General features: G+C 72.6%; 100 protein-coding genes and 1 tRNA gene (2 of these 101 only partly in view). 42 read left to right on the top strand and 59 right to left on the bottom strand.

All coding sequences use genetic code 11. From position 1 onward, the window contains the following. On the bottom strand, positions 1-402 hold the 5' end (the start) of the coding sequence (locus tag B086_RS0137090; RefSeq protein ID WP_018571506.1) for an ATP-dependent 6-phosphofructokinase. Its footprint begins 624 nt before the window's first position; 402 of the gene's 1026 nt are visible here — the first part of the coding sequence; it begins with the start codon at positions 400-402; the stop codon falls past the left edge of the window. Positions 403-674: 272 nt separating this feature from the next. Between B086_RS0137090 and pta the strand changes: the two genes are divergently transcribed. The 3 genes from pta (at position 675) to pyk (ending at position 5682) form a co-directional block, all read left to right on the top strand. Continuing rightward, positions 675-2843 carry a phosphate acetyltransferase gene (gene pta, locus B086_RS0137085; protein ID WP_018571505.1) on the top strand — a complete coding sequence of 723 codons (2169 nt, stop codon included), beginning with the start codon at positions 675-677 and terminating at the stop codon, positions 2841-2843. A gap of 25 nt (positions 2844-2868) precedes the next feature. Further along, positions 2869-4077, top strand: coding sequence for an acetate kinase (locus tag B086_RS0137080; RefSeq protein ID WP_018571504.1), 1209 nt, complete (start codon positions 2869-2871; stop codon positions 4075-4077). Between the two features lie 174 nt (positions 4078-4251). Next, complete coding sequence (pyk, locus tag B086_RS0137075; RefSeq protein WP_018571503.1) at positions 4252-5682, top strand: pyruvate kinase; 1431 nt, start codon at positions 4252-4254, stop codon at positions 5680-5682. 121 nt (positions 5683-5803) lie between these two features. Here pyk and B086_RS0137070 read toward each other — a convergent pair whose 3' ends face one another. From B086_RS0137070 to B086_RS0137055, 4 genes are all read right to left on the bottom strand, one after another. Further along, positions 5804-7207 carry a hypothetical protein gene (locus B086_RS0137070; RefSeq protein WP_018571502.1) on the bottom strand — a complete coding sequence of 468 codons (1404 nt, stop codon included), beginning with the start codon at positions 7205-7207 and terminating at the stop codon, positions 5804-5806. A 94-nt stretch (positions 7208-7301) separates the two neighbouring features. After that, positions 7302-7829, bottom strand: a complete 528-nt coding sequence (locus B086_RS0137065; protein ID WP_018571501.1) for a DUF6114 domain-containing protein — start codon at positions 7827-7829, stop codon at positions 7302-7304. 130 nt (positions 7830-7959) lie between these two features. Beyond that, positions 7960-8628, bottom strand: coding sequence for a DUF6230 family protein (locus tag B086_RS0137060; RefSeq protein WP_018571500.1), 669 nt, complete (start codon positions 8626-8628; stop codon positions 7960-7962). Positions 8629-9301: 673 nt separating this feature from the next. Beyond that, the gene (locus tag B086_RS0137055) at positions 9302-10276 is read right to left on the bottom strand and encodes a tetratricopeptide repeat protein (RefSeq protein WP_026253171.1); all 975 of its coding nucleotides are present in this window, start codon (positions 10274-10276) and stop codon (positions 9302-9304) included. A 325-nt stretch (positions 10277-10601) separates the two neighbouring features. On the opposite strand from B086_RS0137055, the gene B086_RS0137050 reads away from it, so the two are divergent. Then, positions 10602-11240 carry a TetR/AcrR family transcriptional regulator gene (locus tag B086_RS0137050; RefSeq protein WP_018571498.1) on the top strand — a complete coding sequence of 213 codons (639 nt, stop codon included), beginning with the start codon at positions 10602-10604 and terminating at the stop codon, positions 11238-11240. Between the two features lie 49 nt (positions 11241-11289). Here the strand turns inward: B086_RS0137050 and B086_RS0137045 are convergent, their stop codons facing one another. The 4 genes from B086_RS0137045 to B086_RS0137030 form a co-directional block, all read right to left on the bottom strand. Next, on the bottom strand, positions 11290-12990 hold the full coding sequence (locus B086_RS0137045) for an acyl-CoA mutase large subunit family protein (protein WP_018571497.1): 1701 nt from the start codon (positions 12988-12990) through the stop codon (positions 11290-11292). Positions 12991-13071: 81 nt separating this feature from the next. Further along, entirely contained in the window at positions 13072-13410 is a 339-nt protein-coding gene (locus tag B086_RS0137040) for a DUF3817 domain-containing protein (protein ID WP_026253170.1), read from the bottom strand. An 88-nt stretch (positions 13411-13498) separates the two neighbouring features. Beyond that, positions 13499-14008 (bottom strand): MarR family winged helix-turn-helix transcriptional regulator, encoded by a 510-nt coding sequence (locus tag B086_RS0137035; protein WP_018571495.1) that lies wholly within the window; start codon positions 14006-14008, stop codon positions 13499-13501. A gap of 11 nt (positions 14009-14019) precedes the next feature. Continuing rightward, positions 14020-15285 (bottom strand): MFS transporter, encoded by a 1266-nt coding sequence (locus B086_RS0137030; protein ID WP_026253169.1) that lies wholly within the window; start codon positions 15283-15285, stop codon positions 14020-14022. 85 nt (positions 15286-15370) lie between these two features. On the opposite strand from B086_RS0137030, the gene B086_RS0137025 reads away from it, so the two are divergent. Next, the gene (locus B086_RS0137025) at positions 15371-16354 is read left to right on the top strand and encodes an ArsR/SmtB family transcription factor (RefSeq protein ID WP_018571494.1); all 984 of its coding nucleotides are present in this window, start codon (positions 15371-15373) and stop codon (positions 16352-16354) included. A gap of 85 nt (positions 16355-16439) precedes the next feature. Here B086_RS0137025 and B086_RS0137020 read toward each other — a convergent pair whose 3' ends face one another. Then, positions 16440-16736 carry an MTH1187 family thiamine-binding protein gene (locus B086_RS0137020; RefSeq protein WP_018571493.1) on the bottom strand — a complete coding sequence of 99 codons (297 nt, stop codon included), beginning with the start codon at positions 16734-16736 and terminating at the stop codon, positions 16440-16442. Then, positions 16733-17077, bottom strand: coding sequence for a DUF3817 domain-containing protein (locus tag B086_RS0137015; RefSeq protein WP_018571492.1), 345 nt, complete (start codon positions 17075-17077; stop codon positions 16733-16735). Before B086_RS0137015 ends, B086_RS0137020 begins: the two co-directional genes overlap by 4 nt. A 225-nt stretch (positions 17078-17302) precedes the next feature. Between B086_RS0137015 and B086_RS0137010 the strand changes: the two genes are divergently transcribed. The 4 genes from B086_RS0137010 to B086_RS0136995 all read left to right on the top strand — a co-directional run bounded on the left by B086_RS0137010 (position 17303) and on the right by B086_RS0136995 (position 19965). Continuing rightward, on the top strand, positions 17303-17935 hold the full coding sequence (locus tag B086_RS0137010) for an AIM24 family protein (RefSeq protein ID WP_037874554.1): 633 nt from the start codon (positions 17303-17305) through the stop codon (positions 17933-17935). A 1-nt stretch (position 17936) separates the two neighbouring features. Further along, positions 17937-18587, top strand: coding sequence for an AIM24 family protein (locus B086_RS0137005; protein ID WP_018571490.1), 651 nt, complete (start codon positions 17937-17939; stop codon positions 18585-18587). After that, entirely contained in the window at positions 18584-19393 is an 810-nt protein-coding gene (locus tag B086_RS0137000) for an AIM24 family protein (protein WP_018571489.1), read from the top strand. The genes B086_RS0137005 and B086_RS0137000 overlap by 4 nt, the downstream gene beginning before the upstream one ends. A gap of 95 nt (positions 19394-19488) precedes the next feature. After that, entirely contained in the window at positions 19489-19965 is a 477-nt protein-coding gene (locus B086_RS0136995; protein WP_018571488.1) for a MarR family winged helix-turn-helix transcriptional regulator, read from the top strand. A 676-nt stretch (positions 19966-20641) separates the two neighbouring features. Here the strand turns inward: B086_RS0136995 and meaB are convergent. Beyond that, positions 20642-21598 carry a methylmalonyl Co-A mutase-associated GTPase MeaB gene (gene meaB, locus B086_RS0136990; protein ID WP_018571487.1) on the bottom strand — a complete coding sequence of 319 codons (957 nt, stop codon included), beginning with the start codon at positions 21596-21598 and terminating at the stop codon, positions 20642-20644. A gap of 144 nt (positions 21599-21742) precedes the next feature. Continuing rightward, a complete protein-coding gene (locus B086_RS0136985) occupies positions 21743-22951 on the bottom strand; it encodes an acetyl-CoA C-acetyltransferase (protein ID WP_086024381.1) in 1209 nt (402 codons plus the stop codon). Positions 22952-23101: 150 nt separating this feature from the next. Between B086_RS0136985 and mce the strand changes: the two genes are divergently transcribed. The 7 genes from mce to B086_RS0136950 all read left to right on the top strand — a co-directional run bounded on the left by mce (position 23102) and on the right by B086_RS0136950 (position 32981). Beyond that, positions 23102-23542, top strand: coding sequence for a methylmalonyl-CoA epimerase (gene mce / locus B086_RS0136980; RefSeq protein ID WP_018571485.1), 441 nt, complete (start codon positions 23102-23104; stop codon positions 23540-23542). 209 nt (positions 23543-23751) lie between these two features. Continuing rightward, a complete protein-coding gene (gene scy, locus B086_RS0136975; RefSeq protein WP_018571484.1) occupies positions 23752-27699 on the top strand; it encodes a polarized growth protein Scy in 3948 nt (1315 codons plus the stop codon). Positions 27700-27905: 206 nt separating this feature from the next. Then, positions 27906-28841, top strand: a complete 936-nt coding sequence (locus B086_RS0136970) for a DivIVA domain-containing protein (RefSeq protein ID WP_018571483.1) — start codon at positions 27906-27908, stop codon at positions 28839-28841. A 125-nt stretch (positions 28842-28966) separates the two neighbouring features. Then, positions 28967-29971, top strand: a complete 1005-nt coding sequence (locus B086_RS0136965; protein ID WP_018571482.1) for an ABC transporter ATP-binding protein — start codon at positions 28967-28969, stop codon at positions 29969-29971. A gap of 3 nt (positions 29972-29974) precedes the next feature. Continuing rightward, complete coding sequence (locus B086_RS0136960; protein ID WP_018571481.1) at positions 29975-30745, top strand: ABC transporter permease; 771 nt, start codon at positions 29975-29977, stop codon at positions 30743-30745. Between the two features lie 155 nt (positions 30746-30900). After that, positions 30901-32100 carry an ABC transporter ATP-binding protein gene (locus B086_RS0136955; RefSeq protein ID WP_018571480.1) on the top strand — a complete coding sequence of 400 codons (1200 nt, stop codon included), beginning with the start codon at positions 30901-30903 and terminating at the stop codon, positions 32098-32100. Beyond that, positions 32097-32981 carry an ABC transporter permease gene (locus tag B086_RS0136950; RefSeq protein WP_018571479.1) on the top strand — a complete coding sequence of 295 codons (885 nt, stop codon included), beginning with the start codon at positions 32097-32099 and terminating at the stop codon, positions 32979-32981. Before B086_RS0136955 ends, B086_RS0136950 begins: the two co-directional genes overlap by 4 nt. 26 nt (positions 32982-33007) lie before the next feature. Here B086_RS0136950 and B086_RS0136945 read toward each other — a convergent pair whose 3' ends face one another. Next, positions 33008-33340 carry a hypothetical protein gene (locus B086_RS0136945; RefSeq protein ID WP_018571478.1) on the bottom strand — a complete coding sequence of 111 codons (333 nt, stop codon included), beginning with the start codon at positions 33338-33340 and terminating at the stop codon, positions 33008-33010. A 243-nt stretch (positions 33341-33583) separates the two neighbouring features. Between B086_RS0136945 and B086_RS0136940 the strand changes: the two genes are divergently transcribed. Beyond that, complete coding sequence (locus B086_RS0136940) at positions 33584-34612, top strand: LLM class flavin-dependent oxidoreductase (RefSeq protein ID WP_026253167.1); 1029 nt, start codon at positions 33584-33586, stop codon at positions 34610-34612. A 129-nt stretch (positions 34613-34741) separates the two neighbouring features. On the opposite strand, the gene B086_RS0136935 is transcribed toward B086_RS0136940, so the two are convergent. After that, the gene (locus B086_RS0136935; RefSeq protein ID WP_018571476.1) at positions 34742-35134 is read right to left on the bottom strand and encodes an SCO5389 family protein; all 393 of its coding nucleotides are present in this window, start codon (positions 35132-35134) and stop codon (positions 34742-34744) included. 299 nt (positions 35135-35433) lie between these two features. On the opposite strand from B086_RS0136935, the gene nucS reads away from it, so the two are divergent. Continuing rightward, positions 35434-36105, top strand: coding sequence for an endonuclease NucS (gene nucS, locus B086_RS0136930; RefSeq protein ID WP_018571475.1), 672 nt, complete (start codon positions 35434-35436; stop codon positions 36103-36105). A 61-nt stretch (positions 36106-36166) separates the two neighbouring features. Here nucS and B086_RS0136925 read toward each other — a convergent pair whose 3' ends face one another. The 4 genes from B086_RS0136925 to B086_RS0136910 form a co-directional block, all read right to left on the bottom strand. Then, complete coding sequence (locus B086_RS0136925) at positions 36167-38827, bottom strand: ATP-binding protein (protein WP_037874594.1); 2661 nt, start codon at positions 38825-38827, stop codon at positions 36167-36169. 290 nt (positions 38828-39117) lie between these two features. Beyond that, the gene (locus B086_RS0136920) at positions 39118-39441 is read right to left on the bottom strand and encodes an STAS domain-containing protein (RefSeq protein WP_018571473.1); all 324 of its coding nucleotides are present in this window, start codon (positions 39439-39441) and stop codon (positions 39118-39120) included. Between the two features lie 147 nt (positions 39442-39588). After that, positions 39589-40437, bottom strand: a complete 849-nt coding sequence (locus B086_RS0136915; RefSeq protein WP_018571472.1) for a 3-hydroxyacyl-CoA dehydrogenase family protein — start codon at positions 40435-40437, stop codon at positions 39589-39591. Between the two features lie 171 nt (positions 40438-40608). Next, the gene (locus B086_RS0136910) at positions 40609-41250 is read right to left on the bottom strand and encodes a TetR/AcrR family transcriptional regulator (protein ID WP_018571471.1); all 642 of its coding nucleotides are present in this window, start codon (positions 41248-41250) and stop codon (positions 40609-40611) included. A 91-nt stretch (positions 41251-41341) separates the two neighbouring features. On the opposite strand from B086_RS0136910, the gene B086_RS0136905 reads away from it, so the two are divergent. From B086_RS0136905 to B086_RS0136895, 3 genes are all read left to right on the top strand, one after another. After that, a complete protein-coding gene (locus B086_RS0136905) occupies positions 41342-42133 on the top strand; it encodes an ABC transporter ATP-binding protein (protein ID WP_018571470.1) in 792 nt (263 codons plus the stop codon). Between the two features lie 63 nt (positions 42134-42196). Next, a complete protein-coding gene (locus B086_RS0136900) occupies positions 42197-42946 on the top strand; it encodes an ABC transporter permease (RefSeq protein WP_018571469.1) in 750 nt (249 codons plus the stop codon). Between the two features lie 13 nt (positions 42947-42959). Beyond that, entirely contained in the window at positions 42960-43532 is a 573-nt protein-coding gene (locus B086_RS0136895) for a cob(I)yrinic acid a,c-diamide adenosyltransferase (protein WP_018571468.1), read from the top strand. Here the strand turns inward: B086_RS0136895 and B086_RS0136890 are convergent. Next, complete coding sequence (locus B086_RS0136890; protein ID WP_018571467.1) at positions 43465-44166, bottom strand: hypothetical protein; 702 nt, start codon at positions 44164-44166, stop codon at positions 43465-43467. The genes B086_RS0136895 and B086_RS0136890 overlap by 68 nt on opposite strands. Positions 44167-44315: 149 nt before the next feature. Here B086_RS0136890 and B086_RS0136880 point away from each other — a divergent pair, with 149 nt between their 5' ends. The 3 genes from B086_RS0136880 (at position 44316) to B086_RS0136870 (ending at position 48091) form a co-directional block, all read left to right on the top strand. After that, positions 44316-45494 (top strand): sensor histidine kinase, encoded by a 1179-nt coding sequence (locus tag B086_RS0136880; protein WP_026253165.1) that lies wholly within the window; start codon positions 44316-44318, stop codon positions 45492-45494. Then, complete coding sequence (locus B086_RS0136875; RefSeq protein ID WP_018571465.1) at positions 45491-46132, top strand: response regulator; 642 nt, start codon at positions 45491-45493, stop codon at positions 46130-46132. The genes B086_RS0136880 and B086_RS0136875 overlap by 4 nt, the downstream gene beginning before the upstream one ends. Before the next feature lie 126 nt (positions 46133-46258). After that, a complete protein-coding gene (locus B086_RS0136870; RefSeq protein ID WP_018571464.1) occupies positions 46259-48091 on the top strand; it encodes a glycoside hydrolase family 18 chitinase in 1833 nt (610 codons plus the stop codon). Between the two features lie 95 nt (positions 48092-48186). Here the strand turns inward: B086_RS0136870 and B086_RS0136865 are convergent, their stop codons facing one another. From B086_RS0136865 to B086_RS0136745, 25 genes are all read right to left on the bottom strand, one after another. Continuing rightward, the gene (locus B086_RS0136865; RefSeq protein ID WP_018571463.1) at positions 48187-48633 is read right to left on the bottom strand and encodes a DUF2550 domain-containing protein; all 447 of its coding nucleotides are present in this window, start codon (positions 48631-48633) and stop codon (positions 48187-48189) included. Between the two features lie 130 nt (positions 48634-48763). Further along, the gene (locus tag B086_RS0136860; RefSeq protein ID WP_018571462.1) at positions 48764-49141 is read right to left on the bottom strand and encodes a F0F1 ATP synthase subunit epsilon; all 378 of its coding nucleotides are present in this window, start codon (positions 49139-49141) and stop codon (positions 48764-48766) included. Positions 49142-49253: 112 nt separating this feature from the next. Continuing rightward, positions 49254-50702, bottom strand: a complete 1449-nt coding sequence (gene atpD / locus B086_RS0136855; protein WP_026253164.1) for a F0F1 ATP synthase subunit beta — start codon at positions 50700-50702, stop codon at positions 49254-49256. Then, entirely contained in the window at positions 50702-51619 is a 918-nt protein-coding gene (locus B086_RS0136850) for a F0F1 ATP synthase subunit gamma (RefSeq protein WP_018571460.1), read from the bottom strand. The genes atpD and B086_RS0136850 overlap by 1 nt, the downstream gene beginning before the upstream one ends. 21 nt (positions 51620-51640) lie before the next feature. Continuing rightward, positions 51641-53233, bottom strand: a complete 1593-nt coding sequence (atpA, locus tag B086_RS0136845) for a F0F1 ATP synthase subunit alpha (protein ID WP_018571459.1) — start codon at positions 53231-53233, stop codon at positions 51641-51643. Between the two features lie 141 nt (positions 53234-53374). After that, a complete protein-coding gene (locus tag B086_RS0136840) occupies positions 53375-54196 on the bottom strand; it encodes a F0F1 ATP synthase subunit delta (RefSeq protein WP_018571458.1) in 822 nt (273 codons plus the stop codon). After that, the gene (locus tag B086_RS0136835; protein WP_018571457.1) at positions 54193-54756 is read right to left on the bottom strand and encodes a F0F1 ATP synthase subunit B; all 564 of its coding nucleotides are present in this window, start codon (positions 54754-54756) and stop codon (positions 54193-54195) included. Before B086_RS0136835 ends, B086_RS0136840 begins: the two co-directional genes overlap by 4 nt. 44 nt (positions 54757-54800) lie before the next feature. Further along, positions 54801-55040, bottom strand: a complete 240-nt coding sequence (atpE, locus tag B086_RS0136830; RefSeq protein WP_018571456.1) for an ATP synthase F0 subunit C — start codon at positions 55038-55040, stop codon at positions 54801-54803. Between the two features lie 77 nt (positions 55041-55117). Continuing rightward, complete coding sequence (gene atpB, locus B086_RS0136825; RefSeq protein WP_018571455.1) at positions 55118-55936, bottom strand: F0F1 ATP synthase subunit A; 819 nt, start codon at positions 55934-55936, stop codon at positions 55118-55120. 225 nt (positions 55937-56161) lie between these two features. Next, a complete protein-coding gene (locus B086_RS0136820; protein WP_018571454.1) occupies positions 56162-56599 on the bottom strand; it encodes a hypothetical protein in 438 nt (145 codons plus the stop codon). Positions 56600-56900: 301 nt separating this feature from the next. Then, positions 56901-58277, bottom strand: a complete 1377-nt coding sequence (locus B086_RS0136815; protein WP_018571453.1) for an MraY family glycosyltransferase — start codon at positions 58275-58277, stop codon at positions 56901-56903. A gap of 171 nt (positions 58278-58448) precedes the next feature. After that, the gene (gene glyA, locus B086_RS0136810) at positions 58449-59687 is read right to left on the bottom strand and encodes a serine hydroxymethyltransferase (protein ID WP_018571452.1); all 1239 of its coding nucleotides are present in this window, start codon (positions 59685-59687) and stop codon (positions 58449-58451) included. Between the two features lie 150 nt (positions 59688-59837). After that, positions 59838-60497, bottom strand: a complete 660-nt coding sequence (locus tag B086_RS0136805) for a low molecular weight phosphatase family protein (RefSeq protein WP_037874546.1) — start codon at positions 60495-60497, stop codon at positions 59838-59840. Positions 60498-60585: 88 nt separating this feature from the next. Beyond that, positions 60586-61233 (bottom strand): L-threonylcarbamoyladenylate synthase, encoded by a 648-nt coding sequence (locus tag B086_RS0136800; RefSeq protein ID WP_018571450.1) that lies wholly within the window; start codon positions 61231-61233, stop codon positions 60586-60588. 64 nt (positions 61234-61297) lie between these two features. Further along, positions 61298-62137 (bottom strand): peptide chain release factor N(5)-glutamine methyltransferase, encoded by an 840-nt coding sequence (prmC, locus tag B086_RS0136795; protein WP_018571449.1) that lies wholly within the window; start codon positions 62135-62137, stop codon positions 61298-61300. A gap of 127 nt (positions 62138-62264) precedes the next feature. After that, the gene (prfA, locus tag B086_RS0136790; protein WP_018571448.1) at positions 62265-63341 is read right to left on the bottom strand and encodes a peptide chain release factor 1; all 1077 of its coding nucleotides are present in this window, start codon (positions 63339-63341) and stop codon (positions 62265-62267) included. Between the two features lie 110 nt (positions 63342-63451). Further along, positions 63452-63676 (bottom strand): 50S ribosomal protein L31, encoded by a 225-nt coding sequence (gene rpmE / locus B086_RS0136785; protein ID WP_018571447.1) that lies wholly within the window; start codon positions 63674-63676, stop codon positions 63452-63454. A gap of 171 nt (positions 63677-63847) precedes the next feature. Beyond that, positions 63848-64993, bottom strand: a complete 1146-nt coding sequence (locus B086_RS0136780) for an LCP family protein (protein ID WP_018571446.1) — start codon at positions 64991-64993, stop codon at positions 63848-63850. A 697-nt stretch (positions 64994-65690) separates the two neighbouring features. Beyond that, positions 65691-67766, bottom strand: a complete 2076-nt coding sequence (gene rho, locus B086_RS0136775) for a transcription termination factor Rho (RefSeq protein WP_018571445.1) — start codon at positions 67764-67766, stop codon at positions 65691-65693. Between the two features lie 414 nt (positions 67767-68180). After that, on the bottom strand, positions 68181-69098 hold the full coding sequence (gene thrB, locus B086_RS0136770) for a homoserine kinase (protein ID WP_018571444.1): 918 nt from the start codon (positions 69096-69098) through the stop codon (positions 68181-68183). A 483-nt stretch (positions 69099-69581) separates the two neighbouring features. Further along, positions 69582-70640: a threonine synthase gene (gene thrC, locus B086_RS0136765; protein ID WP_018571443.1), complete on the bottom strand. Its 1059-nt coding sequence runs from the start codon at positions 70638-70640 to the stop codon at positions 69582-69584. A 6-nt stretch (positions 70641-70646) separates the two neighbouring features. Next, on the bottom strand, positions 70647-71996 hold the full coding sequence (locus B086_RS0136760) for a homoserine dehydrogenase (protein ID WP_018571442.1): 1350 nt from the start codon (positions 71994-71996) through the stop codon (positions 70647-70649). A gap of 173 nt (positions 71997-72169) precedes the next feature. Further along, entirely contained in the window at positions 72170-73561 is a 1392-nt protein-coding gene (gene lysA, locus B086_RS0136755) for a diaminopimelate decarboxylase (RefSeq protein WP_018571441.1), read from the bottom strand. Between the two features lie 59 nt (positions 73562-73620). Then, positions 73621-74733, bottom strand: coding sequence for an ArgS-related anticodon-binding protein NrtL (gene nrtL / locus B086_RS0136750; protein ID WP_026253163.1), 1113 nt, complete (start codon positions 74731-74733; stop codon positions 73621-73623). Between the two features lie 193 nt (positions 74734-74926). Further along, positions 74927-75445 carry a response regulator gene (locus B086_RS0136745; RefSeq protein WP_078531319.1) on the bottom strand — a complete coding sequence of 173 codons (519 nt, stop codon included), beginning with the start codon at positions 75443-75445 and terminating at the stop codon, positions 74927-74929. A 126-nt stretch (positions 75446-75571) separates the two neighbouring features. Between B086_RS0136745 and B086_RS0136740 the strand changes: the two genes are divergently transcribed. Further along, a tRNA-Arg gene (locus tag B086_RS0136740) sits at positions 75572-75643 on the top strand. Positions 75644-75786: 143 nt separating this feature from the next. On the opposite strand, the gene B086_RS43480 is transcribed toward B086_RS0136740, so the two are convergent. Then, the gene (locus B086_RS43480; RefSeq protein ID WP_078531314.1) at positions 75787-76275 is read right to left on the bottom strand and encodes a TIR domain-containing protein; all 489 of its coding nucleotides are present in this window, start codon (positions 76273-76275) and stop codon (positions 75787-75789) included. A 154-nt stretch (positions 76276-76429) separates the two neighbouring features. Between B086_RS43480 and B086_RS0136735 the strand changes: the two genes are divergently transcribed. Then, complete coding sequence (locus B086_RS0136735) at positions 76430-77068, top strand: hypothetical protein (RefSeq protein ID WP_018571438.1); 639 nt, start codon at positions 76430-76432, stop codon at positions 77066-77068. Positions 77069-77156: 88 nt separating this feature from the next. On the opposite strand, the gene B086_RS41620 is transcribed toward B086_RS0136735, so the two are convergent. The 3 genes from B086_RS41620 to B086_RS0136720 form a co-directional block, all read right to left on the bottom strand. Further along, a complete protein-coding gene (locus tag B086_RS41620; protein ID WP_018571437.1) occupies positions 77157-80351 on the bottom strand; it encodes an ATP-binding protein in 3195 nt (1064 codons plus the stop codon). A gap of 319 nt (positions 80352-80670) precedes the next feature. Further along, a complete protein-coding gene (locus tag B086_RS0136725) occupies positions 80671-82821 on the bottom strand; it encodes a M4 family metallopeptidase (protein ID WP_018571436.1) in 2151 nt (716 codons plus the stop codon). Positions 82822-83107: 286 nt separating this feature from the next. Continuing rightward, complete coding sequence (locus B086_RS0136720) at positions 83108-85339, bottom strand: TerD family protein (RefSeq protein ID WP_018571435.1); 2232 nt, start codon at positions 85337-85339, stop codon at positions 83108-83110. Between the two features lie 543 nt (positions 85340-85882). On the opposite strand from B086_RS0136720, the gene B086_RS0136710 reads away from it, so the two are divergent. Next, the gene (locus B086_RS0136710) at positions 85883-87436 is read left to right on the top strand and encodes a phenylacetate--CoA ligase family protein (RefSeq protein ID WP_018571433.1); all 1554 of its coding nucleotides are present in this window, start codon (positions 85883-85885) and stop codon (positions 87434-87436) included. Beyond that, a complete protein-coding gene (locus tag B086_RS0136705; RefSeq protein ID WP_018571432.1) occupies positions 87433-88485 on the top strand; it encodes a hypothetical protein in 1053 nt (350 codons plus the stop codon). Before B086_RS0136710 ends, B086_RS0136705 begins: the two co-directional genes overlap by 4 nt. A gap of 459 nt (positions 88486-88944) precedes the next feature. Here the strand turns inward: B086_RS0136705 and B086_RS0136700 are convergent, their stop codons facing one another. Next, positions 88945-89676 (bottom strand): hypothetical protein, encoded by a 732-nt coding sequence (locus B086_RS0136700; RefSeq protein WP_018571431.1) that lies wholly within the window; start codon positions 89674-89676, stop codon positions 88945-88947. 330 nt (positions 89677-90006) lie between these two features. Between B086_RS0136700 and B086_RS0136695 the strand changes: the two genes are divergently transcribed. Next, positions 90007-91797 (top strand): beta-ketoacyl-[acyl-carrier-protein] synthase family protein, encoded by a 1791-nt coding sequence (locus B086_RS0136695; RefSeq protein ID WP_037874543.1) that lies wholly within the window; start codon positions 90007-90009, stop codon positions 91795-91797. 32 nt (positions 91798-91829) lie between these two features. On the opposite strand, the gene B086_RS0136690 is transcribed toward B086_RS0136695, so the two are convergent. Then, positions 91830-92924: a Ku protein gene (locus tag B086_RS0136690; protein ID WP_018571429.1), complete on the bottom strand. Its 1095-nt coding sequence runs from the start codon at positions 92922-92924 to the stop codon at positions 91830-91832. A 62-nt stretch (positions 92925-92986) separates the two neighbouring features. On the opposite strand from B086_RS0136690, the gene ligD reads away from it, so the two are divergent. Continuing rightward, positions 92987-93868, top strand: coding sequence for a non-homologous end-joining DNA ligase (ligD, locus tag B086_RS0136685; RefSeq protein WP_018571428.1), 882 nt, complete (start codon positions 92987-92989; stop codon positions 93866-93868). Between the two features lie 23 nt (positions 93869-93891). On the opposite strand, the gene B086_RS0136680 is transcribed toward ligD, so the two are convergent. After that, positions 93892-94758 carry a nuclease-related domain-containing protein gene (locus B086_RS0136680; protein WP_078531313.1) on the bottom strand — a complete coding sequence of 289 codons (867 nt, stop codon included), beginning with the start codon at positions 94756-94758 and terminating at the stop codon, positions 93892-93894. Between the two features lie 129 nt (positions 94759-94887). On the opposite strand from B086_RS0136680, the gene B086_RS0136675 reads away from it, so the two are divergent. The 10 genes from B086_RS0136675 to B086_RS0136630 all read left to right on the top strand — a co-directional run bounded on the left by B086_RS0136675 (position 94888) and on the right by B086_RS0136630 (position 104761). Then, positions 94888-95376, top strand: a complete 489-nt coding sequence (locus B086_RS0136675; protein WP_018571426.1) for a protein-tyrosine phosphatase family protein — start codon at positions 94888-94890, stop codon at positions 95374-95376. A 177-nt stretch (positions 95377-95553) separates the two neighbouring features. Further along, positions 95554-96354, top strand: coding sequence for a hypothetical protein (locus B086_RS0136670; protein WP_018571425.1), 801 nt, complete (start codon positions 95554-95556; stop codon positions 96352-96354). Further along, the gene (locus tag B086_RS0136665; RefSeq protein ID WP_051115981.1) at positions 96351-97679 is read left to right on the top strand and encodes a sensor histidine kinase; all 1329 of its coding nucleotides are present in this window, start codon (positions 96351-96353) and stop codon (positions 97677-97679) included. Before B086_RS0136670 ends, B086_RS0136665 begins: the two co-directional genes overlap by 4 nt. A gap of 130 nt (positions 97680-97809) precedes the next feature. Then, the gene (locus B086_RS0136660; protein WP_018571423.1) at positions 97810-98334 is read left to right on the top strand and encodes an SH3 domain-containing protein; all 525 of its coding nucleotides are present in this window, start codon (positions 97810-97812) and stop codon (positions 98332-98334) included. Positions 98335-98392: 58 nt separating this feature from the next. Beyond that, a complete protein-coding gene (locus B086_RS0136655) occupies positions 98393-99784 on the top strand; it encodes an FtsW/RodA/SpoVE family cell cycle protein (RefSeq protein WP_026253159.1) in 1392 nt (463 codons plus the stop codon). 142 nt (positions 99785-99926) lie between these two features. Then, positions 99927-101402 (top strand): penicillin-binding transpeptidase domain-containing protein, encoded by a 1476-nt coding sequence (locus tag B086_RS0136650; RefSeq protein WP_018571421.1) that lies wholly within the window; start codon positions 99927-99929, stop codon positions 101400-101402. 131 nt (positions 101403-101533) lie between these two features. After that, entirely contained in the window at positions 101534-102472 is a 939-nt protein-coding gene (locus B086_RS0136645) for an AurF N-oxygenase family protein (RefSeq protein ID WP_018571420.1), read from the top strand. A gap of 86 nt (positions 102473-102558) precedes the next feature. Beyond that, entirely contained in the window at positions 102559-103215 is a 657-nt protein-coding gene (locus tag B086_RS0136640; protein WP_018571419.1) for a TetR/AcrR family transcriptional regulator, read from the top strand. A gap of 10 nt (positions 103216-103225) precedes the next feature. Then, positions 103226-103534, top strand: a complete 309-nt coding sequence (locus B086_RS0136635) for a hypothetical protein (RefSeq protein ID WP_018571418.1) — start codon at positions 103226-103228, stop codon at positions 103532-103534. Between the two features lie 102 nt (positions 103535-103636). Then, the gene (locus B086_RS0136630) at positions 103637-104761 is read left to right on the top strand and encodes a C40 family peptidase (protein WP_026253158.1); all 1125 of its coding nucleotides are present in this window, start codon (positions 103637-103639) and stop codon (positions 104759-104761) included. A gap of 20 nt (positions 104762-104781) precedes the next feature. On the opposite strand, the gene B086_RS0136625 is transcribed toward B086_RS0136630, so the two are convergent. Genes B086_RS0136625 through B086_RS0136605 form a run of 5 tightly spaced genes read right to left on the bottom strand, consistent with a single transcriptional unit; the run spans position 104782 to position 110730 of the window. Beyond that, positions 104782-106047, bottom strand: coding sequence for a styrene monooxygenase/indole monooxygenase family protein (locus B086_RS0136625; protein WP_018571416.1), 1266 nt, complete (start codon positions 106045-106047; stop codon positions 104782-104784). A gap of 40 nt (positions 106048-106087) precedes the next feature. Further along, positions 106088-106741: a GTP-binding protein gene (locus B086_RS0136620; protein WP_018571415.1), complete on the bottom strand. Its 654-nt coding sequence runs from the start codon at positions 106739-106741 to the stop codon at positions 106088-106090. Further along, positions 106722-107168 carry a DUF742 domain-containing protein gene (locus B086_RS0136615; RefSeq protein ID WP_018571414.1) on the bottom strand — a complete coding sequence of 149 codons (447 nt, stop codon included), beginning with the start codon at positions 107166-107168 and terminating at the stop codon, positions 106722-106724. The genes B086_RS0136620 and B086_RS0136615 overlap by 20 nt, the downstream gene beginning before the upstream one ends. Further along, entirely contained in the window at positions 107165-107668 is a 504-nt protein-coding gene (locus B086_RS0136610; RefSeq protein WP_018571413.1) for a roadblock/LC7 domain-containing protein, read from the bottom strand. The genes B086_RS0136615 and B086_RS0136610 overlap by 4 nt, the downstream gene beginning before the upstream one ends. Then, positions 107665-110730 (bottom strand): nitrate- and nitrite sensing domain-containing protein, encoded by a 3066-nt coding sequence (locus B086_RS0136605; RefSeq protein WP_086024379.1) that lies wholly within the window; start codon positions 110728-110730, stop codon positions 107665-107667. The genes B086_RS0136610 and B086_RS0136605 overlap by 4 nt, the downstream gene beginning before the upstream one ends. A gap of 412 nt (positions 110731-111142) precedes the next feature. Between B086_RS0136605 and B086_RS0136600 the strand changes: the two genes are divergently transcribed. Next, positions 111143-111931 carry a hypothetical protein gene (locus tag B086_RS0136600; RefSeq protein ID WP_018571411.1) on the top strand — a complete coding sequence of 263 codons (789 nt, stop codon included), beginning with the start codon at positions 111143-111145 and terminating at the stop codon, positions 111929-111931. Positions 111932-111978: 47 nt separating this feature from the next. Here the strand turns inward: B086_RS0136600 and B086_RS0136595 are convergent, their stop codons facing one another. After that, complete coding sequence (locus B086_RS0136595; RefSeq protein ID WP_026253156.1) at positions 111979-112482, bottom strand: MarR family transcriptional regulator; 504 nt, start codon at positions 112480-112482, stop codon at positions 111979-111981. Between the two features lie 281 nt (positions 112483-112763). On the opposite strand from B086_RS0136595, the gene B086_RS0136590 reads away from it, so the two are divergent. Beyond that, a complete protein-coding gene (locus B086_RS0136590; RefSeq protein ID WP_018571409.1) occupies positions 112764-113615 on the top strand; it encodes a lysozyme in 852 nt (283 codons plus the stop codon). Positions 113616-113702: 87 nt separating this feature from the next. Here B086_RS0136590 and lon read toward each other — a convergent pair whose 3' ends face one another. Then, a protein-coding gene (gene lon, locus B086_RS0136585; RefSeq protein WP_026253155.1) for an endopeptidase La crosses the window boundary here: on the bottom strand, positions 113703-114448 show its final stretch. The gene runs 1684 nt beyond the window's last position; only the last 746 of its 2430 coding nucleotides appear in the window; its start codon lies off the right edge, out of view; the stop codon is at positions 113703-113705.

Below are 114448 nucleotides of genomic sequence, written 5' to 3'. Positions count from 1 at the left end.
GTCGGTGGAGGAGATGTCGTTGTCGATGGTCTTGGGCACGCCCACCACCGGCAGTCCGGCGTCGGACAGCATCCGCGCGGCGGTCAGGGTGCCCTCGCCGCCGATCGGGATGAGCGCGTCGATGCCGAAGCGGTGGATCATGTCGGAGGCGTTCTCGCACGCCTCGCGGAGCCGGTCGCGCTCCAGCCGGGAGGAGCCGAGGATGGTGCCGCCGCGGGCGAGGATGCCGCTGACCGCGTTGAGGTCCAGCTCGCGGTAGCGCCCGTCGAGCAGGCCCGCGTAGCCGTCCTCGAAGCCGATGACCTCGTCTCCGTAGGCCGTGACCGCTCGGTGCACCACCGACCGGATCACCGCGTTCAGCCCCGGACAGTCGCCGCCCGCCGTGAGAACTCCGATACGCATCGTGCTGTGTCTCCTGCCCACTGTTGACACCGGTGATCCGGTCCGATTGTTTCATGTTCCACGGGCGGCTTCGTCTTGGCCGGGGGCCTGTCCACTTGACGGGCGCCTTATCTACCGGCAGGGGTATTGTCAAGAGGGTTCCGCTCACCTCGGTGGGCGATTTTTGTCCCCGAGCGGCCCGGACGCCCCCGCCAAGGCCCAGGAGGCTCGGGAAGCTCAGGAACCCGAGGAAGCCCAGGAACCCGAGGAACCCGAGGAAACGGAGTGTTCGCGTGACCCGCAGCGTGTACGTGTCCGGCATCGACCGCGGCGACGGCCGCCAGGTCGTCGAGCTGGGTGTCATGGAGCTGCTGACCCGGCAGGTCGACCGGGTGGGCGTCTTCCGCCCGCTCGTCCACGACGGTCCGGACCGGCTCTTCGAACTGCTGCGCTCCCGCTACCGGCTGACGCAGGACCCGGCGACCGTCTACGGCATGGGCTACCAGGAGGCGTCCGCCCTCCAGGCCGAGCAGGGCACCGACGAGCTGGTCTCCACACTCGTCGACCGCTTCCACCGGGTGGCCCGCGACTACGACGTCGTGCTCGTCCTCGGCACCGACTTCGCCGACACCCAGCTCCCGGACGAGCTGTCCCTCAACGCCCGGTTCGCCAACGAGTTCGGCGCCTCGGTGCTGCCCGTCGTCGGCGGCCGCAAGCAGAGCGCCGAGTCCGTGCTCGCCGAGACCCGCAACGCCTACCGCGCCTACGACGGCCTCGGCTGCGACGTGCTGGCCATGGTCACCAACCGGGTGGCCCGCGAGGACCGCGACGAGATAGCCGGGCGGCTGACCGGCCGCCTGCCCGTGCCCTGCTTCGTGGTGCCCGACGAACCGGCCCTGTCCGCGCCGACCGTCGCGCAGATCACCCACGTCCTGGACGGCAGGATCCTGCTCGGCGACGAGTCGGGGCTCGCCCGCGACGCGCTCGACTTCGTCTTCGGCGGCGCCATGCTGCCCAACCTGCTCAAGGCGCTCACCCCCGGCTGCCTGGTCGTCACGCCCGGGGACCGCGCCGACCTGGTCGTCGGCTCGCTCGCCGCGCACAGCGCCGGCACCCCGCCCATCGCCGGTGTGCTGCTCACGCTGAACGAGGAGCCCGGCGAGGAGATCCTCACCCTGGCCGCCCGGCTCGCGCCCGGCACCCCGGTCGTCTCGGTCTCCGGCAACAGCTTCCCCACCGCCGAACGCCTGTTCTCCCTGGAGGGCAAGCTGAACGCGGCCACCCCGCGCAAGGCGGAGACCGCGCTCGGCCTGTTCGAGCGGTACGTCGACACCGCCGACCTCAGCAAACGGGTCTCCGCGCCCAGCAGCGACCGGCTCACCCCGATGATGTTCGAGCACAAGCTCCTCGAACAGGCCCGCTCCGACCTGCGCCGGGTCGTGCTGCCCGAGGGCACCGAGGAACGCGTGCTGCACGCGGCGGAGGTGCTGCTGCGCCGCGGGGTGTGCGAGCTGACCCTGCTCGGCCCGGTGGAGACGATCCGCAAGAAGGCCGCCGACCTCGGCATCGACCTCGGCACCACCCAGCTCATCGACCCGGCCGTCTCCGAGCTGCGCGACGCCTTCGCCGAGCAGTACGCCCGGCTGCGCGCCCACAAGGGCGTCACGGTCGAGCTGGCGTACGACGTGGTCTCCGACGTGAACTACTTCGGCACGCTGATGGTGCAGCAGGGCCTGGCCGACGGCATGGTCTCCGGCTCCGTGCACTCCACGGCCGCGACCATCCGGCCCGCCTTCGAGATCATCAAGACGAAGCCGGAGGCGTCGATCGTCTCCTCGGTCTTCTTCATGTGCCTGGCCGACAAGGTGCTCGTCTACGGCGACTGCGCCGTCAACCCCGATCCGGACGCCGAGCAGCTCGCCGACATCGCCGTGCAGTCGGCGGCCACCGCCGCCCAGTTCGGCGTCGAGCCGCGGATCGCCATGCTGTCGTACTCCACCGGCACCTCCGGCACCGGCGCCGACGTCGACAAGGTGCGCGAGGCGACCGACCTGGTCCGGCTGCGCCGCCCGGACCTGATGATCGAGGGGCCCATCCAGTACGACGCGGCCGTGGAGCCCTCGGTGGCCGCGACCAAGCTGCCCGGCTCGGAGGTCGCCGGGCAGGCCAGCGTGCTGGTCTTCCCGGACCTGAACACCGGCAACAACACCTACAAGGCCGTGCAGCGCTCGGCCGGCGCCATCGCGGTCGGCCCGGTCCTCCAGGGGCTGCGCAAACCGGTCAACGACCTGTCCCGCGGCGCGCTCGTCCAGGACATCGTCAACACCGTCGCCATCACCGCGATCCAGGCCCAGGACCAGGCCCAGGACCAAGACCAGGCCCGGACACCCGCCGCACCCGCCGCACCCGCCGCACCCGCCGCACCCGCCGCACCCGCCGCACCCGCCGCACCCGCCCGCTGACGTCCGAGAGAGAACCCCTGCCCCCGTGAACGCGACCCGTGTCCTCGTCCTCAACTCCGGCTCCTCGTCCCTGAAGTACCAGCTCCTCGACATGCGCGACGCGAGCCGGCTCGCCACGGGCCTGGTCGAGCGCATCGGCGAGCAGACCTCCCGGCTCAAGCACACCTGCCCGGCCACCGGCGAGACCCGCGAGCAGAACGGCCCGATCGCCGACCACGACGCCGCCCTCAAGGCCGTCGCCGGGGAACTGGCCCACGACGGCCTCGGCCTGGACTCCCCCGAACTGGCCGCGATCGGGCACCGCGTGGTGCACGGCGGCATGTTCTTCACCGAGCCGACCGTCATCGACGACGCGGTGCTCACCGAGATCGAGCGGCTGATCCCGGTGGCGCCGCTGCACAACCCCGCCAACCTCACCGGCATCCGCACGGCGCGGGCCCTGCGCCCGGACCTGCCGCAGGTCGCCGTCTTCGACACGGCCTTCCACACCACGATGCCGGAGTCCGCCGCCCGCTACGCCATCGAGACCAAGGTCGCCGACCGCTACCGGGTGCGGCGCTACGGCTTCCACGGCACCTCGCACGCCTATGTCTCGCGCCGGACGGCCGAGCTGCTGGGCCGCTCCCCCGAGGACGTCAACGTGATCGTGCTGCACCTGGGCAACGGGGCGTCCGCCTCGGCAGTGCGGGCCGGGCGGTGCGTGGACACCTCCATGGGGCTCACGCCGCTGGAGGGCCTGGTGATGGGAACCCGTTCGGGCGACCTCGACCCGGCGGTCATCTTCCATTTGCAGCGCGTCGGCGGAATGTCCATGGACGAGATCGACACTCTCCTCAACAAGAGGAGCGGTCTGTTCGGCCTGTGCGGCGACAACGACATGCGGGAGATACGGCGCCGGATGGACGAGGGCGACGAGCAGGCGCGGCTCGCGTTCGAGATCTACATCCACCGGCTGAAGAAGTACATCGGCGCCTATTACGCGGTACTCGGCACGGTGGACGCCGTCGCCTTCACCGCCGGGGTCGGGGAGAACGCCGGCTTCGTGCGCGCGGCGGCGGTGGCGGGCCTTGCGGGGCTGGGCCTGGAGGTGGACGGCGCGCGGAACGCCGTGCGCGGCGGTGAGGCGCGGCTGATCTCCCCGGACGGCGCGCGGGTCGCGGTGGCCGTGGTGCCCACGGACGAGGAAATGGAGATCGCCGCGCAGACCTACGCACTCGTCGGAAAGCACGAGTAGGGCACGAGCAAGGAACGAACGACGGAAGACAATCAAGGACAAGCGAGGACAAGCGAATTCGACGGGCACTTCCACCGGCACTTCCACCGGCACTCGACTGAGCGCGGACCCGCCCACTTGTATATTCCGCCAGACGGAATATTCCGCAGCGAAACAAACCGTTAGGATCGCCCCATGCGCCGTTCGAAAATCGTCTGTACCCTCGGCCCCGCGGTCGACTCCCACGAGCAGCTCGTCTCGCTGATCGAAGCCGGCATGAACGTGGCCCGCTTCAACTTCAGCCACGGCACGCACGCCGAGCACCAGGGCCGGTACGACCGGGTCCGTGCCGCGGCCAAGGAGACCGGCCGGGCCATCGCGGTCCTCGCCGACCTCCAGGGCCCGAAGATCCGGCTGGAGACCTTCGCCGAGGGCCCGGTCGAGCTGGAGCGCGGTGACGAGTTCACCATCACGACCGAGGACGTCGCGGGCGACAAGCAGATCTGCGGCACGACGTACAAGGGGCTGCCGGGCGACGTCTCGCGCGGCGACCAGGTCCTGATCAACGACGGCAACGTCGAGCTGAAGGTCCTGGACGTCGAGGGTCCGCGGGTGAAGACGATCGTCATCGAGGGCGGTGTCATCTCCGACCACAAGGGCATCAACCTGCCCGGCGCCGCCGTGAACGTGCCCGCGCTGTCCGAGAAGGACATCGAGGACCTGCGGTTCGCGCTGCGCATGGGCTGCGACATGGTGGCGCTGTCCTTCGTCCGGGACGCCAAGGACGTCGGCGACGTCCACCGCGTCATGGACGAGGAGGGCCGCCGCGTCCCCGTCATCGCCAAGGTGGAGAAGCCCCAGGCGGTGGAGAACATGGAGGACGTCGTGATGGCGTTCGACGGTGTGATGGTCGCCCGCGGCGACCTCGCCGTCGAGTACCCGCTCGAAAAGGTCCCCATGGTGCAGAAGCGCCTGATCGAGCTGTGCCGGCGCAACGCCAAGCCGGTGATCGTGGCGACCCAGATGATGGAGTCGATGATCACCAACTCCCGGCCGACCCGCGCCGAGGCCTCCGACGTGGCCAACGCGATCCTGGACGGCGCCGACGCGGTGATGCTGTCCGCCGAGTCGAGCGTGGGCGCGTACCCGATCGAGACCGTCAAGACGATGTCGAAGATCGTCGCGGCGGCCGAGGAGGAGCTGCTGTCCAAGGGCCTCCAGCCGCTGGTGCCCGGCAAGAAGCCGCGCACGCAGGGCGGTTCGGTGGCCCGTGCCGCCGCCGAGATCGCCGACTTCCTCGGCGGCAAGGGCCTGGTGGCCTTCACCCAGTCCGGCGACACGGCCCGCCGGCTGTCCCGCTACCGCGCGACGCAGCCGATCCTGGCCTTCACCACCGACGAGTCCACCCGCAACCAGCTGGCGCTCAGCTGGGGCGTGGAGTCGCACGTGGCGCCGTTCGTCAACAGCACCGACGAGATGGTCGACCTGGTCGACCAGGAGCTGATCAAGCTCAAGCGGTTCAACGCGGGTGACATCGTGATCATCACCGCGGGCTCCCCGCCCGGCGTCCCCGGCACCACCAACATGGTCCGCGTCCACCACCTGGGCGGCGGCGAGCGCGACTGACGTCCGCCCGTACGGACCGTCGTACACACCGAGGGCGCCCCCGCCGGGAACGGCGGGGGCGCCCTCGTGTCGCGGCTCCCGGATCAGTCGGTGGTGTACGGATCAGTCGGTGGTGTACAGGTCAGTCGGTGGTGTACAGGTGCATGCCCGGGATGGTGAGGGTGCCGCCGAACTGGGCGGCCTGGACGACGTGCACCTTGGTGAAGTAAATCAGCGGGATGTCCAGCGGCGGCGGGTTGTCCGGGCTGAACGTCACCGGGATCAGTCCGAGCAGGTTGCCGGACAGGCTCTCGGTGTACATGATCGTGTCACCGTCGCGGATCGTGGACGTCGAACCCTTGGCCGCCTGCACGTGGTACGTCTTGCCGGCGTCCTTGTCCTTCACCGTCTGGTGCAGGTCACCGATGTCGGTGCCCGCCGAGATGACGTACTTCAGCACCTTCTTGACGGTGCCGTCGGCCGTGCGGACCTCGACGACGCCCTTGTAGCTGGCGCCCTTCAGCAGCAGGGAACTGGCGTCCAGGTACCACGGGTCGTCCGCCAGCGGCATCTTGTTGTCGACGCCGCCCTGGTCGTCGGTGGCCGCAGCGGGGCAGTCCGCCGGGGCGGGGCTCTCGCTCGCGCCCGCGCTCGTGGACGGGCTCGGCGAGGAGGTGGCGTCCTCGGCCTTGTCCTTCGCTTCGTCCGCCTTGTCCTTGGCGTCCTGCGCCTTGTCCTTGGCGTCCTTGGCGTCCTTGACCGCGTCGCCCGCGTCCCCGGCCGCCCCGGAGGCCGCGTCGGTGACACCCTTCACGGCGCCGCCGACCGTGTCGGTGACCTTCTTGGTGGTGTCCTCGACCGTGTCCGACGCGGTCTTGCCGAGGCCCTTCCCGTCCAGGTCCTTCTTCGTGGCGTCCGCCGAGGAGGTGGCCGTCGGGGACGGAGAGGCGGCCGGGGACTGCTTCTTGCCGCCGGTCAGGATGTCGCCGAGCACGTCGCCGATGGTGCCGAGCAGACCACCGTTCTTGACCGGTGCCGAGGGGGACGACGAGGTGGTGGCCGGTGCCTGGGGCGCGCCCTTGTCGTCGGAACCTGAATCCGGCGAAGAGTGCGTGCCCGTGGCGGGCTGCTTCTCGGTGTCCTCGGTTCCGGCCGGGCCGGTGGAGGCGGTGGTGGACGGGGCGGGCGCACGGCCTTCCGCTGCACCGTCCTTGCCGTCCCCCTTGCCGTCGCCCTTCTCCGAACCCTTGGCGTCCTTGCCGTCCTTGCTCTCCTCGTCGTCCTTGGCGTCCTTGTCCTTCGCGGAGTCGGTGGCACTCGCGGAGTCCGAAGGCTCGGGCGAGGAGTCGCCCTTGGACTTCTCCAGCGCCTCCACGCACTTCTTGTACTCCTCGGGCGACATCGGCGTCGTCTCGGACGAGGAGGCCGTCGTGCCCGACTTGGGATGGCTGTTGTTGTCGGCCAGGGCGAGCGAGGACGTGAAGCCCATCCCCACGAGGACCGCCGTGGGCATCGCCACGGTGGCTATCGCCTTGCCGGCCGGCATGTGGAACCTGGTGAACAGCGGCCTCTTGGGTGCCGCGTGGCGCGGCCCGGTTCTCGCACGGGACTCTCCCACATCAGCCCCGTGGTTCACCTCGTCAGCCGGCACTGTGCCTCCCGTTCGCCCCGTTGGCCGGGCTCGTTCCTGACAGGTCGTTCGACTCGTCCACCGCGTCCGCCGGGCCGGGCTCTCCGGACCTCTCGGTGCCCTCGGCGTCCTGCCGCGCGGGCGGCACGCCCGGCGCCCAGGACACGGCCATCGCGCCGCCGATGAGGGCGAGCAGGAAGCCCATGAGGAAGCCGCCGAAGTTGGACACCGGGATGGACACCAGCCCGAGCAGGATCGACGCGACACCCGCGAAGACCCGGATGTGCTTCTGGAACCAGAGGCTGATGCCCAGGACCACGAGCAGCACACCGATGATCAGGGAGCCCGCGCCCGCGGTCGTGGACATCGCCAGCGTCAGATGGCCGACCTGGAGATGGGCGTACGGGAAGTACATGATCGGCAAGCCGCCGAGCAGGACGAACAGCCCCGCCCAGAACGGCCGGCTGCCCCGCCAGGCGCGGAACTGCCGCCTCCGGCGAGTGAACTGGCCGGGCGCGGCGGAAGTCTCGGCGCTCATGGAAAACAGCTCCCTGGTGCAGCGTTGCTGTGGGTGGTGGTGCGGTGGAGATGTGGGGGGTGTGAGATCTCGGCCGACGAGCGGCCGGACGGGGGGCGCCCAGGGCCTCCCCCCGCCCGTCACCGGGTGCCTAGTAGCACTCGGCCTTCTTCTGGTCCGTCGACAGCGACATGTGCAGCTTGGGCAGCGTGAAGGTGCCGGCGGTGGTCGCCCACGCCGTCTGCTGCACGCCGTACAGGTCCGCGCTCTCCGCCTGCTGGGCGAAGCCGTAAGGGTTGGCCTGTTCCTTGCCACCCTTCATGCCGACACCCTTGCCACCCTTGTCGGGGTTGCCGGTGTCACCGGCGGCCACACCGATGTCGATGTTGTGGAACTCGGCGTTGGCCTTGAGGTCCGAGACATCGATGAACAGGTTCTTGGCCGAGACCTGCTGGTCCTTGCTGCTGCTGTCACCCGCCTCCAGCCGCAGGGTGATCGACCCGAGCAGCGGGATGTTCGGGGTCACGACCGACTGGCAGAGCTTCTTGATCGTGGCGTCGTGGAACGACGACACCGCCACCGGGCGCACGGCCTTCTCGCCCGCGAGCGTGTATCCGGAGTCGATCGCCCCGTACTGGGTGAAGCCGTTGCCGTGGAGCTCGTCGGCCGAGACCTTGAACTCCTGCCCCGACACGCTGAACGAAGCGGCCAGCGCGCCCTGGGCCAGGGCCACGCCTATCGCCGCCGTCGCGGCGACGCTGGGCACCATGACCACAGCGAACCGCTTCCATCTGGTCCCGCCACGCACCTGGGACTCCATATTTCCTCCTTCTCGGACGTACATCTCCTGGCCTCGGCTCACCCCGTTTCGACGGGACGGCCGGGCAGGGATGGGAGAAGTGCTACGTCCTCGGGAAGGAGAGCGCCCGCGCTCGGTGGCGCGAACCGCGCCCGAATCACCGGCGATCACCCCCGAGCGACAACCACTGGTCGCGCCTGACACGCATCACGCACAACCTTGCTGGACAGGCTTCGCCGGACGGCGAAGACCCCCCTGCCCAAGGGTCGGCGCCACTGTCGCCGGCCCTGCTCGGTGGGGACCCAGACATCCCGCGACCCGGTTGGCTGCCGGGGTGCGGGAATGGACCGAGCGTCGCCGATCGTGGTCCATTCCGGCCGCCCGCACAAGGGGGTTCGTTACTCGCTAGTAACGGCTGGATAACCGGAGTTCGACACACCGGCCGCACATGGCGACACACGGTCGCAACAATGGGCAGAACAAAGCAGTTGATGCCTGGACGGAACCGGGCAGACCAACACCCCGCCCTTACTTGCAGTAACAGCGGCCGCGATTGCCAAGTTTTGGCAAAGCGCGGCCGCTGTGGCGGGCCCCCGGCAGTTCTTTCACCCGGGCATCACACGCCCTGGCGTTTGACGGCCGCCGGATGCGGGGAACCGGAACAGACCGGGCGAACCGTCAGCCCGTCAGCCCGTCAGAACAGCGCCCGCGCCAGCGCCCTGCGCGCCGCCGCGACCCGCGGGTCCTCCGCCCCGACGACCTCGAACAGCTCCAGCAGCCTCAGCCGCGCCGCGTCCCGGTCCTCACCGGCGGTGCGCCGCACCGTGTCGATGAGCCGGCCGAACGCGTCCTCGACATGACCGCCCACCAGATCCAGGTCGGCGGCGGCGATCTGGGCCGGTACGTCCGACGGCTTCTCGGCCGCCTCCTGACGGACCCTCTGCGGGTCCAGGTCCTGCACACGCTGGAGCAACTCCGCCTGCGCGAGACCCAGTTTGGCCTCCGGGTGACCGGGGTCCTCGGCCAGGACGTTCTTGTACGCCTGGGCCGCGCCGCCGAGGTCACCGGCGTCCAGCGCCTGCGCCGCCGCGTTCAGCAGCGACTCGTGCGGGCCCGCGGCCGGAGCCTGCTGCGGCGCCTGGCCGCCCGGCTCGGCCTCCGGGTCGACGGTGAGACCGGTCAGGCCGAAGCGCTGCTCGGCGACCTGCACCAGCTGGTCCAGCGTCTGCCGGATCTGCGTCTCGTCCGCCGCCCCCTGGAAGAGGGGCAGGGCCTGACCGGCGACCACCGCGAAGACCGCGGGGATCCCCTGGATGCCGAACTGCTGCATCAGCATCTGGTTGGCGTCGACATCGATCTTGGCGAGGAGGAAGCGCCCGGCGTACTCGACGGCCAGCCGCTCCAGGACCGGGCTCAGCTGCTTGCAGGGCTGGCACCACTCGGCCCAGAAGTCGATGACGACCGGTACCTCTGCGGAGCGCTGGAGGACATCGTGTTCAAAGCCGGCCTCGTCGACGTCGATGACGAGGTCGGCGGGCGACACCGCCCCCACCCCGCCCTCGCGGGCGGCCTGGGCGCGCGCCTGCTCCGCCTTCGCCTTGGCCTCCTGGGCCGCCTTCACCGCGGCGAGGTCGACGACTCCGCTCATGGACATGTTCCGTGGCTGCATGCGTCTATCCTCCCCCGTTCCGCGTGCCGGAGTGAAAACCGCTGACCGGACCGGACCGCGCCGGGCGCCTGGTCCCCACCGGGCGCCGGGTTCCGCGGTCCGTACTGCGTGTCGTACGTGCGTGGTTGACGAGCGTGCTGGATGCGTGATGCTGCTGTGTGGTCGTCGCTCGCGCGGGTGCGTCCGCGCTTTCGCTACGACCCGTAGCGTAATGGCACGGGGTGCCTCGGCGAAACCGCCTCCTCGTGATCTCCCTCACGGCCGCACAGGAACCGCTCGAATCCCGTACGGACATGGTCAGGGGACGCACGGTTATGGTCAGGGGATGCAGAGCCGCACGCCGCCCCTCCGCGCCGGCCGCCCGCGCAGCGCCGCGGCGGACACGGCGATCCTGGCCGCCACCCGGGCGGCCCTCGTGGAGCTGGGCTGGTCGAAGCTCACGCTGGGCGACGTGGCCACGCGCGCCGGGGTCGCCAAGACCACGCTGTACCGCCGCTGGGCGGGGAAGAACGAACTGGTCGTCGACGCCGTCGCCGAACTCTTCGACGAACTGCGGCTGCCCGACCTCGGCAGCCTCGCGGCCGACATCGAGGGCGTGGTCCTCCAGTTCGCGGCGATCCTGGCCCGCCCCGAGGCCAAGAGCGGCCTGATGGCCGTCGTCGCCGAGTCCACCCGCGACGACGCCCTGCGCGAACGCATCCGCGGCTCGATCGTGGAGCGTCAGAAACGGCTCGTCCTGGAGGGCCGCACCCGGGCGCAGGAGCGCGGCGAACTCCCCCCGGAGACGGACCCGGCGGAGGCCGCCCGCACCGCCGACCTGATCTTCGACATCGTCGCGGGCGCGGTCGTCCACCGCACCCTGGTCAGCGCGGAGCCCGCCGACGAGGAATGGGTGCGGAGCTTCACGGGCGTACTCCTCCTCGGGCTGGGCTCCGCCTCGCAGGTGCCCCCGGCGGCCCCGTAGCCGCCGGTCCGCACCCCTGCAGGAGCCGCCAGAGTCAGGCGGGCGGCCCTCAGAAGCCCGCCGGCTCCGTGTACACCCCCCACTCCTCGCGCAGTACCCCGCAGATCTCCCCGAGGGTCGCCTCGGCGCGCACCGCGGACAGCATCGGCTCGATCATGTTGGCGCCCGAGCGCGCGGCCTCCAGCATGGCGTCCAGCGAGGCGCGCACCGCCGCGTCGTCCCGTGCGCCCTTGCGCGCCCCGAGCGCGCGCACCTGCTCGCGCTCCACCTCGTGGCTGACGCGCAGGATCTCCAGGTCGCCGGTGACGGAGCCGGTGGCCGTGTTGACGCCGACGACCCGCTTGTCCCCCTTCTCCAGCGCCTGCTGGTAGCGGAACGCGGACTCGGCGATCTCGCCGGTGAACCAGCCGTCCTCGATGCCGCGCAGGATGCCGGAGGTCACCGGTCCGATCGGGTGCTGCCCGTCCGGGTGCGCGCGCAGCCCGCGCTCCTTGATCTGGTCGAAGATCTTCTCGGCGTCCGCCTCGATCCGGTCCGTCAGCTGCTCGACGTACCAGGAACCGCCCAGCGGGTCGGCGACGTTGGCGACGCCGGTCTCCTCCATCAGCACCTGCTGGGTGCGCAGCGCGATCTCGGCGGCCTGCTCGCTGGGCAGCGCCAGGGTCTCGTCCAGGGCGTTGGTGTGCAGCGAGTTGGTGCCGCCGAGCACCGCGGCGAGCGCCTCCACGGCGGTGCGCACGACGTTGTTGTACGGCTGCTGGGCGGTGAGCGAGACACCGGCGGTCTGGGTGTGGAAGCGCAGCCACTGCGCCTTGTCGGTGCGCGCGCCGTACACGTCCCGCATCCAGCGCGCCCAGATGCGGCGGGCGGCGCGGAACTTGGCGATCTCCTCGAAGAAGTCGACGTGCGCGTCGAAGAAGAAGGACAGGCCGGGCGCGAAGACGTCCACGTCCAGGCCGCGGCTCAGGCCCAGCTCGACGTAGCCGAAGCCGTCCGCGAGCGTGTACGCCAGCTCCTGCGCGGCCGTGGCCCCGGCCTCGCGGATGTGGTAGCCGGAGACGGACAGCGGCTTGTAGGCGGGGATCTTCGTCGCGCAGTGCTCCATCAGGTCGCCGATGAGGCGCAGGTGCGGCTCGGGCTGGAAGAGCCACTCCTTCTGGGCGATGTACTCCTTGAAGATGTCCGTCTGGAGCGTGCCGTTGAGGACGGCGGGGTCCACGCCCTGGCGTTCGGCGGCGACCAGGTACATGCAGAAGGCGGGCACGGCGGGCCCGCTGATCGTCATCGAGGTGGTGACGTCGCCGAGCGGGATGTCCCGGAACAGGACCTCCATGTCGGCGGCGGAGTCGATGGCCACCCCGCAGTGGCCGACCTCGCCCAGGGAGCGCGGGTCGTCGGAGTCGCGGCCCATCAGGGTGGGCATGTCGAAGGCGACCGAGAGCCCGCCGCCGCCCGCGGCGAGGATCATCTTGTAGCGCTCGTTGGTCTGCTCGGCGTTGCCGAACCCGGCGAACTGGCGGATGGTCCAGGTCCGCCCGCGGTAGCCGGTCGGGTACAGCCCGCGGGTGAAGGGGTACTCGCCGGGCCAGCCGATCCGCTCGAAGCCCTCGTACTCGTCGCCCGCGCGGGGCCCGTACACCGGCTCCACGGAGTCACCGGAGAGCGTGGTGAAGTCCGCATCGCGCTTGCGTGCGGCGTCGTACCGGGCCTGCCAGCGTCGGCGGCCCTCTGCGATGGCGTCAGCGTCCATGCTTCAAATTTACTAGGACGTCCTAGTAAATGTCGACGGCTGACCGCCGTACGCGTGCGGTACGGCGGTGCGGCGGTGCGGTTACGCCTCGGCGGCGGCCGGTACGGGGGCCGCGACCTTGGCCTCCAGCTCGCGGCTGATCCGGCGCTCGACGAAGAAGGCGGCGGTGGGGATCGTGCCTGCCAGGAGCACCCACAGCTGGCGCCCGACCGGCAGTTTCGCCTTGGAGCCCAGGTCGAAGGCGACGACCAGGTAGAGCACGTACAGCCAGCCGTGCGCGATGCCGATGACGGTGGTGAACTTCGCCGCCCCGTCGAGCTGGAAACCGTACTTGGCGATCACGCCGAGGGTCAGCAGGACCAGCAGCACGCCGGTGACGTAGGCCATGACGCGGTAGCGGGTCAGCACGCTTTTCTTCATGGAGTCGAGCGTAACGGCCCGTTCCGGGAGATCTTGGGCCGGGTCGCACTGCCCGCGGGGCGGTGCGTCGGCTCCCGGCACGGCCTGGTCAGCCCTCGTCGAAGTCGTGCGCCGCCACCCGCAGCGGCCGCAGCATCGCGAAGATCTCCGCGCACTCCTCGGCGTCGTACGCGCCCAGGCCGAAGTCCATCGCCATCAGGTCGCGGGTGGCGGCGTCGACGGCTTCGCGGCCCTTGTCGGTGATGACGGCGAGGGTGCCGCGGCCGTCGTTGGGGTTGGGGCGCTTGGCCACCAGGCCGGACCTGACCAGGCGGTCCACCGTGTTGGTCACGGAGGTGGGATGCACCATCAGCCGCTCGCCGATCTTGGACATCGGCAGCTCGCCGGCCTTGGAGAAGGTGAGCAGCACCAGGGCCTCGTAGCGCGCGAACGTCAGTCCGTACGGCTTGACCACGGCGTCGACCTCGGCCAGCAGGATCTGGTGGGCGCGCATGATGGAGGTGATCGCCGCCATGGACGGCACGCTTCCCCAGCGCTGCTTCCAGAGCTCGTCGGCGCGGGCGATGGGGTCGAACGGGAGACTGAGGGGCTTCGGCACGGCATCAGACCCTACCCGCCGGTCATATCGTGGTCAGCCCCGTCTCGCCTTTCGGTCGCCGGGCGGTCGCCCGGTGGTCGTCCGGCCGTCGCGGACGTCCGCCGGGCGGCGCCCGCCAGCAGGACGCAGCAGACCGTGCCCAGGACCCCGGCGCCCGCGACGGCGGCCCGTGCGCCGGCGAACTCGGCCGCGACGCCCGCCAGGGCCATGCCCACGCCCTGGAGGGTCATCAGACCGGCGGTGAGCAGGGTCATCGCCCGGCCGCGCAGTTCCTCGGGCACGGCGGCGACGAACCACTGGTCCAGGCCCAGGGTGTAGGCCGACCCGGCGCCGGAGACCAGCAGCAGGAGCAGCGAGAGGGGCAGGCCCGGGTGGAGGGCGTAGCCGAGGTAGGGCAGCAGGGCGAGGCTCACCAGCGGGAGGGCGAGGCGTTCGCGGGTGGCGGGCGCCAGCCGGGAACCGGCGTACAGCTCGCCCGCCACGGTGCCCACGGGCAGCGCGCACATCAGCAGGCCGAGCCCGGTGGACCCGGCGCCGAGCGCGGCGGCGTACGGGGCGGCCAGGGCCTCGGGCACCACGGCGAACATCGGCGGCACCCAGAACAGCAGCAGCAGGACACGCGTCCTGCGGTCGGCGAGCACCTGCCGGGCGCCGCGCAGCGAGTCGCCCACCAGGGCGCCGCCGCTGCCGCCGCGCGCGGGCCGGCGGCGGGTGCCGAGGCGGAGCAGGGCGGCGGACGCCAGGAAGGTGGCCACGGTGATCAGCAGGGCGTGCCGCGGGCTGACCACGGTGAGCAGCAGCCCGCCGAGCCCGTAGCCCACGAGCAGCGCGCTCTGCGAGACGATCCGCAGCAGGGAGCGGCCGAGGACGAACAGGTCGCCGTCGCCGAGGATGTCGGCGAGCGTGGCCATGCGGGTGCCCTGGAAGACCGGTGAGACCAGGGCGAGGGCGCATCGGAGCGCGAGCAGGACGCCGATGTGCGCCCCGGGCGCGACCATGCCCGCCACGCACACCGCGCACACCAGGTCGCAGACGACCAGCACCCGGCGTGCCGGGAAGCGGTCGGCGAGCCCGGCCAGGAGGGTGCCGCCGACGACGTACGGGAGGAAGCCGAGCGCGAAGGTGAGGGCGCTGAGCAGGGGCGACGCGGTGAGGTCGTAGACGAGGACGGAGAGGGCGATCTCGCTGACGATCACGCCGAGCAGGGAGAGGGCGTGGGCGGCGAAGACGGCCCGGAACTCGGGGACGGCGAAGACCTGGGTGTAGCGCTGCTGCATGGACGGCAGCGTGCGGTCGCCGGGCCGCGCGGCCTAGTCTTTCGGCGACAGCCGAATCTTCCATGTGAGGGTGGGGTGGTGCCGGGTGCCGTTCCGGCTGCGTTTCGGTGACGAGGATCTGCTGCGGTGCCGGTTCGCGCTGTCGCCGCTGTGGGAGACGCAGGAGGCGGTGCGCACGCTGGGCCGCCCGGACCGGCTGGGCTACCACCCGCACTGGCTGCGCAGCATCGGGGAGGCGGCGCGCGGTCTCGACCTGGGCCTGCTGCGGCTGGTGATGCCGCGCCGGGGGCACAGCCCGGACTTCCTGGGGCCGCCGCCGCTGGGCCCGGCGGCGACGTTCGAGGAGGAGATCGCGGCGGTGCGGGCGGCCGATCCGGTGGCGGCCCGGGAGGATCTGGCGCGGTCCCTGGCGGACACGCCGGGTGCGCTGCGCTCGCCGGGCGGCCGGGCGCTGCTGGCCGATCCGGCGCGCGCGGTGCGGGAGCTGGCCGACCTGCTGGAGGCCGCCTGGCATGTGCTGGTGGAGCCGGAGTGGCCGCGGCTGCGGGCGCTGCTGGAGGCCGACATCGTCTTCCACTCGCGGCGGCTGGCCGAGGTGGGCCTCGAAGCGCTGCTGCCGGAGCTGGACCGGCGGCTGTCCTGGGACGGGCGGACGCTGACCGTGGACCGGCACGGCGAGTACGGGCGCGATCTGGGCGGGCAGGGGCTGGTGCTGATGCCGAGCGTGTTCTCGTGGCCGGACGTGATCAGCGGCTTCGAGCCGCCGTGGCAGCCGACGCTGGTCTATCCGGCCCGCGGCCTCGCGGGGCTGTGGACGGAGCCGGGCGCCGCCGGCGCGCAGGCGCTGGTACGGCTGCTGGGGCGGGGGCGGGCCGCGGTGCTGGGCGCGCTGGCCGACCCGGCGACGACGTCGGACCTGGCGCACCGGCTGCGGCTGGCCCCCTCGTCGGTGTCCGCGCATCTGGCGGTGCTGCGGGACGCGGGGCTGCTGACCTCGCGGCGGTACGGGCACCGGGTGCTGTACGAGCGGACGCCGCTGGGGATGGCGCTGGCGGCGCCCGGCGGGTGATCCGGGGTGCGCGGGCGGACGGGGTGCGCGGGCGGACGGGGTGCGAGCGCGCGCCCCCGCTCCCCGGCCCGTCCCGGGCTTCGGGCTACTCCCCCGCCAGGTGCCGTTCGACCGTCTCCACCTTGGTGGTGAGGCCGTCGGTGACGCCGGGGCGGATGTCGGCCTTGAGGACGAGGGAGACGCGCGGGGCGCGGGCCTCCACCGCGGCCACGGCGCGCCGGACCACGTCCATGACCTCGTCCCACTCGCCCTCGACGGAGGTGAACATGGCGTCGGTGCGGTTCGGCAGGCCCGACTCGCGCACGACCCGGACGGCGTCGGCGACGTACTCGCCCACGTCCTCGCCGACGCCCAGCGGGGTGACGGAGAAGGCGACGATCACGCGTTCACCACTCCTTCGCGGCGGGCGCGGGAGGCGATGACCGCGTCCTCGGCCTCGCGCTTGAGCTTGCGCTCGGCGAAGAAGCCGCCGGTGGGCAGGACCGAGAGCACGAAGTAGAGGGCGGCGGTCTTCAGCGGCCACTTGGTGCGGTTCCAGGCGTCGGCCCAGAAGAGCACGTAGAGGACGAAGAGGATGCCGTGGATCGCGCCCATCGCGGGGACCGCGTTGAAGTCGGTGGTCCGCTTCAGGACCGAGCAGACCAGCAGGAGCAGGAAGCTGACCGCCTCGGGGGCGGAGACCAGGCGGAGGCGTCGGAGGGCGGTGGCGGTCTTGATGTCCACGGGTCACCTTCGGGGGGATTCGGCGGGATGCGGCGGGAGACGGCCGGGAGCTGCGGCCGGGTTTGTGAACGCAGGCACAAAGTTCCGTCCATTGTGGCAAACCGCCGGGGGTGCTCGGCCCCTAGGGGTGGAGGTCGGGGATTTCTCCACCCGGGGCGGGGGGCGGTCTCCGCCCGTGGGTGCTGTCGGCGGCGGCCCGTTCGCCGCTACCTTCACTCCGTGGCGATGTTCCGACTGCAAGGCAGCAAGGTGCTCGCCGTCGACATGACCGGGGATGCCGTGAAGGCGAAGAACGGCTCGATGGTCGCGTACGACGGTCAGATGGCCTTCAAGAAGCTGACGGGTGGCGGTGAGGGGCTGCGGGGGATGGTGACGCGGCGGATCACCGGCGAGCAGATGACGGTGATGGAGGTGCGGGGGCAGGGGACCTGCTGGTTCGCGGACCGGGCGTCCGAGATCAATCTCGTCCGCCTCCAGGGGGAGAAGCTGTATGTCGAGTCGAGCAATCTGCTGGCGACGGACGCGGGACTGAGGACGGGCACGACGTTCACCGGGCTGCGCGGCGCCTCGCAGGGCAACGGGCTGTTCACGACCACCGTCGAGGGCAGCGGCCAGGCGGCGATCATGTCGGACGGCCCCGCCGTGGTGCTCCGGGTGAGCGCGCAGTACCCGCTGACCGTCGACCCGGGCGCCTATATCGCGCACCAGGGAAATCTGCGGCAGACGTTCCAGTCCGGGGTGACCTTCCGCACATTCCTCGGGGAGGGCGGCGGCGAGGCGTTCCAGATCCGCTTCGAGGGGGACGGCCTGGTCTACGTCCAGCCGAGCGAGCGGAACACGATCGCGGGGGACGCGTGAGATGACCTTCCGGGAGATCAACTCGAAGATGGTCGAGGCCACGCTGGTGCCGGGGCAGCGGCTGTTCAGCCAGCGGGGCGCGATGCTGGCGTACCGGGGCGACGTGTCGTTCACCCCGAACATCCAGGGCGGTCAGGGCGGGGTGATGTCCATGATCGGGCGCCGCGTCGCGGGCGAGGCCACCCCGCTGATGACGGTGGAGGGCAGCGGCACGGTCTTCTTCGGGCACGGCGGCCACCACATCCAGGTGATCGGACTGTCCGGCGACACGCTGTACGTGGAGGCCGACCGCCTGCTCGCCTTCGAGGGCACGCTCCAGCAGGGCACGATGTTCATGGGCTCGCAGGGCGGGATCATGGGCATGGTGCGCGGCCAGGTGACCGGCCAGGGACTGTTCACGACCACCCTGAAGGGGCACGGCGCGGTGGCGGTGATGGCGCACGGCGGGGTGCTGGAGATCCCGGTCACCCCGCAGCGGCCCGTCCATGTCGACCCGCAGGCCTACGTCGCCCATCACGGCGACGTCCGCAACAAGCTGTCGACCGCGCTGGGCTGGCGGGACATGGTGGGCCGGGGTTCGGGCGAGGCGTTCCAGCTGGAGCTGAGCGGCAGCGGCATGGTCTACGTCCAGGCGTCGGAGGAGAAGCTGTGAGCGCGTACGGAACGCCCGGCGCCGGGCCCGTGGTGTACGACCCGATGACACTGCCGGCCGACGACAACGTGAACCACTACACCTTCTGTGTGGAGCTGAAGGGGAGCCAGTGGTTCCTCCAGAAGGGGAAGATGATCGCCTACTACGGGGCGATCGAGTTCAACGGCTTTGGACACGGGCGGCTCGACCGGCTGCTGCGCACCTCGTTCCATTCGCCTCTGCACGCCGCGGACTGGGTGGTGGCGGAGGGTTCGGGGAAGATGCTCCTCGCCGACCGGGCCTTCGATGTGAACTCGTACGACCTGGAGGACGGCAATCTGACCATTCGCTCGGGCAACCTGCTTGCTTTTGAGCCAAGTCTCGCGCTGAAGCAGTCGATCGTTCCGGGCTTCCTCACGCTGATCGGAACCGGAAAATTCGTGGCCGCGTCGAACGGCCCGGTGGTCTTCATGGAACCGCCGATCCGGGTGGACCCGCAGGCGCTGGTCGGCTGGGCCGACTGCCCCTCCCCGTGCCACCACTACGACCATGGCTATCTGACGGGCGTACTGGGCGGCCTACGTGCGATGACGGGGCTCGGCGGGGCCTCCGGCGAGGAGCACCAGTTCGAGTTCGTCGGGGCCGGTACGGTGCTGCTCCAGTCGTCGGAGGCGCTGATGGCGGAGCAGGCCGTGGGGGCGCCCCCGGCCGAGCCCGGGGTGCCGGGCGGGACCGGTCCGGCCGGTCATGGACAGCAGGGACAGCAGGCGGGCTCACCGCGCCTTCCCGGACAGCTGGGAGACCTCCAGCGTCGCTTCGGGCTGTGAGCGGTAGTCTGCGGAGTGTGACGGCTCGAACGCGTGCGCGCCGTCATGCGACCCCCCATTAGTTCGCCTTTCAACTTCTTAGGTAGACTTCATTCATGGAGACCGACACGGCCACGCGCTGGCTGACCAATGCGGAGCAGTGCGCCTGGCGCACCCACCTGGAGGTCAACAGGCTGTTGACGTACCAGCTCGAAAGAGACCTCCAGCCCTTCGGTCTGACGTTGAACGACTACGAGATCCTGGTGAATCTCTCCGAGTCGGAGGACGTGCGGATGCGGATGAGCGACCTCGCCTCCGCCACGCTCCAGTCCAAGAGCCGCCTCTCGCACCAGATCACCCGCATGGAGAACGCGAACCTGGTGCGCCGCGAGAACTGCGAGTCCGACCGCCGCGGGCTGTTCGCCGTCCTCACCGAGCACGGCATGGAGACCATGCAGAAGGTCGCCCCGCACCATGTGGCGTCCGTGCGGCGGCACTTCATCGATCTGCTGGACCCGGAGGCCCTGACAGAGCTGAGCAAGGCGCTCAAGCCCATCGCGGAGCACCTGCGCGGCCAGCGGGGCCGCCCGTAGCCGTGACGGGGACCGCACTCCGGCTCCGGCTCCGGCTCCGGCCCTGACCGGCCTCGGCCCTGACCCCCGGACCGCGTTCCCGGGCCGGCGCCCGGAGCCCGGCGGTCACGGCCCGGCGGGACGGGCACTACGCGTAGGGCCTCGGGCCTCGGGAGGCAGTCGGCCGGACCCGGCAGCATCCCGGCATGCGGGGTGGCTGGCACCGGCCCCGCTCGCCGCGAGGGCGCGGGGCCATCCGCCAGGACCAGCGTCGCCCCGTCCCGTCGGGCCGCGGCCCCAGGGGCCCTACGCCACGCCGGGCCCGAGGGCCATGCGGGGACAAGCACCCCGCGGGCTCGCGGCCGTGCGGCGCGGCGCCGCCGTTCCGGGCCCGGCGCAGGCCGAACCGGCGGAGCGGGAGAGGTCCGCGCTCGGCCCGGCGGGCGCGATCCGCCGCGCCCGACAGGTCCGGGTGGGCCCGGTCCGCCGGGCACGGACCCGTACGGCCGGGCGGGGGCCCGTAGGAAGCGGGCACGGACCCGTAGGAAGGTGGGCCCGGTCTGCCGGGCCGGAAGGCTGAGAGCCCTCGGCGGGCCGTCGCTCACGCCCCCTACGGCCGGGAGCCCCCGAATCCAGTCCCCAGCCCTGACTCGGTCCCGGTCCCGGTCCCGGTCCTGGGCCTGGGCCTGGGCCGGTCCTACCCCTGGGTCAGGCCCGCGACCAGTTCGTCCGCCGCGCGGTACGGGTCCAGGTCGCCGGTGACGATGCGTTCGGCGAGGGCGCTGAGGCGGCGGTCGCCGTGCAGGTCGCCGATGCGTTCGCGCAGGGCCGTGACGGCGATCGTCTCGACCTCGCGGGCCGCGCGGGCGCGGCGGCGCTCGGCGAGGACGCCGCGCTCCTCCATCCACGCCCGGTGCTTCTCCAGGGCCTCGACGACCTCGTCGATGCCCTCGCCGCGGGCGGCCACCGTCTTGACGATGGGCGGCCGCCAGTCGCCGGGACCGCGGGCCTCGCCCAGGCCCAGCATGTGGTTCAGCTCGCGGGCGGTGGCGTCCGCGCCGTCCCGGTCGGCCTTGTTGACGACGTAGACGTCGCCGATCTCCAGGATCCCGGCCTTGGCCGCCTGGATGCCGTCGCCCATCCCGGGCGCCAGCAGCACCACGCTGGTGTCCGCCTGGGAGGCGATCTCCACCTCCGACTGGCCGACCCCGACCGTCTCCACCAGGACCACGTCGCAGCCGGCCGCGTCCAGCACCCGGATCGCCTGCGGCGCGGCCCAGGCCAGGCCGCCCAGATGGCCGCGGGTCGCCATCGAGCGGATGTACACACCGGGGTCCGAGGCGTGCTCCGACATGCGGACCCGGTCGCCGAGCAGCGCGCCGCCGGAGAACGGGGAGGACGGGTCCACGGCGAGCACGCCGACCCGTCGGCCCTGCTTGCGGTAGGCCGTCACCAGCGCCGAGGTGGAGGTCGACTTGCCGACCCCGGGCGAGCCGGTCAGACCGACCACATAGGCGTTGCCGGTGAGCGGCGCGAGCGCCGCCATGACCTCCCTGAGCTGCGGTGACGCCCCCTCCACCAGGGAGATCAGCCGGGCCACGGCCCGCGGCCGGCCGTCCCTGGCCTGGGCCACCAGAGAGGAGACGTCCTGCATCACAGCTCCGTTCACGTGTTCCGCGCCGATCTCACGAACGTACGCGGAGGATCGGTCGGGGGGATACCCCGGACACCCCGCTCACCGGGGGTCCGGGTCCGGCCGCACACCGGGCCGGGGCGGCCCTCAGGCGCCGGGCGGCCCTCAGGCCCCGGGCACCTTGACGATCAGCGCGTCGCCCTGGCCGCCGCCGCCGCACAGCGCCGCCGCGCCCACGCCGCCGCCGCGCCGCTTCAGCTCCAGCGCCAGGTGCAGCACGAGCCGGGCGCCGGACATCCCGATCGGGTGACCCAGGGCGATGGCGCCGCCGTTCACGTTCACCCTTTCCGTGGACACGCCGAGGTCCTTCATTGACTGCACGGCCACCGCGGCGAACGCCTCGTTGATCTCGATCAGATCGAGGTCGGAGACCTCCAGGCCCTCCTTGCGCAGGGCGTGCAGGATCGCGTTGGACGGCTGGGACTGGAGGGAGTTGTCCGGACCGGCCACATTGCCGTGGGCGCCGATCTCGGCGATCCACTCCAGGCCCAGTTCCTCGGCCTCGGCCCTGCTCATCACGACCACGGCGGCGGCGCCGTCGGAGATCTGCGAGGAGGAACCGGCGGTGATCGTGCCGTCCTTGGCGAAGGCCGGGCGCAGCCGGGCCAGCGACTCGGCGGTGGTGTCGCCGCGGATGCCCTCGTCCTTGCTGAAGAGCACCGGGTCGCCCTTGCGCTGCGGGATCTCCACGGGGGTGATCTCGGCCTCGAAGACGCCGTTCTTCTGGGCGGCGGCGGCGCGCTGGTGGGACAGGGCGGCGATCTCGTCCTGCTCGGCGCGGCCGATGCCCAGACGGGTGTTGTGCTTCTCGGTCGACTCCCCCATCGGGATGGTCTCCCAGGGGTCGGTCAGACCGTCGTGGGCCATCGAGTCGAGCATCTCCACCGCGCCGTACTTGAAGCCCTCGCGGGACTTGGGCAGCAGGTGGGGGGCGTTGGTCATGGACTCCTGGCCGCCGGCCACGACGATGTCGAACTCGCCCGCGCGGATGAGCTGGTCGGCCAGCGCGATGGCGTCCAGGCCCGAGAGGCACACCTTGTTGACGGTGAGCGCGGGCACGCTCATCGGGATGCCCGCCTTCACCGCGGCCTGCCGGGCGGGGATCTGGCCCGCGCCGGCCTGGAGCACCTGGCCCATGATCACGTACTGGACCTGGTCGCCCCCGATGCCGGCGCGGTCCAGGGCCGCCTTGATCGCGAACGCGCCCAGATCCGCGCCGGAGAACGACTTGAGCGAGCCGAGCAGCCGGCCCATGGGCGTACGGGCGCCCGCGACGATCACCGAACCGGTCGTACCGGAGTTTCCAGAAGCCATGAGCTGCGATTCCCCTTACCGGCCTGCACAGCCGAGGAGTGAACGAGGGTTTACTTCGAATGTACTGAGCGGCGGTCCGCCCCGTCATCGGGCCGTCGGTGTGATCGCGCGCACGTTGCGTAACCATCCGATCGGCGCTGCACTGAGTCCATGCTGACGCGAATCGACCACATCGGGATCGCCTGCCACGACCTCGACGCGACCGTCGAGTTCTACCGGGCGACGTACGGCTTCGAGGTGTTCCACACCGAGGTCAACGACGAGCAGGGCGTGCGCGAGGCCATGCTCAAGATCAACGAGACGTCCGACGGCGGCGCCTCCTACCTCCAGCTCCTGGAACCGACCCGCGAGGACTCCGCCGTCGGGAAGTGGCTCGCGAAGAACGGCGAGGGCGTGCATCACATCGCCTTCGGCACCGCGGACGTCGACGCGGACGCCGCCGGCATCCGCGACAAGGGCGTGCGGGTCCTCTACGAGGAGCCGCGACGCGGCTCCATGGGGTCACGGATCACCTTCCTGCACCCCAAGGACTGCCATGGCGTCCTCACAGAACTCGTCACTTCGGCGCCCGTTGGGACGGCCGAGCACTGACCGACCTACATAAGGGCCGGTAGGGTTGGGGGCGATCGTCCGCTCAGCGGGCCGATCGCTTTCCGGGGTCCACGTTTCGGGGGACGGACGACGGGGCAGCAGCCCATGCTCCGCCGTTGATCTGACACCATTCCCCGGGGGCCCCGTCCGGCGGATGGACGGAGCTCGTTTGGACAGGCTTGCGACCAGGGGACGGATGGGACCGCGCAGTGCGGGGCTACGAACGCCAGGAGCGAGAGCCGGCGGCTGACGTCGACCACCTCTCTCGGTTCGAGGCCGAGATGGATCGGCTGAAGACCGAGCGGGAGAAGGCGATCCAGCACGCCGAGGACCTCGGCTACCAGGTCGAGGTGCTGCGCGCCAAGCTGCACGAGGCGCGCCGCACCATCATGACCCGGCCCGCCTACGACAGCGCCGACATCGGTTACCAGGCCGAGCAGTTGCTGCGGCAGGCGCAGGTGCAGGCCGAGCAGATCCGCGCCGACGCCGAGCGCGAGCTGAGCCAGGCGCGGGCGCAGACCCAGCGCATCCTCCAGGAGCACGCCGAGGAGGCCGCCCGGCTCCAGGCGGAGCTGCACCAGGAGGCGGTGAACCGGCGCCAGCAGCTCGACCAGGAGCTGGCCGAGCGCCGCCAGACCGTCGAGTCCCACGTCAACGAGAACGTGGCCTGGGCCGAGCAGTTGCGCGCCCGTACCGAGCAGCAGGCCCGCCGGCTGCTGGACGAGTCCCGCGCCGAGGCCGAGCAGGCGATGTCCGCCGCCCGCGCCGAGGCCGAGCGGCTGACCGCCGAGGCCCGGCAGCGGCTGCGCACCGAGGCCGAGTCGGCGCGCGCGGAGGCCGAGCAGCTGCTGCGCCGGGCCCGCGCCGACGCCGAGCGGCTGCTGGGCGCCGCCGCCGGCCAGGCGCAGGAGGCCACCGACCACGCCGAGCGGCTGCGCAGCAGCACGGCGAGCGAGTCGGAGGCCGCCCGCCGCCAGGCCACCGAGCTGAGCCGGGCCGCCGAGCAGCGGATGACGGAGGCCGAGGAGGCGCTGCGCAAGGCGCAGACCGAGGCCGAGAAGCTGGTCACCGAGGCCGAGGAGAGCGCGGCCAAGACGCTGGCCGGCGCCGAGTCGGCCAACGAGCAGCGCACGCGCACCGCCAAGGAGCAGGTCGCCCGGCTGGTCGAGGAGGCCACCAAGGAGGCCGAGTCCACCCGGTCCGAGGCCGAGCAGTTGGTGGCCGACGCCCGCGCCGAGGCGGAGAAGATCCTCGCCGAGGCCGCGGAGAAAGCCCGTACGGCCACCGCCGAGGAGACCGCCACTCAGCTGTCCAAGGCGGCGAAGACCGCCGAGGAGGTGCTGGACAAGGCGTCCGAGAACGCCAAGCGGACCACCAGGGCGGCCGCCGAGGAGGCCGAGCGGATCCGCACCGAGGCGGAGGCCGAGGCGGACCGGCTGCGCGCCGAGGCGCACGACATCGCCGAGGAGCTCAAGGGCGCGGCGAAGGACGACACCAAGGAGTACCGCGCCAAGACCGTCGAGCTCCAGGAGGAGGCGCGGCGGCTGCGCGGCGAGGCCGAGCAGCTGCGTTCCGACGCGGTCGCCGAGGGCGAGAAGATCCGCGCGGAGGCCCGGCGCGAGGCCGTGGCGCAGATCGAGGAGGCGGCGAAGTCCGCCGAGGAGCTGCTCGCCAAGGCCAAGGCGGACGCCGACGAGCTGCGCGCCGGTGCGAGCGCGGACAGCGAGAAGGTCCGCACCGAGGCCATCGAGCGCGCCACGGTGCTGCGCCGGCAGGCCGAGGAGACGCTGGAGCGCGCCCGCGCGGAGGCCGAGCGGCTGCGCGCGGAGGCCGACGAGCACGCGGAGTCGGTGAAGGCGGACGCCGAGCGGGCCGCGACCGGGCTGCGCGAGGAGACCGAGCGGGCGCTCGCGGCCCGGCAGGCCGAGGCCACCGAGGAGCTGACCCGGCTGCACACCGAGGCCGAGGAGCGCCACACCGCCGCCGAGCAGGCGCTCACCGACGCCCGCGCGGAGGGCGAGCGGCTGCGCCGGGAGGCCGCCGAGGAGGCCGAGCGGCTGCGGACCGAGGCCGCCGAGCGGATCCGGGCGCTGCGCGAGCAGGCCGAGACGGAGGCCGAGCGGCTGCGCGACGAGGCCGCCGCGGACGCGTCCGCGTCCCGCGCCGAGGGCGAGAACGTGGCCGTGCGGCTGCGTTCGGAGGCCGCGGCGGAGGCGGAGCGGCTGAAGGCGGAGGCCCAGGACACCGCGGACCGGGTCCGCGCCGAGGCGCAGGCCGCCGCCGAGCGGCTGGGCGCGGAGGCGTCCGAGGCGCTGGCCGCCGCGCAGGAGGAGTCCGCCCGGCGCCGCCGCGAGGCCGAGGAACTGCTCGGTTCGGCCCGTCAGGAGGCCGGCCAGGAGCGGGAGCGGGCGCGCGAGCAGAGCGAGGAACTGCTGGCGTCGGCGCGCCGTCGGGTGGAGGAGGCGCAGGCCGAGGCCACCCGGCTGGTGGAGGAGGCCGACCGGCGGGCCACCGAGATGGTGTCGGCCGCCGAGACGCACGCGCAGCAGGTACGGGACTCCGTGGCCGGGCTGCACGAGCAGGCGCAGGAGGAGATCACCGGGCTGCGTTCGGCCGCCGAGCACGCGGCGGACCGTACCCGCCGGGAGGCCGAGGAGGAGTCGGACCGGGTCCGCGCCGACGCCTATGCCGAGCGGGAGCGGGCCAGCGAGGACGCGGCCCGGCTGCGGCGCGAGGCGGGCGAGGAGACCGAGGCCGCCAAGGCGCTCGCCGAGCGCACGGTGTCCGAGGCCATCGCGGAGGCCGAGCGGGTCCGCGCGGACGTCGCCGAGCACGCGCAGCGGATGCGTACCGAGGCGTCGGACACGATCGCGCAGGCCGAGCAGGACGCCACGCGCACGCGTGCGGACGCCCGGGACGACGCGAACCGGATCCGTTCGGACGCGGCGACGCAGGCGGACACGCTGATCTCCGAGGCGCGCGCGGAGGCCGAGCGGCTCCAGACGGAGACGGTCGCCGAGGCGGACCGGCTGCGCACGGAGACGATCACCGAGGCCGACCGGCTGCGCACGGAGACGGCGGCCGAGGCCGAGCGGGTGCGCACCGAGGCGCTGGCCGAGGCCGACCGGGTGCGGACCGGGTCCGTCGCCAAGGCGGAGAAGCTGATCTCGGACGCCACCGGGGACGCGGAGCGGCTGCGGGCCGAGGCCGCCGAGACGGTGGGCTCCGCGCAGTCGCGGGCCGAGCGGATCCGTACCGATTCCGAGCGGGTGCGGGCGGAGGCGGCGGCGGAGGCCGAGCGGCTGGTGACGGCCGCCCGCGAGGAGGCCGAGCGGACCCTGGACGAGGCCCGCAAGGACGCCAACAAGCGGCGTTCGGAGGCGGCCGAGCAGGTCGACAAGCTCATCAACGAGACCACGGCGGAGGCCGACAAGCTGCTCACCGAGGCACAGGCGAGCGCGGTCACGTCCAAGGCGGACGCGGAGGCGCAGGCCGACACGATGGTGGGCGCGGCCCGCCAGGAGGCCGAGCGGATCCTGTCCGAGGCGACGGTCCAGGGCAACTCCGCGGTGGAGAAGGCCCGTACGGACGCGGACGAGCTGCTGGTCGGGGCCCGCCGGGACGCCACCCAGATCCGGGAGCGCGCCGAGGAGCTGCGGGCGCGCCTCACCGCGGAGATCGAGGGGCTGCACGAGCGGGCCCGCCGGGAGGCGGCCGACACGATGAAGTCGACCGGGGACCGCTGCGACGCGCTGATCAAGGCGGCCGAGGAGCAGTTGGCGAAGGCGCAGGCCAAGGCCAAGGAGATCGTCTCGGACGCCAACTCCGAGGCGGGCAAGGTGCGTATCGCCGCGGTCAAGAAGGCCGAGGGGCTGCTCAAGGAGGCCGAGCAGAAGAAGGCCAAGCTCTCCAAGGAGGCCGAGGAGCTGAAGGCCGAGGCGGTCCAGGAGGCGCGGCGCACCGTCGAGGAGGGCAAGCGCGAGCTGGAGACCCTGGTGCGCAGGCGCGAGGACATCAACGCCGAGATCTCCCGGGTGCAGGACGTGCTGGAGGCGCTGGAGTCCTTCGAGGCGCCGGGGTCCGGGAAGGACGCCGGGGTCCGGGCGGGCGCGACGGTCGGAGCACCCCGTTCCGGGGAGAAGTCGTCAGAGGGGTAGTCAGAAGGTTAGCCTTTAGGGTGAATTCGGGGCCTCACGGGGGAGCTTCCGAAGGCTGCGCCGTGGTACTTGGCAAGCGCTGCGGCGGTCAGCCACTCAAAAGAGGTGTCATTCTCCAGATCAAACACGTATCCGCTCGATGACACACCGCTTCGGCCCCTAGGATTCGACCTATCACCTCACCGGTCTCATTCGACAGGAACCCCATGAGCGACACTTCCCCCTACGGCTTCGAGCATGTGCGGCGTGGGTACGACCGCGCTCAGGTGGACGATTACATCGCCAAGCTGGTCTCCGACCACGACAGGGCTCTCTCCCGTGTCACCACGCTGGAGAAGCGCATCGAGGAGCTCCACCTAGAGACGCAGAACGCCCAGGCCCAGATCACCGACGCCGAGCCGTCGTACGCCGGTCTGGGCGCGCGCGTCGAGAAGATCCTCCGCCTCGCCGAGGAGGAGGCCAAGGATCTGCGCGAGGAGGCGCGGCGCGCGGCCGAGCAGCACCGCGAGCTGGCCGAGTCGGCGGCCCAGCAGGTCCGCAACGACGCCGAGTCCTTCGCCTCGGAGCGCAAGGCCAAGGCCGAGGACGAGGGCGTCCGGATCGTCGAGAAGGCCAAGAGCGACGCCTCGCAGCTGCGCAGCGAGGCACAGAAGGACGCGCAGTCCAAGCGGGAGGAGGCGGACGCCCTCTTCGAGGAGACCCGCGCCAAGGCCGCGCAGGCCGCCGCGGACTTCGAGACGAACCTCGCCAAGCGCCGCGAGCAGTCCGAGCGCGACCTGGCGTCCCGCCAGCAGAAGGCGGAGAAGCGCCTCGCGGAGATCGAGCACCGCGCGGAGCAGCTGCGGCTGGAGGCGGAGAAGCTGCGCACCGACGCCGAGCGCCGGGCCCGGCAGACCGTGGAGACGGCGCAGCGCCAGGCCGAGGACATCGTGGCCGACGCCAACGCCAAGGCAGACCGCATCCGTTCGGAGTCCGAGCGGGAGCTGGCGGCGCTGACCAACCGCCGCGACTCGATCAACGCCCAGCTGACGAACGTCCGCGAGATGCTGGCGACGCTGACCGGTGCCGCGGTGGCCGCGGCGGGCACCCCCGCCGAGGACGAGCCGGTCTCCCGCGGGGTCCCCGCCCAGCAGACCCGGTAGGCACAGAGACAGACCCGGTGGACCGGGGCGGCGGCTCGGCCGCCCTCCGTCGCGGGGCCGGTCGCCGTCGAGCCCCCCGTCGCCTTCCGGTGGCGGGGGGCTCGGCGCGCCCTTAGCGTGGCCGCATGATCGAACTGGCGGGGCTGACCAAGCGCTACGGCGAGAAGGTGGCGGTCGACGACCTCACGTTCACGGTGCGGCCGGGCACCGTCACCGGATTCCTGGGGCCCAACGGGGCCGGGAAGTCGACGACCATGCGGATGATCCTGGGGCTCGATCACCCCACCGGCGGGGACGTGCGCATCGACGGCCGGCACTACCACGAGCTGACGGACCCGCTGACGTACATCGGCGCCCTGCTGGACGCCAAGGCCGTGCACGGCGGGCGCAGCGCCTACCACCATCTGCTGTGCCTGGCGCAGAGCAACGGCATCCCCGAGCGCCGGGTGCACGAGGTGCTGGAGACGGTGGGGCTGGCGGCGGTGGCCCGGAAGAAGGCCAAGGGCTTCTCGCTCGGCATGAGCCAGCGCCTGGGCATCGCGGGCGCGCTGCTGGGCGATCCGCGGATCCTGATGTTCGACGAGCCGGTCAACGGGCTCGACCCGGAGGGCATCCACTGGATCCGCTCTCTGATGCAGTCGCTGGCCGCCGAGGGCCGTACGGTCTTCGTCTCCTCGCACCTGATGAGCGAGATGGCGCTGACCGCCGACCACCTCGTGGTCATCGGGCAGGGGCGGCTGCTGGCGGACACCTCCATGGCGGACTTCATCGCGCGCAACTCGCGCTCGCACGTCCGGGTCCGCACCCCCGACCGGGAGCGGCTGCTGGACGCGCTGCACCGGGCCGGGATCCAGGTCGTGCAGGGCGGTGACGGGGCGCTGGAGGTGGACGGCGGCCGGTCCGAGGAGATCGGTGAGCTGGCCGCCCGCCACCAGGTGGTGCTGCACGAGCTGAGCAGCCGGCAGTCCTCGCTGGAGGAGGCGTTCATGCGGCTGACCGCCTCGTCGGTGGAGTACCACGCGCACGCGGAGCCGGCCGAGCGGCCGTGGGGCGCGGACTGGAGCACGCGGACCGGACCGCCGCCCGAGGGGACCGTACGGGACGCGGCGCCGACGACGGTGGAGGGCTGAGACATGGCGGCGACCCAGGTGATCCGCTCGGAGTGGACGAAGATCCGGTCGGTGGCGTCGACGGTGTGGACGCTGTCCCTCGCCGTGGTCGTCACCCTCGCCCTCGGCATGCTGATCTCGGCGCTCTCGCGCAACGAGTTCGGGAACATGCCCGCGCGGGAGCGGCTCTCCTTCGACCCGACCTTCGTCAGCTTCGCGGGCATGACCATCGGGCAGCTCGCGATGATCGTGTTCGGGGTGCTGGTGGTGTCCAACGAGTACAGCACCGGCATGATCCGCACCTCGCTGGCCGCCGTGCCGCGGCGCGGGGCGTTCCTGGCGAGCAAGGTGGCCGTGGCCGCGGCCCTGGCGCTGCTGGTCGGCATGGCCACCAGCTTCGCCGCGTTCTTCCTCGGGCAGGCGATGCTCGGCCCGCTGAGGACCACGATCACCGCGCCCGGTGTGCTGGGCGCGGTCATCGGCGGCGGGCTCTACATGACGCTGATCGCGGTGTTCTCGATGGCGGCCGCGGTGATGCTGCGCTCCCCGCTGCTGTCACTGGGCATCCTGATGCCGTTCTTCTTCCTGATCTCCAACATCCTGGGCAATGTCTCGGCGACGAAGAAGGTCGGCCAGTACCTGCCGGACCAGGCGGGCAGCCGCATCCTGCGGGTCCTCCCCCGGGTCGGCGACGACACCCCCTACGGTCCCTGGGGCGGTCTCGGCATCATGGCGCTGTGGGTGATCGCGGCGCTCGCGGCCGGCTACGCGCTGCTGCGCAGGCGAGACGCCTGAGGACGGAACGCCGCAGATCCTGACGTACCGGGCCGCCCTGGCTTTACCTTCTTTTGGCCGGAACCGTCAGCGCCCGGATAAGCTCCTAAGCCTTACGGGGGCGTGTGCCCCGCTGTCCTGAACCTGGGACGGCCACCTTCCGATGGGACCGGAGCATGATCGAGGCAGTCGGCCTGACCAAGCGCTACGGCGCCAAGACCGCCGTATCCAACCTCTCCTTCCAGGTACGGCCCGGTGCCGTCACCGGCTTCCTCGGGCCGAACGGCTCGGGCAAGTCGACGACCATGCGGATGATCCTCGGCCTGGACAACCCGACCGCGGGCTCGGTGACGATCGGCGGCTATCCCTACCGGCGGCTGCCCAACGCCCCGCGCCAGGTGGGCGCCCTGCTGGACGCCAAAGCGGTGCACGGCGGCCGGACCGCCCGCAACCACCTGCTGTCGCTGGCGCAGCTGTCGGGCATCCCGGCCCGCCGGGTGGACGAGGTGCTGGGCGTGGTCGGTCTCCAGGAGGTGGCCCGCAGGCGCTCCAAGGGCTTCTCGCTCGGCATGGGGCAGCGGCTCGGCATCGCGGCGGCACTGCTGGGCGATCCGCAGGTGCTGCTCTTCGACGAGCCGGTCAACGGCCTCGACCCGGAGGGCATCCTCTGGGTGCGCAATCTGATGAAGTCGCTGGCCGCCGAGGGCCGGACCGTGTTCGTCTCCTCGCATCTGATGAGCGAGATGGCGCTGACCGCGGACCATCTGATCGTCATCGGGCGCGGGCAGCTCCTCGCCGACATGAGTGTGACGGACTTCATCTCCGCGAACTCCGCCGACTTCGCCCGGGTCCGCGTTCCCGACACCGAGCCGCGGCAGCGGGAGAAGCTGTCGTCCGCGCTGACCGGCGCGGGCGGGCAGGTGCTGCCCGAGCAGGACGGCGCGCTGCGGGTGACGGGGCTGGCGCTGCCCCGCATCAGCGACCTCGCGCACGAGGCCGGCGTCCGGCTGTGGGAGCTGTCCCCGCACCAGGCCTCCCTGGAGGAGGCGTACATGCGGATGACGCAGTCGGTGGTCGACTACCGCTCGACGACCGACGCCAAGTCCGGTCTGATGCAGCCCCTGCCGCCCGGCGCGCAGCCGCCGGTGCCGGTGCCGGGCCAGGGCCAGCCCGGCTGGTACGCCCCGCCGCCGCCCCAGGCGCAGCCCGCCGCGGGCCCCTACGGCGGCCCGCCCCAGCCGTACGCGGGCGCGGGGGCACCGAACCCGTACGCGGGCGCCGCCCAGCCCCCGGCACCGGCCGCCGCACCGGCTCCGGCACCCGCACCCGCACCCGCACCCGCAGCAGACGTCACCCAGTCCGAGGACGCCCGATGAGCACGCCGCAGACTCCGATGCCGCCGACTCCGCAGCCCGCCTGGCAGGCGGGGGCGCCGTCCGCACCGTCCGTCCTGCCCGGTTACACCTCGCCGATCCCGGTCGTGCGGACGCATCTGGGGCACGCGCTCGCCTCGGAGTGGACGAAGATCAAGTCGGTGCGCTCCACGATGTGGACGCTGGGTGTGTTCATCGTGCTGGTGGTCGGCGTCGGGCTGCTGGTCGGCGGGGTCGTCGCGCACTCCTCCGCCGACATGTCCGGCGACGACAACGTCCTGACGCTGGGCTTCATCGGGGTGCTCCTGGGCAGCATCTGCATCATCACGCTCGGCGTACTGACCACCGCCTCCGAGTACGGCACCGGCATGATCCGCACCACCATGACCGCCTGCCCCAGCCGGGGCCGGGTGCTGGTGGCGAAGGCCCTGGTGTTCTTCCTGCTCTCCTTCGTCATCACGCTGGCGTGCACCGCGCTGGTCGCGGTCGCCCAGACGGCGATGCTGGACGGCAGCGGCGCGCGGCGGCCGACCGGCGGCGAGTGGTTCAAGGCCACGGTCGGCGTCAGCTTCTACCTGGCGCTGCTGGGGCTGGTCTCGCTGCTCATCGGCTCGGTGCTGCGGCACTCGGCGGGCGGCATCACCATCATGATCGGGGTGGTGCTGGCGCCGCTGGTCATCGCGCTGTTCATGTTCACGCGCTCGCTGGAGCCGGTGCGCACCGCGCTGTTCGAGTACTCCATCCCGAACCAGCTCGGTGTCTTCTACTCCAGCTCGCTGAGCGATTCCGGCCCGGCGGGCTGGGATCCGCTGTGGATCATCCTCGGGGTGACCGCAGCGGTCGGCGCCGGCGCCTGGGCGCTGCTGCGGGAGCGGGACGTGTAGAAAGCCGTACGGGCCCCCTCCGGGCCTCAGAACCTCGGCGCGTCCCGGGACCGCCGCACCCGCGTGGTGCGGCGGTCCTTCGCGTTCCAGCAGGCCTTGTGCCAGTGGCGGCGGTCGTCCACGCCCGCGTACTCGGGCCAGGCGACCACGTGCGGGACGCCGGGGCCGATCAGCTGGTCGCACCCCGGGCAGCGGTAGGTCTTGCCCGCCGTGCCGGCGCCCGCGACATGGCGCACGCACCACGCCTCGCCCTGCCAGCTCTCGGTGGACTGCCAGCCCCCGTAGCGGCTCGCCGCGTCGTCCTCGGCGCTCCGGCCCGGGGAGCCGGGACCTTTGGGACGGTTGCGACGCGGGGACACGGGACACCTCACCGGGTTCTGCGAAGGGAACGGGATGCCTCCAGCGTACGCGGCGCCGCCGAGCGGACACGCAAAGAACCGGATTGCCCGCCGAACCGCCCAAGTCGCTCTCCGGAACGGTCAATTGCGCAGACAATGCAGACAATCCGGAAATCCCTCTGCCAGGCCGTGTCCTGGGCACGTGTCGGACGGTTATGCCGCGTGGGGGAGCTCCGCGTCGGAGCCGAGGAAGCAGGAAGAGCGATGCGCGTAGGAAGTTTCGTGTTGGCGGCCCAGTTCCCCGGGCAGGGCCAGGGGGAGGCGCTGCACCGCGCGGTCCGCACCGCCGAGGTCGCCGAGGAGGCCGGTCTTGACGCGGTCTGGCTGGCCGAGCACCACTTCGTACCGTACGGGACGTGCCCGTCGGCCATCACGCTGGCCGCGCTGCTGCTCGGCCGCACCCGCCGGCTGCGCGTCGGGACCGCGGTGAGCGTGCTGCCCACCGTCCATCCGGTCGCGCTCGGCGAGCAGGCCGCGCTGCTGCACCTGACGAGCGGCGGGCGGTTCTCGCTGGGCGTGGGCCGCGGCGGGCCCTGGGTGGACCTGGAGGTCTTCGGGGCGGGCCTCGCGGCCTACGAGTCGGGGTTCCCGGAGTCGCTCGACCTGCTGCTGCGCTGGCTGCGCGAGCCGTCGGTGGCGGCCGACGGGGAGCGGTTCGCCTTCCGGGAGGTGGCCGTGGTGCCCCGGCCGGACGAGGCACTGACCGAGGCCCCGGGGCCCGAGGTCGTCGTCGCCTGCACCTCCCCGGCGAGCGTGCGGCTGGCGGCCGAGCGCGGGCTGCCGATGCTGCTCGGGATGCACGCGGGCGACGAGGAGAAGGCGGAGATGGTCGCACTGTGGCAGCGCTGCGCGCGGGCCGCCGGGCGTCCGGAGGAGCGGATCGCGGACGCGGGCCATGTCTCGGCGGGCGTCTGCCACATCGCGGACCGCGACGCCGATGCCGCGGAGACCCTGCTGAAGGCCATGCCGGGATGGCTGAAACAGGGACTGGACGCGCATGTGACCGTGGACGGCCGCAGCCGCCGGATGCGTGATCCGCTGGCCTACACGGAGATGCTCTGCGCCCTGCACCCGGTGGGCAGCCCGCAGCGGTGCGCCGACCGCCTCGCGGCGACCGCCGAGCGCACCGGTATCTCCCGCTTCGCCCTGCTCGTCGAGGGCTCCGGCGAGCTGGCCGCGACCGAGGAGACCGTACGGCGGCTGGGCGCCGAGGTGCTCCCCCGGCTGCGCTGAACCGGACCTGCCGGACCGGCGGCGGACCGGAGGTGCCGGACCGGCGGCGGTCCGCCGCCGGAGGGCCTGCCGCCCCGGCCTCCATGATTCTCCCGCAGGCGGGGCGGCAAGCCGACGACCACTGCCCCCTCAGCAGTCCCTGAACTCCGGCGACTGGTTGAGCACCTGGCTGCGCACCGAAGTGAACCGGGCCAGCCGCTCATCGACCGAGCCGTCCAGCGGGAACACCGCCACGCGGTGGCAGTTCTGGAAGGCCAGCCGCACACCGAAGTGCCGTTGCAGCGCGCCGCGTATCGCGTCGCTCGCGAGTGCACGCAGCAGCTGGCCGCGTGCCTGCTCGTCCGGCGGAGGCGTCTGGTTGTCGGCGAAGTCTCCGCCGTCGACCTTCAGCTGGGCCACCAGGGAGCTGATCATCTCCCACGCATAGGGCAGGGAGGTCCGGACGCAGTCGACGAAGGCAGCTTCGTCGACCTCGCCTCGCTCGGCCTGTTCGAGTAGGGCCGGTGAGACGTCGAGCGACATGGGTTCTCCTCTCGCACCCCCGACCAGCAGGGGTTGCCGGACAGATGAGGGAGTTCGTGATACCGAACACGGTGAGTACACACATCGCGACCTCCCGTTCCTACGGTAGGCAACGAAACGAGGGCTTACCAGGCGAATGCGCGTACCCGCCGGTCGAGTTGGGAACACAATCGGCCACAAGTGAACACGGGTGATCCAGGGAAAAATGGGGCGGTTCCGCGCGAGGCGTCCACCGGGCGCGAGCGGAGCAGGACGGGCGAATCGCGTACGGCGCCGTGTGTCGAGTAGCGTTGCCGACCATGCGTCTCGTCATCGCCCGGTGCTCCGTCGACTACGCGGGCCGGCTCACCGCCCACCTTCCCTCGGCACCCCGTCTGATCCTGGTCAAGGCCGACGGCAGCGTCTCGATCCACGCGGACGACCGCGCCTACAAGCCCCTGAACTGGATGTCGCCGCCGTGCGCCCTCAAGGAGGGCGCGGGCGAGGAGGAAGGGGTCTGGACCGTCGTCAACAAGGCGGGCGAGAAGCTCATCATCACGATGGAGGAGATCCTCCACGACTCCTCGCACGAACTCGGCGTCGATCCCGGGCTGATCAAGGACGGCGTGGAAGCACACCTCCAGGAGCTCCTCGCGGACCGCATCGACACCCTCGGCGAGGGCTACACACTGATCCGGCGTGAATACATGACGGCGATCGGCCCGGTGGACATCCTGTGCCGGGACGGCGAGGGGCAGACCGTCGCGATCGAGATCAAGCGGCGCGGCGAGATCGACGGGGTCGAGCAACTCACGCGCTATCTGGAGCTGTTGAACCGCGACCCGCACCTCGCCCCGGTGCGCGGCATCTTCGCCGCCCAGGAGATCAAGCCCCAGGCCCGCGTCCTCGCCACCGACCGCGGCATCGGCTGCCAGGTCCTGGACTACGACGCCCTGCGCGGCATCGAGGACGACAAGCTGCGGCTGTTCTGACCCTTGCGGGCCCGGGGCACGGGCCCCGGGCCGTCGCCCCGGCTCAGACAGCTCAGACGGCTCAGACCGACCCGGCGTCCGGGCCGGTCGTGCCGCCGTCGCCACCCTCGCCGCCGTCCCCGCTCTCGGGCGCGGTCGCGGAACCGCTCGCCGTGGCCGGTGCCGACAGGGTGCTGGTGACGGTGCTGGACGGGCTGGTGGTGTCCGTGTCGGTCGGGTCCGGTGTGCCGGTCGGCGTGGACGGACTGGTCGGCGTGGTCGGCGTAGACGGACCGCTGGGCGTGCCGGGGCTGCTGGGCGTGCCCGTCCCCGGACGGGTGGGCGTGGTGCCACCGGGCGTGCTCGCCGTACCGGACGGCGTCGGCTTGCCGCCGGTGCCGCCCGTCCCGCCGGTGGAGCCCGTGCCCGGAGAAGGCTTGCCCGAGGCCCCCGGAGGCACCGGGTCGTCCGAGGTGCCGGGGGTGCCGTCGGGTCCCGGGTCCGTGGGCCGCCCGCTGGGCGCGGCGGTCGCCGAGCCGCCCCCGGCGTCCGGGGCGCCCCCGTCACCGCCGCTGCCGCCGCCGTCCTGCGGGCTGTCGGCCGCCGGGTCGCCGTCGCCGGCGTCCTGGCTCGCGGGCGGGTTGCCGCCGACCTTCCCGGAGGGGTCGTCGGTGTCCTTGTGGGAGGTGGCGCCGAGCGTCACCACCGTGCCGAGGACGGCCGCGAGGAGCGCGCCCGCGCCCGCCGCCACCAGGTTGCGCCGGGCGAAGCCCTTCAGCCCGGCCCGGTGCCTGGCCGGGGCGTGGGAGGGCAGGCCGGACGGCCCGTGCGAGACGGTCGGCGCACCGCTGTCCGAGGGCTGGTAGGTGACCAGCGTGCCGGACGTCTCCTCGGCGGGCGGCCGCAGCGCCGGGAAGGGCGCGGGCACACCGCCGGGCGGCGACACCGGCTCCTCCGGGAGGTACGGCGTCTCCTCCCCCGGGCCGAGGGCGGCCATCGCGCCGAGTCCCGGCGCGGTGCCCGAGCGGTCCGCGACCAGGGCGAGCGCACGGCGTCCGGCGACGGTGCCGCGCCGGTCGGAGAGCGCGCCGCGCAGGCCGATGGAGGCCTCCAGCTCGGCGCGGGCCCGGTCCAGCAGGCCGCCGCAGAGCGCGAGGATGCCCAGCTCGTGGTGGAAGTACGCCTGCTCGGCGACCTGTCCGGCGAGCCGGGACGCCTCGGTGCCGAAGCGCAGCGCGCGTTCCCAGGCGCTCCAGCCGAGTCCGGCGGCGAACGCGGGCGCCGCGGCGCGGGCGAGGTGGACGGCGGTGCTCTCCTCGCCCTCGGCGGGCGGCGCGGTGAGCGGTACGAGCACGGCGAGGGCGGCGAGCACGGCGTCCGCCTCGGCGGTGACCCGCTCGGGCGTCACCGAGGGGTGCGCGGCCCACCAGGCGTAGTGCCGGGCGGCGCTGTCGGCCTGCTCGGCCGCGTCGTCGCCGTATCCGGCGGCCTCCAGCTGGGTGAGGACGCCCGCGGCGAGCCGGTGGCGGGAGCCGACCGGGGAGACCAGGCCGCAGCTCGCCAGTTCGCCGAGGGCGGCGTCGGCGTGGGTGTCGCCGATCAGGGCGGGCAGATGGGCCTGATGGGGCACCTCGCCGCCGAGCGCGACGGCGAAGCGCAGGGTGGCGCGGGCCGAGGCGCTGAGCCGGGAGGCGAGCAGCGGGGCGGGCGCGGCGGCCTCGCCGAGCGAGGGCAGGGGCACGTCGTCGTCGCCACCGTCGCCGTCGCCGCCCGCGAAGGGGGCGTCGTCGGGCGGGGTGTCGGCGAAGACGCCGAACTCCTCCACGGCGCTGGTGCCGGCCCGCAGCCGGTCGCGCTGGCGCAGCAGGGCGCCGGCCTGGACGAAGCGCAGCGGCAGGCCCTCGGACTCGAACCAGAGGTCACCGGCCCAGTTGGCCTCCTCCTCGGTGAGGATCCGCCCGGCGCCGCGCTCGATGAGTTCGACGCCGCCGGCCCGGTCGAGACCGCCGAGGAAGACCTCTTCGACGGCGGAGTCGGCCGAGGGCGCGGGCACGTCCGGGGTGGCGGCGATCAGGAAGGCGCACTCGGGTGTCGCGTCGAGGAGTTCGTCGAGCGCGGGGCCGCCGAACTCGATGTCGTCCAGGACGACGACGGCGCCGATCTCGCGCAGGTGCTCCAGGAGTTCGTCGCGGTCCGGCCGGTGCAGCGGGGCGTGCCGTACGGCGTGGAAGAGCTCGTGCAGCAGGTCGCCCGCGGTGCGGCGGTGGCCGTTGAGCCGGACGACGCCGTCCGGGGCGAGTCCGGCGCAGTCCTGGGCGACGAGGTCGAGGAGGCTGGTGCGGCCGGAGCCGCCGGGGCCGGTCAGGCGTACGGAGCGGCCGCGGGCCAGCAGCCGGACCAGCCGCTCGCGCTCCTCCTGGCGTTCCAGGAGGGGTTCGGGCGAGGGCGCGGGGCCGGACGGGACGGGCGGCTTCGCCGCGCGGTCGGCCTCGGTGCGTTCGGCGGCCGTGCGCGGGCGCGGGCGGCCGGGGACGTCGGCGGGCGGGCAGACCTCGATCTCGCTGCCGTCGACGGGGTTGACGGTGAGCAGGAAGTCGCCGCTGACCAGGCGCACGGTACGGGCCGGTGCGGCGGCGGGCGGCGGGAAGTCGGCGGCGCGGGACGTGCCGGGCGGGCGCCGGCCGGGCGTGTGGCCGTCGCCGTCCTGGCCCATGTCCTCGGGCTCCCGGGTGTTCGGGTCCATGGGTTCCATTGCGTGCAAGCTCCCCAGAGGCGTCGTGTGCTGCTGGTCCAGCCCTCCCGGCCGTGTGCCGCACTGCGCGCTGTCGCTCTGGTCCGGGCCCGCTCGAGGGTGGCGAGGCAGCGGGCGACCGAACCCTAAACCTTCGCACAGTATCGCCGACAGGGCGGGGTACCGCGGAGCCCGAGAGGTCACGGTCTCGTGAGGATTGGGGCCGACGTCACGTTCCGTGCCGTCCGGCCGGGTCTCGCCCGCGGCCGGTCCGCTGTCCGCTGTCCGCTGTCCGCGGGAGGTCACACGCGGGGCAGGGACTCCACGCCGATGCCGCCCTCGATGGCGAGGATGCGGTGCAGCCGGGTGGCGACCAGCAGGCGCTGCATCTGGGCCGGTACGCCGCGCAGGACCAGGCGCCGGCCGCAGCGGCCCGCGCGCCGGTGCGCGCCCATGATCACACCGAGTCCGGTGGCGTCCCAGGAGTCGAGCCCGGACAGGTCGAGGACCAGGTCGCCGACACCGTCGTCCACGGCCGAGTGCAGGGCCGTACGGGCGTCCGCCGCGCTGCGGACGTCGAGCCGGCCCCCGACGACCACCTCGGTGTGGTCGCCCCTGATGTACATATGCGCTCCCCGTGAATGCGGTGGCGTGCTCCGTGTGACGGTGACTGTGCAACGTCTGACTGCGTGTGTGGCGATGCGGTTGCTGTCTGTGGGCGAACCGATACCGAATTCACCCCGAAGGGTGATACGGCGGCCCCCGGAGCGGTCTCAGTGCTTGTAGAAGCCCTGCCCGCTCTTGCGCCCGATGTCACCGGCGTCAACCATCCGGCGCATCAGTTCCGGCGCGGCGAACTTCTCGTCCTGGGTCTCGGTGTAGATGTTGCCCGCGGCGTGCAGCAGGATGTCGACGCCGGTGAGGTCCGCGGTGGCGAGCGGGCCCATGGCGTGGCCGAAGCCCAGCTTGCAGGCCAGGTCGATGTCCTCGGCGGTGGCGACGCCCGACTCGTAGAGCCTGGCCGCCTCGACGACGAGGGCGGTGATGAGACGGGTGGTCACGAAGCCGGCCACGTCGCGGTTGACGACGATGCAGGTCTTGCCGACCGACTCGGCGAACTCCCGTGCGGTGGCGAGGGCTTCGTCGCTGGTCTTGTGGCCGCGGACGAGTTCGACGAGCCGCATCATCGGCACCGGGGAGAAGAAGTGCACACCGACGACCCGTTCGGGGCGCTCCGTGACGGCCGCGATCTTGGTGATCGGGATGGCGGAGGTGTTGGAGGCGAGGACGGTGTCCTCGCGGACCAGCTTGTCGAGGGTGCGGAAGATCTCGTGCTTGACGTCGAGCTTCTCGAAGACGGCCTCGACGACGACGTCGGCGTCCGCGGCGGCGTCCAGGTCGGTGGTGGTGGTGATGCGCGCGAGGGCGGCCTCGGCGTCCTCGGCGGCCAGCTTGCCCTTGCCCACGAACTTGTCGTACGACGCCTTGATGCCGTCGGTGCCACGCGTGAGCGCCTCGTCGGTGACGTCCCGCAGGACGACGTCCCAGCCCGCCTGCGCGGAGACCTGGGCGATGCCGGACCCCATGAGACCGGCTCCGATGACGGCGAGCTTGCGTGCCACTGAGACTCCCCTGGTGAACGGCTGCGCAGGCGCCTGCGCGCGCGGCTGAAGAACGGCTTTCACGCTGTTTGCGTCTATGCCTCTCGGCGGACACTAGCGCCCGCGCGGCGCTGTGTGACCGGTAAGTAACGCGCGTCACGTCTCAATTGACGGACATCACACCGGCAGGGGTCACTGGGCGCCCCGGACGGCGTAGTTGAGCACCTTCTCGCTCAACACGTCCTCGATCTCGTCGAGGAGGTCGAGCACCTCGCGGGACACCTCCCGGGGGGCGCGGCCCGCGAGCATCTCGCGGCCGACGGCCGCCATCACGGTGGCGTGCGCCCAGCCGATCTGACCGGACATCAGGCCGGGCAGCGGGTCGTCCGCGGGGGCTCCGGTCTCCTCGCGCAGGGCCTGCTCCAGGGTGGCCTGCACCTCCTGGCCGACCGCCCAGAGCCGGGAGCGCAGCGCGGGCGCGTCCTCGATCACCCGCATGAAGGGGGCGTACCCGGTGAAGAGGCCGATGCGCGGCGAGACCGCCTCGACCTCCGCGCGCAGTTCGCGCAGCACGGCCCGCGCGGCCGACTCCCCCTCGTCCCGGCCGCGCACCCAGCGGGCCAGCCGGTCGGTCACCCCGGCGGCGCGGTCGAGGAAGAGGTCCTCCTTGGCGGGGAAGTAGTTGTAGACGGTGTTGACGGAGACGTTCGCCGCCTCGGCGATCTCGGCGACCGTGACGGCGTCGAAGCCGCGCTCCAGGAACAGTCCCGTGGCGACATCCGAGATGTACTGCTTGGTCTGCCGCTTCTTCCGCTCCCTGAGCCCCTCTGCCATGGCCGGATCCTATCCTCCCCGGAGTCGTTCTTGGTGGCCCTGAAATTTTGGTGACGTTGCAAAATTTCAGAGACCCTGTTTTTCTGGTGGCATGCCACCAGCAGTCATCAGCGCGGCCGGACTGGCCCGCACCTTCCAGACCAAGCGCGGCCCGGTCGAGGCCGTGCGCGGAATCGACCTCACCGTCCGGCAGGGCGAGATCCTCGGCTTCCTCGGGCCCAACGGCGCGGGCAAGACGACCACCCTGCGGATGCTCACCACCCTGCTCGCGCCGACCGGCGGCACCGCCGTCGTCGCGGGCCACGACCTGGCCGCCGACCCGGCCGGGGTCCGGCTCGCCTGCGGCTATGTCGCGCAGTCCGGCGGGGTGGACGGCCAGATCACCGTGCGGGAGGAGCTGGTCACCCAGGGCCGGATGTACCGCCTGCCCAAGGCGCGGGCCGTCGAGCGGGCCGCGGAGCTGGCCCGCGACCTGGACCTCACCGAGCTGCTCGACCGCAAGACCTCCGCGCTCTCCGGGGGCCAGCGCCGCCGGCTCGACATCGCGATGGCCCTCACCCACCGCCCGCGCGTCCTCTTCCTCGACGAGCCGACCACCGGCCTGGACCCGGGCAGCCGCGCCGACCTGTGGGACCTGGTCCGGCGGCTGCGCGACGAGCACGGCACGACCGTCTTCCTGACCACCCACTACCTCGACGAGGCGGACGCCCTCTCCGACCGGCTGGTCGTCGTCGACGGCGGCCGGGTCGCCGCGGAGGGCACACCGAGCGCGCTCAAGCTGGAGTACGGCGGTTCGATCGACGCCTCGCTCCAGGACACCTTCCTCGCCGTCACCGGCCGCAGCCCCGCCCCGGCCGCCGGCACCGCCCCCGCGGCCGTCTGACCGCGCCCCGGCCACAGCACCCCACGACGGCCCCCGAACCCCTCCAGGACCAGGACATCCCTCATGCTGCTCCACGACACGGCCCTCATCTACGGCCGCTATCTGCGCCAGTCTCTGCGCTCCCGCTTCGCGCTCCTCTTCGGCGTCCTCACCCCGCTGCTCTATCTGCTCTTCTTCGGACCGCTGCTCACCGGGCTGCCGCTGGGCGGCGGCGGCAGCTCCTGGCAGGTGCTCGTCCCCGGCCTGCTGCTCCAACTGGGTCTTTTCGGCGCCCTGTTCTCCGGCTTCATGATCATCATCGAGAAGGGCCAGGGCGTGGTGGAGCGGATGCGGGTGACCCCGGTCAGCCGGCTCGCGCTGCTGCTCGGCCGGGTGCTGCGGGACACCACCGTCTTCCTCTTCCAGGCGGTGCTGCTGGTGCTGGCCGCGCTGGTGATGGGCCTGCGGGCGCCGCTGGCCGGCATCCTCGTCGGCTTCGGCTTCGTCGCCCTGCTCACCGTCGCGCTCGCCTCGCTGTCCTACGCGGTGGCGATGAAGGTCGCCACCCCGCAGCAGTTCGGCCCGCTGATCAACGCCGTGTCCATGCCGTCGATGCTGCTGTCCGGCCTGATGCTCCCGATGAGCCTGGCCCCCGCCTGGCTGGACGTGCTCTCGCACTTCGTCCCGTTCCGCTATCTGGTGGACGCGGTGCGCGACGCCTACGTCGGCGAGTACACCGGCGCGCACATGCTGTACGGGGTCCTGGTGGCCGTGGGCTTCGCCGCGCTGTCCGTGACGGCGGGCACACGGGTGTTCCGTACCGCCGGGGCGTAACTACGCTGGCGTCATGGTCAATCTGACGCGCATCTACACCAGGACCGGCGACCAGGGCACCACCGCCCTCGGCGACATGAGCCGGACCGCCAAGACCGACCTGCGGATCTCGGCGTACGCCGACGCCAACGAGGCGAACGCCGTGATCGGCACCGCCCTCGCGCTCGGCGCCCTGGACGCCGCCGTGGCCGAGGTGCTCACCCGGGTGCAGAACGACCTGTTCGACGTGGGCGCCGACCTGTCCACACCGGTCGTCGAGAACCCGCAGTACCCGCCGCTGCGGGTCGAGCAGTTCTACATCGACCGGCTGGAGGAGGACTGCGACCGCTTCAACGCGGAACTGGACAAGCTCCGCTCCTTCATCCTGCCCGGCGGCACCCCCGGCGCGGCCCTGCTGCACCAGGCGTGCACGGTGGTCCGCCGGGCCGAGCGGTCCACCTGGGCCGCGCTGGAGGTGCACGGCGAGACGATGAACCCGCTCACCGCGACCTACCTCAACCGGCTCTCCGACCTGCTGTTCATTCTCGCCCGGACGGCGAACAAGGAGACCGGTGACGTGCTGTGGGTGCCGGGCGGCGAGCGCTGAGGGAGCCGGTCCCCTCCCCTGCCGGGGACGCCTCCGCCGGGGACTCCTCCGCCGGGGGCTCCCCCTCCGGGGACGCCGCCCCCGGCACCGCTTCCGGGGTCTTCGGGCCCTTCTTCGGGAAGACCAGGTAGGTGAGGGCGATCAGGCCGTGGATCACGAGGATCCGCAGCACGGCCGCCTGCCAGGCGCGCAGCGGATCGGTGCCCGCGCCACCGCCGACGTACCAGATCGCCGCCTGGAGCAGGGCGAGGGCGACCGCCGAGGCGAGCAGGGTGCGCAGCCACAGCCGCCCCTCGTGGCGGGCGCGGGCCAGACCGTACCGGGGCGGCTTCGGCGGCCGGGGCGCGCCGCCCAGGCGGTGGGCGGCGTGGCCGTCGAGCCAGCGGACCGTGGAGTGCCCGTAGGCGACGGTGAAGCCGATGTACAGCGCGGCCAGACCGTGCTCCCAGCCCGGCTCGGCGCCGTTCCTGAGGTCGACGGCGGTGACGGCGAACAGCACCACCTCCAGCAGCGGCTCGGCCAGCAGCAGCGCCGCACCCAGCCGACGCCGCCCCAGCAGGTAGCGGACGGCCAGGCCCGCGGCCAGCAGGATCCAGAAGCCGGCCTCGCAGGCGACGATCAGTCCGACGATCACGATTGCTCCTCTCGCTCCCCACCAGCGTCGCCGCCCGCCGGGGCCCGTGCGTCGTCGGCGGTGACGAGGTGCGACTGCATCCTTCGATGTACGCGGGGACCGTCCCGCGGGACCAGGCGCCCGCCCGCCGGGCCGTGTTGGATGGACGCATGGCCCTCGGACCCGCCCGCCCGCACCGCGACGACCTCGCGATCGCGCTGGCCGGGCTGCTCGGCGGACTGCTGCTGTGGGGCCTGGGCCTGGGCGTGCGCACCTCGGGCGACCCGCTCGTGCTGTGGGCCGGGCGGTGGCCGGTGCTGCTGCCGCTGGTGGTGACCGCGGGCTGCGAGGTGCTGCGCCGCACCCGCCCGCGCACGGCCCTGCTGACCGGCACCGCCGCGGTGGCCTGCGACACGGTCACCCAGGGCAGTCTGGCCACCCTGGTGATGTACACCGATCTCGTGTACGCGGGCGTGCTCTACGGCACGGCTGCCTGGGCCCGGCGGGTGCTGTGGATCACCGGCCTGGTCACGGTGGCCGCCACGCTGGTGCCGCTCGCGGTGTGGCGGGTCCCCGAGGTCCTGCTGATCGGGGTCGTCACCGGCATCGTGACGTTCGGCCCGGCCGCCACCGGCTGGAGCGTGCGCAACCACCGGGAGGCGGCCGAGGCCGCCCGGCTGCGCGCCGAGCAGACCGCGCTGCTCGCCGAGACGGACCGCGTCCAGGCGGTCGCGGCCGAGCGGGCGCGGATGGCGCGCGAGCTGCACGACATGGTCGCGGGGCATCTGTCGGCCATCGCCATCCACTCCACCGCCGCGCTCTCCCTGGACGACCCGGCCACCAGCCGGGACGCCCTCGCCGTCATCCGGGAGAACAGCGTCGACGGGCTCACGGAGATGCGGCGGCTCATCGGGCTGCTGCGCGAGGGCCCGGACGGGGACGCCCCGGCGGCGGTCCCCACCCTGGACGGCCTCGCCGCGCTGGTCGCCTCCGCCCGCGCCGGCGGTCTGGACGTCGGCCTGAGCGCCGACCACGGGAAGGTGCCCGCCCCAGTGGAGCTGGCCGCGTACCGGATCGTGCAGGAGTCGCTGACCAACGCGCTCAAACACGGCGGTGAGGGACCCGTGCGGGTGAGCGTCGAGGAACGGGACCGCGCCCTGCGCATCGAGGTCAGCAGCCCGTGCACCGGCCGGGAGACCCCGCGCGCGCCGGGTTCGGGCACCGGTCTGATCGGCATGCGGGAGCGGGCCGTGCTGCTGGGCGGCACATTCGGCGCCGGCCCGGGGGACGGACGCTGGACCGTGCGTGCCGTGCTGCCCCTGACCGGGTCCGAAGGAGGCTCCGCGTGATCCGTGTCGTCGTCGCCGAGGACCAGTCCGCCGTACGGGCCGGGCTCGTGCTGATCCTGCGCAGCGCGCCCGACATCGAGGTGGTGGGCGAGGCGGCGGACGGCGAGCGGGCGGTGGAGCTGGCCCGGGAGCTGCGGCCGGACCTGGTGCTGATGGATGTGCAGATGCCGCGCCTTGACGGCGTGTCGGCGACCGCGCTGGTGACCGGCGAGGGGCTGGCGGACGTGCTGGTGCTGACCACCTTCGACCTCGACGCGTATGTGTTCGGGGCGCTGCGGGCCGGGGCCGCCGGGTTCCTGCTGAAGGACACCGAGGCGCGGGACCTGCTGACGGCGGTGCGCACGGTGGCGCGCGGCGAGGGGCTGATCGCGCCGGCGGTCACCCGGCGGCTGATCGCCGAGTTCGCGGCGCGGCCGCCGGCCGGGCCGGCCGAGCCCCCGGCGGCGCTGGAGTCGCTGACGCGCCGGGAGCGCGAGGTGCTCTCGTGTCTCGGGGAGGGACTGTCCAACGCCGAGATCGCGCTGCGGCTCTCGATGGCGGAGGCGACGGTGAAGACGCACGTCAGCCGTCTGCTGGGCAAGCTCGGGCTGCGGAGTCGGGTTCAAGCCGCCGTCCTCGCGCAGGAGTTGGGTATCTAGTCGAACCGGCGGTGCATTGGTCCAGACCTATTGACCTCTGGTCCAGACCTTTCTACTCTCGCAGCACCGCGGGGCGTGAAGGCTCAGTCATGCCCCTGACATTCTTCCCCCGACAAGGAGGCGCGCATGCGCTTCAGACACAGAGCCGCGGCGGGGTTCGCGACCCTCGTGCTCCCCCTCGCCGGAATCGTCGGCCTCTCCGGCCACGCCCAGGCGTCCGCCGAGGCGGCGCCCACGGCCACCGCCACCTTCACCAAGACCGGTGACTGGGGCAACGGCTTCGGCGGCAACTGGACCGTCAAGAACACCGGCGCCTCGGCGATCAGCTCCTGGACCGTGGAGTGGGACTTCCCGTCCGACACCAAGGTCGGCTCCGCCTGGGACGCCACGGTCACCAACTCCGGCAACCACTGGACCGCCAAGAACGTCGGCTGGAACGGCGCCATCGCCCCCGGGGCGTCGGTCTCCTTCGGCTTCAACGGCACCGGCCCCGGCTCCCCCTCCAACTGCACGCTCAACGGCGGCAGCTGCGACGGCGGCCCCAGCGTCCCGGGCGACAACCCGCCCTCGGCGCCGGGCACCCCCACCGCCTCCGGGGTCACCGACACCTCGGTGAAGCTCTCCTGGGGCGCCGCCACCGACGACAAGGGCGTCAAGAACTACGACGTCCTGCGCGACGGCAAGAAGGTCGCCACCGTCACGACCACGTCCTACACGGACAACGGTCTGACCGCGGGCACCGACTACTCCTACAGCGTCCAGGCCCGTGACACCGCCGACCAGACCGGTCCGGTCAGCGCCTCGGTCGCCGTGCACACCACCGGAGGCGGCGGCGGCAACCCGCCCACCGGTGACAAGGTCAAGCTCGGCTACTTCACCGAGTGGGGCATCTACGGGCGCAACTACAACGTCAAGAACCTGGTGACGTCCGGCTCCGCGTCCAAGATCACGCACATCAACTACGCCTTCGGCAACGTGACCGGCGGCAAGTGCGCGATCGGCGACTCCTACGCCGACTACGACAAGGCGTTCACCGCCGACCAGTCGGTCAGCGGCGTCGCCGACAACTGGGACCAGCCGCTGCGCGGCAACTTCAACCAGCTGCGCCAGCTGAAGGCCAAGTACCCGAACATCAAGGTGCTCTACTCCTTCGGCGGCTGGACCTGGTCCGGCGGCTTCGCGGACGCGGCCAAGAACCCGGCCGCCTTCGCCCAGTCCTGCTACGACCTGGTGCACGACCCGCGCTGGTCCGATGTCTTCGACGGCATCGACATCGACTGGGAGTACCCGAACGCCTGCGGTCTGACCTGCGACAGCAGCGGACCGGCGGCCTTCAAGAACCTGCTGGCCGCGGTGCGCGCCAAGTTCGGCAAGGAACTGGTCACCGCCGCCACCACGGCGGACGGCTCGGCCGGCGGCAAGATCGACCTGACCGACTACGCCGGTGCCTCGCAGTACGTCGACTGGTACAACGTGATGACGTACGACTTCTTCGGCGCCTGGGACGCGAAGGGCCCGACCGCCCCGCACTCCCCGCTCACCTCGTACTCGGGCATCCCGAAGGACGGCTTCAACACCGCCGACGCGATCGCCAGGTACAAGGCGCAGGGCGTGCCCGCGAAGAAGCTGCTGCTCGGCATCGGCTTCTACGGGCGCGGCTGGACCGGGGTCACCCAGGACGCCCCGGGCGGCACGGCGACCGGAGCGGCGCCCGGCACCTACGAGGCCGGCATCGAGGACTACAAGGTCCTCAAGACCAGCTGCCCGACCACCGGCACCATCGCCGGTACGGCCTACGCCCACTGCGGCAGCAACTGGTGGTCGTACGACACCCCGGCGACCATCAAGTCGAAGATGGCCTGGGCCAACAGCCAGGGCCTCGGCGGCGCCTTCTTCTGGGAGTTCAGCGGTGACACCAGCAACGGTGAACTGGTGAGCGCCCTCAGCAGCGGCCTGTAGGCGCAAGCCCGCAGCCCCTGTGACACACCGAAGCTCCCCCCGGACGGCGGACCGGGGGGAGCTTCTTCATGCCTGCCTCCACGTGGGGGGCCGCTCTACGCGACGTTCACCCTCTGGCCGGGCGGGGCCGCCTCCAGCCAGGCCAGGAAGCCGGTGAGCGCGTCCTCGCTCATGGCCAGTTCGACCCGGGTGCCCTGGTGCAGACAGGTGAGGATCACCGCGTCGGACAGCAGGGCGAGTTCCTCCTCGCCCTCGGGCCGCCGGCGGCCGGCCACCTCGATGGACGCCCGCTCCAGCGTGCGCCGCGGGCGGGGCGCGTAGGAGAAGACCCGGTACCACTCCACGCGGTCGCCGTTGTAGCGGGCCACCCCGTAGCTCCAGCCCTTGCCGCTGGTGTCGGGCTCCTCCGGCACGTCCCAGCGCAGCGAGCAGTCGAAGGTGCCGCCGGAACGCTGGATCAGTCTGCGCCGCAGACCGAAGACGAACAGTCCCACCACCACGAGCGCGACCACGACCGAGCACACAGTCAGAGCGAGGACCATCGGCACCGACCTCCTCGTCTCCTAGGTAATGGAACGGAAAAAACACCCGCATCCACCTCAGCCGCGGCCGGTCCCGGATTGCTCCGGTACCGGCCGCGGCTGAGTGGTGTCATCACATGGTGTCGCTGGTTCAGCGCACCGCCGTCGCCGCTCGCAGGCGGACATCCGCGCGGCGCTCGGCGGTGGCATCGCCCTCCGCCTTCGCGCGCTCGAGCTCCCGCTCCACGCGCTGGACGTCGATCTCGTCGGAGAGCTCGGCGATCTCGGCCAGCAGCGACAGCTTGTTGTCGGCGAACGAGACGAAACCGCCGTGCACCGCGGCGACGACCGTCGCGCCTTCACTCGTACGAATGGTCACCGGGCCCGACTCCAGCACACCGAGCAGCGGCTGGTGACCGGGCATGACGCCGATGTCGCCGGACGTGGTGCGCGCGACGACCAGGGTGGCCTCGCCGGACCAGACCTGACGGTCGGCGGCGACCAGCTCGACATGCAGCTCAGCAGCCAAGGGTGGCTCCTCGGGTCACCACCCGGTGGGATCACCGGGTGTTGGAAACAAGTCTAGTGGGCGTGCGTGAGGGGGCGGGACGCGCCCGCCCCCTCACACGAACTCAACGAGTTCAGGAGACGCCCAGCTCCTTGGCGTTCTTCTTCAGGTCCTCGATACCACCGCACATGAAGAAGGCCTGCTCCGGGAAGTGGTCGTACTCGCCGTCGCAGATCGCGTTGAAGGCCGCGATCGACTCGTCCAGCGGGACGTCCGACCCGTCGACGCCGGTGAACTGCTTGGCGACGTGGGTGTTCTGGGACAGGAAGCGCTCCACGCGACGGGCGCGCTGGACGACGAGCTTGTCCTCTTCGCCCAGCTCGTCGATACCGAGGATCGCGATGATGTCCTGGAGGTCCTTGTACTTCTGGAGGATGTTCTTCACGCGCATCGCGGCGTTGTAGTGGTCCGCCGCGATGTACCGCGGGTCGAGGATGCGGGACGTCGAGTCCAGCGGGTCCACGGCCGGGTAGATGCCCTTCTCGGAGATCGGACGGGAGAGCACCGTCGTCGCGTCGAGGTGGGCGAAGGTGGTGGCCGGGGCCGGGTCGGTCAGGTCGTCCGCGGGGACGTAGATCGCCTGCATCGAGGTGATCGAGTGACCGCGGGTCGAGGTGATGCGCTCCTGGAGGAGGCCCATCTCGTCGGCCAGGTTCGGCTGGTAGCCCACCGCGGACGGCATGCGGCCGAGCAGCGTGGAGACCTCGGAACCGGCCTGCGTGAAGCGGAAGATGTTGTCGATGAAGAACAGCACGTCCTGCTTCTGGACGTCACGGAAGTACTCGGCCATGGTCAGGCCGGCCAGCGCGACGCGCAGACGGGTGCCCGGGGGCTCGTCCATCTGACCGAAGACCAGCGCGGTCTTGTCGATGACGCCCGAGTCGCTCATCTCGTCGATGAGGTCGTTGCCCTCACGGGTGCGCTCGCCGACACCGGCGAACACGGAGACACCGTCGTGGTTGTTGGCGACACGGTAGATCATCTCCTGGATGAGCACCGTCTTGCCGACACCGGCACCGCCGAACAGACCGATCTTGCCGCCCTTGACGTACGGGGTCAGCAGGTCGATGACCTTGACGCCGGTCTCGAACATCTCGGTCTTCGACTCGAGCTCGTCGAAGCGCGGGGCCTTGCGGTGGATGGACCAGCGCTCGCCCGTGTACTGCTCGTCGACGTTCAGCACCTCACCGAGGGTGTTGAACACCTTGCCCTTGGTGAAGTCGCCGACCGGGACGGTGATGCCGTCGCCGGTGTCGGTGACCGGGGCCTGGCGGACCAGACCGTCGGTGGGCTGCATGGAGATGGTGCGGACCAGGCCGTCACCCAGGTGCTGGGCGACCTCCAGGGTCAGGATCTTCCGCTCGCCCGCGTTCGCCGGGTCGGAGACCTCGACGTGCAGGGCGTTGTAGATGTCCGGCATCGCGTCGACGGGGAACTCCACGTCGACGACCGGGCCGATGACCCGCGCGACGCGGCCGGTGGCCACGCCCGCCGCAGCGGTCGGCTCAACAGTGGTGGTCATTAGTTGTCACTCCCCGCGGTCGCGTCGGCCAGGGCGCTCGCGCCACCGACGATCTCGCTGATTTCCTGGGTGATTTCGGCCTGGCGGGCCGCGTTGGCAAGACGGGAGAGCGTGTTGATCAGCTCGCCCGCGTTGTCGGTGGCCGACTTCATCGCGCGCCGCGTGGCGGCGTGCTTGGAAGCGGCCGACTGGAGCAGCGCGTTGTAGATCCGGCTCTCCACGTAGCGCGGCAGCAGGGCGTCGAGGACGTCCTCCGCCGAGGGCTCGAAGTCGTAGAGCGGCAGGATCTCGCCCTTGGGCGCCGCCTCGGCCGCGACCTCCTCGAGGCGCAGCGGAAGCAGCCGGGGGTCGACCGCCGTCTGCGTCATCATCGAGACGAACTCGGTGTAGACGATGTGGAGTTCGTCCACACCACCGTCGGCCGTGTCCTTCTCGATCGCCTCGATCAGCGGCGCCGCCACCGTCTTGGCGTCCGCGTAGGACGGCTGGTCGGTGAAGCCCGTGAACGACTGCGTGATGGTGCGCTCGCGGAAGTTGTAGTGGGCGACACCGCGGCGGCCGACGATGTACGTGTCGACCTGCTTGCCCTCGCGCTCCAGGCGCTCGGTGAGCTGCTCCGCCGCCTTGATGGCGTTGGAGTTGAAGGCGCCGGCCAGACCGCGGTCGCTGGTCAGCAGCAGGACCGCGGCACGGGACGGGTTCTCCGCCTCCGTGGTCAGCGGGTGCCTGGTGTTCGAACCGGTGCCGACCGCCGTGACCGCGCGGGTCAGTTCCTGCGCGTACGGCGTGGAGGCCGCCACCTTGCGCTGCGCCTTGACGACGCGCGAGGCGGCGATCATCTCCATCGCCTTGGTGATCTTCTTGGTCGCGGTGACGGATCGGATGCGACGCTTGTAGACCCGGAGCTGGGCTCCCATGAGTCAGGTCCCTTCCTTACGTCACTTGGCGGCAGCGGCCGGAGTGTCGTCGCCGAGCAGCTTGCCGTCCGAGGTCTCGAACTGCTTCTTGAACTCGGCGACGGCGTCGTCGATCGCCTGGATCGTGTCGTTCGACATCTTGGCGCCCTCCTTGATGGAGGTCATCAGGCCCTGCTCCTTGCGGTGCAGGTACTCCAGCAGCTCCTTCTCGAAGCGGCTGATGTCGGCGACGGGGACGTCGTCCATACGGCCGTTGGTACCGGCCCACACGGAGACGACCTGGTCCTCGGTGGCCATCGGCTGGTACTGGCGCTGCTTCAGCAGCTCGACCATGCGCTGACCGCGCTCCAGCTGGGCCTTGGAGGCCGCGTCCAGGTCGGAACCGAAGGCGGCGAACGCCTCCAGCTCACGGAACTGGGCGAGGTCCACGCGCAGTCGGCCGGAGACCTGGCGCATCGCCTTGTGCTGGGCGGAGCCACCGACTCGGGAGACGGAGATACCGACGTTCAGCGCGGGCCGCTGGCCGGCGTTGAACAGGTCGGACTCCAGGAAGCACTGGCCGTCCGTGATGGAGATGACGTTGGTCGGGATGAACGCCGAGACGTCGTTGGCCTTGGTCTCGACGATCGGCAGACCGGTCATCGAACCGGCGCCCATGCCGTCGGAGAGCTTGGCGCAGCGCTCCAGCAGACGGGAGTGCAGGTAGAAGACGTCGCCCGGGTAGGCCTCGCGGCCCGGCGGGCGGCGCAGCAGCAGGGAGACGGCACGGTAGGCGTCGGCCTGCTTCGACAGGTCGTCGAAGACGATCAGGACGTGCTTGCCCTGGTACATCCAGTGCTGGCCGATGGCGGAGCCGGTGTAGGGCGCCAGGTACTTGAAGCCGGCCGGGTCGGAGGCCGGGGCCGCGACGATGGTCGTGTATTCCAGCGCGCCGTTCTCCTCCAGCGCGCGGCGGACCGACGCGATGGTGGAGCCCTTCTGACCGATGGCGACGTAGATGCAGCGGACCTGCTTGTTCGGGTCGCCGGTGCGCCAGTTGTCGCGCTGGTTGATGATCGTGTCGACGGCCAGGGCGGTCTTGCCGGTCTGGCGGTCGCCGATGATCAGCTGGCGCTGGCCGCGGCCGATCGGGGTCATCGCGTCGACGGCCTTGTAGCCCGTCTCCATCGGCTCGTGCACCGACTTGCGCTGCATGACCGTGGGGGCCTGTAGTTCGAGGGCGCGGCGGCCTTCGGTCTCGATCTCGCCGAGGCCGTCGATCGGGTTGCCGAGGGGGTCGACCACACGGCCGAGGTAGCCCTCGCCCACGGCGACCGACAGGACCTCGCCGGTGCGGGTGACCGGCTGGCCCTCCTCGATGCCGCTGAACTCACCGAGGACGATGGCACCGATCTCGCGCTCCTCGAGGTTGAGGGCGAGGCCGAGGGTGCCGTCCTCGAACTTCAGCAGCTCGTTGGCCATGGCCGAGGGCAGGCCCTCGACCTTCGCGATGCCGTCGCCGGCAAGGGTGACCGTACCGACCTCCTCGCGCGAGGCCGCGTCCGGCTTGTACGACTGGACGAAGTTCTCCAGCGCGTCCCGGATCTCCTCCGGCCGGATCGTGAGCTCCGCCATCTGGGTTCCCTGCTCTCCTTGTTGGGCCCGAAGTTTCACTTGGGGGGTGTGCCACGAGTTCGGGACTCCCCCCGATAAGAGGTGAATCCTCTGCACGGCCCAACCAGGGCCGTCGTGTACGTCTTGCGTGTTGCGGTGCTGCTAGCTCGCCATGCGGCGGGCGGCGTCCTCCAGCCGGTCCGCGAGCGAGCCGTTGATGATCTCGTCGCCGACCTGCACCCGGATTCCGCCGACCAGCTCGGGGTCCACGTCGAGGTTCAGGTGCATCTGACGGCCGTAGAGGCGGCCGAGGGCGGCGCCGAGGCGCTGCTTCTGGCCGTCGCTCAGCGGGACCGCCGAGGTGACGACGGCGACCATGCGGTCGCGCCGGTCCGCGGCGAGCTTGGACAGGGACTCGAGGCCCGCTTCCAGGCTACGTCCCCGCGGGGCGCTCACCAGGCGCGTCACCAGACGCTCGGTGACCGGCTTCGCCCGGCCGCCGAGCAGCCGGTGCAGCAGCTCGGTCTTGGCCGAGGGGCCTGCGGCCCGGTCGGTCAGCGCGGCGCGCAGTTCGGTGCTGGAGGAGACGATCCGGCCGAACCGGAACAGCTCGTCCTCCACGTCGTCCAGCGTGCCGCCCCGCTGCGCGGTGGTGAGGTCGGCGATGTCCGCCAGCTCCTCCAGCGCGTCGACCAGGTCCCGCGACTGCGACCAGCGCGAGCGCACCATGCCGGACACCAGGTCCACGGTCGCGCCGCCGACCTGGCTGCCGAGCAGGCGCTGGACCAGCGTGGCCTTGGCCTCCGCGGACTGCGCCGGGTCGGTGAGGGCCCGGCGCAGGCCGACCTCGCGGTGGAGCAGCGCGGTGACCGCGGCCAGCTCGTCGGCGAGGCGCGCGGAATCGGCGGACGTGGAGTCCGTCAGCGCGTCGAGACGCTCACGCGCGGCGCTCAGAGCCTCGCGGCTCGCTCCGTGCGCTGTCATCGAGCCGCCTCGGCCGTGGAAGCGGCCTCGTCGAGCCCGTCGAGGAAGCGGTCGATCACGCGGCTCTGCCGGGCGTGGTCCTCGAGGGACTCGCCGACGAGCTTGCCGGCCAGCTCGGTGGCGAGCTTGCCGACGTCCTGGCGGAGCACGGACGCGGCGGCCTTGCGGTCGGCCTCGATCTGGGCGTGGCCGGCGGCGACGATCTCCTCGCGCTGGCGCTGGCCCTCGGCCCGCATCTCGGCGATGAGCGCGGCACCCTGCTCCTGCGCCTCCTGGCGCAGGCGCGCGGCTTCGTGCCGGGCCTCGGCGAGCTGGGCCTTGTACTGCTCGAGGACGCTCTGGGCCTCGACCTTCATGGCCTCGGCCTCTTCGATACCGCCTTCGATCGCCGCGCGGCGCTCCTCCAGAACCTTGTTGATGTTCGGCAGGAGCTTCTTCCCGAGGAAGAAGAAGACGATGGCGAAGGTGACGAGGCCGATGACCAGCTCGGGGCCGGGCGGGATGAGAGGGTTCTGCTGCTCCTCCGCCGCCAGCTGCACCAGCTGCTGTGTCAGCTGCATGTCATCAGTGCCTTTCCCTAATGGGGTGGGTCGTCCGCCGCGGTTTACTTGTAGGTGTAGACGAACGGCATGACGATGCCGATGAGGGCGAGCGCCTCACAGAAGGCGAAGCCCAGGATCTGGTTGGCACGGATCAGACCGGCGGCCTCGGGCTGGCGGGCGAGCGCCTGGGTGCCGTTGCCGAAGATGATGCCGATGCCGATGCCGGGACCGATGGCGGCGAGGCCGTAGCCGACGGAGGCGATGGAGCCGGTGACGGCGGCAAGGGTCTCAGTGGCAGCCATGCTGATTCTTCCTTCTCTTTCAAGGACCGGTGGGGGTTGGCCACCGGACGTCTGTGACGGGGGCGGTGCGGGGTGGCTCAGTGGTGCTCGGCGAGAGCGCCCTGAACGTAGGAGCAGGCCAGGAGGACGAAGACGTACGCCTGGACGGCCTGGACGAAGAGCTCGAACAGGATCATGACCATCGCCATGACGAACGAGACGGCGCCGGCCGCGATCAGCCAGCTGTTCATCAGGTACCAGCTGGCGACGGTGAACATCACGAGCAGCAGGTGACCGGCGAACATGTTGGCGAACAGTCGCACCGCGTGGGTGAACGGGCGGACCAGGACGTTCGAGAAGAACTCGATGACCACGACGAGCGGCAGCACCGGGCCGAGCGACTTGTCGTAGCCGGTGAGGTTCTTGAAGCCACCGGCGAAGCCGTGCTTCTTGAAGGTCAGGACCATCCAGGTCACGTACACGCACAGGGCGAGGGCGGCCGGGTAGGCGATGATCGACGTCACCGGGAACTGGGCGACCGGGATGATCGACCACAGGTTCATGATCCAGATGAAGAAGAACAGCGAGACCATGAAGGGCACGTACTTCTCGCCCTCGCGCTTGCCGAGCGTCTCGTAGACGATGCCGCGGCGCACGAAGTCGTAGCCGGCCTCACCGACCATCTGGAGCTTGCCGGGCACCACCTTGGCCTTGCCGAAGGCCGCCCAGAAGAAGCCGACCACCACGAGCGAGGTGATGATGGCGAGCAGCATCGGCTTGTCGAAGTCGTAGCCGCCGACCGAGAACATCGGCTTGAAGAGGAAGGAGTGGAGGCCGGGCGACGGAAAGCCGCAGCCGTTGTCGGCGAAGACGCGGCAACTCCAGTCGAAGGCGAGCGTGGTCTGTTCAGCACTCACCGCGGGCTCCTTCAGCGTGGCGCATGGGTACGGCAACCTCGTTGTGTCGGCGCGGCGGGCAGCCGCGGGTCGGCACCGGACTGGTGTGACGGATGTGGTGGCGGCCGGCGGGCATCGAGCCCCGCGATCGAGCAGGCGTCAGCTCAGCTGCCCGCGCCCGCGATGCCGCAGTTGGCACCGGACGATAGCAGGAGATCTCGCACGCCTTTATCCCGGGCCTACCCCTCACGACGAAGACCCGGTCTTCTCGGACTTCTCGCTCTTCTCGGAGTCCGGTTCGACATAGAAGATCTTGGCCTTCATGTGTGCGCGCGCCTGTGCGGCCATCCATACGACGGTCGCGACGACGAGCGAGAACGCGAACGCCTTCGCATTGAACAGCGAGGTGCCCTTGAAGAGGGCCAAGAAGATCAAGAGCAGCAGCAGTTGGGCGACATAGAGCATGAGGCCCATGGCCTGGAAGAGCTGCGGAAGCGATTTCGCCGTCCACTGGAGCACATGGAGACCGATCCCCATGTAGAGGATGGCCAGCACCACCCCGACAAGCGCCCCGATCGCGCCCTTGCCTCCGGCGACCGCACCACTGACCGCCACAGCGACCACACCGACGGCGGCGGTGGGCACGGCGGTGTGCAGTAGGTTCCGGACGTCATTGGACGGCATGGCGGCAACTCCGCTTTCACAGGGGGGCAGGGTGTCGTCATGGACGAGCGTAGTCCCCGGTCCGAGAGAGGAACCTCATCGCCAAGGGGCCCATGCATCCGGGTCCTTCGGCTCTGTCCGGGGTTCTCGTGAACGGTATCACAAACTATTTGATGCGGTCTTTACCAAGTAGGTGTGCTGGCTGTCACACATGAGAGTGACCCTGCCCGTCTGTGCAAAATCCGGGGCGATGTGTCTGGTATTAGGCCGCTTTGGTCACCCATGAACAGGCAACGCTTTAGTCAGATTCTTACCTTGGGCGTCAGCGTGACGTTCCGGCATTGCGTCCGTCGAGAACACGCGATCGGGGTCCCACGGCGGTCGCTCCGTTGACCCGGGCCGCCGTGGCACCGACCGGCGCCGGACGTACGGACGCCTCCTGCGCACCGGAGGACGGGTGCGCCTCACCGGTCCCGGCCGCCTCGGCGGCCGGGACGGACGCCGAGGCGGCCGGGGCCTGGGCCGCCGCCCGGCGGCGGCGGTAGCGCGGCGGCACGAACTGCTCGGCCCAGCGCGGGGCGCGCGGCGTGAACCGCGGCAGCAGCAGGAGCACCAGCCCGAAGAAGCTGAGCAGCACGATGCCCAGCACGATCCACATGGAGGCCGAGTTGACCGAGTAGCCGAGCGCGCCGAAGCCGATCAGCGCCGCCCAGAAGTACATGATCAGCACGGCCCGGCTGTGCGAGTGGCCGATCTGGAGCAGCCGGTGGTGCAGATGGCCGCGGTCCGCGGCGAACGGCGACTGGCCGCGCCAGGTGCGGCGCACCACCGCGAAGACGAAGTCGGAGGCCGGGATCGCGATGATGGTCAGCGGCATCAGCAGCGGGATGTAGACCGGCACCATCTGGTGCACCGCGTTGCGCTCGGACCCCGAGAACAGCTTCATCACGTCCGGGTCGACCTGCCCGGTCACCGAGATCGCGCCGGCCGCCAGCACCAGGCCGATCAGCATCGAGCCCGAGTCGCCCATGAAGATGCGCGCCGGGTGCATGTTGTGCGGCAGGAAGCCCAGGCACATGCCCATCAGCACGGCCGCGAACAGCGTGGCCGGGGCGGCGGCCTCGATGCCGTACGAGTACCAGATCCGGTAGGCGTACATGAAGAACGCGGCGGCGGCGATGCACACCATGCCGGCCGCCAGCCCGTCCAGGCCGTCGACGAAGTTGACCGCGTTGATGGTGATGACGACCAGCGCCACCGTCAGCAGGGTGCCCTGCCACTGGGTCAGCGCGACCGTGCCGACACCCGGGACCGGCAGCCACAGGATCGTCAGACCCTGCATGACCATCACACCGGCGGCGATCATCTGGCCGCCCAGCTTGATCAGGGCGTCGATCTCGAACTTGTCGTCCAGGACACCGATCAGCCAGATCAGCGCGGCCCCGGAGAGCAGCGCGCGCGGCTCGTTCGACTTCTCGAAGACCTCGTTGAGGTTGGTGAGGTGGTCGGCGACCAGCAGTCCGGCGCACATCCCGAAGAACATCGCGATACCGCCGAGCCGCGGAGTGGGTTCCCGGTGCACGTCACGCGCCCGGATCTCCGGCATCGCCCCCGCCACGATCGCGAACTTGCGCACCGGCCCGGTCAGCAGGTACGTCACCGCGGCCGTGATGCAGAGCGTCAGCAGGTATTCACGCACAGGCTTCCCCACAGGTCTCGCTGGCCATCTCAGCCTCACACCCTAGCGACGCGAGCATATGTATGGGGACTTCCGGGTAGCGACGTTGGTTGCACTCCCGCCGCCGCGCGGGCCCGGACCCGCTCCTCACGTCTGCCCGGCACCGGCCCGCCCAGGCCGCTTCCGCCCGGTTCAGGACGGATACGGCGGGAACGCGGCGGTCAGCGCGCGCACGTCGTCCCGGGCCCGCGCCGCGTCCAGCTCACCGCGCAGCACCTTGCCCAGCAGCACCGCGATCCGCGCCATCTCCTCCTCCCGCATGCCCTGGGTGGTCACCGCCGCCGTGCCCAGGCGCAGCCCGCGGGCACCGGAGTGCGGCAGCGCGCAGCAGTCCAGGACCATCCCGGCGGCGGCCAGACGCCCGCGCGCGGTGCGCCCCTCGATGCCGAGCGGCGCCGGGTCCATGGTGATCAGATGGGTGTCGGTGCCGCCGGTGGTGACGGCCAGGCCCTCCGCCGCCAGGTACGCGGCCAGCACCCGCGCGTTGGCGACCACCTGGTGGGCGTAGGCCGCGAATTCCGGCCGCGCCGCCTCGCCGAACGCCACCGCCTTCGCCGCGACGGTGTGCATCTGGGCGCCGCCCTGGGTGAACGGGAACACCGCCCGGTCCACCCGCTCCGCCAGCTCGCTCCCGCACAGGATCATCCCGCCGCGCGGCCCGCGCAGCACCTTGTGCGTGGTGGCGCACACCACGTCGGCGTACGGCACCGGGCTGGGCGCCGCTCCCCCGGCCACCAGGCCGATCGGGTGCGCGGCGTCGGCGATCAGATAGGCGCCCGTCTCGTCGGCGACCTCGCGGAAGAACGCGTGGTCGATGTGGCGCGGGTAGGCGATCGAGCCGCACACGACCGCCTTGGGCCGGTGCGTACGGGCCAGGGCGCGCACCTGCTCGTGGTCGATGAGGCCGCTCTCGGCGTCGACGCCGTAGCCGACGAAGTCGAACCAGCGGCCGGAGAAGTTCGCGGGCGAGCCGTGGGTGAGGTGCCCGCCGTCCGGCAGGCCGAGGGCGAGCACGGTGTCGCCGGGCCGCAGCAGCGCCGCGTAGGCGGCCAGCACGGCGGAGGAGCCCGAGTGCGGCTGGACATTGGCGTGCTCGGCACCGAACAGCGCCTTGGCGCGCTCGATCGCGAGCCGCTCGGCGGCGTCCACGATCTCGCAGCCGCCGTGGTGGCGGGCGCCCGGGTAGCCCTCGGCGTACTTGTTGGCCAGCGGCGAGCCGAGCGCGGCGAGCACCGCGGGCGAGGTGAAGTTCTCCGCCGCGATCAGCTGGAGCGTGGTGGACTGCCGGGCCAGCTCGCCCAGCACGAGCTCGGCCGCCTGCGGGTCCTGCCGCCGCAGGACATCGGTCTCCAGGGCGGGCAGGACCGGCATGGCGGACTCCGGGCGGTCGACGGTGACGTACGTCCAGTGCGTACGTCCAATGTAGGCCCGCCGGGGCCGCTGCGCGCGGCCGCTGAGCCGTCGCGGGGACGGCCGGGGCCCGGGGGCGCCGCCGGGCCCCGGCCGGGCCCGTGCGGCCCGTCAGGCCCGCGCGGCGACCCCCGTCAGCGCCGTCACGACCGGGTCCAGCGCCTCGTGTATCTCGTCGCCGATCGAGCGGAAGAACGGCAGCGGGGCGCCGTAGGGGTCGTAGACCTCGTCGGCCTCCACGCTCGGCGCCAGCAGCCAGCCGCGCAGCGCGGCGGCGGCCCGTACCAGCGCGCGGGCGCGCTCGACCACGCCGTCCTCCAGCGGCGGCAGCGTGGCCGGGTCGATCGCCTTCACCAGGCGGGTGAACTCCTTGAGCGTGAAGGTGCGCAGCCCGGCCGAGTGCCCCATGGAGATGACCTGCGCCCGGTGGTCGCGGGTCGCGGTGAGCACCAGGTCGGCGCGGATCACATGCTCGTCCAGCAGCTCCCGGCCGGTGAAGCCGGAGGCGTCCGCGCCGAAGTCGGCCAGCACCGTCTCGGCGTTGGTCTCCATGGGCGCGCCCTCATGGCCCCAGGTGCCCGCGCTCTCCACGATCAGCCCGCCGCCGGCCGCCTCGCCCAGCCGGTCCGCCACGAAATGCCGGGTCAGCCGCTCGGTGATGGGCGAGCGGCACACGTTGCCGGTGCTGACGTGGAGGATGCGGAAGGTGTCGGGGGCCGGTTCCGGCCGCGCCGGGAACCCCGCCTCGTCCGCCACGCCTATGCCACGCATGGGGGTCCCCCCTGTGCGCGGGGACGGCCCCGTCCGGACACGGCCGGGGCCGGGACGGGCACCGGGGACTCGGGGAAGCGGGGGGCCGTCAATTCGCCACCTCGAGGTCGGGTACCACCTTGCGCAGTTCCTCGGCCGACAGCGCGCCCGCGCGCAGCAGCACGGGCACCTCGCGGCTGACGTCGACGATGGACGACGGAACGTTGCCGGGGGTGGGACCGCCGTCCAGGTAGACGGAGACGGAGTCGCCGAGCATCTCCTGCGCGGCGTCGCAGGTCTCCGGCGCGGGGTGGCCGGTGAGGTTCGCCGAGGAGACGGCCATCGGGCCGAACTCGGTGAGCAGTTCGATGGCGACCGGGTGCAGCGGCATGCGCACGGCGACCGTGCCCCGGGTGTCGCCCAGGTCCCACTGGAGGGACGGCTGGTGCCGGGCGATGAGCGTGAGGGCGCCGGGCCAGAACGCGTCCACCAGCTCCCAGGCCATCTCCGAGAAGTCCGTGACCAGGCCGTGCAGCGTGTTCGGGGAGCCGATGAGGACGGGCGTGGGCATGGCGCGGCCGCGGCCCTTGGCGGCGAGCAGGTCGCTGACGCCCTCGGAGGAGAACGCGTCGGCGCCGATGCCGTAGACCGTGTCGGTCGGCAGCACCACGAGCTCGCCCCGGCGGACGGCGGACGCGGCCTCGCGCAGACCCGTCGCGCGGTCGGTCGCGTCGTTGGTGTCGTATCGCCGTGCCATTGTCAGCGGGCCTCCTCGTACACGTACTGCTGGTCTGGCGTCCTGGGGGTGGGCTGCGCGCGGCTCATGGCAGCGCCTTGCGGGCGGTGGCGAACCGCGGCCGGTTGTTGAGGTCGGGGTGGTCGGCGGCGTCGGCCCAGCCCCGCTCCTCGGTGAAGATCCACGGCACCTGGCCGCCCTGGGTGTCGGCGTGCTCGATCACGACGACCCCGCCGGGACGCAGCAGCCGGTGCGCGGTGCGCTCGATGCCGCGGATCAGGTCGAGACCGTCCTCGCCGGAGAACAACGCCAGCTCGGGGTCGTAGTCGCGGGCCTCGGGGGCGACGTACTCCCATTCGGTGAGCGGGATGTACGGCGGGTTGGAGATGACCAGGTCGACCTGGCCGTCCAGGTCGGGGAAGGCGCTCAGCGCGTCGCCCTGGCGCAGGTCGACGCGGGAGCCCCGCACGTTCTTGCGGGTCCAGGTCAGCGCGTCCTCGCTCAGCTCCACGGCGTGCACGCGCGAGCGCGGCACCTCCTGGGCGAGCGCGAGCGCGACGGCGCCCGAGCCGGTGCACAGGTCGACGATGCACGGTTCGACCACGTCCATGGCCCGTACCGCGTCTATCGCCCAGCCGACCACGGACTCGGTCTCCGGCCTCGGCACGAAGACACCGGGGCCCACCTGGAGCTCCAGATAGCGGAAGTAGGCGCGTCCGGTGATGTGCTGGAGCGGCTCGCGCTGCTCGCGCCGGGCGATGACCTCCCAGTACCGGGCGTCGAAGTCGGCGTCCTGCACGGTGTGCAGCTGGCCGCGCTTGACGCCGTGCACGAACGCGGCGAGCTCCTCGGCGTCGTTGCGCGGCGAGGGCACACCGGCGTCGGCCAGCCGCTGGGTGGCCTGCGCCACCTCCGCGAGCAGCACGCTGCGGGGGCCTGGGGGTCGCCCCCCGGATTCTTGCTGCACGCTGGTCCTCCGTGCTTGGTGGTTCGTCCGTACGTCCGTACGTCCCTGCCGTGGCGCACCGGGCGGCACCGCGGCCGGGCGTGCCTCAGGCGGCCGCGAGCTTGGCGGCCGAGTCCGCGTCGACGCAGGCCTGGATCACCGCGGCCAGGTCGCCGTCGAGGACCTGGTCCAGGTTGTACGACTTGAAGCCGACCCGGTGGTCCGAGATGCGGTTCTCCGGGAAGTTGTAGGTGCGGATCTTCTCGGAGCGGTCGACGGTGCGGACCTGGCTGCGGCGGGCGTCCGCGGCCTCCCGCTCCGCCTCCTCCTGCGCCGCGGCGAGCAGCCTGGAGCGCAGGATACGCATCGCCTGCTCCTTGTTCTGGAGCTGGCTCTTCTCGTTCTGGCAGGAGGCGACGACTCCGGTGGGCAGGTGCGTGATGCGCACCGCGGAGTCGGTCGTGTTGACGGACTGGCCGCCCGGCCCCGAGGAGCGGTAGACGTCGATGCGCAGGTCGTTCGGGTTGATCTCGACGTCGACCTCCTCGGCCTCGGGGGTCACCAGGACACCCGCCGCCGAGGTGTGGATACGGCCCTGGGACTCGGTGGCCGGCACCCGCTGCACGCGGTGCACACCGCCCTCGTACTTCAGCCGGGCCCACACGCCCTGGCCGGGCTCGGTGGCGCCCTGGCCGCCCTTGGTCTTCACCGCGACCTGGACGTCCTTGTAGCCGCCCAGCTCGGACTCGGTGGCGTCGATGATCTCGGTCTTCCAGCCGACGCGCTCGGCGTAGCGCAGATACATGCGCAGCAGGTCGCCGGCGAACAGCGCCGACTCGTCGCCGCCCGCACCGGCCTTGATCTCCAGGATGACGTCCTTGTCGTCGCTGGGGTCGCGCGGCACGAGCAGCAGGCGCAGCTTCTCGGTCAGTGCCTCGCGCTGCTTGTCCAGCTCCTTGACCTCGGCGGCGAAGTCCGGGTCGTCGGCGGCCAGTTCGCGCGCGGTCTCGATGTCGTCGCCGGTCTGCTTCCAGGAGCGGTACGTGGCGACGATGGGCGTCAGCTCGGCGTAACGCTTGTTGAGCTTGCGCGCGTTCGCCTGGTCGGCGTGGACCGACGGGTCGGCGAGCTTCTTCTCCAGGTCGGCGTGCTCGACGACGAGCTCCTCGACGGCCTCGAACATCTTGGGCTCCTGCTACTGCGTGGGGAGGGGAAGGGCGGGCGACCAAAAACGCCGGTCCCGGGCGCACCCCGGTGAGGGGGCGCGGCCGTGGACCGGCGGATTGGGGCTCGCTACTTCTTGGAGCCGGCGGCAGCCTTGCCGAAGCGGGCCTCGAAGCGGGCCACACGGCCACCGGTGTCGAGGATCTTCTGCTTGCCCGTGTAGAACGGGTGGCACTCGGAGCAGACCTCGGCCCGGATGGTGCCGGAGTCGATGGTGCTGCGGGTCGTGAACGACGCGCCGCAGGTGCAGCTGACCTGCGTCTCGACGTACTCGGGGTGGATGTCGCGCTTCAAGGTGTCTCCTATGTTCGGGAGGGCGCCGGGTCGCCGCCGCGGGGTGCGGGGGGCGTGAACCGGAGCCGACGTACCAGTCTGCCAGGACTGGTGCCTTCTCCCCAAACCGGGGGGTGCGGCCATTTGTTCCCGGCGGCGGAGGCGGCCCGCCGCCGACGGCGGGGGCGGTGCTCAGGAGCCGCTGACGACGCCCTTGGCCTCGCCCGTCGCCGTGCCCTCGGTGGCCGCGCGGGGGATCGGCCGGTCGGCCTTGAGGGCCGTCCAGACCTGCTGGGCCTTGCTCTCCTCGATGATCACGCGGTTGGGGTCGGCCGGGTCGTACCGCACCGGCATGGTGACCATCGTCATACGGCTGGAGCTGATGCCCTTGAGGCCGTCGGCGAAGGAGATCAGCGAGTTCACCGAGCCGAGGTCGGAGTCGGCGGTGACCGCCTTGGTCGCGGTGTCGGCGAGGTCGTAGAGCTTCTTGGGGCTGGTGAAGACCCCGACGTGCTTGACCTGGTCGATCAGCGCCTTCACGAACGCCTGCTGGAGCTGGATGCGGCCCAGGTCGGAGCCGTCGCCGACGCCGTGCCGGGTGCGGACCAGACCGAGCGCCTGCCGCCCGTCGAGGGTGTGGGTGCCCGCGGTGAGCTTCAGGTGGCTGTTGGGGTCGTCGATGGCCTTCGTGGTGGTGACCCGGACCCCGCCGAGGTCGTCGATGAGCTTCTGGAAGCCGCTGAAGTCGACCTCCAGGTAGTGGTCCATCCGCAGCCCGGTCAGCGACTCCACGGTCTTCACCGCGCAGGCGGCGCCGCCGGTGCCGTACGACTCGTTGAACATCGCACGGTGTGCGGCCGGGTGCGTGGTGCCCCGGGTGTCGGTGCACTCGGGGCGGTCCACGAGGGTGTCGCGGGGTATGGAGACCACGCTGGCCCGTTTGTGGCCCTCGTACACGTGCACGATCATCGCGGTGTCCGAGCGGGCGCTGCCGTCGTCCGTACCGCCGCCCAGCTTCTTGTTGCCGCCCGCGCGGGTGTCCGAGCCGAGGACCAGGATGTTCTCCGAGCCGTTGTCGGCCTTGGAGGGCCGGTCGGCGCCGAGGGCCTGGTTGATGTCGACCGTCTTCAGGTTGCCGTTGAGCTTGAGGTACAGATAGCCGGCGCCGGTGCCGCCGAGCACCACGATCCCCGCGGTCGTCCAGGCCGCGACCAGCAGCCCCCTGCGGCGCCCCGCGGGCGGCTTGCGGCGGCGGCCTCCGGCGCCCTTGCGGCGGGGGCTGTCGGTCCCGGGTTTCTTCCCCGGTATACCGGGGCCCGGCGTGCTCTGGGCGGACATGTGCTCCTCAGCTCTCGTCTCGGGTCGGTTACCCCTCGTCGCCAGGGTCAGGCCCGGCCCGGCCGAATGAGCCCGTACCGCACCATCGTCGCTCTTCCCGGTCAGACGAGATAGCCGGGGCAAAGGTTGCACCTGGAGTTGTGGGGAAGGTCTCGGGGCCGGGGGCTTCTGGGGGAGGGTTCTCGGGGGGTGAGGGTCCTCTGGGGGGGGCGGGGCCTCCGGGGGCGGCGCGCGGTCGGGGCGCGGGGCGGGTCTGGGCGCGGCCCGGCGAGGGCTGAGGGCGGGACGCGCACCCTTGCTCGTCCCCCGGCCGCCGCGGCACGCAGGCCCGGCGGGCACCAGGATCCCTGCTTCCCGGCCTGTGCCCGGCTTGCGGATCCGGACCGTACCCGACCTCCAGCTGTGCCCGGCTTCCGGTTCCGGCCGGCGCCTCGGGTCCCGCCCATGGCCCGCACACCCGGCCCGCGCACCTGACTCCCGGCCCCGCGCGCGTGGCCAGGGCCATCGGCCTGACCTGGGGGTTTCGCCACGGGCGGGCGCCGCCCCGGCTCAGGAAAGCTCGGCGCAGCCCGAGAACGGGGCGCAGCCCGGAATGCGGGGGCGCGGCGCCGAGGGCGGGCGCGGCCCCTCGCGGCACGGCGAAGGGCCGCCCCCTCGCGGGGAGCGGCCCTTCGTCGTCGGTCGCGGCGGACGCGGATCAGTCGCCGTTGCCAGGGGTCGGCGTCGTCTTCTGGATCTGCATCAGGAACTCGACGTTCGACTTGGTCTGCTTCATCTTGTCGAGGAGCAGCTCGATCGCCTGCTGCTGGTCGAGCGCGTGCAGCACCCGGCGCAGCTTCCAGACGATGCCCAGCTCCTCGGAGTTCAGCAGGATCTCCTCCTTGCGGGTGCCGGACGCGTCCACGTCCACCGCCGGGAAGATGCGCTTGTCGGCGAGCTTCCGGTCGAGCTTGAGCTCCATGTTGCCGGTGCCCTTGAACTCCTCGAAGATCACCTCGTCCATGCGGGACCCGGTGTCCACCAGCGCGGTGGCGAGGATGGTCAGCGAACCGCCGTCCTCGATGTTGCGCGCGGCGCCGAAGAAGCGCTTGGGCGGGTACAGCGCGGTCGAGTCGACACCACCGGAGAGGATGCGGCCCGACGCCGGGGCGGCGAGGTTGTACGCACGGCCCAGGCGGGTGATCGAGTCCAGCAGCACGACCACGTCGTGACCCAGCTCCACCAGGCGCTTGGCGCGCTCGATGGCCAGCTCGGCGACCGTGGTGTGGTCCTCGGCCGGGCGGTCGAAGGTCGAGGAGATGACCTCGCCCTTCACCGACCGCTGCATGTCGGTGACCTCTTCCGGACGCTCGTCGACGAGGACGACCATCAGGTGGCACTCGGGGTTGTTGTGCGTGATCGCGTTGGCGACCGCCTGCATGATCATGGTCTTGCCGGTCTTCGGCGGGGCCACGATCAGACCGCGCTGGCCCTTGCCGATCGGCGACACCAGGTCGATGATCCGGGTCGTCAGCACGCCCGCCTCGGTCTCCAGGCGGAGCCGGTCCTGCGGGTAGAGCGGGGTCAGCTTGTTGAACTCCGGGCGGCCGCGGCCGTGTTCGGGCGCCATGCCGTTGACGGAGTCGAGGCGGACCAGCGCGTTGAACTTCTCGCGGCGCTCGCCGTCCTTGGGCTGGCGCACGGCACCGGTGACGTGGTCGCCCTTGCGCAGACCGTTCTTGCGGACCTGGGCGAGGGAGACGTACACGTCGTTCGGGCCGGGCAGGTAGCCGGAGGTCCGGATGAACGCGTAGTTGTCGAGGATGTCCAGGATGCCCGCGACCGGGATCAGGACGTCGTCCTCGGCGATCTGCGGCTCCTGCACCTCGTCGCGCCCGCGACGGCCACGGCGGTCGCGGTAGCGGCCGCGACGGCCGCGACGGCCGCCCTCGAAGTCGTCGTCGTCCTGCGGGCCGTTGTTCCGGTCCTGACGGTCCTGACGGTCCTGGCGCTCCTGCCGGTCCTGGCGGCCGCCGCCCTGCTGCTGGCCCTGCTGGCGCTGGCCCTGCTGGTCGTCGCCCTTGCGCCGGTCACGGTCACGGTCGCGGTCACGGTCACGGCCGCGCTCACGGCGGTCGCGGCGGCGGTTCTCGCCGCCGTCGCCCGCGTCGCCCTTGGCGTCGCCCTGCTGGCCCTGGGCCTGCTGCGACTGCTGGGCGGAGGCGTCGGCCTTGGCGTCGGCCTTCGGCTCGCTCTTCGCCTCGGCGGTGACCGTCTCCGGGCTGCCCGCCTCGGCGGTGGCACGGCGGCGGCGGCGCTCGGCCGGGGCGTCGTCTCCCCCAAGCTCTCGGCTTCGCTCGACCAGGGCGGGGCCCCCGGCCGGCTGGCCGGGAATCTCGATCTGCTGCTGGGCCACGGCCTTCTCGGCGGGCGCCTCGGCGGCCTTCTTGCCCGCGGCGGCGCTGTCGTCGCCCGTACGGGTACGGGAGGTCGCGCGGCGCTTCGGCTTGGTCTCGGTGGCCTCACCGGCGGCGGGCGCGGCCTTCGCGGGGGCGCCCCCCTGGGCCTGCGCCTCCTTGATGACCTCGATCAGCTGGCTCTTGCGCATCCGCGCGGTGCCCCTGATGCCGAGGCCCGAGGCGACCTGCTGAAGCTCGGCCAGCACCATTGCCTCGAGGCCGGTGCCACGGCGACGCCGGGAGCCGGCACCGGTGGCAGGCGCGGAGGCGTCCGTGGCGGGCGCGGCAGCGGTCTCCTCGACACGTGCGCCCATCAGATCGGTGGTGTCGCTCACGAAGGGTCCTTCCCTGGAGCGGACGTCGGCCTGTCTGGCTCGGCGACCGGTTGTGCTGTCCGGCTTCGGTCCTTGCTGTGTGGACCGTGCCGGGGCGGTGGTCCGCCAAAGCGGCGGAAGAGATATCAGGTGAGTGGCGCTGCCGCGACAGGACGTGGCACCTGGTGTCACGGCGTCACGTGGCGTGGTAGCACCGTTTCCGGAGCGTGCCCTGTGGACCGCTCAGCGTCCGCGTACGGCGTACTGCCCGGGTACGGCGTACGGAACACAGAGTGGCTTGGGGAGCTCCCGGAAGAAGGTTGGTCCCGAACGGGGACACGAAGCACCTCGCCATGGTGGGGTCGGGTGCAGACTTGAGATTAACACTACCGGATCCAACAAACATTCCCCCTCTCCACATCCGGCAATCGCGTGTCAGCCCGCCAGCGGGAGCACGCAGGCGCCGGTCAGGTCGAGACTCAGCCGGTTGGCGGCCCAGCCCGTGCCCGCCAGGCGTTCCACCTTGTCGGCGGTGTCCACGTCGGCCATCGCCATGACCGTGGGCCCGGCGCCGGAGATGACCGCGGGGACGCCGTCCCCGCGCAGCCGCTCCACCAGCGCCGTGCTCTCCGGCATGGCCGGCGCGCGGTACTCCTGGTGGAGGCGGTCCTCGGTGGCGGGCAGCAGCAGCTCGGGGCGCCGGGTCAGGGCCTCCACGAGCAGGGCGGCACGGCCCGCGTTGACGGCCGCGTCGACATGCGGCACGGTGCGCGGCAGCAGGCCGCGCGCGGTCTCGGTCAGGACAGGTTTCGCGGGCACGAAAACCACCGGAACGATGGAATCGGAGGGCTCCATCCTGATCGCGCGGGCGGCGCCGGACTCCATCCAGGACAGGGTGAACCCGCCGAGCAGACAGGCCGCCACGTTGTCCGGGTGGCCCTCGATCTCGGTGGCCAGTTCCAGCAGCGCCGCGTTGTCGAGGCGGGCCTCGCCGCCTATGGTCACGGCGCGGGCGGCGACGATGCCGGCGCAGATGGCGGCGGAGGAGGAGCCCAGGCCGCGGCCGTGCGGGATGCGGTTGGCGCAGACGATCTCCAGGCCGCGCGGCTGCCCGCCGAGCACGTCGAAGGCGGTGCGCAGCGACCGTACGAGCAGGTGTTTCTCGTCCCGGGGCAGGGTCTCGCCGCCCTCGCCCGCGATGTCGATGTGCAGTCCGGAGTCGGCCACCCGCACCACGACGTCGTCGTAGAGCCCCAGCGCGAGGCCGAGGGCGTCGAAGCCCGGCCCGAGGTTGGCGCTGGTGGCGGGGACGCGCACCCGGACGGCGGCGGCGCGGAACGCTGGACCGGCCATCGCTCGTTGACTCTCCTTGAGCTGCGTGCTGGTCGAGTGACATTCGACCGCGATTCGACGGACACGAGACGGACACGAGGCGGACACGAAGGACCCTCGGGGCCGCGGGGAACGGCGCGGCACCGCGTCATGCGAGGGCATATGCGGTGGGCGGGTTCCTCACAGCCTATCGAAGGAAGGTTCAGTGGCGACATAGGGCGCACAGGAGGCGCACGATGCGTGTCGCGAGCCTTCCCGTGCCCCCTGCCAGGGGTTCCCGGGTGAGGACGCGCCGGGAGGTCGCGAGGTTGCGCGGCCCGGCAGGGGCGGGCGTCACCCGCGCCGGGCGCCCGAGGGCGGCCGGGCGGACCCGCGCACGTACCGCGCACACCTCCCCCGCAGGCCCCGCGTGCCGCCCGCGCGGCGCGTACGCCGCGCGGGCCGCCCGCCACCGCGCCCGGAGGCCGGGCGGGGCGGGCAGGACGGGCAGGGCAGGCCCGAGGATCAGGCGAGGCCCAGCCGCTCGGCGGCCGTGGCCGCGTCGACCGGGACGGTGACCGGCTGCGGGGCGCCGGCGACGGCCCAGTCCGGGTCCTTGAGCCCGTTGCCGGTGACCGTGCAGACGATCCGCTGCCCCGGGTCCACCTTGCCCTGCTCGGCGGCCTTCAGCAGACCGGCGACGGACGCGGCGGACGCGGGCTCCACGAAGACGCCCTCCTGCGCCGCCAACAGCCGGTAGGCGCGCAGGATCTCACGGTCCGTCACCTCGTCGATGGCGCCGCCGGACTCGTCGCGCGCGGCCAGCGCGTACGACCAGGAGGCCGGGTTGCCGATCCGGATGGCGGTGGCGATCGTGGAGGGGTCCTTGACGACCTCGCCGCGCACGATCGGCGCGCTGCCGGACGCCTGGAAGCCCCACATGCGCGGGGTTTTCGTCGAGACCTTGTCGGCGGCGTACTCCCGGTAGCCCTTCCAGTACGCGGTGATGTTGCCCGCGTTGCCGACCGGCAGGACATGGATGTCGGGGGCGTCGCCGAGCATGTCGACGATCTCGAAGGCGGCGGTCTTCTGCCCCTCGATACGTACCGGGTTGACCGAATTGACCAGCGCCACCGGGTAGTTGTCGCTCAGCTCGCGGGCCAGCGTCAGGCAGTCGTCGAAGTTGCCGTCGACCTGGAGGATCTGGGCGCCGTGCACCAGCGCCTGGCCCATCTTGCCGAGCGCGATCTTGCCCTGGGGCACGAGCACGGCGGAGACCATCTGCGCCCGCACCGCGTACGCGGCGGCGGAGGCGGAGGTGTTGCCGGTGGAGGCGCAGATGACCGCCTTGGCGCCCTCCTCCTTCGCCTTGGAGATGGCCATGGTCATGCCGCGGTCCTTGAAGGACCCGGTCGGGTTCGCGCCCTCGACCTTGAGGTGCACCTCGCAGCCGGTGCGCTCGGAGAGCACCTGCGCGGGCACGAGCGGCGTACCGCCCTCGCGGAGCGTCACGACCGGCGTGCTCCCGGACACCGGCAGCCGGTCCCGGTACTCCTCGATGATTCCGCGCCACTGGTGGGTCATTGCTGGTTACTCTCCTTCAACCCGCATGATGCTGGCGACGCCCCGCACGGTGTCGAGGCTGCGCAGCGCCGCGACGGTGCCGGTGAGGGCGGCGTCGGACGCTCGATGAGTGACGACGACGAGGGACGCCTCGCCGCCCTCCCGTCGCCCACCACCGCCCTGAACGACGGCGACTGCGTCGCCGCTGCTTTGATTTCTTCCCTGCTGCCGGACGGTGTCGATCGACACCCCGTGCTCGGCGAACACGGTGGCGACCTGGGCGAGGACGCCCGGTTTGTCGGCGACGTCCAGGCTGATGTGGTACCGCGTGACGACGTCGCCCATCGGCGAGACCGGCAGCGCGGCGTACGCGGACTCGCCGGGCCCGGTGGCCCCGCCGCGCAGGTTGCGGCAGACGGCGACGAGGTCGCCGAGGACCGCGGACGCGGTGGGCGCGCCGCCCGCGCCGGGCCCGTAGAACATCAGCTGCCCGGCGGCCTCCGACTCGACGAACACCGCGTTGTACGCGCCGCGCACCGAGGCCAGCGGGTGGCTGAGCGGGATCATCGCGGGGTGCACGCGCGCGGTGACGGAGCCGCCGTCGGCCGCCCGCTCGCAGATGGCGAGCAGCTTGATGGTGCAGCCCATCTCCTTGGCGGAGGCGAAGTCGGCGGCGGTGACCTCGGTCATGCCCTCGCGGTACACGTCGTCGAGCCGTACGCGCGTGTGGAAGGCGATCCCGGCGAGGATGGCGGCCTTGGCCGCGGCGTCGAAGCCCTCGACGTCGGCGGTCGGGTCGGCCTCCGCGTAGCCGAGCGCGGTCGCCTCGTCCAGGGCCTCCTGGTAGCCGGCGCCCGTCGAGTCCATCTTGTCGAGGATGAAGTTCGTGGTGCCGTTGACGATGCCGAGCACCCGGTTGACCTTGTCCCCGGCGAGGGACTCGCGCAGCGGGCGGATCAGCGGGATGGCACCGGCGACGGCGGCCTCGTAGTACAGGTCGCGGCCGTGCGCCTCGGCGGCGGCGTGCAGCGCGGCGCCGTCCTGGGCGAGGAGGGCCTTGTTCGCGGAGACCACGGAGGCGCCGTGCTCGAACGCGGTGGTGATCAGGGAGCGGGCGGGCTCGATCCCGCCGATGACCTCGATGACCACGTCGATGTCGCCGCGTTTGACGAGGGCGGTGGCGTCGGTGGTGATGAGGGCGGGATCGATGCCCTCGCGCACCTTGGAGGGGCGCCGGACGGCGACCCCGGCCAGCTCCACCGGGGCCCCGATCCGGGCCGTGAGGTCGTCGGCGTGCGTCGTCATGATGCGCGCCACCTCTGAGCCGACAACCCCACAGCCCAGCAGCGCCACCTTCAGCGGACGCGTACGCATCATCCGACCTCGTTTCCTCATACCGTCTACGGTTGGACCAGTCTCACTCACCGGACCGGAGTTTCTGCCATTTGTCCGAATCATGAGACGTATATTTCATTTTCGCGCGGCCGGACGACGGAGATCTTCCGGCGCCTTCCCCGGCCGACGGAACTCGGCGCACCCGCGCGGGCGGCTCATCCCACGTCGAGGCGGAGGAGGTCGTCCTCCGTCTCCCGGCGGACGATGACCCAGGCCGCGCCGTCCCGGACGGCGAGCACCGGCGGGCGCAGGGCGTGGTTGTAGTTGCTGGCCATCGAGCGGCAGTACGCGCCGGTGGCGGGCACGGCGATCAGGTCGCCGGGCGCGAGGTCGGCCGGCAGGAACGCGTCCTTGACCACGATGTCCCCGCTCTCGCAGTGCTTGCCGACGACCCGGACCAGCAGGGGCTCGGCGTCGCTCGTCCGCGACACGAGGGCGACGCTGTACTCCGCGTCGTACAGCGCCGTACGGATGTTGTCGGACATGCCGCCGTCGACGGACACATAGGTGCGCAGCCCCTCCAGCGGCTTGATCGTGCCGACCTCGTAGAGGGTGAAGGCGGTCGGGCCGACGATGGCGCGGCCCGGCTCGACGGAGATCCGGGGGGTGCGCAGCCGCGCGGCCTCGCACTCGCGGGTGACGATCTCGCTGAGCGCCTTGGCGATCTCGTGCGGCTCGCGCGGGTCGTCGTCACTGGTGTACGCGATGCCGAGACCGCCGCCGAGGTCGATCTCGGGCAGCTCCACCCCGTGCTCGTCGCGGATCTCCCGGAGCAGCCCGACCACGCGGTGCGCGGCGACCTCGAAGCCGGACATGTCGAAGATCTGCGAGCCGATGTGGCTGTGGATCCCGATCAGTTCGAGCCCGTCGAGCTTCAGCGCCCGCCGCACCGCCTCGGCGGCCTGCCCCCCGGCGAGCGGGATGCCGAACTTCTGGTCCTCGTGCGCGGTGGCGATGAACTCGTGGGTGTGCGCCTCGACCCCCACGGTGATACGGATCTGCACCCGCTGCCGCCTGCCCAGCGACTGCGCGATGTGCGCGACCCGCACGATCTCCTGGAACGAGTCGAGCACGATCCGCCCGACCCCGGCGCCCACGGCCCGCTCGATCTCCGCCGCGGACTTGTTGTTCCCGTGGAAGGCGATCCGGTCCGCCGGCATCCCCGCGGACAGGGCGGTGGCCAGCTCGGTGCCGGAGCAGACGTCGAGGTTCAGCCCTTCCTCCGCCAGCCAGCGCACCACGGCCCGCGACAGGAACGCCTTCCCCGCGTAGAACACGTCGGCGTCCTGCCCGAACGCGGTGCGCCAGGCGCGCGCCCGCGCCCGGAAGTCGGCCTCGTCGAGTACGTAGGCGGGCGTGCCGAACTCCTCGGCGAGCCGCGTGACGGGCACTCCGCCGACGGTCACCACCCCGTCCGCGTCCCGCGTGACGGTCTGCGCCCAGACCTTGGGGTCGAGGCTGTTGAGATCGGCCGGCGGGGCGGCGTAGTGCCCCTCGGACAGGACATCGGCGTGACGGGGCCCGGCGGGGTGTGCGGAACGGCTCATGGCGGTCAGTTCTCTCTGGCTTCTCTGACTTCTCTGGCTACTCAGACTTCTCTGGCTGCTCAGAGGTGATCGGGTGCGTCGATGCCGAGCAGGGACAGGCCACCGGCCAGCACCGTCCCGGCGGCTTCGGCGAGGGCGAGCCGGGCACGGTGGGCGGCCGAGGGTTTCTCCTCCCCGACCGGCAGCACCGTCGGCAGCAGCGGCCACAGCCCGTCGGCGACGGCCACGAGCTGCCGGGCCAGCCGGTCGGGGGCCCGGTGCGCGGCGGCCTGGGCGAGGACGCGGGGGTGGTCGGCGAGGGCGGTGAGGAGGGGGTCCGTCGTGCGGGTGCGCCCGGTTGCGGCGGGGTGCCCGATGGAGTCGATGTGTCCGGGTGCGGGGGCGAAGCCGAGGTCGGCGGCGTTGCGCAGGAGGGCGCGGGTGCGGGCGTGGGCGTAACGCACCCGAAAGAGCGGGTTGCTCTCGCGCTGTGCGAGGTGCTCGTCCCCGGCCCGGACCCGGTCACGCCCGGCGGGATACAGCAGCGCCCAGCGCCCGGCGTCGTGCCCGAGCAAGAGGAGCGCGTCGCGGTCGTCGGGGGCGACGGGGAGGGGGCGTACGTCGATGACGCGGTCGTCGGCGTCCGGGGCGGAGCCCCGCCGATCACTCTGGCCCTCGCCCTCGCGCTCGCCCTCGCCCTTCCCCTCACCCGCGATCTCGATGCGGGCTCGGGTCCCCTGGGCCGCCAGCAGCCGGACCAGCACGTCACCGACGGCGAGGGCGCGCGGCTCGGCGGCGCAGCGCAGCAGGACACGGGGGGACCCGGCGCCGCTGTCGTCCCCGTACCCGTACCGCTCACCGCTGCGGAGGATGTCGGACACGAGGCGGACGGAGGCGGCGTCGGCCCGGTCCTCACGGAGGCTGATGTTGAGGAACCCGGGCCCGGTCACGGAGACGTCCCGGATGCCGTCGACGAGGACGAGCCGGTCGCGCAGCACTCCGGCGACGCGCAGGGCGCTCTGTCCGGCGGGCCGGGCGAGCTGGAGCGCGACGGTGGTGGCGTAGTCCCCGCACCCGCCCGGCCCCGGCGGCTTGACGACAACCCGCTCCGGGACGCTCACGCTCAGCTCCCCCGCGTCGACAGCACGACGCACCGCGTGCAACACGGTGTGGGAGAGCTCGACGGGGGTCACGGGACAAGCGTAGGGGAGGAGGGGGGTGGGTAGGCGAGCCGGTTTGCGCGGGGTATCGCGATGTGGACGCCGGAATGGTCATGCAGGGGCGGAAGGGGGACGAAGTACCCCGCTTCCAGCTCAAGGGGCGGACGGCGAGGACCGCACGGTCGGGAACCGAACGACGGCGCGCCCCCTGCTCCTCGTCCTCGTCCTAACTACGCCGACGCCCGGCACGCTCGGCGTCCCCGTCCGCGCCGCCGGGCCCGGCCCCCTCGTCCCCGGCGCTGCCGGGCTGCTGCCCTCTCCCCCGCCCATGGACCAACTGGAGCACGACCCGCACGAGTTCGGACGGCTCGAAGGGCTTGGAGAGGAAGGCATCGACGCCGGCGTCGACACCGGCCTCGACCTCACCCCGGGAGCAGGCACTGACGATGGCGAGCGGAAGATCACGGGTACGGGGGTCGGCACGGAGTCGCGCGGCGGTCGTGAGCCCGTCGAGCCGGGGCATGACGACGTCGAGCGTGATCACATCGGGCCGCACCTGATGGACGACATCCAGACACTCGGCACCGTCGGCCGCGGTCACGACCTCGAGACCCTCTAGCTCGAGATTGACCCTGATCAGCTGCCGGATGACCTTGTTGTCGTCCACAACAAGCACCCGGCCGGAAGCCCCTGGCACAACTCGAGAGTAGGTCGCCCCCGGCCACCGCGTCCGGGTTTTCCCCACTTCCACCCCGTCCGGGGGACCCCCCGCTCCCCCGTGGACGCCCCCGCCCCCACCAAAACGTTCATGACCACCCCCCTGGAGCTGGTAGTGTTCTACCCGTCGCCGCGCACAGAGCGCACCCGACACGCCCCCGTAGCTCAGGGGATAGAGCAACGGCCTCCGGAGCCGTGTGCGCAGGTTCGAATCCTGCCGGGGGCACCCAGTATGAGGTGCCTGAAGACCCCGACATCAGTGGAAACACTGAGGCCGGGGTTTTCGCGTTTTTACAGGCGCATGCCTATACGTCGCGCGTCGGAGCTTGCAGGCAGGGCCAGGGCAAGCCTTGGGTATCGGCACATGTGTCAGTTGCCGTTTTCCTGACTTCCTCGAATTTCAGGACAGACTCTGACGAGCTGCTCGGCGATGAAGTCGATATCCTGCCGAATATTTCGATAGTCGAATCTCAGGTACTGCAACCTCGCCACACGGGTCAAACTTTCAGGCAGGTGTGCTTCATTCAGGCGATCGACTCCCGACAGCAAGACGGGAATCACCCTTGCCCCACGCTTGAATGCCTCTTCAATTTCTCTCACGACCCAGTCGTGCATAATAGGCCGACCAGATCGCCCCGAGATGAATTTCTCCTGCCAACCGGAATCCACGACTGTGAGCATAACTGCACAGCTGCCTGCGGCCTCGAGGATGGATTCCGAGTAGTCCGACCCCGGAGCGATGGATCTTGCCGCGCGGAACACCGCCTCCCGTCCGAAGCGGCCGGAAAGTAACTCGTCGAGCAGGGCTGCGGCATACGCGCCACCCTCTCTGCGATAGTTTATGAAAATTTGGGCCATTTCACCCCGTTCGACAGCCAAAAGGCCGACTCGCTCTTCCGTGAGGACCGAGCTTGCCGCACCGCAATCCTCTAGGGTAATCGATTGATGCGCTTGGGGTGACCGTGGAGTCGACCATCCGAGCCGCACCTATAGGTCGCCGGAAGGAGCACCAGTGAGTGGCACGGCCCATACGAAACAGCCCAGACCGGGGAAGAGCAGCCAGAAGCCGGCGATCCCGAATCAGGGCTCGGACGGCCCGATGTCCAGTCCGGAAATACTGGACCTGACGAAGTGGCACATCGACAGATACGACCGGCTTCGTTCGTCAACTTTCGTTCGGGCATCAGTCCTGTTGAGTGCGAACGCCGTCCTGGCGACAGGCTCGCTGTTGATCGTGAACTACCATCTCCAAGCTGCCGGGTCGCCGCGCAGATTATGGGTCGAGTGCCTGTTCTGTGCTCTCGCCGTCCTGGCACTGGTGCTGATCCTGAGAAGCCTGTGGGACTCGATCAACGCCATCGCTGCACGAAAGACGACACGAACTCTGCACGCGGCCGAGATCCCGTCCAGGTTCTTGTTCAACTGGGGCGACACGCTCAAGTCAGTGGATGGCCACAGTGACTTCGCGAGGAAAGTCGGCGAACTCAGTCTGGATGCGGCCCTCGGCCATGCCACGGCGGAGCTCTGGACGGACATCCTCCAGCATTCACAGCGGCACGGATACCTCAGATCAGCGATCAACACCTTCCGATACTGCGTCATCACGCTGCTGATCCTAGCCGCGTTCACGTTCGTGGCAGCGCTGAGGTGATGGATCGCACGGCCGGGGACGGCATCTGACGAGCCGTCCTGCCCATCGTCCGCCGCTGTGTTTCGGGGCCCTTCTGTGATCCGCCCGCCTATCCCCCGGCCCCGCCCAGAATGATCCGCGTGATCTCCACCCGCGACCGCGCGCCCAGTTTCCGGTAGGCGCGGGTCAGGGCTGCTTCCACTGTCTTGACGCTGAGGGCCAGGCCCGTGGCTATCTGACGGTTGGTGGCGCCCTGGGCGGCTCGGGTGACGACGTTGCGTTCGGTGGAGGTGAGGTGTTCGGACCAGGAGGGGGTGTCGGGGAGGGGGGTGGGGGTCGGGCGGTCGCGTTCGGTGCGGGTGAGGGTGACCCAGGAGCGGGCGCCGGCGCGGGTGAAGACGCGCAGGGCGTCGGCGAAGGCGGTGCGGGCGGCGGGCTCGTCGGCGCGGCGGCGGTGGAGGCGGGCGAGGGCGAGGCGGGTGCGGGCCTCTTCGAGGGGGTAGCCGGCGGCGTGGAGGCGGGCGGCGGCCCTCTCGTGGCCGGTGACCGCGCGGTCGAGGTCGCCGCGGGCGGCGTCGACAGTGGCGGCGGCGCGGTCGAGGGTGGCGAGGACACCGGGGCGGCCGAGGCGTTCGGCCTGGCTGCGGGCGCGGGCGATGACCGTGCGGGCCTCGTCGGTGGCGCCGGTGAGGGCCAGGGCCTCGGCCAGGTCGGCGTGCCAGCGCCGGGTGGCGGGGTCGCGCTGGCCCTGGGCGGTCTCCAGCCGGCCGGTGCGGGCGAGCAGTTCGGCCGCCTGGTGGGGCTGGCCGCCGAAGAGCCTGATCCGGCCCTCGGCGTGCAGGGCGCGGGGCAGGAAGAGCCGGTCGTCGTCGTCCTCGCTGTGCCGCCGCGCGGTCTCGGCCGCGGCGAGGGCCTGGCCGAGGGTGCCGCCCGCGGTCTCGGCGAGCGCGAGCGTGTACCAGGCGGGGCCCTGGCTGAGCCCGGCGTCCTCGGTGATGCGCAGGCTCTGCCGGGCGAGGGCGAGGGCCGGGCGGCAGCGGCCGCGCAGGAGTTCGACCTGGGCGAGGCCGTTGAGGCACTGGCTGAGGCTGTCGGCCGAGCCGCGCTGGCGCAGCGTGTAGACGAGGGTGCGCAGTTCGGCGCGGGCCTCGTCCAGTTCGTCGCGTACCAGGTGGAAGCGGTGTTTAAGGTAGACGGGGCCGTTGTGGTGGGTCATGGCGTGCACGTCGTGCGGCGCGGCCAGGGCGGCGGCGAGGGTGGCCTCGGCCTGGGGCAGGCCGAGGAAGAGTTCCAGGGCGGCCTGCTGGGTGAGGGCCATGAGTTCGGTGCGGCGGTCGCCGGTGCGGGCGGCGAGTTCGGCGGCGCGTACGGCGTGCTCCCGGGCGCGGGCCGCGCAGCCGCCGACCATCCAGGCGCGCCAGCTCATCCGGTAGTTGAGCTGGGCGAGCAGACCGGGGTCGCGTCCCGCGTCGCGTACGGCCTCCGGGAAGACGTCGGCGATCTCGGCCATGGCCTGGCCGCAGGAGTCGATGACCACGTTCCAGGCGCGCACCCGGTCGGCGGGGCGGTCGGCCTCGCCCAGGACCTCATAGGCGAGTTGGCGCGCGAAGTCGAAGTCGCCCGCCTCTATGCCGTCCTCGGCGGCGGTCAGGCGGCGGTCGATGTCGACGCGCGTCTGACCGGCGGGTGTGTACTCGGCGGCCATCCGGCCGAGTCGCGCCGCGGTCCTGGGGGCGCCCCGGCGGCGGGCGGTGCGGGCGGCGGCGTCCAGGCCGGCGGCCACGGCCGGGTCGGGTCCCGCCGCGAGCCGGGCGATGTGGTGGGCGCGTTCGACGGGGTCGTCGGAGGCGTCGGCGAGCGCGCGGTGGGTCTTCTTCAGCTGGTCGTAGGGGGTCACCGTGCGGAGCACCACGGGGGTCAGCGGGTCCAGAAACCTGAGGGCTCCGTGGTCGGAGCTCCGCGGGAGGTCCAGGAGGCCGTGGCGTACGCAGGTGTCCACGTCGGACTCGGCGTGCGGGCGCCCGGCCCGGCGCAGCAGTTCCACGGTGGGGCGGACGGCGGCGCCCGCGGTGACCAGGGTGCGCCGGGCACCGGCGGGCAGGGCGTCGATCCGGTCCAGGAGCGGACGGCGCAGGGAGTCCGGGACGGGCAGCGGGTCGGTGGGTCCTGGCAGGTCGGCGCCGTGGATGCGGACGTGTTCGTCGAGGGCGGCGCTCAGCTCCAGGGCGGTACGCGGGTTGCCGCCGCTGGCCCGGTGCAGGCGGGCGAGGAGCGGGCGCGGCCAGGAGGGCTGGTCGTGCGCGTCGAGCAGTTCGGCGGTCTCGTGGGCGGTGAGCGGCGGTACGGGGATCCTGCGGGCCGGTGGCGGGCACAGCTCCTGTGCCTCGCGCGCGCTCCCGGTGCCGTCCGCGCGGTCGCCGGGGTGTCCGGGGCCGTCCGCCGGTGTGTCCGTGCGCAGGGCGACGAGGACACGGGGGCGCGGGTCGGGGCCGGGGCCGGAGCGCCGGGCGAGGAACCGGAGGATGTCGGCGGTCGGCGCGTCCAGCCACTGCGCGTCGTCGACGACCAGCAGCAGCGGCCCGTCGGCGCTGAGCCGGGTGAGGGCCTTGCGGACGGCGATGCGCAGGACGAGCGCGTCGCGGTCGGCGGCCTGAGCGGCTGCGGCGGCGGGGCCGGCCTCGGTGGCCTGGCGGGCTGTCGGGGGCGGGAGTGCCACGGCGGACGCAAGGACCGTGGTAGACGGAGGGACCGTGGCGGGCGGAAGGACCATGGCGGACGGAAGGATTCCCGCGGCCGCAGCGGACCGCCCGACCAGCCCCGCGCCCGCCCCTGCCCCCGCCCCCGCGACCAGCCCCGTCCCTGCCGCGAGGCCCGTCCCCGCCGCGAGGCCGCTCCCGCCGCCGGGGAAGCCCCCCAGGCCCCACGCGCCCGGCACGCCCGGTGCGCCCGGCACGCTCGGCGCGCTGCGCAGCAGGGCCGCTTCGAGCACGGCCCGCTCGTGCGTGGCCAGTCCGCCGAGGGCGTCGTCGTCCAGTGGGGACAGCAGGTCGATGAGGCCGAGGTAGGGGCTGTGCCGCTCGGCCGGGGAGGGCGAGCAGCGCAGGACCCGGTGGCCGCGGGCGCTCGCCTCGGTGACCAGTTCGGTGACGACGGTGGTGCGGCCGATGCCCGCGGGTCCGGTGAGCAGCACGCCGCCGCGGTCGGTCAGCTGGGCCCGGACGGTGTCGCAGAGGGCGTCGCGGGCGACGGCGGGCGGCCGCCGTCGTGCCGGGCCGTCCGTCGGCAGGGTGGTCGGCTCGGTCATCCGCAAGCCCTTCCGGACACAGCCTCGTCCATGACTCAGGTATGTCAGGGGCGGGTACGGGCGCGGGTCTGGTGACACGTGCGCGTACGGGCACCTGCACCGGAGCGCGTGCGGGTGCGGATACGCGCGCCGTTGCCGATCATGGACCTGCCATTCACACCGCGCCGAATGTAGGACCGCTCCCGGTGAAAGGTCAAGACCAATGAGCGGGGCAGCGGGGGCCGTGCGGAGGACCGCCGGACATGCGGACCGGGCCGCTGGTGGGGAGACCAACGGCCCGGCTGGGTAAGGGTGTTGCTCGTGCGTCAGCTGGTACCGATCAGCAGGCGCCCTGGTCCGTCCAGACGGCCCAGGAACCGGGCGCGCCCGGTTCGGCGCCGGTCGAGTACCACTGCGAGGACCACTTGTGGCCGTTGTACGAGACCTGGTCGCCCGGTGCGTAGGCGGTGGTCGCGCTCCAGGCCGGCAGGTTGCCGCAGCCCTGCGGCGGGGTGCCGCCGCCGGTGATGGTCCAGGTGAAGGAGGCCGAACCGGTGGCGTTGTCGGTGTTCTTCGCCGTGACGGTCACCGAGAAGGTGCCGGCGGTGGTCGGCGTACCGGTGATGCTGCCGGTGGAGGAGTTGATCGACAGCCCCGCGGGCAGGCCCGTGGCGCTGTAGCTGAGCGTCTTGCCGCCGGGGTCGCTCGCCTGGATCTGGAGGGAGACCGCGGTGCCCACCGTGCCGTTCTGGTTGCCGGGGCCGGTCACCGTCGGCGAGCCGGGCTGGCCGCCGCAGTTGCCGGGTCCGGGGACCGGGTCGGCGCCGGTGACGCTGACCGCCGCCCAGGCGGCCTCGACGGTGTTGTACTCGGTGCAGTGCGCGCCGTACAGGTCGGCGGCGGCCTTCAGCGAGTCGATCCGGGCCTGATGGTAGTTCTCGCTGCTGTTGGCGTAGGAGGCCAGCGCCTTGTACCAGATCTTGGCGGCCTTGTCGTTGCCGATGCCGGCCACCGTGGAGCTGTTACAGGTCGGGCTGTTGCCGTAGCCGTGGTCGCCGCTGCCGACGGCCAGCAGGAAGAACCAGTGGTTGAGCGGGCCCATCGAGTAGTGCGGGTCCAGGCTGCCGTTGCTGCTGTTCCAGCAGTTGGGCGACTGGCCGTCCAGGGACGGGTTGTACATGTAGCGCAGCGGGCGGTTGTCGCCGTTGATGTTGATGAGCTCGCCCATGGTGTAGTCGGGCGTGTCCACCGGGTTGTTGGCGTAGAACTCGACCATGGTGCCGAAGATGTCGCTGGTGCCCTCGTTCATGCCGCCGGTCTCACCGGTCTCGTCCCAGCCGGTGAGCGCGCCGCTGACGCCGTGGCTCATCTCGTGCCCGGCCACGTCGAGTTCGACCAGCGGGCGGGAGTTGCCCTGGCCGTCGCCGTACGTCATCTGGGAGCCGTCCCAGAAGGCGTTCACGTAGGCGTTGCCGTAGTGGGTGCGCGACGGTACGCCGCGGCCGTCGCCGAAGATGCCGTTGCGGCCCTGGACGTTCTTGTAGTAGTCGAACGTCTTCGCGGCGCCGTAGTGCGCGTCCACGCCGGCCGAGGCGGGGTCGCTGTTGGTGCCGTTGCCGAAGGTGCCGCTGGAGCTGGTGAAGACCGAACCCGTGCCGCTGGTCGCGTGGTTGAGGTTGGTCGTGTAGCCGTTGCCGTGCACCGGGTCCTGCATCGAGTAGCCGCTGCCGGACTGGCTGACGTCCAGGGAGACCTGGCCGCTGTAGATCGACCGGCCGGTGGCGGCGGCCGCGGCGGCGCCGGCCTGCGCGGGGGCGGACCCCGTCGCACGGGCCGTACCCGCCGGTCCGGCGGTCTGCCGGGCGGCGAAGGTGTCGACCTCGTCGCTGGTCCGTACGACCTTGCCGGTGCGGGCGTCCACCAGGACGTGCAGCCGGCTCGGCGTCTGGTCCTGGCGTACGCCGCTGACGACGGTCTCCCAGACGAGGGCGGCGTCGCTGCCCTGCATGCGCACCGCGAGATGCGAGGCGGAGACCGAGTCGACATGGCCCTCGAACGCCGCCCTCGACACCTTCGCGGCGCGGGAGGCGGGCAGTTGGGGCTCGGTGGACACCGTCGGGGACGTCTGCGCGCCGGTGGCCAGCGACGCGTAGGTGCCGTCCTTCTTCAGGTGCACGACGACGTCGCCGCCGTAGGTCGGCAGCCCCTTGTACGTGCGGTCGAAGCGGACGGTGGCGGAGCCGTCCCGGTCCACCACCAGGTTGCGGACCGAGAAGGCGTCCCCGGCGGCGCGGTGGGCGGCGCCCGCGTGGTCCGTGAGGACCTTGCGGGCGTTGTCCTCGACGCGGGTGCGGACGGCGGGTGCCGGGTCGGCCGTGTACGGGGCCGCGGCGAAGGCGCCCGGCCCGGCGGACGGGGCGGAGGGATGCGGATGCGGCTGCGACCCCGGGGCCGCCAGGGCGGCGGGCAGGGCGATGGCGGACGCGGACACGCAGGCCAGAGTGACCGTGAGAAGTCGCGCGGCTCTTCGTATGTCCATAGGACGGGGGGTTCCTTTCGCCTCGTGCAGGGGGTGCCCGCCGCCGGGGCGTGCGGCGGTGAGTACGGCGGCGGCGGGCACCTGCGGGTGCTGTCGGCCCCGCCCCTCGGCGGAGCGGAGCCGACGCACGAGTGTCGGGATCCGGCGAGGGGGGCGGCCAGGCACTGCGACGAGGGAGAGGGGTTTCCCTATCCGGGCCGGGCCCCGCGAAGGGGGCCGGGAGGGGCGGCGGACGCGGTCAGCCGGCCACGGCCGGAGCCGCGGCCGCGGCCTTCTTGGCGGCAGCGGCGCCCTGGCGCGGAACCGCCCGTTCCACGTGCACGGCCACGGTGGTGTAGAAGCGGTGCACGGCGTCGTCGACGCTGCGGATGAAGCCGGACTCGGCGTTGCCGCGCGTACTGCCCATGCTCTTGAGCAGGGAGAGCCGGAAGCCGGTGATGCGGCTGCCGCTGTCCTTCGGCAGCAGGTCGGCGGGCTCGGGCCGCAGCCGCTCCAGCGTCCCCCGGGGACCGCTGCCCGGCTGACCCGGCTGCCCCTCGACGAGGGTCTCGACATGGAGGTCGGCCGGTGCGTCGGCCAGGCACCGCACGAGCCGCTTCGCCCAGGACAGCGGGTAGCCCTGCTCGGGGGCCGGCAACTCGATGGACGTACGCAGCTTTCCGGTGCGCAGGTCGGCGGTGACGGCGAGGACACCGGGCGTCCCCTCGATGCGCAACTCCGCCTGGAGCCGCCCGTCCCGGCAGAGCCGGTCGGCGAGGAGGCCGCGCCGCTCCCCCGGGTCCGCGCCGCGCCCGGCCCGCTGGACGGGCAGCACCTTGTGGCCGAGTTCGCCGCCCAGTCCGAGGCACACCTGCCGGATCAGCCGCTCCCAGCTCTCCACCACCTCCAGGGCGCGCGGATCGCCGTGGCACAGGGTGTCGTCGTCGATGCCGTTGCGTACGGGCACCCAGGCGGGGCCCATGTTCTGGAAGCCGTGGCAGCCGGAGTTCTCGTGCTGGAGGTAGTGCAGCAGTTCCTGGAGGAGCCAGGCGTGGGCGGCGTTGCCGACGCCCTCGTGCCGGATGAGCAGCTGGGCGTGGTGGGCGACCTCCGCCCAGGACAGGTGCCTGAGCGCCACCTTGTGCTTGCGGCGCCGGTCGATCTTCACGTCGACGAGCGGACTGCCCTCCAGGGCCACGTCGTTGGAGAGGGTGATCACGGCCTCGTAGCCGCGGCGGGCGGCGATGTCCATGTACGCCTGGACCTGCTCGGCCCTGAGGGCGTTGCCGTTGGTCTTGGTCTCCACCAGCGCCGTCCACAGCTTGCCGGCCCGCTCGACCCGGATGACGCCGTCGGGGCGGCGCGGTGAGTCGCCGTGCGGCAGCGTGACCTCGGTGAAGGTCTCCATCCGGCCCGCCGGGGCGCCGAACCCGGCGGTGAGCCGCCTGCCGAACTCCGGCACCTGGGCCATCACCGACAGCAGCACCGAGGTGGCGCGCGTCTCGCGGTCGCGGTCGCTCTTGAGCGCGGACACCGGGAAGAGCCGGGCGCCCCGCCAGGAGTCGTTCTCGGCGAGGGACTTCCTGACCACCTTGGGCAGGGTGACCTTCTTCTTCGCCGTGCGCGGCCGGGCGGGGGCCGGGGCACGGGTACCGGTTGCGTCCGGCCCGGCGTCGTCCGGCCGGCGCGGGGCCGGGACGGCTGCCAGCGGCTCCGCGGAGGCCGCGGCCGGACTCGGAGCCGTGGCCGGACTCGGAGCCGCGACCGAGCCCGTGGCCGGGGCCTCGGTGCTCCCCGCTCCGCTCGCCCCTCCCCGGTCGCTCCCGGCGTCCTCGACCCCTGCGGCGGCCTCGGCGGCCCCGCCCCCCGGCACGCTCTCGACGGCCTCCTGGGGCTCCTCGGATTCCTGGGCCGCCTGGGCCTCTTGCGCCGCCTGCGCCTCCACCGCGTCGGCGTCGTCGTCGATGTCGACCCCGAAGTCCGTGGCCAGACCGGCGAGTCCGGTGTCGTACCCCTGGCCGACGGCGCGGAACTTCCAGTCCTCGCCCCGGCGGTACAGCTCGCCGAAGATGAGCGCGCTCACCGAGTCGACGCCGTCGACCGCGAAGCGGAGCAGCTCCTCGCCGGAGCCGTCCGCCAGGGTCAGGCGTACGTCCTCGAGTTCGCCGAAACGGGAACGGCCGTACCGGCTCGCGGCCACGACCACGCGGTCGACCTCGGCCGGGACGGCGGACAGGTCGAAGCTGATCCGGTCCTCGCTGCCGTCGGCGGTCGGGGTCTTGCCCAGCAGCTGCACGCTTCCGTCGGCGGCCACCGGGTTGTTGTAGAAGTAGAAGTCGGCGTCGCTGCGGACCTTGCCGTTCGCGCCGAGCAGCAGCACCGAGACGTCCGCGTCGCCCTCGCCGGTCGGGCTCCCCCAGCCCAGACCGACGAGCACGGAGCCGATGTCCTCGCTCAGGGCCGCCAGCGACACGTTCGCGCCCTTGATCATCTCTTGCACGGAATTACCCCCCACTGGAGCGAGCCCGGCGTGCCGGCCCCCTGCCGTCACGCCTGCCTGCGACGCGATGAGAAGGCGCCGCACGACCGTCACCGGTGACCGGGGTCAACGGCGATGGCGGCCATTCTCACCCATGGCCGCATACGGACTCAGAGGTTCCATAAATAATCGAGTGTTCAGGCGATTTATCCGCGCATGACGTCTGGTGCGGGGCTCATGAACGTTTCTAGACTGCGGCTGCTTCCGGCCGGATCCGGTCGGCAGTGTGTTCGGCTGCTCGTTCGTCAACAGGCTCGCGCCGTCCTACCGGCGGCGCCCCGCGAGGAGGTTCCGACCATGGTGAAGCACTACGTGAAGTACGCCCTGAGCACCCTGTCCGCCGCGATGTTCGCGCACATGGCCTGATTCCGGGCCCGGTACGGACGGGGACGAGGCGGTGGCGGGCGCGGTGTGCGCCCGGTGCCCGGTTCTCCGTCCGTCCACCGCGACCGGCAGGTCGGCCCGTCGTCCGTCGGCCCGTCAGGAGGGCTCTCCTTGTTCGGCACCGCCCTCAGTCAGCTCCGGTACGGCATGGCCGTACTGCGCAACAGCCGGATCCGGCCCGGGGACCTGGAGCGGATCGCCCGTGATCTGGTCGCCACCCTGGAGGAGTTCGGCGCGCCGGGCGCCGACTCGGCGCTGCTGCCGGGGCAGGCGGGGCAGATCGACCCCGAGGTGCGGCGCACGGTCACCCGGCGGAGCCTGCGGGCCACCGCGCGGGCGGCGGCGGAGCACACCGCCTACTACCGGCACCTGTTCGGGGAACTCGGCATCGATCCCGGCACCCTCGACCCGTACGGTGACGGCGGCTCCGGGACCGGCAGTTGGTCACGGGTGCCCGTCACCCCGAAGAAGGCGCTGCGCGGCATGCCGGGCGCCTTCGTCTCGGCCGCCGCGCGGCCCGCGCTGATGGCGCTGACCACCGGGACCAGCGGCACACCCACCGCGGTCTGGTACTCACGGGCCGAACTCGACATCACCATCGCGCTCAGCACCATCTCGGCCGCCCTGGGCATGGGCCTGGGCCCGCGGGACACGCTCGCCTACGCCGGCTGCTCGCGCGCCACGCTGCCGCTGCTCAACGCCGAGGAGTCCACGACCCGGGTCGGCGCCTCCTTCGTCCAGTTCGGCACGCTGGAGGCGGCGCAGGCGCTGGATCGGCTCGCCGCGCCGCTCGGACTGCCGGGCAAGCACGGGCAGATCAGCCATCTGAGCACCTCGGCCTCGTATCTCTCCGCGCTGGTGCACCGGGCCGAGCGGGACGGCTGGCGCCCCGCCGACTTCGGGCTGCGCAGCATCGGGGTGGGCGGCGAGGTGCTGTCCCGGCCACTGCGCGAGCGCGCCGAGGCCGTGTTCGGGGCGTCCGTCGCGACCTCGTACCTGATGACCGAGACGCTGCCCTCCGGGGGCACTCCGTGCGACCAGGGGCATCTGCACCACACGGCCGAGTTCGGGCATCTGGAGGTGCTCGACCCGCTGACCTGGGAGCCGACCCCGCCCGGCGGCACCGGCGTGATCGTGCACACCCCCTACGTCCCCTACCGCGAGTGCACCCTGCTGCTGCGCTACGCCACCGGCGACCTGGTCCGCCTGCCCGCCGCCGCGCCCGGCTGCGCACTCGCCCATCTGCCCGCCACCTCGGAGATCCTGGGCCGCTGGACCGGCCCGCTCAGCGCCGCCGTCACCACCCGCGACCTGCTCGACCTCATCGAGGCGGAGCCCGAGGTGCCGCTGCCCGCCCGCTACGCGCTGACCGAACAGTCGGACGGCGGGGCGCTGTTGCACCTGCTCGTGCCGTCCCTGCCCGCGGCCGCGCTGCGCGCCCGGCTGGAGGAGCGGGCGGCGGCAGCGGGACTGCCGCTGGCGGGCCTGGTGCTGTACGACGACCGGTCGGCGATGCCGCCCACCACGGCGCTGCGCGCCGATCTGCGCGAGCACAGCTTCGAGACGGCGGCCCGGCCGCCCGGCGGCGCGGACCGGGCGGCGCGCACCCCGGCCGTGGCCGCGCACGGCGGCGCACCGGCCGCCGAGGAGGGGAGCGGCGCGTGAGCGGAATCGCCCTGGTGGCGCTGAGCTGCTGTGTGGCCCTGCTGATGGCGGCGGCCGGCGGCTATCTGGCCAAGGTCGCGATGCCCAGGCCGCCGGTCGGGGTGTACGCCCCGGCGGATGTCGCCGTGCTGTGCGTCGGGGTGGTCGTGGCCCCGCTGCTGTACGGCGCGCTGCCGGGCGCGTGGGTGTCGGCGCTGTTCGGGCTGGTGTTCTGCGTGGCCGTGCAGTTCACGCTGGCGCCGCTGTGCTCGGGGCGCTGGGCGTGGTGCCTGGCCCTGGCGGCGACCGCGCTGACCGCGGGGGCCGCCGTCGCGGACCTGTCGGCCGGGGTGCGCGCCGGGACCGATGTGGTGCTGGCCGTGGCGGTGGTGGGGGTGGCGAACCTGTGGGCGCAGAGCGGGATGCGCTCGGCCCATGTCGCCGCGCTGGCCGCCGCGTTGACCTGTTACGACCTGGTCGCGACCACGCTGACGGAGGTCACCGGCGACTTCTTCGCGCAGGTGCGGGGACGGCCGTTCGCCCCGCTGCTCGCCCTCACCGGCGGCGCGCATCCGGTCGCGGTCGGACTCGGGGACCTGCTGCTGCTCGTGCTGTTCCCGCTGGTCGCGGCGAAGGCGTACGGGCGCCCGGCGGCGCTGCTGGCGGGGGCCGTCGGGGTCGTCGTCACCAGCGCGATCAGCGTGCTGTTCGCGGTGGGCGCGCTGACGGAGGGCTTTCCGCTGCTGACCGCGCTGGGGCCGCTGATCGTGGCGCAGCACCTGGTGTGGTCGCGGCGGGCGGGCGATGAGCGGACCACCGCCGAGTGGCGGGCCGGTGCCGCGGGCCCGGCACGGCGGGCGGGCGCCGCCGGTGCGGAACCGGACGCCGTGCTGGCCGCTGCGGTCGCGGCGACGCTGCCGGAGGGCCCGAACGAGGTTCTGCCGGAGGGAAGTTGGGTCGTGCTGTGCGAGGGGCGGGTGGTCGGGACCGGGGCGTCCCCCGGGCTGGCCCGGCGTGACGCCCGCGAGCGCGGGGAGGACACGGGGCCGCTGGTGGCGCGCCTCGTGTGAGCGCGCACGACGTACGGCGGCGGGAGCGGGCGGCCGGGCGGGAATGCTGCGGGCCCAGGAGACGCGGCGGGACCCGGGAGACGTATCCAGCTCCCGGGCCCCTGGGGATGCCACCCCATTGCGCACGCCGATGGTGTTTGAAGAGTACGGATCGGGTTCAAGCCTCCGTGTTCTTCCCTTGAACTACCGCACCGCGGAGAAGTGCAGGCGAGATTCGAACTCGCATCCGGCGACGGTCGTCCGTACTCGGTCCCACCGGCGATCGGTGGCGAATGCTGAAGCTGGAGCGAGAGTCTGAGGCTGAGCACAGTCACGGTGTTCGCCGTGGCCGTACGAGTCAGGCTGAACGTCAGTTTCAGCTTGCGCTCATGGCGCGCACCGGTCCTCAATCCGGTCCGCGCCCGTCACGCACCCCCGCGCTCGCACGCGGGGGCGATCATGGGGCTGCCCGTCGCCCGGTCAGGCGAACAGGTAGCCGAACACCGCCTCCCCGGTCCGCCGGTCGGTGATCTCCGTGCCGTTGGCCTCCTCGCGGGCGAACTTCACCGCCTGCTGGAGCTTCTCCACCCGCTCCAGCAGCTCGTTCACCCGGCGGGCGGGCAGGGCGCCGGAGAACTTCACCGTGGTCCAGTAACCGATCGGCACGTCCTCGTGGTACACCTCGACCTGGGCGGGGTGCTTCTCGGTGGCCTCCGCCTTGACGTGGTTGCGCGGCACCTTCTTGGTGCGGATCGTGCGGACCGGGTCGGTCTTCCACCAGTCCGTCGACGGGTCCAGCGACCAGGACTCGGCCGCGTCCAGCACGGGGAGCTTCTTGACGAAGGCGTGCAGCTCGGTGAGCTGCTTCTCCAGGAAGAGCAGGTAGCTGACCGGGACCTCGGCGAGGACCGTCCGGCCGTCCACCGTGACGTCCGCGCACGCCGTGCGGTTCGCCCAGTCCTTCGTCGCGGTCACGTCGAACAGCCGCGTCAGGGACGCCGACATGTCCCGCAGGATCTCCTCGGCCCTCACCTGCACCCGTGAGGACTCGGGCGGCAGCTGCTCGCCCTCCTCGTCCTTCGGCTGGTACGTCCGCGAGATCCCGGCGAGCAGCACCGGCTTCTGCACCTTCTGGTGCGCCGCCGCACTCTCCTGGAGCGCCTTGCTCTTGACGCCCTTCTCCACGGCGATGATCTGATTCAGCTTGGTCACGGTTCCCCCTTCGAGCCCGATCAACGTAGCCCGCGGGGAGCCGAGTCCTCACCTGGTTTTCTCCGCCGGGACCGCCCCCGGCCCCCACCCGCGCATCTGACGTGCCGTAGGTCACACGGCATCACCTCGCCCCGGAGTGCGGCAGTGACCTGGCGCACAGGCGGGGGTGCGGTGGGCGGCCAACTCCTGGGGTGTTCATGGGAGTTGCGGGTATTCGTACACCCGTCCTGTTTGGGACTCACGTCTATTTCCGTCGTTTTTCTGCTTTTTGTCCCTTTCACTCGAATGGTCCGCCGAACGACACCTCGGGTCACAGAAAGCAGTCCACTTATGTCCCATTCGTCCGAGCTGCCAGAAGTCCCCCTCGCCCCCCACGCAGTGACCGCCGCCGAGGTCGTCCCCGGTGATCTGGTCGCCCTCTCGCGGGACGAGGCCGAACGGCGGCAGTGGTGTGCCGTGCTGCACACGCTGCCCGAATCACCGGAGACGATCCGGGTGACGCTGCGCCCGCCGCTGGGCGGTCCGGACCGGGAAGAGGTCCTGGCGCGGGGGCAGGAGGTGGTCGTCGCCGGGCGGCGGGTGGATGCCGCGGCCGTGCCCGCCGTGTCCTCGCCCCGGCTGGACGCCGTCGAGTTCCGGGACGGCGACACCGTCACCCGGCTGCGCGCCGTCGACCCGGAGGGCGTCGAGGTGACGTACCAGCGGCGGTGGGGCCGCTGGCACCGCGACCTGGACTCCCGGACCACGGAGACCGTGACCGACGACGCCGTGCGCGGCTGGGCGGCCGACGCCGATCACGCCGGATACGTCGTACGCCATCACGCGCGGCCGACCCGCCGGCCCTCGGAGGCCGGGCCGCGGCGGGTCGTCGTGACCGGCCTCGGTGCCATGACCCCTCTGGGCACCGGGACGGGCGAGCTGTGGCAGGGGCTGCTCGACGGGCGGCACGGGATACGGGAGCTGCCGGACGAGGAGTTCGCGGAGCTGCCGGTGCGCACCGCGGGTGTCGTGCCCGTGGACCCGGCCGGACTGCTGCCCCGGGCCGCGGCCCGGCGGATGAACCGAGCCGCCCAGTTCGCCGTGCTCGCCGCGCGCGAGGCGTGGGGCGACGCCGGGTTCACCGAGGGCGGCACCCGGGAGAGCGGGCTCGACCCGGAGCGGGTCGGCGTCAGCCTCGGCGCGATCCTCGGCGACGCCTCCGTCCTCGTCGGCGGCGACCGCAAGCTGCGCGACAGGGGCCCGCGCGCCGTGTCCCCGCTCACCACCCCCATGACCGTGCCCTCGCAGGCCGCCTCACAGGTCTCCCTCGACCTGCACATCACCGGCGAGGCCCGCACCGTGACCAGCGCCTGCGCCTCCGGCACCGAGGCGATCGGGCAGGCCATCGACCGGATCCGGTACGGCCGCGTCGACGTGGCCCTGGCCGGGGGCGCCGAAGCGGTCGTCACCCCGGCGATCATGGCCTCCTTCGCCGCCATGCGGGCCCTGTCCGACCTGGGCCTGGAGGACGGGACCTCGCCCTCGCGGCCGTTCGCCGCGGACCGGGCCGGGTTCGTCAACGGCGAGGGCGCCGGGATCCTGGTCCTGGAGGCGGAGGAGCACGCCCGCGCCCGGGGCGCCCGGATCTACTGCGAGGCCGCCGGGTGGGGGCTCTCCGCCGACGCCCACCACATGGCCGCGCCCGACCCCTCGGGCAGCGGGGTCGCGCTCGCGCTGCGCCGGGCCGTCCGGGACGCCGGTGCGCACGTCGTCGACGTCGTCCATGTCAACGCCCACGCCACCGCCACCACCGAGGGCGACCTCGCCGAGGCCGGGGCGCTGCGGGCGGTGCTCGGAGCGGGCGGCGGCGGGGTGCCGGTCACCGCGCTCAAGGGACACCTCGGGCATCTCCAGGGTGCCGCGGGCGGGGTCGAGGCCGTCGCCGCGGTGCTCACCCTGCACCACGCGGTCGTGCCGCCCACCGTGGGCTGCGCCCGGCCGGACGAGGAGATCGGCCTCGACGTGGTGACCGGGGCCCCGCGCGCCCTGCCGGAGCGCGGCGACCTCGTGCTCAGCAACTCGTTCGGGTTCGGCGGGCACAACGCCGTCCTGGCGCTGCGGCGCCTGCCCCGGAGCGCGTGAGCGAGCGGGAAACAGCGGGAGACGGCGGTGTGCTAGGCCGTGCGCTTGCGGGCCGCCGTCTTCTTCGCCGGGGTCTTCTTCGCGGCCGTCCCGGCGGAGGAGGCCGTCTTCTTCGACTGCCCCGCCTTGGTGCCGGACGCGGACCCGGCGGCCGTCTTCCTCCCGCCGGAAGCCGTCTTCTTCGCCGGGGACGCGGACTTCGCGGTGCGCGACCCGGACTCCTTCCCGGCCGCCGCCTTCTTCGGGGCGCCGCCGGTGCTCTTGCGCCGAGGAAGGTGTCTGACCTCGGCCTCCGTCTCCCGGCCGCCCCCGTCCGCGGCCTCCTCCCCCGCGGCCTCCCCCGCCGCCTCGCCCCGGGACCGCTGGGCCGCCCGCACGCTGTTCTCCAGCGCGGCCATCAGGTCGAGCACCTTGCCGCCGGGGGCCGGTCCGGGCGTCTCGGGCGGGGCCTCGCCGGCCGCCTTCGCCGCGATGACCTCCTCCAGCGCCTCGCGGTACTCGTCGTGCAGGTCCTCCAGGTCGACCTCGCCGAGGGTGTCCATCAGCGCGTCCGCGAGGTCCAGTTCCTTGTCCCGGACCGTGACGTCGGTCTCCGGGGCCACGCCCTGCGGGGCGCGGATCTCGTCCGGCCAGAGCAGGCCGTGCATCACGATGACGTCGTCCACCACCCGCAGCATGCCCAGCCGCTCGCGCCCGCGCAGCGCGAACTTCGCGACGGCCACCCGCTTGCTGCGCTTGAGCGCCTCGCGCAGCAGCGTGTACGGCTTGGCGGCCGGGGCGCCGCTCGCCGCCAGGTAGTAGGAGTGCTCCAGCCGGAGCGGATCGATCCGGTCGGCCGGGACGAACGCCACGATGTCGATCGTCCGCGCGGTCGGCAGCGGCAGATGGGCCAGGTCCTCGTCGGTGATCGGGATGATGCTGCCGTCCGCGTCCTCGTACCCCTTGCCGATCTCCCCCTGGGAGACCTCGCGGTCCTCCAGTTCGCACACCTTGCGGTAGCGGATCCGGCCGCCGTCCTCGGTGTGGATCTGGCGGAAGGAGATGGTGTGGTTCTCGGTGGCGTTCACCAGCTTGATCGGGATGCTGACCAGGCCGAACGAGATGGCGCCGTTCCAGATGGATCGCACGTGCAGCACCTTCCGGGCCGGATGTGTTCGGTTTCACCTGAAGTACATGCTTTTCTTATCGTATGGCGCCGATCACGGACGTGGAGGGCCGACGGCTCGCGCTCAGCAATCTGGACAAGGTGCTGTATCCCGCGACCGGTTTCACCAAGGGCGAGGTGCTGCACTACTACGCGACCGTCGCCGAGGTGCTGCTCCCCCATCTGCGCGACCGGCCGGTGTCCTTCCTGCGGTATCCGGACGGCCCCGACGGCCAGGTCTTCTTCACCAAGAACGTGCCGCCCGGTACACCCGAGTGGGTGACCACGGCCGAGGTGCCGCGCTCGGCGGGACCGGCCCGGATGGTGCTCGTGCAGGATCTGCCGAGCCTGATGTGGGCCGCCAACCTGGTGACGGAGTTCCACACCCCGCAGTGGCGGGCCGGGGCGCCGGAGGAGGCGGACCGGATCGTGTTCGACCTCGATCCGGGGCCGCCCGCGACCGTGGCCGACTGCCGCGAGGTGGCGCTCTGGCTGCGCGAGCGGCTGGCCGCGGACGGGATCGAGGCGTACGCGAAGACCTCCGGTTCCAAGGGGCTGCACCTGCTGGCCGCGGTGCGCGGCGCCTCCGGAGAGCGGACCTCCGCGTACGCCAAGGAGCTGGCCGTGGAGGCGGAGCGGGCGATGCCGGGTCTGGTGCTGCACCGCATGACGCGCACGCTGCGGCCGGGCAAGGTCTTCGTCGACTGGAGCCAGAACGCGGCGCGCAAGACGACCGCCGCGCCCTACACCCTGCGCGCGCGGGCGCACCCCACCGTCTCCGCCCCGGTGACCTGGGAGGAGGTCGCCGGGTGCCGGGCGCCGCGGCAGCTCCGCTTCGAGGCCGGGGACATCGCGGACCGGGTACGCGACCACGGGGACCTGCTGGCCCCGCTCCTTGATCCGGCGCGGGCGCACGCGCTGCCCTAGCCGCAGCGCCGTTCGGGCCAGGGTCAGACCCGCGTCCACGTGGCGCGGTCGCGGGCCATCGCGTGCAGGGCCTCCACGTCCGCCGGTTTCAGGACGCCGCCCAGGCGCGCCAGGCTCTCCAGGTCCGCGTCCCGCAGCACGCGGACCCCGCGCGGCGGGGCGGTGACCCTGAGGTCGGCGGGGGCGGCCAGGGCCAGCAGCGGGTGCACCTCGGCGGTGAGGGCGAAGGAGGCCCGGTCGGCGGCGGCGCGGACGCGCCGGATCAGGGGCTGCGGCTCGTGGCGGCCCAACGCGACCACCGGGTCGGCCACCCGGACGCGCTGCTTGCGGGCGTACACGCTGTGCACGGCGAACAGTCCGCCGGGGCCGATCGCCAGATGGTGGATGCGGTCGCCGCCGGGCAGCGGCACGGAGTGCAGGACGCGCCAGCCGGTGCCCTCCAGCCGGTCCAGCGCCTCGCCCGCCGCGCGCTCCGCCGCGAGCGCCCGGCGGCGCGGGTCGGCGCGCAGACGGTGGGCGGGGGCCGGGTCCCGTTCGAGGGCGACGAGCAGGGCCTCGCCGGGGCGGTTGGGCGCCAGGTCGTCGTCGGGGTGCAGGCTCAGCCGGGCCAGGTCGGCGCGGGTGGGGACGGGCGGCGGACCCACCGCGACCGGACCGGCGAGGAAGGGGCCGAGCGCCTCCAGCACGTCCTCCCGGGCGTCCTCGGCCAGCAGGTGCACCCGGGCTGCATCCCGGTCGTACCAGGCGGCGGTACGGCCGTCGCCCGCGCAGACGTAGAGCCGGTCCGGCTCGTGACGGCCGCCCGGTACGACCCGCAGGCGCTCCCGGCCACTCCCGCCGTGCCGTCCGGGCTGTCCGTGCCGTCCGGGCTCCCGACGTGATGCGCTCATCCACCATCACCCCTACGACCATGGGAACAGGCGGGGTGCTCCCGGGGCAAGAACGCGGCTACCTTTGAGGAGCCGTGGGCGGGGAGTTGGGGAGGTGCGCCGTTGCCGACCGGTGGAACACGACCCTTGGTGCCGGCTCCGGAGAGCCCGTGGAACGAGATCGTGCCCGGCCTGTGGATGGGCGGACACGAGGTGCGGGACGGTTCCGGGCGCTCGGCCCCGGTCGTCGTGCGCGACGAGTTCGACCTGGTGCAGACGCTGCTCAGGCTGCCCGGCCACGGTCCGGCGACCGGGGTCGCCCACCAGGTGTGGCCGATCCCGGACGGACCGCTGGACGCCACCCAGCTGGCCGGGGTGATGCGGCTCGCGCAGGCCGCCTGTGCCGCGCTGGACGACGGCCGGCGGGTCCTGGTGCGCTGCTGGTCCGGGTACAACCGCTCGGGCCTGGTCGTCGGGCACGCGCTGATGCTCCGGGGCAGCGGCGCCGACGAGGCGATCGGGCTGATCCGCGCCCGTCGCTCGCCCTGGGCGCTGCACAACGAGCTGTTCGCCGACTACCTGCGGGCGGGGCTGGCCACGGTCCGGCTGCTGGAGGAGCTGGGGGAACCGGCCGAGTAGCCGCCCGCCCCGCGGAGCCGGGCAGGCCGAAGGGCCGCCCGATCCGCAAAAAGGACGTCCGTACGAATAATACGAATATGGTGGACGAGACCCGGAGGCACGGGTCCCGTCCCCGACCGCCCCGACCGGGCCCGCCGTCCCCGGTGCCGCCCCGACCCCCGTCCCCTCCGGAGAACAGTGTTCCGCAAGCGCCCCGCCCGCGTCACCGCCGTCGTCGCCCTGCTGCTGGCCACGGCGGCGGGCTGCGGCGACGCGGGCGGACTGCGGGCCGCGGGCAGCACCGAGACCGCCGTCAGCCCGGCCCGGCTCTGGCCCTCGCTGCGCCCGGCCGCCAGCCCCGCCTGGCCGTACGACGAGGTGCAGATCGAGACGGTCAAGGGGATCACCGCCCCCGGCGACGACATCCGCGAGGTCGACCCGGTGGCCGTCGTGCGCGCCGAGATCGCCGCGCATCCGAGCGACTACCAGGGCGCCAAGGCGCCGTACCGGGACACCGGCGCCCGGCTGGCCGGGTGCGGGGCGGGGCCCGGCCACGGCGACTGCCCCGTGCTGCGGCCGTACTACCGCGACCTGACCGGTGACGGACGCGACGATCTGACGCTGGGCTTCCGCCTGTATCCCACCAACCAGACGGCCGTGCGCGTCTACACCTTCGAGGGGCACCGGCTCGTCCAGGTGTTCGCCAACGACGACGCGGTGATCGGCGTCGAACTGGCCGGGCGGGCCGTGATCATCCGCTCGCCCGCGGGGATCGCGGGGTACGAGTACCGCACCAGCTGGTCCTGGGACGCGGACCAGCGGGCGATGGTGTTCACCCGGGACGAGTTCCTGCGCACCGGGCCGCACAAGCCGACACGGGCCCGCACCCCGGCGCCCACCGTCCCGCCGTCGCCCGTGCCCCGGCCCGCCCCCAGCGAGACCCCGGCTCCGGCCCCCGGCCTCACCCCGTCCGCGCTGCCGAGCGAGAGCGGCCGATGAGGATGGCGCTGCCCCGGTGGGCCGGATCGCTGGGCGCGAAGGCCGCGGCCTTCATCACCGTGATGTGCTGCGCACTCGCCGCGCTGCTCGGCATCCTCGTGCATGTGTCGGTGACCGACCAGACCGTCGGCCAGGCCCGTGAGCTGGCGCTGACCCGGCTGAAGGACGCCACGAGCGCCTTCGAGTCCGGGGACACCCCGCTGCCCGGCACCGGCGTCGACCCGGACGGGCTGCCGCCGTCGCTGCGGCGGCTGGCCGCGAGCGGGCAGCGCGGCACGGTGGTCGGGCGGCACCACGGGCGGCCCACGATGTGGGCGGCCGGTCCCGCCGACCACGGGCGGGTGCTGGCCGTCGAGGTCGACTACTCGCAGCAGGCGCACACCATCGCCGGTCTGGACAACGCCATCCTGTGGTCGTCCGGACTGGCCATCGGGGCGACGCTGCTGGTGGGCGCGTTCGCCGTGACCCGGGTGACCCGGCGGCTGCACGCGACGGCGCTGGTGGCCCGCCGGATCAGCACCGGCGACCTGGACGCGCGGGTGAACGACCCACTGACCCGCGACCGCTCGCGCCCGCAGGACGAGGTGGCCGCGGTCGCCGCCGCGCTGGACTCGATGGCCGCCTCGCTCCAGGGCAAGCTGCTGGCCGAGCAGCGCTTCACCGCGGACGTGGCGCACGAGCTGCGCACTCCGCTGACCGGACTGCACGCGGCGGCCGAGCTGCTGCCGCCGGGCCGCCCCACGGAGCTGGTGCGCGACCGGGTGGCGGCGCTGCGCACGCTCACCGAGGACCTGCTGGAGATCTCCCGCCTCGACACCGGGCGGGAGCGGGCCGCCCTGGACGCCGAGCACCTGAGCACGGTGGCGCGGCGGGCGGTGCGCGCGGCGGACGCGGCGGCCGGGGACGGCACGCGGGTCAGGGTCGTACGGGACGTGTACGTGGAGACGGACCGGCGGCGGCTGGAACGGGTGCTCGGCAATCTGGTGGCCAACGCGCACCGGCACGGCCGGCCGCCGGTGGTGCTGACCGTGGACGGTCCGGTGGTCACCGTGCGCGACCACGGCGACGGCTTCCCCGCGTATCTGCTGGAGCACGGGCCGCAGCGGTTCCGCACCGAGGGCGGCGCGACGGGGCACGGGCTCGGGCTGACGATCGCGCGCGGCCAGGCGGAGGTGCTGGGCGCCCGGCTGGGGTTCGCCAACGCGGCGGACGGCGGGGCGGTGGCGACCCTGACGCTGCCGCAGAGCCCGCCGGAGGCCCCCGGGGACCCGGCGGCGGCCGGAGAGCCGGAAGCCGGGGCGGGAGCGCCGGGCGAGCCCGTCTGACGGCATTTCAGGTGACGTCCTGCCCGCCTCCGCAGCGTGGCGGGACGGCCCCGGCCGATGCGCTCCTAATGTGGCGGCACGTCAGAAAAGTTCACTTTCCTGGACTTCGCCGCCCCACTGGAGGTCGTCCGTGTCCCCGCACTCCCCGCACTCCCCGCGCTCCCCGCGCACCGCGCTCGCCCGGCTCGCCGTGACGGCCGCCGCCGGTGTCCTGCTGGCCGCCGCCGTCGCGCCCGCCGTCGCCGACGAGGACGGCCGCGCCGTCCCGGCGGGCACCCCCGCCCCCGCCGCCGGAGCCGCCACCACCCCCGCACCGGCCACCTCACCCACCTCACCCGCCTCCGCCACCCTCCCCGCGTCCACCGCCTCGCCCACCGCCGCCGCCCCCGCGCAGAGCGGCACGCCGGACAGTGCCACCCGCTTCTACCGGGGCCGGGTCACCGCCCGGGGCGGGCTCGCGCTGCGCTCGCGGCCGGACCGGGGCAGCCAGGTGCTCCGGGTGGCCCGCCAGGGCGAGACGGTCTGGATCTACTGCAAGACGAACGGCGCGAACGTGGACGGCAACCACCTGTGGTACCTCCTCGCGGACGGCACCTGGGCCTGGGGCTCGGCCCGCTACATCGACAACATCGGGCCCGCGCCACGCTGGTGCTGACCCGCACGACGTCCGATATGCATCTTTTCGGTAGATTCCCGGCATGACCGAGGCCGGAATGACCGGGACCACCGGAACCACGGGAGCCGCCGGAGCCACGGGAGCCACCGCGGCGGCGGACCCCTCCCCGCCGGGCGCGCCGCGCCTGCCCCGGCGGCGCGGCGTCGAACTCGCCCTCATCGTCCTCGCCGTCCTGCTGTCCGTGTACGGCTACTGCGCCGTCGGCCTGGCCAGGCACGGCACGATCCCGCCCGGCGCCGCCGGTTACGGCGCCGGGCTCGGCGTGCTCGCGCTGCTCGCGCACGGCGCGGTGCGGCTGCGGGCGCCGTACGCCGACCCGCTGCTGCTGCCCATCGGCGTACTGCTGAACGGGCTCGGCCTGGTGCTGATCTACCGGCTGGACCTGGAGACGCCGGGCGAGCGGGCGGCGCCGGTGCAACTGGTGTGGTCCACGCTGGGCGTGGCGCTGTTCACCCTGGTCGTGTTCGTGCTGCGCGACCACCGCTGGCTCCAGCGGTACGCGTACGTCTGCGTGGTGGCCGCGCTCGCGCTGCTCACGCTGCCCATCCTCTTCCCGGCGGTGAACGGCGCCCGCATCTGGATCCGCTTCGGCGGGTTCTCCTTCCAGCCGGGCGAGTTCGCCAAGGTGCTGCTCGCGGTGTTCTTCGCCGCGTACCTCGCCGCCAACCGCAACGCGCTGGCGTACACCGGCCGCCGGGTGTGGCGGGTACAACTGCCCACCGGGCGGGTGCTGGGGCCGGTGGTCGCGATCTGGCTGCTGAGCGTCGGGGTGCTCGTGCTGGAGCGGGACCTGGGGACCTCGCTGCTGTTCTTCGGACTGTTCGTGGTGATGCTGTACATCGCCACCGGCCGCACCGGCTGGATCGCGCTCGGGCTGCTGCTCGCCACGGCCGGGGCGTTCGCCGTCGGCTGGCTGGAGCCGCATGTGCACAGCCGGGTGGCGGAGTGGCTGCATCCGTTCGCGACGATCGAGGCGGGACGGGGCCCCGGACAGGTCGCCCAGTCGCTGTTCTCGTTCGCGGCGGGCGGGGTGCTCGGCACCGGTCTCGGGCTCGGCCACTCGATCCTGGTCGGCTTCGCGGTGAAGTCGGACTTCATCCTGGCCACCGCCGGGGAGGAACTGGGCCTGGCCGGGCTGTCCGCGGTCTTCCTGCTGTACGCCCTGCTCGTCGAGCGCGGCTACCGGGCCGGCCTCGCCCTGCGCGACCCGTTCGGGCGGCTGCTGGCGGTGGGGCTCGCCTCGATCGTGGCGCTCCAGGTGTTCGTGATCGCGGGCGGGGTGACCGGCCTGATCCCGCTGACCGGCATGGCGATGCCCTTCCTGGCCCAGGGCGGCTCCTCGGTGGTCACCAACTGGGCGATCGTGGCCCTCCTGATCCGGGTCAGCCATGTGGCCCGGCGCCAGTACGACGGGACGGTGGCCCCATGAGCGGCGCGCGCCCGGGGCCGGGGACCACCACCGCCGCGCACCGCGCCCGGTCCTTCCCGGAAGCCGCCATCGCGCCCCATGCCCGGACACGCCCGGGGACCGCCGCCACGACCCGGCCCCGGGCCGGCCGGGGGGTCCCCCGGTGACCCGGCACATCCGGCACGCCGCCGTGTTCTGCCTGGTCCTGCTGGCGGCGCTGCTGGTGAACACGGCGTGGCTCCAGGTGTTCCAGGGCCGGTCCTACGGCGGCAACCCGGCCAACCGCCGCCCGGCCATCGCCCGTTACCAGAAGCCGCGCGGCGACATCCTGGTCGGCGGGCGGAAGGTGACCGGCTCCCGGGACACCGGTGAGCAGCTCCGCTACGAACGCACGTACGCCGACGGTCCGTTGTACGCCCCGGTCACCGGCTTCGCCTCGCAGCTGTACGGCACCACGTACCTGGAGCGCTCCGAGGACCGGGTGCTGGCGGGGACCGATCCGATGCTGGCGGGGTTCCGGCTGTGGAACGACTTCACGCGCGGGCAGCCCGCGGGCGGCGACGTGGTGACGACGCTGAACGCGGCGGCGCAGCGGGCGGCCTTCGACGGGCTGGGGGCGCGCAAGGGGGCGGTGGCGGCGGTGGAACCGGCCACGGGACGGATCCTGGCGCTGGTGTCGACCCCGTCGTACGACCCGGCGGAGCTGTCCGGGAACGGGCCGGCGGCCGAGGCGGCCTGGGCGCGGCTGAACGACGATCCGGAGCAGCCGATGCTCAACCGGGCGGTGCGGCAGACGTACCCGCCGGGTTCGACGTTCAAGGTGGTGACCGCGGCGGCGGCACTGGACTCGGGGGTGGTGACGGACCTGGACGCGCCGACCGACTCGCCGGACCCCTACCGGCTGCCGGGCAGCACCACGCGGCTGGTCAACGAGGCCGACGACTGCGAGGACGCCTCGCTGCGCTTCGCCTTCGCCTGGTCGTGCAACACGGTGTTCGCCAAGCTCGGCGTGGACGTCGGCGCGCAGGCGATGCGGGAGGCGGCGCGGGGCTTCGGTTTCGACGACCCGGATCTGAAGGTGCCCTTCGCGGTGGCGCCGAGCACGTTCGACGCGCCCGCCGACCGGGCGCAGCTCGCGCTGTCGTCCATCGGGCAGTACAACACGCGGGCCACACCGTTGCAGATGGCGATGGTGGCGGCGGCGGTCGCGAACGGCGGCCAGGTGCGGGTGCCGTATCTCGTGGAGCGGACCACGCGCAGCGGCGGGACCACGGTGTCGGCGGCCGGGTCGCGGCCGGTACGGCAGGTGATGCGGGCGACGACGGCGGAGCGGCTGCGGGAGCTGATGTGCGACGTGGTGAGCGACGGCACCGGCCGCAACGCGGCGATCCCGGGCGCCGTGGTGGGCGGCAAGACGGGCACCGCGCAGCACGGGGTGGGCAACGCGGGCACGCCGTACGCCTGGTTCGTCTCCTGGGCGCAGGGCACGGAGGACCTGGATCCGCGGGTGGCGGTGGCCGTGGTGGTGGAGGACGCCTCGGCGCGGCGCGGTGACATCAGCGGCGGCGGTACGGCGGCGCCGATCGCGAAGGCGGTGATGGAGGCGGTGCTGCGGACACCGGCGGCATCTGGTCCGTAGGGAATGGGCCGACATGTCGTGCGCGAGGGATTGACGGGCTTGCTGACAAGCAGTCTCATAAGAGGCGAAGGAACTGACTGCCGAGTAACCAGTCGGTCCGGCCGCATTCCCGTACGACGAGGTGGACAGCCATGACGACCGTGACGGAAGCCGAGGCGCTCGCCGGACTGCGCGACGCGCTCGGCCTGCTCAAGGACCGGGAGCAGGTGGCCGAGCGGCTGCTCGACTCTTCCGCCAAGCACTCCTTCGACCCGGACAAGGAGCTGGACTGGGAGGCGCCCTTCGAGGAGGGCAAGTGGTTCTGGCCGCCGGAGCTGGTCTCGCTGTACGGCACCCCGCTGTGGAAGCGGATGGGCGAGGAGCAGCGGATCCTGCTCTCCCGGCACGAGGCCGCCGCGCTCGCCTCCCTCGGCATCTGGTTCGAGCTGATCCTGATGCAGCTGCTCGTGCGGCACGTCTACGACAAGGCGGTCACCAGCGCGCACGTGCGCTACGCCCTGACCGAGATCGAGGACGAGTGCCGGCACTCGAAGATGTTCGCCCGCATGATCACCCGCGGCGGCACCCCCTGGTACCCGGTGAGCCCGGTCCACCAGCACCTCGGCCGGCTCTTCAAGACCATCTCCACGACCCCCGGCTCCTTCACCGCCACCCTGCTCGGCGAGGAGGTGCTCGACTGGATGCAGCGCCTGACCTTCCCGGACGAGCGGATACAGCCGCTGGTGCGCGGGGTCACTCGCATCCACGTCGTGGAGGAGGCCCGGCACGTGCGCTACGCCCGTGAGGAGCTGCGCCGCCAGATGGTGACCGCGCCGAAGTGGTCCAAGGAGTTCACCCGGGTCACCTCCGGCGAGTTCGCCCGGGTCTTCTCGCTCGCCTTCATCAACCCCGAGGTCTATCCGAACGTGGGCCTGGACAAGCGCGAGGCCATGGCCCAGGTGAAGGCCAGCGGGCACCGGCGCGAGATCATGCAGACCGGTGCCAGGCGGCTCACCGACTTCCTCGACGACATCGGGGTGCTGCGGGGCGTCGGGCGGCAGCTGTGGCGGTCCTCGGGCCTGCTGGCGTGACCGGCCGCGGCGACGCGCCGGAGCGGGCGCGTCAGCGGCCCGCTCGGGACGGCCGGGCCGGACCGCCACCGATTACGCTGCTGGTCATGAGCCCCGCCGCCCCGACCCCCGCCTACCGCCGCCTCAGCGTCGAGGAACGGCGCGCCCAACTGCTCGAAGCGGCCCTGTCCCTCTTCGCGCACCGGGCGCCCGAGGAGGTCTCGCTGGACGACGTGGCGGAGGCCGCCGGGGTGTCGCGCCCGCTGGTGTACCGGTACTTCCCCGGCGGCAAGCAGCAGCTGTACGAGGCCGCGCTGCGCTCCGCCGCCGAGGAGCTGCGGCACTGCTTCGACGAGCCGCGCACCGGCCCGCTGCTGCCCCGTCTGGCCCGCGCCCTGGACCGCTACCTGGCCTTCGTCGACCAGCACGGCACCGGGTTCAGCGCGCTGCTCCAGGGCGGCAGCGTGGTGGAGACCTCCCGCACCACCGCCATCGTGGACGGGGTGCGCCGGGCCGCCGCCGAGCACATCCTCAGCCACCTCCGGGTCGACGCCCCCGGACCGCGGCTGCGCATGACCGTACGGATGTGGATCACCGCCGTGGAGGCCGCCTCGCTCATCTGGCTCGACGAGGACAAGCAGCCGCCCGTCGGGGAGCTGCGGGACTGGCTGGTCGAGCAGTTCGCGGCCGTGCTGGCGGTGACCGCGGCCCGCGACCCCCAGACCGCCGAGCTGGTCCGGCGCCTGTCCGCGGCGGATGACTGACACTGGTGCCGTGAAGAGCGAAGACACCCCCTTCGAGGGCGGGCCCATGGACGGCCGGGTGCTGGCCGTGCTGGTGGGCCCCACCGGGAACCCCCCGAAGACGTACCGCATCCCGGTCCCGGACCCGGCCGGCGGCCCGCCCACCGTGCTCGTCTACCGGCGGGAGCCGCGCGGGCACAGCAAGCGGCTCGGGCTGCCGCAGGGCTGGAAGTACACCTTCGACCCGGAGGGCCGGCGCGGCACCGGACGGAGGTGGCCGTGGTCCCGCCCGGCACCCCGGAAGGCGGACGAGGGCAAGCCGGGTGACACCGGCGGGTGACCTGGTTGCGCCGGACGGCGCACGACCGGCACACAAATCGGCTCATACGTCCAATCCTCACGGTGTGGAGCGGAGGGACCGCCCCGCACCGGAGGTGATGTCGTGTCAGGCAGGACACTGCGCCTGGTGTGCACGGCGGCGGTGGCGGCACAGGCCGCCCTCGTCCCGGCGACCGCCACGGCCGAGCCATGGCCCGCGGCGCCCGGACAGCCGTCCACGGCCGCGCTGCTGACGGGCTTCCAGTCCCTGTACCGGCAGTCCGAGCAGGCCACCGCGGTCTACGGCGCCACCGCCGAGCGGCTGGAGCGCCAGCGCGCGGAGACCGACCGGCTGGCCGCCGCCCTCGGCCGGGCCCGGCAGGACCTGGCCGCCGGACGGGCGGCGGCGGGCCGGCTCGCCCGCCAGGAGTACCAGGGCACCAGCGACTTCTCCCCCTATCTGCGGCTGCTGCTCGCCCGCGACCCGCAGCACGCCCTGGAGCAGGGCCATGTCATCGGACAGATGGCCCGCCAGCGCGCCGAGGCGGTGGCCCGGCTGACGTCCGGCGAGCGGACGGCGGACCGGCTGGCACGCGCCGCCCGCACCGCCTACGACGCCCGGCTCGCCCTGGCCCGGCGGCAGCAGCGGGACCGCGACGCCGTACGGGAGAAGCTGCACGCCATCGAGAAACTGCTCGCCTCGCTCAGCCCGGCGCAGCTCACCGCGCTCGCCGCCGTCGAGCAGAACGGCACCGACCGGACGCGCACCGCACTGCTCGCCTCCGGCGCGCTGGGCGCCGCCAGGCCGCCCACGCCCGAGGGCGAGGCGGCCGTGCGCTACGCGGTGCGCCAGCTCGGCAAGCCCTACCGGTGGGGCGCCACGGGACCGGCGGCCTACGACTGCTCGGGCCTGACCTCGCGGGCCTGGGGCCAGGCCGGTACGCCCATTCCGCGCACCAGCCAGGAGCAGTGGGCCCGGCTGCCGCACGTGCCGCTGGCCCAGCTGCGGCCGGGCGACCTGGTGGTCTACTTCCCCCGGGCCACCCATGTCGCCCTCTACCTCGGCGACGGCATGGTGGTGCAGGCGCCCCGGCCCGGGACGAAGGTGAAGGTCTCCCCGCTCACCGCCAACCCGGTGCTCGGCGCGGTGCGCCCCGACCCGGGCGGCAGTCCGCTGCCCCGGTACGCCCCGCCCGCGCTCCCACCGGGCGCAGCGGCCGGGGCGGACACGGCACCGCCGAAGCTGTGACGCCGGGCGAAGCGGTGACGTCAGGCGGCGGGCGCGGCGCCCGCGACCTCGGCCACGTACGCCTCGGCCCTGTCCGGCTCGTAGAAGAAGTGCTCGAAGTCGGCCGGGTCGTTGAAGGCGTTGGCGATGCGGTCGGCGATGGGCGGGAGCTGACCGGCGGCGCCGAAGAGGTTCAGGACGTGCTCCGGCGGCGGGGCGAGCATGGCGTTCGTCCACTTGGTGACGTGCCGGGCGGTGTCCCAGTAGCGGTCGAACGTCTGCTGCATCCACTCCTCGTCGAACGGCTTGTCGCCGTGTTCGAGGATCGAGGCGAGATAGGCGGCGGCGCACTTGGACGCCGAGTTCGAACCCTGGCCGGTGATCGGGTCGTTGGCGACGACGACGTCCGCGACGCCCAGCACCAGGCCGCCGCCGGGCAGCCGCCCGACCGGCTTGCGCACGGTGGGCGCGTAGCGGCCGGCCAGGGTGCCGCCCGCGTCGGTCAGCTCCACCTCCGTGGCACGCGCGTACTCCCACGGCGTGAACGTCCGCATCAGGTCCAGCGTCAGGGCCAGATGCCGGGCCGGGTCCTTGACGCCCTTGAAGACGTCGAGGGGCCCGCCGGGTATGCCCTCCCAGAACAGGATGTCGGCGCGGCCCGAGAGGGTGAGGGTCGGCATGACGAACAGCTCGCCGACCCCGGGCACCACGTTGCAGCGGACCGCGTCGAGGTCCGGGTGCTCCGGGCGCGGGCCGAGCCCGTGCACGTACGCCACCGCCAGCGCGCGCTGCGGCTCGCTGTAGGGCGAGCGCTCCGCGTCCCGCTCGAACATCGACACCAGCTCGCCCTTGCCCGCCGAGACGAGGACGAGGTCGTAGGCGCGGGAGAAGTAGTCGAGGTCGCCGACGGCCGCGCCGTGGATGACGAGCTGGCCGCCGCGCTGCGCGAAGGTCTCCATCCAGCCGGCCATCTTGACCCGCTGGTCGACCGACTGCGCGTATCCGTCGAGCCGGCCCAGCCAGTCGATCGCCCGCTGGGTGGGACCGGGGTCGTGGGAGCCGGGCGCGGCGACCGAGAGGCCGAGGCCCTCGATCCTGGGGGCCTGGGACTCCCAGAAGTTCACCTGGACGTCCCGCTCGTGCTGGAGCGCGGTGTGGAACATGCACTGGGTCGACATGACCCGGCCGGAGCGGATCTCGTCCGCGGTCCGGTTGGACATGAGGGTGACCTCGTACCCGTGCGACTGGAGGCCGAGGGCGAGCTGGAGACCGGACTGGCCGGCCCCCACGACGAGTATCTTTCTCATGCGGGTGCTACCTCCTGCGACTTCTGGACGGCCCGAAGGATCATTCGGGGGTTTCCTCGAGGGTGTGCGCCACGAGAGCCAGCAGGGTCTCGACGGCCGAGGTCCGGCGCCGCGCGTCCATGATCAGGACGGGTATGTGCGCCGGGACCGTGAGCGCCTCGCGGACGTCCTCCGGCTCGAACAGCTCGCTGCCGTCGAAGTGGTTGACGGCCACGACGTACGGCAGCCCGCAGCTCTCGAAGTAGTCGAGCGCCGGGAAGCAGTCCTTCAGCCGGCGGGTGTCGGCCATGACCACCGCGCCGATCGCGCCGCGCACCAGGTCGTCCCACATGAACCAGAACCGCTGCTGGCCCGGGGTGCCGAACAGATAGAGCACCAGGTCGTCGTCGAGCGTGATCCGGCCGAAGTCCATGGCGACGGTCGTCGTCACCTTGCCGGGCGTCGCGCTGAGATCGTCGGTCTCCGCGCTCGCCTCGGTCATCAGCGCCTCGGTCTGCAACGGCGTGATCTCCGAGACGGCGGTGACCAGCGTGGTCTTGCCCACGCCGAAGCCGCCGGCCACCACGATCTTGGTGGCGATCGGGGCCCGGGTGCGGTCCCGCTGCCAGGGCAGCAGCGTCTCGTCGGGCTCGTCGAACGCGGCGGGACCGGCCGCGAACGGGGCGACGGCGGAATCAGAGACGGCGGAGTCCATTCAGCACCCTTTCCAGCAGAGCGCGGTCCGGGCGGCCGGTGCCGTGACCGGTCCCGGTGCCGTACACACGGATCTTTCCCTGGTCCGCCAGGTCGCTCAGGAGCACGCGGACCACACCGAGCGGCATCTTCAGCAGCGCGGCGATCTCGGCCACCGTACGCATCCGGCGGCACAGTTCGACGATGGCCCGCATCTCCGGCATCACCCGCGACAGCGGGGCGCTCGGCAGCTCCTTGCGCTCGTCGGCGGCGTCCAGCGCGGCGGTGCTGGCGACGAACGTCTCCACCAGCAGGACGTGCCCGAAGCGGGTGCGTCCGCCGGTGAGCGAGTAGGGGCGGACCCGGGCGGGCTTCCTGCGCTCGCCGCCCCTGACGGGCAACTGCTGCCGGGGGACGCCCCCGACCGGGCCGCTCGCCGCCGCGCTCATCGGGTGTCCTCCGCCGACTCGGCCTCCAGTGACTTGCGCAGCTCGCTGCGGAGTTCGGGCGTCAGGACGTGTCCGGCGCGGCCGACGAAGAGCGCCATGTGGTACGCCACCACGCTCATGTCGCACTCCGCGGAGCCGTGCACCCCGAGCAGCGAGCCGTCGCTGATCGACATCACGAACAGGCTGCCCTCGTCCATGGCGACCATCGTGTGCCGGACCGCTCCGGAGTCCATCAGCCGGGCCGCGCCGATGGTGAGGCTGCCGATGCCGGACACGATGGTGGCGAGATCGGCGGCCGAGCCGCGCGGCCCGGCGGGCGTGTCCGCGCGGGCCCGGCGGGCCTCCCCGGCGTGCTCGGGGTCGGAGGAGAGGAGCAGCAGGCCGTCGGAGGAGACCACGGCGACCGATTGGATGCCGGGCACCTCCTCGACCAGATTGGTCAGCAGCCAGTGCAGGTTGCGGGCCTCGCTGCTCAGTCCGAAGGTGGTGGGCGCTGTCAACTGCTTGCCTCCTCGACTGTGCCCCCCGTGGACTCCCCGGCTTGCGCGCGGGTGGCCGGTGCCGGCCGGTGGTGCTGGGCCGTCTGTTCCGCGATCTCCGCCTCCACGTCGCGGTGGCCCGCCTGGGCTCCGCGGCGGAAGCCGCCCAGGCGGCGGCGGAGAGCCTCGGCGTCCACCGAACCGGCGGACCGGCGCGGGGCATGGGCGGGTGTGGTGATCCTCGGGGTCCGCTTGGGCAGCCCCTTGTCGGTCAGGGACTCCCCGTCCTCCCCCGCCCGGCTGTGCTCCGCCGCCCCCTCGGGCGAGACGGCCGGCCCCGGCACGGGGGCCGCCGGGGAGGCGGGCGGCGCTCCGGCCGGAGCGGAGGTCTCGGGGGGTGCGGCGGGTGCGCCGGGCGCGGGGTGTGCGCCGGGGTGCGGGTAGGTGCCGGGCTCACGGCTCGCGTCGGCGTGCGCACGGGTGCCGGGCTCGTGGTCCGCTCCGGGACGGGGCTCGGCGTCCGCTCCGGTCACCGGGCCGGTGCCCGGCGCCGAGGCCGTCTCCGCCGCGGGCGCGGGCACCGCGGAGCCGTGCGCCGCGGAGGTGTCCGGCGCGGGCGTGTCCGGCGCGGGCGTGTCCGGCGCGGGCGGCAGGAAGAGTTCCATCGTCGTCTCGGACGGGGACTCCTCCGGGAACGTCCTCGCGGGCGCCTGCGCGCGAGCCTCGCCGGGCTGCGGGGAGGTCCGTTCCCGGGTCTCTCCGGCGGGCTCGGACGTCTTCCCGTGGGCCTCCTCGGACTCCACGGCCGCCTTCTCCCGCGCCGCCTCCGACTGCCGTACCGCCTTCTCGGCGAGGGCGACGAGGGGGTCGGTGCCGTCGGGGACGCGGGCGGGCAGGACGTGGGAACCGGCCTCGGCCTCGGCGCCGGGCAGGGAGACGGTGCCCGCGGCCGGGGCGGCGGCGCCGGGGGCGGGCGCCAGCAGCGCCTGGGGCACGACGACGACCGCCGCCGTGCCGCCCTGCTTCTGCGCCCGCAGCTGCACCCGCACCCCGTGCCGGTGCCCGAGCCGGGCCACCACGTACAGGCCGAGGCCGAGACCTTCCTCGGCGTCCTGGGTGTACGGGGCGTCCGGGTCGAAGTCGGCGAGGCGGGCGTTGAGCCGGGTCAGCCGCTCGGCGTCGACGCCGATGCCCTCGTCCTGGACGGAGAGCATGATCTCGCCGTTCTCCAGGAGCCACCCGGAGACCTCGACGGGCCGCTCGGGCGGGGAGAACGAGGTGGCGTTCTCCATGAGTTCGGCCAGCAGGTGGGAGAGGTCGTCGGCGGCGAAGCCGGCCACGTGCGCGTGCGGCGGCAGCGCGGCGATGCGCACCCGCTCGTAGCGCTCGATCTCGCTGACCGCGGCGCGCACCACGTCGACCAGCGGGACCGGCCCGGCGTGCTGCTGGACGTGCTCGGTACCGGCCAGCACGAGGAGGTTCTCGCTGTGCCGGCGCATGACCGTGGCGAAGTGGTCGAGCTTGAAGAGGGTGGCGAGGCGGTCGGGGTCCTGCTCGCGCTCCTCCAGGCCCTCGATGACGGTGAGCTGCCGCTCGACCAGGCCCAGGGTGCGCAGCGCCAGGTTGACGAAGGTGGAGCCGATACCGGCGCGCGTGCGCTCCAGGCGGGCGGCCGCCTCGGCGAGTTCGGCGCGCAGTTCCTCGCGGGCGTCGGCCATCTTCTGCCGCTGCCCGACCAGGTGCTTGCGGTCGGCCTCCAGGGTGGCGACCCGTTCGGCGAGGGCGGCGGCGTGGGTGTGCAGGGCGTTGACGGAGCGGATGACCTCGGCGTACTCGTCGTTGCGGCCGGTGAAGCGGATCGGCTCCTCGGCCGCCGGGTCCTCGGCACCGGCCAGGCGGGCGGAGCCCCGGCGCAGCACGGCGAGCGGGCGGGTGAGGGTGCGGGCCAGGGCGGTGGCGATGCCGATCGCGACCAGGAGCAGGGCGCCCAGCAGGGCGACGCGCAGCTCCAGCGCGGTGACGTCGTCGTCGCGCAGCCGCTCCAGGTCCTTGGTGCGGTGGTCGTACAGGGAGGACTCGGCGCCGCGCATCAGGTCGAGCCGGGCGGTGAGGGCCGCGTCGACCTTGGCGGCGCCGACGGTGAGGTCGGCGTCGGAGAGCGAGGACGCGTCGGTGAGCCTGGCCAGATAGCCGGCCGCGGAGTTCACCTCGGGGCCGGTGACGGTGGAGTCGTAGGAGGCGCGGGCGGCCTCGGGCGCGGTCTCGCGGAACGCGGCGAGGGCGGCGTCGGAGCGGATCCGGGCCTGCTGGGCGGCGGCGCTGAGGGCGTCGCGCTCCTTGGTGGCGGCCTTGGAGGAGTCCGTGGTCTCGGTGGGGGCGCCGGTGACCGGGTCGTAGACGGTCCGGGTGCTGTACGGCACGGCGAGGGCGGCGGACAGCAGTCCGCGGGCGGCGGCGGCCTGCTGGACGGCGGTGTCCAGCTCGGCGAGGGCGTGCGCCCCCGAGCCGGCCCGCGCGGGCATCTGCTCGGCCAGTTGTCCGGCGAGCCGGTGCAGATCGGCGATGACGGCGGAGTACGCCTGGTGGGTCCGGAGCGCGGTGCTCTTCCCGGTGAGCGCCGAGCGGCGGACGGCGGCGATGCCGTCGAGGTCGGTGCGCAGCCAGCCCGGTGTGCCGGTGGCGGCGCGCAGGTCGTCGGCCCGGCGGTCGACGCGGGCGCCGCGCTGGGCGGAGGGCGCCTTGGAGCGGGGGCGTCCGGCGGCGGCGTAGGCGGTGACCTCGTCGCGTTCGTCGGCGAGGGCGTGGGCGAGCGCCAGGGCGTCCTGGGTCTGTCCGGCGAGGGTGACCAGGTCCTGGGAGTCGCCGACCCGGCCGGAGGCGTCGAGCACGGAGGGCGCACCCGCACCGGCGACGGCGGCGGCGACCACGGCGACGGCGAGGACGAGGCGGTTGCGTACGTGCCTGGGGCGGCCCTTGCCCACGGGGGTCGCGGAGGGCGTGCCGGGTGTGTGCTCGGGTCCCTTCGCGGTGGCCGTCTGCTTGCCTGTGCGCCGAGGCCGCTTCTTCTGCACCGGTGCTCGCATTCCTGTACTCGTGTACTCGTGGGCCCGGGTGGCGGCTCGTCAGCTGGTGCGACGCATACGTCCACCCTCCCCCGGGCTCGCGCCGTCGTCGGCTTGGCGCGCGCAGGGGGCCTGCATCGGATTCCGACCCTCCCAGTGCCGGTGGGCAGTGGTCCCGCATCGTCCGACCGGCCACCCGAAGGAGTGAACATCGGAGGGGAGTTGGCGGGCAAGTTCCTCCGGCGCGTGCCCGGGGCTCGTACGGCGGGCCGGTTGGACGTCGGCGGCAGGCTTTGGCAGTATTCGCCGCCACGTCTTCCCGGAGCCCGCCAATTCATGCCAAATCAGGCGCCTGACGGGCGTCCTCGCGTCAATTCCAAGGTCGATAGCACCCTTTGATGGACCATGTGAAGGGCTGGTGCAGACTGGCCGGATGCGAACTGAGGTTGTTTCGGAGCCCGGCCGCCCGGATCGTGCGAACGAGGACTTCGCCGCCGTCGGACTGCCCGTCTGCGGGCAGGGCGGCGCCGTGGTGGTCCTCGACGGGGTGACGCCGCCCGCGACGGAGACAGGCTGTCTGCATTCCGTCCCCTGGTTCACCGCCCGGCTCGGCGGGGCGCTGACCGAACTGACCGTTTCGCGCCCCGATCTGACGCTGCGGGAGATGCTCGCACGGACGATCGGCGGCACCGCGGAGGAGCACGCGGACACCTGTGACCTTTCTCACCCGCGCACGCCACAGGCAACCGTGGTGCTCGCACGCTGGTCCGCCCTGTCGCTCGACTATCTGGTCCTGTCGGACTCGGCGCTGCTGCTGGAGTCGCCCGGCGGCCTGGTCACCCCGGTCCTGGACGACCGGCTGGACCGGCTGCCGCGCGCCGCGCGCGCGACGGAGGCGCTGGTCGACAGCACCCTGCGCAACAAGGAGGGCGGCTTCTTCACGGCGGCCGCGGACCCCTCGGTCGCGGAGCGCGCGGTGACCGGCAGCGTGCCCCTCGAGGAGGTGCGCGCGCTGGCCGCGCTGACCGACGGGGCGACGCGCTGGGTGGAGAAGTTCCACGAGGGCGACTGGGCGCAGTGCTTCGGGCTGCTGCGCAAGGAGGGCGCGGGCGCGCTGGTGGACCGGGTGCGGGAACTGGAGCGCGCCGACCGCGAGGAGCGCCGGTACCTCGGGCGGAGCAAGACGCACGACGACGCGACGGCGGTGTTCGTCCGGCTGTGAGCGGGGCGGGACGGGACGAGGCCCGGCTGCCGTCTCCCGCCCGGGTGTCACCGCTCGTGCTTCTCCATGACGCCGTTCAGCTCGTGCAGCAGCCGGGCCAGTTCGGCGACCTCGCCGCGGTCCCAGTGGTCGAGCTGGCGGACGTAGCGGGCCCGGCGGGCGTCGCGGACCTGGCCGACCCGGCGGCGCCCGTCGTCGGTGAGGGCCACCAGCCAGGCCCGGCCGTCGGCGGGGTCCGGTTCGCGGGCGACGAGGCCCAGTTCCTCCAGGGCGCGCAACTGGCGGGACATGGTGGCCTTGCCGACGCCGATGTAGGCGGCGAGGGCGGTGGCGCGCTGGCTGCCGCACTCGTCCAGCCGCACCAGCAGTCCGTACGCCGAGGACTCCAGGCCCGGGTGCACCTCGCGGGCCATCTCCGCCTGGCTGGCGCGGGCGCGTCGCAGCAGGACGGTCATCTCCCGTTCCAGGGAAAGAAACTCCCGGTCCACACCACCGCGCGACGCTGTGTCCGCCATCGTCCCGCGGCCCTCGCCCCTTGCGTCTTCGTGCACGTCAGCCCCTGCCCTGGAGTGTTGCCGGTCCTGAAAGTTACCGCCGGGCGCCGCCATCGCCGCAGCTTGGTCAGTATTTCGCAGGCGTAGACCAACGGCAGCCTCCGGCCCCTCTTCCCACCGACGGTCCACGCGCGTAGCTTCTGCATCAGGCAGTCAATGGCATGCCCACGCCATGGTCGTTCCCGGCGGGTCTCCCCAGGCCCGCGCCCCCCTCGTGCGACCGTGGGCCATGCCCGCGTTTCCCCCCACCGAGCACCACCGAACTTCGGAGGCACGTCATGCCCGTGCACAGATCCGGAACGGCCCGCAAGCGGCGGCTGACCGCCGCGGGAGTCCTGCTCGCGGCGTTCTCCTTCTTCCTCGCCACGCCCTCCTCCGCCGACACCGACGCAGGTGCCGACGCCGGTGCCACCGCCACCCCGCCCGCCCGCGGCTCCGCCTACATGGGCATCGGCGTCGCGGCCCACGACGGCCGCAGCGGCACCCCCACCTCCGCTGACGTCACCCAGACCGAGGGCGTCGACGTCAGCGGCTACCAGGGCAACGTCGCCTGGTCCACCCTGTGGAACAGCGGCGTCCGCTGGGCCTACACCAAGGCGACCGAGGGGACGTACTACACGAACCCCTCCTTCACCCAGCAGTACAACGGCTCCTACAACGTGGGCATGATCCGCGGCTCGTACCACTTCGCGACCCCGGACACCACCAGCGGCGCCGCCCAGGCCAACTACTTCGTCGACCACGGCGGCGGCTGGTCCAAGGACGGCAAGACCCTGCCGGGCTCCCTCGACATCGAGTGGAACCCCTACGGCGCCGCCTGCTACGGCAAGTCCGCGAGCGCGATGGTCAGCTGGATCGCCGACTTCCTCAACACCTACAAGGCGCGCACCGGCCGGGACGCCGTGATCTACACGGCCACCTCCTGGTGGACCCAGTGCACCGGGAACTACGGCGGTTTCGCCGCCAACAACCCGCTGTGGATCGCGCGGTACGCCTCGACCGTGGGGACGCTGCCGGCGGGCTGGGGCTTCTACACGATGTGGCAGTACACCTCGTCCGGCCCGACGGTGGGCGACCACGACAAGTTCAACGGCGCGCTGGACCGGGTGAAGGCCCTGGCCAACGGCTGATCCGTACGCGTACGCGGGCGCGTACGGCGAAGGCCCGGTCCTCCCCGAGGAGGACCGGGCCTTCCCCCTTTCATCCGGCCGCGTCCGTCACGCCGCCGCCGGAACCTTCTCCTCCGCACCGCTCACCGCAGGCGCCAGGGCCAGTTCCAGCACCTGGCGGACATCGGTGACGGCGTGCACATCGAGCTTGTCCAGCACCTCCGCCGGGACGTCGTCCAGGTCGGGCTCGTTGCGCTTGGGGATGATCACGGTGGTCACGCCCGCCCGGTGCGCGGCGAGCAGCTTCTGCTTCACCCCGCCGATGGGCAGCACGCGTCCGGTCAGCGACACCTCGCCGGTCATCGCCACGTCGGTGCGCACCAGGCGGCCCGACAGCAGCGAGGCCAGCGCCGTCGTCATCGTGACACCGGCGCTCGGGCCGTCCTTGGGGACCGCGCCCGCCGGGAAGTGGATGTGCGCGCCCCGGTCCTTCAGATCGCCCACCGGCAGCTCCAGCTCGGCGCCGTGGCTGCGCAGGAAGCTCAGCGCGATCTGCGCGGACTCCTTCATGACGTCGCCGAGCTGACCGGTCAGCGTCAGGCCCGCGGCCCCCGTCTCGGGGTCGGCGAGGGACGCCTCGACGTAGAGCACGTCGCCACCGGCGCCGGTGACCGCGAGGCCGGTCGCCACGCCCGGCACGGCCGTACGGCGCTCGGCCGGGTCCTGGGCGGACTCCGGTACGTGGTGCGGCCGGCCGATCAGGGCCCGCAGGGAGTCGGCGGTGACGGTGAACGGCAGCTCCCGCTCGCCCAGTTCGTGCTGGGCGGCGATCTTGCGCAGCAGCCGCGCCACCG

Origin of the sequence: Streptomyces sp. PsTaAH-124, assembly GCF_000373685.1 — a bacterium.
Lineage (GTDB): Bacteria > Actinomycetota > Actinomycetes > Streptomycetales > Streptomycetaceae > Streptomyces > Streptomyces andamanensis.
Note: the sequence above shows the minus strand (reverse complement) of the source record. Positions and strands in the feature narration are given on the sequence as shown.

What these genes read in the sequence shown, in the direction of transcription:
- B086_RS0137065 (WP_018571501.1), bottom strand. Translation starts at nt 7,829, where the DNA reads ATGAGCGCCGAGACTTCCGCCGCGCCCGGCCAGTTCACTCGCCGGAGG.
- B086_RS0136645 (WP_018571420.1), top strand. Translation starts at nt 101,534, where the DNA reads ATGACGACCGTGACGGAAGCCGAGGCGCTCGCCGGACTGCGCGACGCG.
- B086_RS0136985 (WP_086024381.1), bottom strand. Translation starts at nt 22,951, where the DNA reads ATGGCTTCTGGAAACTCCGGTACGACCGGTTCGGTGATCGTCGCGGGC.
- B086_RS0136905 (WP_018571470.1), top strand. Translation starts at nt 41,342, where the DNA reads ATGCCACCAGCAGTCATCAGCGCGGCCGGACTGGCCCGCACCTTCCAG.
- lysA (WP_018571441.1), bottom strand. Translation starts at nt 73,561, where the DNA reads ATGAGCCGTTCCGCACACCCCGCCGGGCCCCGTCACGCCGATGTCCTG.
- B086_RS0136800 (WP_018571450.1), bottom strand. Translation starts at nt 61,233, where the DNA reads ATGGCACGGCGATACGACACCAACGACGCGACCGACCGCGCGACGGGT.
- B086_RS0136955 (WP_018571480.1), top strand. Translation starts at nt 30,901, where the DNA reads ATGATCGAGGCAGTCGGCCTGACCAAGCGCTACGGCGCCAAGACCGCC.
- B086_RS0136605 (WP_086024379.1), bottom strand. Translation starts at nt 110,730, where the DNA reads ATGCGAGCACCGGTGCAGAAGAAGCGGCCTCGGCGCACAGGCAAGCAG.
- B086_RS0136870 (WP_018571464.1), top strand. Translation starts at nt 46,259, where the DNA reads ATGCGCTTCAGACACAGAGCCGCGGCGGGGTTCGCGACCCTCGTGCTC.
- B086_RS0136900 (WP_018571469.1), top strand. Translation starts at nt 42,197, where the DNA reads ATGCTGCTCCACGACACGGCCCTCATCTACGGCCGCTATCTGCGCCAG.
- B086_RS0137005 (WP_018571490.1), top strand. Translation starts at nt 17,937, where the DNA reads ATGACCTTCCGGGAGATCAACTCGAAGATGGTCGAGGCCACGCTGGTG.
- B086_RS0136940 (WP_026253167.1), top strand. Translation starts at nt 33,584, where the DNA reads ATGCGCGTAGGAAGTTTCGTGTTGGCGGCCCAGTTCCCCGGGCAGGGC.
- B086_RS0136615 (WP_018571414.1), bottom strand. Translation starts at nt 107,168, where the DNA reads ATGAGCGCGGCGGCGAGCGGCCCGGTCGGGGGCGTCCCCCGGCAGCAG.
- meaB (WP_018571487.1), bottom strand. Translation starts at nt 21,598, where the DNA reads ATGCAGGACGTCTCCTCTCTGGTGGCCCAGGCCAGGGACGGCCGGCCG.
- B086_RS0137010 (WP_037874554.1), top strand. Translation starts at nt 17,303, where the DNA reads ATGTTCCGACTGCAAGGCAGCAAGGTGCTCGCCGTCGACATGACCGGG.
- atpD (WP_026253164.1), bottom strand. Translation starts at nt 50,702, where the DNA reads ATGACCACCACTGTTGAGCCGACCGCTGCGGCGGGCGTGGCCACCGGC.
- glyA (WP_018571452.1), bottom strand. Translation starts at nt 59,687, where the DNA reads ATGCCGGTCCTGCCCGCCCTGGAGACCGATGTCCTGCGGCGGCAGGAC.
- B086_RS0137030 (WP_026253169.1), bottom strand. Translation starts at nt 15,285, where the DNA reads ATGCAGCAGCGCTACACCCAGGTCTTCGCCGTCCCCGAGTTCCGGGCC.
- B086_RS0136665 (WP_051115981.1), top strand. Translation starts at nt 96,351, where the DNA reads ATGAGGATGGCGCTGCCCCGGTGGGCCGGATCGCTGGGCGCGAAGGCC.
- B086_RS0136805 (WP_037874546.1), bottom strand. Translation starts at nt 60,497, where the DNA reads ATGCGTGGCATAGGCGTGGCGGACGAGGCGGGGTTCCCGGCGCGGCCG.
- B086_RS0136910 (WP_018571471.1), bottom strand. Translation starts at nt 41,250, where the DNA reads ATGGCAGAGGGGCTCAGGGAGCGGAAGAAGCGGCAGACCAAGCAGTAC.
- ligD (WP_018571428.1), top strand. Translation starts at nt 92,987, where the DNA reads ATGGCGCCGATCACGGACGTGGAGGGCCGACGGCTCGCGCTCAGCAAT.
- B086_RS0137040 (WP_026253170.1), bottom strand. Translation starts at nt 13,410, where the DNA reads ATGAAGAAAAGCGTGCTGACCCGCTACCGCGTCATGGCCTACGTCACC.
- B086_RS0136695 (WP_037874543.1), top strand. Translation starts at nt 90,007, where the DNA reads ATGTCCCATTCGTCCGAGCTGCCAGAAGTCCCCCTCGCCCCCCACGCA.
- B086_RS0136820 (WP_018571454.1), bottom strand. Translation starts at nt 56,599, where the DNA reads ATGCCGTCCAATGACGTCCGGAACCTACTGCACACCGCCGTGCCCACC.
- B086_RS0137050 (WP_018571498.1), top strand. Translation starts at nt 10,602, where the DNA reads ATGCAGAGCCGCACGCCGCCCCTCCGCGCCGGCCGCCCGCGCAGCGCC.
- B086_RS0137055 (WP_026253171.1), bottom strand. Translation starts at nt 10,276, where the DNA reads ATGCAGCCACGGAACATGTCCATGAGCGGAGTCGTCGACCTCGCCGCG.
- B086_RS0136835 (WP_018571457.1), bottom strand. Translation starts at nt 54,756, where the DNA reads ATGCAGCTGACACAGCAGCTGGTGCAGCTGGCGGCGGAGGAGCAGCAG.
- B086_RS0136850 (WP_018571460.1), bottom strand. Translation starts at nt 51,619, where the DNA reads ATGGGAGCCCAGCTCCGGGTCTACAAGCGTCGCATCCGATCCGTCACC.
- pyk (WP_018571503.1), top strand. Translation starts at nt 4,252, where the DNA reads ATGCGCCGTTCGAAAATCGTCTGTACCCTCGGCCCCGCGGTCGACTCC.
- thrC (WP_018571443.1), bottom strand. Translation starts at nt 70,640, where the DNA reads ATGACCCACCAGTGGCGCGGAATCATCGAGGAGTACCGGGACCGGCTG.
- B086_RS0136840 (WP_018571458.1), bottom strand. Translation starts at nt 54,196, where the DNA reads ATGACAGCGCACGGAGCGAGCCGCGAGGCTCTGAGCGCCGCGCGTGAG.
- B086_RS0136970 (WP_018571483.1), top strand. Translation starts at nt 27,906, where the DNA reads ATGAGCGACACTTCCCCCTACGGCTTCGAGCATGTGCGGCGTGGGTAC.
- B086_RS0136925 (WP_037874594.1), bottom strand. Translation starts at nt 38,827, where the DNA reads ATGGACCCGAACACCCGGGAGCCCGAGGACATGGGCCAGGACGGCGAC.
- B086_RS0136920 (WP_018571473.1), bottom strand. Translation starts at nt 39,441, where the DNA reads ATGTACATCAGGGGCGACCACACCGAGGTGGTCGTCGGGGGCCGGCTC.
- B086_RS0136625 (WP_018571416.1), bottom strand. Translation starts at nt 106,047, where the DNA reads ATGAGAAAGATACTCGTCGTGGGGGCCGGCCAGTCCGGTCTCCAGCTC.
- B086_RS0136780 (WP_018571446.1), bottom strand. Translation starts at nt 64,993, where the DNA reads ATGTCCGCCCAGAGCACGCCGGGCCCCGGTATACCGGGGAAGAAACCC.
- B086_RS0137045 (WP_018571497.1), bottom strand. Translation starts at nt 12,990, where the DNA reads ATGGACGCTGACGCCATCGCAGAGGGCCGCCGACGCTGGCAGGCCCGG.
- B086_RS0136590 (WP_018571409.1), top strand. Translation starts at nt 112,764, where the DNA reads ATGCCCGTGCACAGATCCGGAACGGCCCGCAAGCGGCGGCTGACCGCC.
- B086_RS0136720 (WP_018571435.1), bottom strand. Translation starts at nt 85,339, where the DNA reads ATGATCAAGGGCGCGAACGTGTCGCTGGCGGCCCTGAGCGAGGACATC.
- B086_RS0137070 (WP_018571502.1), bottom strand. Translation starts at nt 7,207, where the DNA reads ATGCCGGCCGGCAAGGCGATAGCCACCGTGGCGATGCCCACGGCGGTC.
- nucS (WP_018571475.1), top strand. Translation starts at nt 35,434, where the DNA reads ATGCGTCTCGTCATCGCCCGGTGCTCCGTCGACTACGCGGGCCGGCTC.
- B086_RS0136865 (WP_018571463.1), bottom strand. Translation starts at nt 48,633, where the DNA reads ATGGTCCTCGCTCTGACTGTGTGCTCGGTCGTGGTCGCGCTCGTGGTG.
- B086_RS0136895 (WP_018571468.1), top strand. Translation starts at nt 42,960, where the DNA reads ATGGTCAATCTGACGCGCATCTACACCAGGACCGGCGACCAGGGCACC.
- B086_RS0136600 (WP_018571411.1), top strand. Translation starts at nt 111,143, where the DNA reads ATGCGAACTGAGGTTGTTTCGGAGCCCGGCCGCCCGGATCGTGCGAAC.
- B086_RS0136680 (WP_078531313.1), bottom strand. Translation starts at nt 94,758, where the DNA reads ATGAGCGCATCACGTCGGGAGCCCGGACGGCACGGACAGCCCGGACGG.
- B086_RS0136880 (WP_026253165.1), top strand. Translation starts at nt 44,316, where the DNA reads ATGGCCCTCGGACCCGCCCGCCCGCACCGCGACGACCTCGCGATCGCG.
- B086_RS0136640 (WP_018571419.1), top strand. Translation starts at nt 102,559, where the DNA reads ATGAGCCCCGCCGCCCCGACCCCCGCCTACCGCCGCCTCAGCGTCGAG.
- B086_RS0136995 (WP_018571488.1), top strand. Translation starts at nt 19,489, where the DNA reads ATGGAGACCGACACGGCCACGCGCTGGCTGACCAATGCGGAGCAGTGC.
- B086_RS0137060 (WP_018571500.1), bottom strand. Translation starts at nt 8,628, where the DNA reads ATGGAGTCCCAGGTGCGTGGCGGGACCAGATGGAAGCGGTTCGCTGTG.
- thrB (WP_018571444.1), bottom strand. Translation starts at nt 69,098, where the DNA reads ATGGCCGGTCCAGCGTTCCGCGCCGCCGCCGTCCGGGTGCGCGTCCCC.
- B086_RS0136760 (WP_018571442.1), bottom strand. Translation starts at nt 71,996, where the DNA reads ATGATGCGTACGCGTCCGCTGAAGGTGGCGCTGCTGGGCTGTGGGGTT.
- B086_RS0136965 (WP_018571482.1), top strand. Translation starts at nt 28,967, where the DNA reads ATGATCGAACTGGCGGGGCTGACCAAGCGCTACGGCGAGAAGGTGGCG.
- B086_RS0136950 (WP_018571479.1), top strand. Translation starts at nt 32,097, where the DNA reads ATGAGCACGCCGCAGACTCCGATGCCGCCGACTCCGCAGCCCGCCTGG.
- B086_RS0136960 (WP_018571481.1), top strand. Translation starts at nt 29,975, where the DNA reads ATGGCGGCGACCCAGGTGATCCGCTCGGAGTGGACGAAGATCCGGTCG.
- B086_RS0136655 (WP_026253159.1), top strand. Translation starts at nt 98,393, where the DNA reads ATGACCGGGACCACCGGAACCACGGGAGCCGCCGGAGCCACGGGAGCC.
- prfA (WP_018571448.1), bottom strand. Translation starts at nt 63,341, where the DNA reads ATGTTCGAGGCCGTCGAGGAGCTCGTCGTCGAGCACGCCGACCTGGAG.
- atpA (WP_018571459.1), bottom strand. Translation starts at nt 53,233, where the DNA reads ATGGCGGAGCTCACGATCCGGCCGGAGGAGATCCGGGACGCGCTGGAG.
- atpE (WP_018571456.1), bottom strand. Translation starts at nt 55,040, where the DNA reads ATGGCTGCCACTGAGACCCTTGCCGCCGTCACCGGCTCCATCGCCTCC.
- B086_RS41620 (WP_018571437.1), bottom strand. Translation starts at nt 80,351, where the DNA reads ATGACCGAGCCGACCACCCTGCCGACGGACGGCCCGGCACGACGGCGG.
- B086_RS43480 (WP_078531314.1), bottom strand. Translation starts at nt 76,275, where the DNA reads ATGGCCCAAATTTTCATAAACTATCGCAGAGAGGGTGGCGCGTATGCC.
- B086_RS0136620 (WP_018571415.1), bottom strand. Translation starts at nt 106,741, where the DNA reads ATGGACTCCGCCGTCTCTGATTCCGCCGTCGCCCCGTTCGCGGCCGGT.
- mce (WP_018571485.1), top strand. Translation starts at nt 23,102, where the DNA reads ATGCTGACGCGAATCGACCACATCGGGATCGCCTGCCACGACCTCGAC.
- B086_RS0136935 (WP_018571476.1), bottom strand. Translation starts at nt 35,134, where the DNA reads ATGTCGCTCGACGTCTCACCGGCCCTACTCGAACAGGCCGAGCGAGGC.